Here is a 113409-nt window from a genome sequence, read left to right as displayed (position 1 = left end):
GACCCCGACGGCGACGAGCCGGACGACGGCCTGCCCGCCGTGGAGACCGGCAAGCTGTCCGCCCAGCCCGGCACCCGCGCCCCCCACCTGACCACCGGACCCGGGGCCTCCACACTCGACCTGTACGGCCGGAACTTCGCGCTGGTGGCCGGCCGGGACGGTGCGAGCTGGTCGGCCGCCGTTGTGCGCGCCTGCGACGAACTCGGCCTCGACCTGGACTTCCACCTGGCGGGCTTCGACCTCGACGTGCCGCCTGCGCAGTGGGCCGAGCGCCACGGCGTCCAGGACGACGGTGCGGTGCTGGTCCGCCCGGACGGGTTCGTCGCCTGGCGCAGCCGCAAGGGCGCCGACCCGGAGGGCAACCGGCTGATCTCCGCGCTCTCCTGGGTCCTCGCCCGGCCCTGAGACCCCTGAGCACCCTGAGATCCCTGAGATCCCTGAGCCACACAAGTATCCGTTTCCCGAGAGGAGTTCTGACATGTCGGACCTCGAAACGCGCTTCAAGGAGCTGGTCGCGCTGGTCGACGCCACGGCCAAGGACCAGGTGGAGCAGCAGCTCGCCGAGCGGCCCGGCGGCGTCGAGGCGGCGCTGGACACCGTGTACGAGCGGCTGGCCTCGACGTTCAACCCGGCCAAGGCCAACGGCGAGAGCGGCGTCTTCCAGTACGAGGTGGCCACCGCCGCCGGCGTCAAGGAGTACTACCTGGCGGTGGCGGATGGCACCTGCGCGGTCGGCCACGGCACCCGGGACGACGCGAACGTCGTCATCGGCGTCAAGCTGATCGACATGCTGCTGATGGCCACCGGCAAGCTCTCCGGCCAGAAGGCCTTCGTCACCGGCAAGTTGAAGCTGCGCGGGAACGCCTTCTTCGGCATGAAGCAGGGCGAGTGGTTCGACTGATGCCGGCGACCCTGCGCGAACGGCTCCGGGCGGCGGGCGCACCGCTGCTGGAGAAGATCAAGGACCATCCGTTCTTCGCGGGCCTGCGGGACGGCTCCCTGCCGGGCGAGGCGCTGCTGCACTTCGCCCGGCAGGACGCCGACTTCCTGCTGCCGGCGTACGGGCGCGGCCTGGCCCGCTGCGCCGCGCTGACCCACGACCACACCCACGCCCTGGTGCTGGCCAGGATGGCCGTCGGCACCCTGGAGGCCCGCCAGGCGATGGCCCTGGGGTACGACCTGATGGCGGCCGAGCTGGAACGGGCCGGGGACGCCTCCTGGCGCACCCGTCCGGCCGACCCGTCCACCCACGCCTACACCTCGTTCTTCGCCGCGGCGAGCGCGAGCTCGCTGGCCGAGGGCATCGGGGCGCTGCTGCCCTGCTCCTGGTTCTACCTGCAGATCGCCGACGATCTGCGGGAGCGCCACGATCCCGGCGCGCGCTACGCGCAGTGGGTGTCCGCGCTGCACCCGGGCGAGGACTACCGGGAGGTGCTGGAAGGCTTCCTGACCCTCGTCGACGACCTCGGCGAAAGCTGTTCCGCCGGCGAACTCGAACGGCTGGAAGGGAACTTCGCGCTCGCGGCCCGCTACGAGTGGGGCTTCGTCGACGCCGCGCTGCGCCGGCTCGACTGGCCCGTCTGATCCGTGACGTCCCGACATGGAGGTGGCGCATGCGCCTCGGCATCAACATCACCGACTTCGGCTGGCCCGGCTCACCGGAGAACATCGGCAGCACGCTCGGCCGGATCGCGCGGACCGCGGAGGAGGTCGGCTTCGACAGCCTCTGGGTGATGGACCACTTCTTCCAGACCCCGCTCAACCGCGGCCCCGCGGGCCCCTGCCCGGAGGCGTACGCCACCCTGGGCTTCGTCGCCGGGCAGACCTCGCGGATCCGCCTCGGCACCCTGGTCACCGGCGTGGTGAACCGCCACCCCGGCGTCCTGGTGAAGACGGTGAGCACGCTCGACGCGCTCTCCGGCGGCCGGATGTACTTCGGGATCGGCGCCGCCTGGTACGAGCAGGAGCAGCGCGGCCTCGGCATCCCGGTGGTCCCGCGCGCCGAGCGGTTCGAGCGGCTGGAGGAGACCGTCCGGCTCGCCAAGCACATGTGGGCGGGCGACCCGGAGCCGTTCACCGGCGTCCACTACCAGCTGGAGGAACCGCGCAACGAGCCCAACTCGCCGCAGCGGCCGCATCCGCCGATCCTGATCGGCGGCCAGGGCCGGCGGAGGACCTTCGGCCTGGTCGCCCGGTACGCGGACGCCTGCAACGTCTACGAGCTGCCCGACCCCGAGCTGATCAAGGACAAGCTGGCCACCCTGCCGCCGCAGCACCCGATGCGACGCAACGCCCACCTCAGGCCGACCGAGGTCATCCGCGAGCAGTTCGAGGTGCTGCGGCAGCGCTGCGCCGAAGTCGGCCGCCCGTACGACGAGATCGAGAAGACCACGCTGGGCACGGGCGCGCTCAGCAGGGCCGGCGGGAACGGGGCCTACTCGCCCGCCGGCGCGATCGAGCGGTTCCACCAACTCGCCGAGCTGGGAGTCGACCACGCCATCGTCGAGCCGCCCGACCCGTGGCGGGAGGGCGCGCTCGACGTCTGGGCGGAGGTCATTCCGGCGGTGTCGAGGATCGTCCCGGCAGGGCGTTCCGTCGTCCCGGCAGGACGTTCCTGAACCAGTGGCCCGGTCCGGGCCGCCGGGCGGCGATCGCGGCCAGTGCCCGATCGACCGTCCGGCGGCCCACCGGCAGCCTCCGCAGCACCACGCCCAGCGCCAGTAGCACGGCCAGGGCCATGTCCCCTCCTCAGAACTCGCCGCTGATGGTGGCCGCCAGGTAGCCGGCCAGGTCCGGGACGTCCGGCCGCACCACGTGGCGCACCCAGGCGTCCCGCTCGGCGGCCAGCGCCACCATCTCCCAGATGCAGGCGGTGGCCCCGCCCTGGGCCGGCTGCCAAACGCCGGGATCGGCCCACTCGGAGATCCAGGTCCGGGTGTGCAGGATCACCCGGTTCGGGCTCCACCAGCCGACGACCACGTAGCAGCCGTCCGGATCCTCGTGCAGCACGCTGAAGGCGCAGCTCAGCGCGTCCGGATACGCCTCCGGCAGGCTCGCCCCGACCGCCACGCGCGCGGCCTCGACCACGCGGTCCGGCGGGCTCGGGCGGGTGGCCGAGATGCCGTACCGCTTGACCACCCAGCCGCGTACCTCTTCCGGGGCGAACGCGACCATCCGACGCGGTGCCCAACGCACCGGGACAACTCCAACATCCATGGCCGACACGCTAGATGAGCGCTCTCCAGGCGGAATCGAGCCGTCCTCGACGTCCGTCAGCGGCTCCTCAGCCGGCTTCGAGGCACCGCCAGCACCCTGGATCCCGCCACCAATCCCCCGATGACACTGAGGAGTTGACGACTGTGCGCAGCCTTGACTGCGGCTCGGCGGTGCTCACCGCGGAGTACGGGATACGGATCGGACGCTGGACGCAGTACCCCGAGGCGGCGAAGCTGCCGTTCGACGCGATGTGGTGCGTGGTGGGCCCCGGCTCGTCCAGCGTGCGGGACTGCCACCCGGAGGTCGAGCTGGCGGTGGTGGTCACCGGCCGGGCCGAGTTCGAGGTCGAGGGAGCGGGTACCACCGCGGCCCCGACCGGGACCGCCGTCCTGCTCGACCCGCAGGAGCGGCACGTGATCCACAACCGCTCGCAGACCGACCCGCTGACCGTCCTGAGCATCTACTGGCTGCCCGACGGGGACACGGCGGACGAGGGCGCGGCCGACGGGAACGCGGCGGACGGGGACACGGCGACCGGGACCGCGGCGACCGGGACCGCGGCGGACGGAGGCCGGTCATGACCGGCGACCGCGCCGCCGGCCCGGTGGTGCTGCTCAGCCCGCCGCCGACCCCGAACGGACCGCTGCACCTCGGCCACCTCTCCGGCCCCTACCTCGCCGCCGACATCGCCGCCCGGGCCGCCCGCGCCCGCGGCGAGTCGGTACTGACCGTCTGCGGCACCGACGACCACCAGAACTACGTCGTCGCCAAGGCCGAGCAACTCGGGCGCAAGCCGGACGAGTTGGTCGACGAGTACGGCGCGCTGATCAGAGCCTCGCTGGCCGCCGCGGGCATCCGGCACGACGTCTTCACCACCCCCCGCACCGACCGCAACCACCGCGCCCGTGTGGCGCGGCTGTGCGTCGAACTGGTCACCGCCGGGCTGGTGCACCCGACCGAGTGGACCATGCTGGCCTGCCGGGCCTGCGGGCGCACCCTGCACCACGGCTACGTCACCGGCGGCTGCCCCACCTGCGCCGGGCCGATGGGCGGCGGCACCTGTGAGGCCTGCGGCGGCTTCGCCACCGCCGCACAGCTGCGCGACCCGCGCTGCCTGTGCGGCGGCGAACCGCGGGCGGTGCGCCACTACGGGCCGGTCCTCCGGCTGGAGGAGTACCGCGAGGCGCTGACCCGGATCTGGTCCGCCGCCGTGATCCCCGCCCGGGTCCGCGCCCTGCTCACCCGGCTGCTGGCCGAGGGGCTGCCGGACGTCCCGGTGAGCTACCCCACCGACTGGGGGATCGAACTCGTGGGCGGCAACCGGCTGGACGTCTGGGTCGAGATGGGACTGGCCTACCTCGACCTGATCGGCCGCCGGCTCGACCCGGACGCCCGGCAGCTCGGTGAACTCGGCGCCGCCTGGCGCGGATCGGGTGGCCTGTGGCCGTTCCTCGGGATCGACAACGCGTTCTACTACGCGGCCCTCTTCCCCGCCCTGGCGGTGGCCGCCGGCGCGCCGTGGCAGTCGGTCCTGTCCGGGCTGGTCGTCAACGAGTTCTACCGGCTGGACGGGCTGAAGTTCTCCACCAGCCGCGATCATGCCGTCTGGGCGCACGAACTGCTGGCCACGGAGAACCCCGAAGCCGTCCGGCTCTTCCTCAGCTGGGACCGTCCCGCGCCGTACCCGAGCAACTTCACCTCCGCGGGCTACGCCGCCTTCACCGAGCGCTGGCCGCTCCGCGACAGGCCGGCCGACCCGCCGGCCCGGACCGGACCCGACCCGCTCGCGGACGCCGAACTGGCCCGGGCCGAACAGGCGTTGCACCCGGAGACGTTCGACCCCGCACTGGCCGCCCGCTGCCTCCTGCCGCTCGCCGTCGAACGGCAGGACGCCCGGGCCCGACGACTGCTCGGCGCGCTCACCGGGCACGTCACGGACCCGGAAGGCTAGGTGCGCCGTGCGGATCTGCATCATCGGCGCGGGCCTGGCCGGCACGCTGCTCGCCTGGCGGCTGCGGCGCGGCGCACCGGGTGCCGACGTGTGCCTGGTCACCGCCCCGACGCCGCCCGGCGAGGCGACCGCGGCCTCCGGCGGCCTGCTCCGCGGCTTCGAGACCGACCCGGCCGCCTGCCGGCTGGCCGCCGAGAGCCTGGCCGAACTGCGCGCCGACCCGGCGCTCGCACGCCTCGCCGGCTACCGCGAGACCGGCTCGCTGTACGTCACCGGCGAGCCCCCGCCGACCGCCCTGCTGGACCTGCTGGAGAACCAACTGCCCGGCTCGGCCGCGCTGGTGGACCCTGCCACGGCCGCCGAGCGGTACGGGATCGACGGCCCGCCGGACGCGCACTACCTCGCCGAGCGGCACGCCGGGTACCTCAGCCCGGACGACCTGCGCTACGGCCTCCTCCGCGACTTCCTGCGCCGCGGCGGCCGGACCGTCCCCGGCCCGGCCCTGTCGGTCGGCCCCGGTGCCGTTCAGCTGCCCGGCCACACGCTCTCCTGCGACCACGCCGTGCTGGCCACCGGCCGGCAGACCGGACCGCTCCTTTACTGCAGCGGCCTCGACCACCGCGAGCCGGCCCGGCTGCGCGGCAAGCTCATCCAGTACACCGTCCACCGGGCCACCGGGCACCGGCCGCCGTGCTTCGTCGACGAGACCACCGGCCTGTACGGCCGCCCGCACGGCGAGGGCGGGATGCTGCTCGGCGTCCCCACCGACCACTGGGACGAGGACGCCGAACAACTGTGCCCCGTACCGGAGTTGCTCCACGAGGCCGAGGTGCTCTCCCGGCTCCGGCTCCCCGGGCTGCGGCTGGGCCGGCCGCGGCGCACGGTGGTGGCCGCCGACACGTACAGCGCCTCCGGCCTGCTGGAGCTGCGCGCCACCACCGACCCGGCCGTCCACACCTTCACGGGCGGCAGCGGCGGCGCGGCGAAATGCGCCCTGGCCGCCAGCCGCCGGGCCGCCCGCGGCCTGCAGGTGCCGGGCTACCACGACGACCTGATGGAGCTGTCTTGACCACCGCGCTGCGCCGGGCCCTTGAGGCCGTCTGCCCCGACCGGGTGATCGCCCGGGAGCACCCCCGCTACGACGCCACCCGGCTGCTCTTCAACGGCATGCACGACCGCCGCCCCCGCCTGATCGTGCTGCCGTCCGACCGCGAGGAGCTGCGCCGCGTCGTGCCGCTCGCCCGGGAGTCCGGGCTGCCGCTCGCGGTCCGCGGCGCCGGGCACAACATCGCCGGCACCGCCGGCGTCGACGACGGCGTGGTGCTCGACCTGCGGCTGCTCGACCGGGTGCGGATCGACCCGCACCGCCGCACCGCCCGGGTGCAGGGCGGCGCGAACTGGGCCCAGTTCGACGCCTCGGCATCCCGGCACGGCCTCGCCGTCACCGGCGGCACCTTCGACACCACGGGCGTCGGCGGCCTGACCCTCGGCGGCGGGATCGGGCACCTGATGGGCCGGTACGGGCTCTCCTGCGACAACGTCCTGACGTACTCGCTGGTCACCGCGGACGGCGACCGGCTGGCCGTCGACGCGGAGACCGAACCCGAGCTGGACTGGGCCCTGCGCGGCGCCGGGCACGACTTCGGCATCGTCGACGAGTTCGTCTTCCGGCTGCACCCGGTGACCACCGTGTACGGCGGCACGGTCGCCTACCCCGCGCACGAGATGACCCGGGCGGTCGAGCTGTTCCGCCGGCTCGGCAGCGAGGGCCCCGACGAGCTGGTCTGCATCCTGCTGCTGGAGCGGTACGGGCGCGCGCAGGATCCGGCGGCGGTCCTGAGCGTCTGCTACAGCGGCACCGACCCCACCTGTCCCGGCCTGCTCGACAAGCAGTTGCGCAGCCTGGAGGTGCTGGACTGGCAGGTCGAGGAGCGCCCGTACCTGTCGATGCAACAGCTGCTCGGCCGGCTGCCGTACGGCCTGCGGCACTACTGGAGCGCCCGCTGCACCGACGAGCTTCCGGACGAGCTGATCGCCGCGCTGGTCGAGCGGTTCCAGGCCGGCCGCCGGCGCGGCGAGTTCAACGACACCGTCTACCTGGAGGCCTTCGGGGGCGCGGTGCGGCGGGAGGCCGAGCGACCGTCCGCGGTGGGCTGGCGCACGGCGCGGTTCAACGTCACGGGAATGGCGATCTGGGAGCCGGCCGCCGCCGACGAGGAGCAGATCGCCTGGGCCAGGTCGGTCGCCCGGGCCGCCGAGCCGTGGGGGGTGTTCGGCGACGGCTACGTCAACTACGTCTCGGACGCGGGGACGGACCGCGCCGGGACCGCGCGCGCCGTGCGGACCTACGGGGAACGGGGATACCGCCGACTCGCCGCGCTGAAGCGGCGGTTGGACCCGGACAACGTCTTCCGCTCGACCTACTCCATCGACCCGGCGGCAATCGACCCGGCAGCAATCGACCCGGCGGCAGTCGACCCCTCGGCAGGAGAGTGAGACCGGTGGCCGAGCCCCGCATCGACTACAACAACCGCTTCTTCTCCTCGTCCGCGCCGGAGACCGCAGCCGCCGGCGATTCCCCGATCGGCCACTACCACCAGCTCGGCGACCTCGTCTGGGCCGAGTTCCACGGCGGGAAGGTCCTCACCGGCCGCCTGGTCGGCACCTGCGCCCTCGACGGGACGCTGCAACTCGCCTACTGCCAGGTCCTCAGCGACGGCAGCGTCGTCGCGGGCGCGTGCACCAGCAAGCCGGAGCACCTCCCCGACGGCCGCATCCGCCTGCACGAGGAATGGCACCGCCTCGACGGCAGCACCGGCGTCTCCCGCATCGAGGAGGTCCCGGTCCGGACGAGGCACTGACCCGTCCGCTTCCGACCCGGGTCCGGACGCGTTTCCCCCGACGCGTCCGGGCCCGTTCGCGTGCGTTGCCCAAAGGGCCCTACTCCGCCTCGGGGATGCCCGCGAACTTGGTCAACAGCCGTGCGAAGTCGGAACGTTCCTGCTCGCTCCAGCCGTCCGTGATGGTGCCGAAGTACTCCCGGCGCACCCGGTGCGAGAGGGCGGCGAGCTCGCGGCCGTCGTCGGTCAGCTCCAGGCAGATGCGCCGGCTGTCGGCCTGGGAGGCGACCCGGCGGACGTAGCCCGCCTCCACGCTCGCCGCGACCAGGCGGCTGGCGCGGGAGGGGTCGACGGCGAGGCGCTCGGCGACGAGGCCGACGGTGACCTCCTGGCCGGGGTGGTCCGACTCCTCCTCCACGGCGTCGACCACCACGGTGTGCGAGAGGTCGACGTCCCGGCCGAGCCGCTCCGTGACGTACTTGCCCAGGGACCGCCTGGTCTGGTTGCGGCGGATCCGGACCATCGCCCGCTCGATGGCGGTCAGCGCGGGATCCGACTCAGGGGAATCCGACGCGCGGGATCCCGAGGGGCGGGGGCTGGCGGGCGTCTCGGCGGCTCTGGTCATGGGCCCAATATACGCGTTGACACGTGCACAAGGCAGATCTATGCTCAACGCACATACTTTCTTCTGGCATCGATGTTCATAAGTCACATAGATGCTAAGAGCATAGGGGTTGCCCATGCCAACCGAGCCCACGCCAGCCAAGGCCACGCCAACCGAGCCCACGCCAACCGAGCCCCGGACCACCAGAGCCGCCGACGCCCCGCAGGACCAGGGCGCCATGCCCCACCGCCACGTGATGCTCGTCTACTTCGGCCTGCTCTTCGCGATGCTGATGGCCACCCTGGACTCCTCGATCGTGGCCACCGCGCTGCCCACCGTCGTCGGCGACCTGGGCGGCCTGAGCAGCATCGGCTGGGTGAGCGCGGCCTACATCCTCGCCTCCAGCGCCGTGATGCCGCTGGCCGGCAAGCTCGGCGACCTGCTGGGCCGCAAGCAGGTCTTCGTCGTCGCCACCGTCGTCTTCCTCGCCGGCTCCGCCGCCTGCGGGGCCGCGCAGACGATGGGCCAGCTGATCGCCTTTCGCGTCCTGCAGGGCGTCGGCGCCGGCGGCGTGATGGCCGCCATGTTCGCGCTCACCGGGGACCTGTTCGGTCCCCGCGAGCGGGCGAAGTACCAGGGCTACTCGGCCGGCGTCTTCGCGCTCTCCGCGGTCGGCGGGCCGATCGCGGGCGGGTTCTTCGCCGACCACGTCACCTGGCGCTGGGTCTTCTACGTCAACCTGCCGATCGGTGCGATCGCCCTCACCCTGGTCGCCCTCTACCTGCGCAGCGCCCGGCGCCCGGAGCGGCCCACGATCGACTACCTCGGCATGCTGCTGCTCTCCGGCGCGCTCGTCTCCTTCGTCCTGCTCAGCAACTGGGCCGGCGCCAAGTACGCCTGGGGCTCGGCCGTGATTGTCGGGCTGGCGGTGGGCGGCGTGGTGCTGCTGGCGGGCTGGCTGGTGGTGGAGCGCTCCGCCGCCGAACCGGTGATCCCGCTCGGCCTGTTCCGCGACTCGACCTTCGACATCTGCAACGTGGTGGCCTTCGTCGGCGGGCTGACCGGCTTCGGCCTGGTCTTCTTCCTGCCGCTCTACCTGCAGATCTCCGCCGGCGCCAGCGCCACCAACTCCGGTCTGCTGCTGCTCCCGATGATGCTGGGGCTGATGCTCGCCTCGTTCGGCGTCGGCGGCGCGGTCGCCAAGTCCGGCCGCTACAAGTGGTATCCGGTGGCCAGCATGCTCGTCTCCGGCATCGCGGCCTTCCTCATGTCGACCATGACCGCCGACACCAGCCGATTCCTCTCCGGGCTCTACATGTTCCTGCTCGGTGTCGGGGCGGGGCTGTCCCAGCAGGTGGTCGTGGTGGCGGTGCAGAACGCCGCGCCCCCCGCGGACATGGGCGCGGCCACCTCGACCGTCACCTTCAGCCGCATGCTCGGCACCTCCTTCGGCGTCTCGATCTTCGCGACCGTGCTCACCGATCGGCTGACCCGGGAGATCCCGAAGTACGTGCCCGGGGAAGCCGCCCGCGGCCTGATCGGCAGCGGCGGGACCTCCCCCCAGGCGCTGCGGCAACTGCCCGACGATGTCCGGCACGGCCTGGCGCAGGCGTACGCGCACGCGCTCAGCCCGGTCTTCCTGATCGCCGGCTTCGTCCTGGTCGCCGGGCTGGTCGCGTCGGTCTTCCTCAAGGACATCACGCTCGAACAGCGCGGCTGGGGCGCCGAGGAGCCGCCGGAGACCCCGAACGCCACCGCACGCCCCGCCCCGCAGAGCAGCTGAGGAGAACCGCCATGACACTCCTGAAGAAACTGGCCCTGCTCCCGGCCGGCAACCGCTCCAAGTGGGTGGTCCTGGTGCTCTGGCTGCTGCTGGCCGGCGCGGCCGGGCCGCTCGGCGCCAAGCTGATCGGCGCCCAGAGCAACGACATCACGGCCTGGCTGCCCAAGAACGCGGAGTCGACCAAGGCCCTCCAGATCGGCCGCGACCGGTTCGGGATCGGCGACACGCTGCCGGCCACCGTCGTCTACTCCCGCCCCGCGGGGATCACCGACCAGGACACCGCCAAGGCCGAGCAGGACCGGGCCGCCTTCGCCCGGTTCGGCGGAGCGCTGCCGCCGCTCGCCGTGGCCGACGACCACCGGGCGGTACTGCTGACCGTCCCGCTCACCCTGCAGGGCGACGACGGGTTCACCAAACTGGTCGACAACGTCAAGACGATCCGCCACGACGCCCACGCGGCCGCCCCGGCCGGACTGGACGTCCAGGTGACCGGTCCGGCCGGCGCGGCCGCCGACCAGGCCGCGGTGTACGGCGGAGTGGACGGCACACTGCTGCTCGCCACGGTGGCGGTGGTCGCGATCCTGCTGATCCTCACCTACCGGAGCCCGCTGCTCTGGCTGCTGCCGCTGATCTCCGTGGGCATCAGCGCCTCGCTGGCCAACGCCGTGGTCTACCTGCTGGTCCAGCACGCGGGCCTGGTGGTCAACGGCCAGAGCACCAGCGTCCTGACCGTGCTGGTCTTCGGCGCGGGCACCGACTACGCCCTGCTGCTGATCGCCCGCTACCGCGAGGAGCTGCGCCGCCAGGCGGACCGGCACGAGGCGATGCGGATCGCGCTGCGGCGTTCGCTGCCGGCCGTCGTCGCCTCCGCGACCACCGTGACGCTGGGTCTGCTCTGCCTGCTGGCGGCGCAGATGAACTCCACCCGCGGTCTCGGCCCGGTGGCGGCGGTCGGCATCGTGGTGGCGCTCGTCTCGATCACCACGCTGCTTCCCGCGCTGCTGGTGATCCTGGGCCGCTGGCTCTTCTGGCCGTTCGTGCCGCGCCCGGTGTGGACCGGCGCGGCCGAGCCCGAGTCCGGGCTCTGGGGCCGGATCGGCAGCGGAGTTGCGCGCCGGCCCCGCCCGATCTGGCTGGTCAGCGCGCTGGCCCTGGCCGCCTGCGCGATCGGTGCGCTCGGCCTGCACACCGGGCTCTCCCAGAACGACGTGTTCACCGACAAGCCCGAGTCGGTGACCGGCCAGGCCGTCCTCGCCGCGCACTACCCGGCCGGCTCCGCGGCACCGCTGGACATCTATGCCGGCGCCGCGCAGGCCGACCGGGTGACGGCCTCGGTGCAGGGCCTGCCCGGGGTGGCCTCGCTCTCGGCCGTGCAGACCTCCGGCGACTGGATGCACGTCCAGGTGCTGCTCACCGACACACCCACGAGCAAGGCCGCCGAGGCGACTGTCGGACGGATCCGCACCGCCGTGCACGACCGGGCGGACGCCGGGGCACTGATCGGGGGCAGCACGGCCCAGAGCCTGGACGTCGCCGACACCACCACGCACGACGAGCGGCTGGTGATGCCGTTGGTGCTGGCCGTGGTGCTGCTGGTCCTGATGGTGCTGCTGCGGGCCCTGGTGGCGCCGGTGCTGCTGCTGGCGAGCGTGGTGCTGTCCTTCGGCGCGGCACTCGGCGCCTCCGTCCTGCTCTTCCGGGCCCTGGGCCACCCGCGCTCGGACGAGTCGCTGCCGCTGATGGGCTTCCTCTTCCTGGTCGCGCTGGGGGTCGACTACACGATCTTCATGATGACCAGGGCCCGCGAGGAGGCCGGGCGCATCGGCCACGCGGCCGGCGTGGTGCGCGCCCTCGGGGTGACCGGAGGGGTCATCACCAGCGCCGGTCTCGTCCTGGCCGCAACGTTCTCGGTGCTCGGTGTCCTGCCGGCGGTGAGCATGCTGCAGCTGGGCGTGCTGGTCGCCGTGGGCGTGCTGCTGGACACCCTCGTGGTGCGCACCCTGCTGGTGCCGGCGCTCTCGCTGGACGTCGGCCCGCGGCTGTGGTGGCCGAGTTCGCCGACCGCGGGCCGGATCCCCGGCTCCCGCGCCGGAGCCGAGGCGAGGGCCGGGGCCGCGGCCGAGCCCGACAGCGTGCGCTGAACCGACGGCGTGCGGTGAACCGACGGCGTGCGGTGAACCGACGTGCCCCGAACAGGGTGAACCGACGTGCCCCGAACAGACGGAGAGAGCGAGGGACCATGAGGACCGGATCCCGCCGCAACTGGATCCCCGAGGCCGAACGCGAAGCGGTGGCCGCCCAGTTGTGCGAGCAGTTCAGCCAGAACCGGATGACCAAGGCCGAGTTGGAGACACGCCTGGACGACACCTTCGCGGCGGAGACCAGGGAGGCGCTGCTACAGGTCACCGCGGACCTGCCGACGGCGGAGCCCGGCGAGCCCACGCGGTGGGCGGCGCGGCGGGCCGACGTCGCCCGCCGGGTCGGGGGGCGGCACGGCATCCGGGCGCTGGCCTACTCGATCGGGCTCTGGGCCTGCGGCGGCATCCTGTTCGGCGCCGGCTGGCTGGGCTCGGGCCCGGCCCGGCTGCTGATCGTGGTGGGGCTGGTGGCGATCCTCGTCGGTGGCCGCCCACGCCGGGGAGCAGCCGGCCGGACCGGGTCCCGAACGAGGTCACGAACGCGGTGACGAGCCGGGTGCCGGCGGACCGGTCGGAGGGTCGGCCGGTCCGCCGGCACCCGGGCAAGGAGACAGGGCGTGCTCAGTGCTCCCCCGGGACGCCCGCCGAGAGCATCTGCAGACGCCGCATGGCCGCCGCGCCGAAGCGTTCCGGTCCGGCGGCGTCCCGGCCCCCGGCGAGGAACGGGCGCAGCCCGTCCTCCGTGCGCGGGGCCAGCCCGCTGTCCACCAGCCGGCGGGCCAGGCCGTCGAACTCGCCGTCGTACTGGACGGCCCAGACGAGGTAGTCGTCCTTGATGAAGGCTGCCGAGGCGATCAGCGGGTCCCCGCCCTCGGCCGGCTTGCTCAGCACCTCGCCCTGCACCCGCTCGAAGACCTCGCAGATCCCGTCCTCGGCGCCCGGCTGGATCCGGTGGGCCCAGGCCGCCAGCTGCGCCGACCGCTCCTCGCGGAACTCCTGGAAGACGCAGGTCATCAGCGCGTTCTGGAAGTACTGCTGGAAGCCCTCCACGGTCTCGGTGTCGCGGGGCACCTGAAGGAACGGAGAGAGCTTCCGCTCCGCCTCCTTCACCCCCTGCTGCCCGCCCATGTGCCGGCCGATCTGGCGCAGATCCCCCTCGAACTGGACGACGCGGGTCATGAGTTCGCCTTCGATGAAGAGCCCGGTCGAGACGTTGCGGCCGGCCCGCCGCCCCTGCTCGTCCCGGTACTCCGCGGAGTCGGCCCGCCGGAAGTTCCCCTCGGCGAAGATCTCGGCGATCTCCTCCTCGTGCCCCGGCCGAACCCTGTAACTGATCGCGATGAATGCCATGCCTGTGCCTCCCGGTCGGTGGGATGGTCCGGCTCCGCATGATGTCCGCCCCGGGTCCACTCGGGATCGAGGATGGCTGAGCAGATCTGACGTTCCATCAGAGATCTTCAGCGGTCCTCCAGTTGGCCCGGAGCGGTGCTAGTCACCATGGGGCGTCGATCCACTTCGCCGCCCCATGGAAGGAGAGACGGCATGCCCCAGTCGGACCGCACGCTGATCGTCGCGCGGATGGACCCCGCGGACGCGCCGAAGGTCGCCCGGATCTTCGCCGACTCGGACGCGACCGAGCTGCCGCATCTGATCGGCGCCACCCGGCGCACCCTGTTCCGCTTCCACGACCTGTACTTCCACCTCGTCGAGTCGGACGCGGACATCACCCCGGACCTCTACCGGGCCCGCAGCCACCCGCTGTACCAGGACGTCCACGACCGGCTGGCCGCGTTCATGCGGCCGTACGACCCGGACTGGGCCGAACCCAAGGACGCGATGGCGCAGCCGTTCTACTCCTGGCAGCGCGGCTGAGATGGACGCGCTGCGCATCCTCCTGCCGATCGCCCTGCTGGGCAACGGGCTCGCGGCGGGCGGACTGATGATCGCCGTGCTCGGCGGCGCCCCGCTGCTGCTCTCGCTCCCGACCGAACGGTACATCGCCACCCACCAGTTCATGGTGACGCGGTTCGATCCGTTCATGCCGGCCTGCATGGTCGCCGCGCTGCTCTGCGACATCGCGCTCGCCGTCGTGGTCCACCCCGCCTCGAACGCGGTGCTCTTCGGGCTCGGCGCGCTGCTGCTGGTGGGCGCGATGGCGGTCTCGCTCCTCAAGAACGTCCCGATCAACCGGTGGATCGCCACCGTGGACCCGCAGGCGCTGCCGGCGAACTGGGCGGAGCTGGACCCCCGGGTCCGCTGGAGCGCCTGGAACCGGGTGCGCACGGCGCTGGTGCTCGCCGCACTCGCAGTGCTCGTCGTGAACACCGGCCTTCTCCTGAACTGAACTGAACTGACGAAGCATCACCAATAGTCGCCGACTAGACCAGAGGACTTCCCATGAGCGTTGACACGGTGACCGGCGGCCCGCCCGATGCGAGATCCCTGCCCGCACCGGTCCGGCTGATCCTGCTGACCAACGGCCGGCGGATCAGCGAGGTCCTCCACGTGGTGGCCGAACTGCGGATCGCCGACCTGCTCGCCGACGGCCCGCGGACGATCACCGAGCTGGCCGAGCAGACCGGCTGCCACCAGGAGTCGCTGTACCGCGTGCTGCGCTGTGCCGCCGCCTTCGGCCTGCTGACCGAGGAGGCCGCACGGCGCTTCGCGGAGAACGAGCTCACCGTCGGCCTGCGCAGCGACATCCCGTTCAGCGTCCGCGACCTCGTGCTCTACAACGGCTCCGACTCGGTGCGCCGCCCGTACGGCGAGCTCCTGCACACCGTACGGACCGGTCAACCCGCCTTCGAGCACGTCTTCGGGCGCCCGTTCTTCACCCACGGCGCCGACGACCGGGACACCTCCGATCGGGAGGCGGGCAGCGGTGCGCTGTTCGACCGCGCGATGACCCAGATGAGCCGGTCCACCACCCATCTGTTCACCTCGCAGTACGACTTCACCCGCTTCTCCCGGATCGCGGACATCGGCGGCGGCCACGGCTTCTTCCTCAGCGCCGTGCTGAACACCGCGCCGAAGGCCCGCGGGCTGCTGCTCGACCAGCCGCACGTGGTCGCGGCCGCACCGCGTCACCTGGCCGAGGAGGGCGTCGCGGACCGGGTCGAGATCGTCCGGGGCGACTTCTTCCGTCCGCTGCCCTCGGGCTGCGACGCCTACCTGGTCAAGCAGGTGCTGCACGACTGGGACGACGACCATGCGGTGCGCATCCTGCGCGGTGTGCGGACCGCGCTCGGCGACCGCACCGACGGCCGGCTGCTGGTCTTCGACCACGTGGTGGCCGGACCCAACGACTGGGACCAGGGCAAGTTCCTGGACGTCGACATGATGCTCCGGTTCGGCGGCCGGGAGCGCACCCTCCCGGAGTGGCAGGACCTGCTGGCCGCGGCCGGCTTCGCCCTGGCGAACGAGCCCGCCGTCGGCCGGTGGGCGGTCATCGAGGGCCGGCCGGTCCGGTCCCGTCGCACCGCCTGAACACCAACCGCCTGAACATCCGCCTGAACAACAACCACCCGAACACCAAGAGAAGAGGCACCAGACCCTCATGAGCGTAGATCTGACCGGCAAGAAGGTCCTCGTCACCGGCGGCAGCCGCGGAATCGGCCGCGGGGTCGTGCTGGCGCTGGCTCGGGCCGGCGCCCGGGTCGTCACCTGCTACCGCGCAGAGAGTCCCGCGGTGGAGAGCCTGCAGAAGGAGCTGACCGGGATCGGGGGCGACCACCACGTCGTCCAGGCGGACGTGAGCGTGCCGGAGGACGTCGACCGCCTGGTCGCCGCCGCCAAGGACCGCTTCGGGACGCTGGACGCGGTGGTCAACAACGCCGGCGTCATCAGCCACATCCCCTTCGCCGAGCTCCCGTTGGACGAGTGGCGGCGGGTCGTGGACACCAACCTCACCGCTCCGTTCCTGGTGATCCAGAAGGCGCTCCCGCTGCTCTCGGCGGGCTCCTCGGTTATCACGGTCGGCTCGCGCGCCGCGGTGGTCGGCATCCCGATGCGCGCCCACTACACGGCGTCCAAGGCCGGCCTGATCGGCCTGACCCGCTCCCTCATGAAGGAGCTCGGGCCGCAGGGCATCCGGGTCAACCTGGTCGCCCCCGGCGTCATCGAGACCGAGGAGTTCGAGACCGCGCCGCCGGAGGAGGTGGCCCGGGTCAGGTCCCGCTACCAGGGCCTGACCGGGCTCGGCCGGCTCGGCAGGCCCGACGAGATCGCCGGCGCGGTGCTCTTCCTGGCCAGCGACCTGTCCGCGTACGTGACCGGCGAGACCATCCACGTGGACGGGGGCATCTGAGCCATGACCGCACCGTCCAAGGTCTTCCGTGTCCTGCTCCGCGCCGAGATCAAGCCCGACCTGGAGCAGGACTTCGAGCGCACCTGGCTGGCGATCGGCTCCGTGGTGACCGACCACCCCGCCAACCTGGGCCAGTGGCTGATGAAGAGCGAGGAGGAGGACGGCCTCTACTTCATCATCAGCGACTGGGTGGACGAGCCGCGGTTCCGGCTCTTCGAGCAGAGCGACCAGCACCTGGAGCACCGCAAGCGCCTGCACCCCTTCCGTTCCGGCGGCGCGATGTGGACCACGACGGTCACCCACGCCCTGGAGAAGCGGTGACCACCGGCCGGGTCAGGATCATGCTGTTCTGCAAGGTTCCTGACAGAGGTTCGGAATCCGAGGTCGAGGAGGCCTACCACCTGATCAGCAAGTCCCTGGCCGGCACGCCGGGCCTGCTCGGCAACGAGCTGCTCCGCTCGCTGATCGAGGACGGCGCGTTCGCGGTGATGAGCGAGTGGGAGAGCTTCGACGCCTTCCACCACTGGGACGAGGGGCCCGCCCACAAGGACCAGACCGCGCCGCTGCGCCCGTACCAGGATCCCGCCCGGCCGCGCCCGTGGGAGATGTACACGGTTCAGGCCGCGTACTGAGCCCCCGTCACCGAGCGCCCGCCCCGCCGGCACCGCGGACCCACCCCGTCCGCGGTGCCGGATGCCGTTCCCGTGGCCCGTCCGCCCGGGACGCCTGCCGACGAAGGGAAGTCCCCCATGGCACCACTGGCCCGCAGAGGCCGGGCCCGGCGCGCCCTGTCGGCGGCGGCCAGGGCGCTCGCCCGGGCCCTGCGCACCACAGGCAGCATGTACGGCCCGTTCGACCCGGGCCAGGTCTTCCCGAACGCCGCCGCCGGCGCGTCCGGGCGGTGGCGGGACGGCCGACTCACCCGGGCGGAAATGCAACTCTGGGAAGAACTGGTGAAGCGTCTTCACTGACCGCGTACCGCCGATACCCGACGAGCCCGGGAAAACCCACGGGTAATAATTCCGGCGACGCCGGGCCCGGAAGCCTCCACGGAAATACCCGCCGAACGTTCGGTGATATATCCCGTTCAGCTCTGGACATGCACGACTAAGCGATGGAATTGTCATCTGCCGAGCCAAGCGACCGTCGAAGGAGCACGGATGCCCGACCTCGCAGAGCCTCGAATCCTCGCCTGGGCCGGAACCGACGAGCGGGCGGAGGAGGCAGCACGGACCGAGCTGGCCGACCGGCTGGAGCTCGCCGGCCCGAAAGACCTGGACGAGATCGCCGACGAGACCGCGTTACGCCTCGTCGGCGGCCCGGACGACCGCCGGGCGGTGCGCGGAGCGCTGGTGACGTCCTCCGGTCCAGCGGCCGCCGACCTGCTGCGGTCGGGACGGATCCTGCGGCGGGACACCCGCCGGCAGCGCCCCCGGCCGATCGCCCTGCTCTTCCCCGGCCACGGGTCCCAGCACCCCCGGATGGGCGTCGGTCTCTACGGCCACGAGACAGCCTTCCCAGCACTCCCGGCCTTCCCAACACTTCCGGCCTTCCCAGCACTCACGGCCTTCACGGCCTTCACCGAGGCCATGGACGACTTCTTCGCCGCGATCGGCCCCACCGGCCCGATGCTGCGCGAGGCCTGGCTGGCCGAGGACCCGGAACGCCGGATCGACGAGGGCGAGCTCGGCCAGCCGCTGCTGTACGCGGTGGGGCACGCGCTCGCCCGGATGCTGATCGGCTGGGGTGTGCGGCCCGCCGCCGTCCTCGGGCACAGCGTGGGCGAGCTGGTGGCGGCGACCGTCGCCGGGGTCCTCGGCCCGCCGGACGGCGCCCGGCTGATGGCCGCCCGCTCGCACACCTACGCGCCGGTGGTCGCCGGCGGCCTGCTGGCGGTCGCGGCCTCGGCCCAGGAGCTCGCCCCCTTCGCGGTCGGCGAGGTGAGCGTGGCCGTGGTCAACGGGCCGCGGCAGACCGCCCTCGGCGCTCCCGCACCCGCCCTGGACGCGCTGGAGCGCGAGCTACGGCTGGCCGGCTTCGTCGCCCGGCGCACCCGGATCCGCCAGCCGTTCCACACCCCGCACGCGGTGCCCGCCGCCGACCTCTTCGAACCGGCCTTCGCCGCCGTCGACCTGCGGCCTCCGGTGCTGCCCGTCTACTCGTCCGCCTCCGCCGCCCCGGTCGGACCCGACGAAGCGACCCGTCCCCGCTTCTGGGCCCGGCAGATGTCGGAGCCGGTGCTCTTCGGCCCGGCGCTGGACCGGCTGCTCGGCGATCATCACCTCCTGCTGGTGGAGGCCGGCCCGTCCCAGGCCCTCACCGCGCTGGCCCGGCGCCACCCCGCCGTGACCGCCGGCCACAGCGCGGCCGTCGCTCTGCTGCCCGCCCGGCCCGACCACGGCCGGGCCGACCGCGAGACCGCCCTCCGGGCCGCGGCCCGGATCTGGGTCGAGGGCCACCAGTTGGACTGGACGGCGATCCGGTCCCGGTCCTGAGGTAATTCCCTCGAATTCCCCCCGAATTCCTCGGCACCGCGAGAACCGCCGAGAACACTCAGAAACACTCAGAAACACTGAGAAGCACCGAGAACGACCGAGAAAACCAACCCTCACCACTTCACCCAGGGGAAGTAATGGATTATTCGGTACTCGGCACGCTCGCCGCCCGGGATGGCGAAATCGACCGCACCCCCAGTGCCCCGAAACTCCGAAGAGTGCTGGCCACCCTGCTCCTGAGAGCGAACAAGCTGGTCCTGGCCGAGACACTGGCCGAAGAACTCTGGCAGGACAATCCCCCGAGCAGCGCGACCGCCACGCTGCAGACGTACATCTATCAGCTCCGGAAGTCGTTCGGGAGCGACGCTCGCAGCCGGGAGAGCATCATCCGGACCCGGACCGAGCCCTCCGGCTACGTCCTGTCGGCCGACCCCGACCACCTCGACCTGGTGCGCTTCCAAATCCTCGTGCGGGAGGGGCGGCGCGCCCTGGAGACGAACCGCCCACACCAGGCGTCCTCGGTGCTCCGCGAGGCGCTCGACCTGTGGCAGGGGCCGGTGTTCGGCGGCGTCGTGTGCGGGCCAGTGCTGCAGAGCCACGCGACCTTCCTCGAGGAGGAGCGGATGAACGCCCTGGAGATGCGGATCGACGCGGACCTCCAGCTCGGCCAGCACCGGGAACTGGTCTCCGAGCTCAAGACCCTCGTGGTGGCCCACCCCCTGCACGAGTGGTTCCACAGCCGGCTGATGACGGCACTCCACTGGTCGTCCCGGCAGGGCGAGGCGCTCGACGTGTACCAGTGCTACCGCCGCCGGCTCCGCGACGAGCTGGGCCTCGAACCCGGCCTGGAGATGCAGCGGGCCCAGCAGGACATCCTCAACGCGGGACATCCTCAGCAGCACGCCGCAGTCGGGCTTTTGACCCGATGATTGGCTGACAGCCAGTCGACGACAACCGGTGACCGGCCAGGGCCCTCCGGGGGAGCCCCGGCCGGCCGGTTTCACCCTCCGTACCCCTGGCCCCTAGGGCAGCGGCACGACGGCGAGAGCGCCCTCACGACGCGCGACGAGCTCGCGGATCATCCGCACGATCGAGGTCAGGTCCGTCCCCGGCCCGAAGACCTCACTCACCCCCTGGGCGCGCAGCAGATCGGCGTCCTCGGCCGGGACGATCCCGCCCAGGAGCACCGGCACGTCGTCCGCTCCCACCGCGCGCAGCCCCTGCAACACCGGCGGGACCAGCGCGAGATGGTTCCCGGAGAGGCTGGACAGGCCCAGGACGTCGGCGTCCTCGGCGAGCACGGTCTGCACGATCTGCTCCGGCAGCTGGTTGCCGAGATAGACCACCTCCATCCCGTGCCGGACCAGATGGCGGCTGACCACCATGATGCCGCGGTAGTGCGAGTCGAGGCCGGGCTTGGCCATCACCACACGAATGCGATCCACCTGTGCTTCCTCCTTCTTGAGTCAGCTTCTTGAGTCAGCTTCTCGAGTCAGCCGATCAGCGGCTGACGCCAACCGCCGTACAGGTCGCGGAAGACCTCGCAGCACTCGCCGAGGGTCGCCCCGGCCCGCGCCGCGTCCAGCAGACCGGGCATGGTGTTCCGGCCGGCGACGGCCGCCGCGCGCACCTCCTCCAGCGCCGAGCGCACCCGGTCGCGGTCCCGGGCCGCCCGCAGCCGCGCCAGCCTGCGCCGCTGCGCCTCGATCGTGGCCGGCACCCGGAACGGCTCGATCCGCAGCGGCTCGTCCTCGTCCTGGAATCGGTTGACGCCGACCAGGGTCCGGCTGCCGGCGTCGAGCTCCAGCTGGCGCTCGTAGGCCCGGCCGAGCAGCTGCTGGTGCACCCAGCCCTGGTCGACGGCCGCCACCAGGCCTCCCATCGCGTCGATCTGCTCCAGGAGTCCGGTCACCCGGCGGTCGATCTCGGCGGTCAGGTGCTCCACGTAGTAGCTGCCGGCCAGCGGGTCCGCGGTCCGGTCCACGCCGGTCTCGTGGCGCAGGATCAGCTGTGTGTGCAGCGCGGTCAGCGCCGCCTGCTCCGAGGGGATGGAGAGCGCCTCGTCGTAGGCGCTGATGTGCAGCGACTGCGCGCCGCCCAGCACCGCGGCCAGGCCCTGGTAGGCGGCCCGGGCGATGTTGTTGAGCGGCTGCTGCGCGGTCAGCGCCGAACCGGCGGTCTGCACGTGGTAGCGGAGCATCAGGCTGCGGGCTTCGGCGGCCTTGAGGCGTTCCCCGAAGATCCGGGCGTAGACCCGGCGGGCGGCGCGGTACTTGGCGATCTCCTCGAAGAAGTCGTTGTCCGCGCTGAAGAAGGCGGTGAGCCGGCCGGCGAACGAGTCCACCGGGTGGCCGCGGCGCACCATCTCCTCTGCCGTGGCCACGGCGTGCGCCACGACCAGGGCGACCTCGTGCACCGCGTCGGCGCCGGCCTCCCGGTAGTTGTAGCCGGCGTAGCTGATCGCGTTCCAGCGCGGCACCTGCTGGAGGCAGAACTCCACGACGTCGGTGGACAGTTGGAAGGAGAACCCGGGCTCCAGCACGCTGGGCGCGGTGAGCACCACGGTCTCCATCATGAAGTCGTTCTGCAGCGTGCCGCGCAGGTCGCCGAACCGGTAGCCGCGCCGCTCGGCGGCGGCCAGGTAGAGGGCGAACACCGCCCCGGCGGCCACCGGGTGCGAGAGCACCAGCGAGACGCTCACCCGGTCCAGCGGGATCCCGTCGTACAGGGCGAGCATGTCCTCGACGCTGTCGATCGCGACCCCGCCCTGGCCGGCGTCGGCTCGGGCGATCGCCTCGTCGCTGTCGTAGCCGCGGTTGGTCGGGAAGTCGAAGACGGTGTTGATCGCCGTGGCGCCGGAGTCGAGCAGCATGCGCAGCCGCCGGTTGGTGTGGTCCGCTGTGCTGTAGCCGGCCAACTGGCGGATCGCCCATGGCCGTTCGCGGTACATCCCGGGCCGGATGCCGCGGGTGAACGGGGCTTGGCCCGGTCGTTCGGCGTCGTGCGCGGCGGGCAGGTCGGCGGGGCCGTAGCACGGCTCGACCGGCAGCCCGGAGTCGGTGAAGGCCGGTTCCGTCACGGCAGTTCCACCACCTGGGCGGCGAAGGTGAGACCGGCCCCGAAGCCGATCAGCAGGGCCAGGCCGCCGGACTCGGCCCGGCCGGTGGTGAGCAGTCGCTCCATGGCCAGCGGGATGGAGGCCGAACTGGTGTTGCCGGCGGTCGCGATGTCGTCGGCCACCGCCACGTGGTCGGGCAGCTCCAACTCGCTGACCAGCACGTCGGTGATCCGCATGTTGGCCTGGTGCGGGATGAAGGCGGACAGGTCGTCCAGGGTGATCCCGGCCGCGGCCACCGCCGCGCGGGCGACGGCCACCATCTCGTCCACCACCCAGCGGAAGACCCGCCGGCCGTCCATGCGCATCACCGGCACCGGCGCGGCCCGGTCGCGGCGGCGGTCGCCCCACGAACCGGTCATCACCACGGCGTCCAGCTGACGGCCGTCGGCGCCCCAGACCACCGGGCCGACGCCCGGCTGGGCGGACGGGCCGAGCACCACCGCGCCGGCACCGTCGGCCAGCAGGAAAGCGATCTGACGGTCCGTCGGATCGACCAGATCGGTCAACCGCTCGGCACCGACCACCAGGACGTGGTCGGCCGTGCCGACCCTGATCATCGTCGCCGCCGTCTCGATCGCGTAGCAGAAGCCGGCACACGCCGCGTTGAGGTCGACGGCCGCCGCACCGACCGCACCGGCCCGCGTGGCGATCTCCACCGCCAGCGGCGGCAGCGAGACCAGGTTGGTCGTACTGGCCGCGATGACCAGGCCGATGTCCTGCGGATCCACGCCGGCGGCGGCGATCGCCTTCGCGGCCGCCGCCGCGCCCATCACCGGCAGCGTCTCCTCCGCGTCGGCGAAGCGGCGCCGCCGGATGCCGGAGCGCGTCTCGATCCACTCCTCGGTCGAGTCGATCGTGCGGCACAACTCGCGATTGTCGACCTCCCGGCGCGGCCGGTAGTCGCCGACCCCGATGATCCGGCCGAACCGTGGTCGGGCCGGACCGCCACTCCTCAACACACCACTCAACTCCCCTCGGAACAGCAGCTGTACGGGGATGCTCACCGCTGACCCTCCACGGTGCATCGAGCACGTCTGAAGCGGTCCCGGCCGTTCAGAGGCCTTCCAGGACCGTCCGAGCGCGCCTTGCCATGGTGTGGGCGCAAGAGCCTGCGCGGGCCGGGGCGGGTGAGAACGGCCCCTCCCCAGGTTCCACGAACGAGCCGCGAGGAGGCAGGAACGTGAAGGAGCCGGTCAACCACGGGCTGAGTCTGGTGGCCCTGCTGGGCAGCGGCATCGTCTCCGGGGTCTTCTTCGCCGTGGCGATCAGCGTCATCCCCACGGCCATGGCCCTGTCCGTCGACCGCTATGTGGAGATCCACAAGTTGCTGGGACGCTACTACGACCCCACCATGCCGATCATCGTCATCTCGGCAGGCCTGGCCGACTTCGTGCTCGGCGGGACGGCCGACCGCACCTGGATCCGGGTGCTCTTCGTCCTGTCCGGTGTGGCACTGGCCGGCGTCGCGGTGGTCTCCCGGGCCTGCAACGTGCCGATCAACCGGCAGGTCAAGCTGGTCGAGTCGGGGGCCGTCCCGGAGGGCTGGCAGGACCCCCGGCCGCTCTGGCGGGACTGGCACCACCTCCGCACCGTGCTGGCCCTGTCCGCACTCGCGGCCACCGCGGTCGCGGTCACCTGGGGGGCCTGAGCCGATGGACTTCCGCCCCGCGACGGGCCAGGCCACGCCCGACGGACGGTACGCGCGCTCGCTGGCCCTCGGCCGCTACCGGCCGGCCGCCCCGGTGGACCTGCCCGACCGGAGCTGGCCCTCGCGCCGGATCACCCGGGCGCCGCGCTGGCTCTCGACCGATCTGCGCGACGGCAACCAGGCGCTGATCGACCCGATGTCGCCGGCCCGCAAGCGCGAGATGTTCGACCTGCTGGTCGGCATGGGCTACCAGGAGATCGAGGTCGGCTTCCCGTCCTCGGGGCAGACCGACTACGACTTCGTACGGTCGATCATCGAACAGGACGCAATCCCCGACGACGTGGTGATCTCGGTGCTCACCCAGGCCCGGGACGAACTGATCGAGCGGACCTTCGAGTCCCTGGCCGGCGCCCGACGGGCCACCGTGCACCTCTACAACGCCACCGCACCGCTCTTCCGGCGGGTGGTCTTCGGCGTGGACCGCCGCAAGTGCCGGGCGATCGCGGTGAACGGCACCCGCCGGGTCCTCGCGCACGCCGAGAAGCTGGTCGCGAACGGAACCCAACTCGGTTACGAGTACAGCCCGGAGATCTTCACCGACACCGAGCCGGACTTCGCGCTGGAGGTCTGCGAGGCGGTGGCGGACGTCTGGCAGCCGGGCGAGGGCCGCGAGCTGATCCTCAACCTGCCGGCGACGGTGGAACGTTCGACGCCGAGCGACTACGCGGACCGGATCGAGTGGATGTCCCGGTACCTGACGCGACGCCAATACATCTGCCTCTCCGTCCATCCGCACAACGACCGCGGCACCGCCGTGGCCGCCGCCGAGCTGGCGCTGATGGCCGGCGCCGACCGCATCGAGGGCTGCCTCTTCGGCCAGGGCGAGCGCACCGGCAACGTCGACCTGGTCACCCTCGCCATGAACCTGTACTCGCAGGGCATCGACCCCGGGATCGACTTCTCCGACATCGACGCGATCCGCCGCACCGCCGAGTACTGCACCCGGATGGAGGTGCACCCGCGCCACCCGTACGCCGGCGACCTGGTGTACACGTCCTTCTCCGGCTCCCACCAGGATGCGATCAAGAAGGGCTTCGAGGCGATGGCCGCCGAGGCCGACGCGCTCGGCCGGCCGGTGGACGAGATCCCGTGGGCCGTGCCGTACCTGCCGATCGACCCCAGGGATGTGGGGCGCAGCTACGACGCGGTGATCCGGGTCAACTCCCAGTCCGGCAAGGGCGGAGTCGCCTACGTGCTGAAGACCGAGCACGGGCTCGACCTGCCGCGCCGGCTGCAGATCGAGTTCGCCAGGACCATCCAGGCCCGCACCGACGCGCAGGGCGGCGAGGTCCCCCCGGAGGAGATCTGGCGGCTCTTCCGCGCCGAGTACCTGTCCGAGCCGGGCGACGGGCGGGCGCCGCTCGTCCTGCTCTCGCACAACGCCACCACCACGGACGGCGGCCGGGACACACTCACCGCCAAGGTCCGCCTCGACGGGGCGATCCACCGGCTGCGCGGTGTGGGCAACGGGCCGATCGACGCCTTCAGCGACGCATTGGCCGGGATCGGCATCGACCTCCAGGTGCTCGACTTCCGCGAGCACGCACTGGCGGCCGGCAGCGACGCCCGGGCCGTCGCCTACGTGGAGTGCGCCCTTCGCGGACGGACGGTGTGGGGCGTCGGCATCGACGCCGGGATCGTCCGCGCCTCGCTCGCCGCTGCGGTGAGCGCCGTCAACCGCGCCGTCGTGTTGAGCGCCGCCGACCGTGCCACCGAGAGCGCCGCCGCCCCGGCCGCCGGGCGCGACTGAGTCAGAAGGGCCCACTGTGCTCACCACCCACTTCCCCACCCGCGATCCGGACCCCGTGCAGCTGCTCGACCCGTCCGGCCACCGGGTGACCCACCCCGACTACGCCCTCGACCTCAGCCCCGAGGAGTACCGCGCGCTCTACCGCGACCTGGTGCGGATCCGCCGGGTCGACGCGGAGGCCACCACGCTCCAGCGCCAGGGCGAACTCGGCCTGTGGGCCTCCCTGTTGGGCCAGGAGGCAGCCCAGATCGGGGCCGGACGGGCGCTCCGGCCGCAGGACTTCGTGTTCTCCAGCTACCGCGAGCACGGCATCGCCTGGTGTCGCGGCGTCCCGCCGATCGACCTGCTCGGCTTCTGGCGCGGTACCGCGCACGGCAGTTGGGACCCGTACCGGGCCGGCATGGCCAACTACCAGGTGGTGGTGGGCGGCCACGCCCTGCACGGGGTCGGGTACGGCATGGGCCTGCGGCTCGACGGCGCCGACGGCGCGGTGCTGGTCTGCTTCGGCGACGGCGCCACCAGCCAGGGCGACGTGCACGAGGCCTTCACCTACGCGGCCGTCTTCGACGCCCCGGTGGTCTTCTACTGCCAGAACAACCACTGGGCGATCTCCGAGCCGCTCACCCGGCAGACCAGGGTCCCGCTCTACCGGCGCGCCTTCGGCTACGGCTTCCCCGGCATCCGGGTGGACGGCAACGACGTGCTGGCCACGCTCGCGGTGACCGACGCGGCGCTGGAGCACGCCCGTTCCGGCTCCGGCCCGGTGCTGATCGAGGCCGTCACCTACCGGATGGCCCCGCACACCACCTCGGACGACGCCACCCGCTACCGCTCCCCCGACGAGGTCGCCGAGTGGGCCGCGCGGGATCCGATCGCCCGGCTCAGGGCCTGCCTGGAACGCGAGGCGCTCGCCGACGACGCGTTCTTCGCCGACGTCGCGGCGGAGGCCGAGCGGCTGGCCGTACAACTGCGCACCGAGTGCCGCTCGTTGCCCGACCCGCGCCCGACGGCCCTCTTCGACCACGTCTACGCCGGACCGCACCCGCTGATCGACACCGAGCGCGCGCAACTCACCGCTTTCCTGGACCAGTTCACGGACCGGTCCACGGACCGGTTCACGGACCGGTTCACGGACCGGTTCACGGACCGACCGGAAGGGCCCGGATCATGGAGCTGACCCTCGCCAAGGCGCTCAACTCCGGCCTGCGCAAGGCGCTGGAGTCCGACCGCAAGGTGGTCCTGCTCGGCGAGGACGTCGGACGCCTCGGCGGCGTCTTCCGGATCACCGACGGACTGCACAAGGACTTCGGCGGCGACCGCGTGATCGACACCCCGCTCGCCGAGTCGGGGATCGTCGGCACCGCGATCGGCCTGGCGTTCCGCGGCTACCGGCCGGTCTGCGAGATCCAGTTCGACGGCTTCGTCTACCCGGCGTACGACCAGATCGTGGCCCAGCTCGCCAAGATCAGGGCCCGGACCGCCGGCCGGGTGGCGATGCCGGTCGTGGTGCGGATCCCGTTCGGCGGCGGGATCGGCGCGGTGGAGCACCACAGCGAGTCGCCCGAGGCGTACTTCGCCCACACCGCGGGCCTGCGGGTGGTCTGCTGCGCCCGCCCCTCCGACGCGTACTGGATGATCCAGCAGGCGGTGGCCTGCGACGACCCGGTGATCTTCTTCGAGCCGAAGCGGCGCTACTGGGACAAGGGCGAGGTCGACCCCGGGGCCGGCGCCCCGCTGCCGCTGCACGCGGCCGAGGTGGTCCGGCCCGGTACCGACCTCACCCTGGTGGGCTACGGGCCGACCGTCCGGGTCTGCCTGGACGCCGCCGACGCCGCCGCGGAGGAGGGCCGCCGGCTGGAGGTGATCGACCTGCGCTCCCTCTCCCCGCTGGACACCGCGACCGTCCGGGACTCGGTCGCCCGGACCGGACGGCTGATCACGGTCCACGAGGCGCCCGGCTACCTGGGGATGGCCGCCGAGATCGGCAGCCGCATCACCGAGGAGTGCTTCTACTCCCTCCAGGCGCCCGCCCTGCGGGTGACCGGCTACGACACCCCCTACCCGCCGTCCCGTCTGGAGGACGTCTACCTGCCCGACCTGGAGCGGGTGATGGACTGCGTGGAGCAGTCGCTGTCCTACTGACGTACACGTTCGCTTCTACGCTCGCCGAAGCGCCGCCGGACTGCGGGTCCGACGGCGCTTCGGCGCGGGCGCTCCGGCGAGGGCGCTCCGGTCAGATCTGCGCCCACACCCTGGCCGTCAGCTCCCGGTACTGCGCGCGCCAGCCGGGCAGGGCTTCGGCCATCTGTGCCGCGAAGGCCGGCGGGAGCGCCGCGATCAGCGCGTCCACCACGGCCGGGTCCGCGCCCTCCTCCGTCCAGGTCGAGACCAGCCACCTCGGCGGCTCGTCGGCGCCCTGCCGGCCCGGGCCACCCTTACCTTGGCCGCCCTTGCCCGGGCCACCCTTGCCCTGGCCGCCGGCCAGCTCCTCCGGACGGATCCGGTCCACCAGGACCGGCACGAGGTGCTTCTCCTCGCGGTCCAGGTGCCGTCCCAGCAGCTCGGACAGCCGGTCGGTGGCGGCCCGCGCGGCGACGACGGCCTCCGCAGTGGTCAGGTCCGCCGTCATCCGGGTGATCTCCTTCAGCTGCGCGTCGAGCTCCTCATGCTCGTGCTCGATCCCGCGCAGCGGCTCGGCCAGCTCCGGGGCCTGCGAGAGAGCCAGCGGGAAGAGGCTGGTGTCCTCGTTCTCGCTGTGGTCGGCCAGCACCCACTCGAACAGCCGCCAGCGGTCCCGCAACAGGCCCGCCTGCTCGGCGTCCTGCGGGTCGAGCGCGGCCAGCGCCCGCGGGAAGCGCTCCGCGTCCCGTCGAAGAGCGTGGTGAACCATCAGGAAGGAGGTGGCAGCGGTGACCTGCCCTTGGTCGTCGAGCTGGAGATCCGTACTCATCGTGGTGAACTCCCTTACCGAGTACCGCACATGGGGACGAGCAGTGCCGAGACTAGCCGAGCGCGCCCGGCCCCCGTGGCATCCCACGGCGACCGGGCGCGACTCTTACTTGACTCTTTGTCAGACAGTCGTGAGATAGCGATCGATCTCCCAGGCGCTGACGGCCCGGTGGTACTCCGCGAACTCGGCGTGCTTCAACTTGGCGTAGAAGTCGACGAATTCACCCTGGTCCGCCTTGCCGAAGGCGGCTCGCAGCACGGCGTCACGCCGGACGGCCTCCGCCGCCTCGGCGAGCGTGCCCGGGAGCGGCGCACCGCTCTGCGGCGCCGCGGACACCTCCAGGTCTGCCTCGTTGGGCGGCCCGGGATCCACCGACCGCTCGACCCCGTCCAGCCCGGCCGCCAGCAGGGCGGCCATCGCCAGGTAGGGGTTGGCCGAGGAGTCGACGCAGCGCGCCTCGACCCGGCCGGGCGCCGGCACCCGCAGCAGCTGGGTGCGGTTGTTCCCTCCGTAGGTGGCGTAGGTCGGCGCCCAGCTGGAGCCGGACGCGGTGGCGTCCCGGGCCCCGAGCCGCTTGTACGAGTTGACGGTCGGGCAGGTGAGGCCGACCACCCCCGGCGCGTGCTCCAGGATGCCGCCGATGAACGCGTAGCCGAGCGCCGAGATGCCCAGGCCACGGGCGTCCTGCTCGTCCCGGAACAGTTCGCCGCCCGCGGTGTCCCACAGGCTCAGGTGCAGGTGCAGGCCGCTGCCGGTCAGGTGGCCGAAGGGCTTGGGCATGAAGGTGGCGATCAGTCCTGCGTCCTGGGCCAGCATCTGCACCAGGTAGCGGAAGACCACCACCCGGTCCGCGGTGACCAGCGCGTCCGCATAGGCGAAGTTGTGCTCGAACTGGCCGTTGGCGTCCTCGTGGTCATTGGAGTAGTTGCCCCAGCCGAGCCGGCCCAGCGCCCGGCTCACCTCGGCCACGTGGTCCAGCGAGCGGCCCAGGCCACGGGCGTCGTAGCACGGCCGGGCGCCGGTGTCCTCCGGGTCGGCGACCGTGATGCCGCCCTCCGTCGTCCGCCGGAGCAGGAAGTACTCCGGTTCGGCGCCGACCTTGAGGACCAGGTCCCGCTCGGCGAGCGCCGCGAGCGCCCGGCGCAGGATCACCCGGGGCGCGTACGGCCAGGGCGCACCGTTGACGTGCGGGTCGCACTGGACGACCGCCAGGCCGCTGCGCCAGGGCAGCACGCTGTAACTGGTGACGTCCGGGACGGCGACCAGGTCCGGATCGGCCGGTGACTGGCCCATCGATCCGACCGCGTGGCCGGCGAACCCGACACCGTCGGCGAGCAGTTGGGGCACCGCGGCGGCCGGGACGAGCTTGCAGCACGGCCTGCCGTCCACGTTGACGAACATCGCGAGCACGAACTCGATGCCGTCCCGCTCGACGGCCCGGACGAACTCGTCGGCGGTGCGCGGTACTTCTGGAATGCGGGTGGGAGTGCGGGTGGGAGTGCGAGGGGGAGTACGGGTGGGCACAGGGCACCTCCGGGTCCGGTCCGTCAGATGTCGAGCGTCACGCTGTACTCGTCCAGCCACATGTTGAGGCTGAGCACCATCTCGACGTCCAGCCGGCAGATCCAGGCCCACACGCCCGGCTGCTCCGACACCCGCGCCGGGTTCTCGGCAATCGCCAGCGCGGCCGGAACGTCGATCAGCGGCAGTACCGGCGCGGCCGGATCGGCCAGCACGTCGCGCAACTGGCGGCAGAGCTCGCCGAGATAGGCGCCGTCCTGGGTGACCGGGTACGGGCTCTTCTGCCGGTCCAGGACCTTCTGCGGCACCAGGTCCTTGGCGGCGGCCCGCAGGAGGCTCTTCTCCCGGCCGTCGTGGCTCTTCATCGACCACGGGGTGTTGAAGACGTACTGGACGAACTCGTGGTCGCAGTACGGGACGCGCATCTCCAGCGCGGGCCCCATGCCGAGCCGGTCGCTGCGGTCGAGCAGCACCCCCAGCCACCGGGTCAGGTGCAGGTGGATCACCTCCCGCATCCGCCGCTCGTGCCTGGTCTCGCCCTCCAGCACCGGCACCTCGCTCAACGCCTCCCGGTAGCGCTGGGCCACGTAGCCGCGCAGGTCCAGCTTCCGCAGCAGGCCCTTGTCGAGCAGGCCGAGCCCCAGGCCGGGGTGCGCGGGGTCGTAGACGTGCATGATGCCCATCCACGGGAAGGTGTCGCTGTACACGACGTCCTCGTTGTGGACCCACGGGAAGCCGCCGAACACCTCGTCCGCGGTCTCACCGGACAGCACCATCGTGGCCCGCTCGCGCACCGCCTTGGCGAGCAGGAACGCCGAGGCGTCCATGTCGCCGAACATCGACGGCATGTCCTGCGCCACGATGCACGCCCTCCGGACGTCCGGGTCGGCGAGCTCCTTGGTGCTCAGCGTGATCTGCCGGTGCACGGTCCCCGCGTGCTCGGCCATCGCGTGTGCGAACGGCGCGTCCGAGGTGCCGCGCATCTCGTCGGCCCGGAAGCCCTCCGCGCTGGTCAGCAGCAGGGAGAAGCTCTGCAGCGGCGGTTCACCGTTCGCCGCGACCCACTTGGCGGCCAGCGCGGTCAGCACACTGGAGTCCAGGCCGCCCGAGAGCAGCATGCCGCGCGGCACGTCGGCGACCAGCTGCCGGGCCACCACCTCCTCCAGCCGCTCCCGGACCCGGGCGACCGTGGTCGGCAGGTCCTCGGTGTGCGGGCGGGCCTCCAGGGCCCAGTAGCGGCTCTGGGCCAGACCCTTGCGGCTGAAGCGCAGGACGCTCCCGGGCAGGACCTCCTGCACCCCCGCGTAGATCGAGACGCCCGGGGACTTGGTCTGCGCCAGCAGTTCGGCCAGGCCCTGGGCGTCCACCGTGGCGTCCACCGCGGGGTGGGCGAGCAGCGCCTTGGCCTCGGAGCCGAAGACGATCCCGTCCGGCAGCAGCTTGTACAGCAGCGGCTTGATGCCCATCTGGTCGCGGATCAGCAGCAGTTCCTCCCGGCCGCTGTCCCAGATGCCGAAGGCGAACATCCCGTTGAAGTGCCGGCCGCAGTCCGCGCCCCACTCCAGGTAGCCGCGGATCACCACCTCGGTGTCGCACCGGGTCCGGAACCGGTGCCCCCGGGACTCCAACTCCGCGCGCAGCTCCCGGAAGTTGTAGATCTCGCCGTTGTAGGTCACCGCCACGACCGCGCGGCCGTTCTCCTCGACCGCCATCGGCTGCCCGCCGCCCGGGATGTCGATGACCGCGTTCCGGGTGTGCCCGAAGCCCGCGTGCGGCGCGAACCACACCCCGTCACCGTCCGGCCCCCGGCAGGCCAGGCTGTCCGTCATCGCCCGCACCACCGTCTGCACGGTGAGGGCGTCCTGCCCGAAGTCGACCCATCCGGCGATACCACACATTCCGCTCGCTCCCTCCGACGACGCCTCCCGGCCGTCCGGTTGGTCTCCGTCCGGCCGTCACCCCACGCATGGTGGCCGAGCGACTTCAAAGCCATCTAGAGACGGGTTGAGTGACGTCGGGCAACGGCACGGAGGCACCGCGCGAGCGACGCGGTGCCTCCGGACACGAGGGTGATCAGGCGCGGGCGAGGACCCAGGCGCCGAGGCCGTGGCAGCCGCCCACCTGGTAGGAGGTGGAGCGGAAGCCGCGCGGGACGGGCGAACCCGGGCACGTCCACAGGCCGGCACGGGCGGTGTTGTGGCGCCACGCGCCGATCCCGCCGCAACCGGACTGCAGGTAGTCGGTGATCACGTACCCCGGCACCACGGGTGAGCCCGAGCAGGTCCAGATCCCGTCACGCGCGACGTTGTGGCGCCACGAGCCGATGCCGTTGCAGCCGGACTGCAGGTGGTCGGTGATGACGTAGCCGGGCGCCACCGGGGAGCCCGAGCAGGTCATGATGCCGTCGCGGGCGAGGCTGTGCCGCCACCCGCCGATGCCGCTGCAGCCGTTGCGGTCGTACGACGTGATGACGTACCCGGCGACGACCGGAGACCCGGAGCAGGTCCACATCCCGTCCTTCGCCGGCTGCTGGTACCAGGAGCCGGCGCCGTTGCAGCCGCTGCGGTCGTACCCGGTGATCACGTACCCGGCCTGGACGGGCGCCCCGGAGCACGCCCACTTGCCCCCGCCGCCCCAGCCCCACGCGGGCTTCGCCTCCGCGGCCGACATGCCGCTGACGGTGCCGCCGAGGACGAAGGTCGCGATCAGCGCGAGGGCGGCCGTGGTGGCGCCGACTCCCCTGCGGACGATCCCTGCTGTTATGCGCTTCCACAGTTGACGGGCATTCATGGTCATACCACTCCAGTCCAGTTCGGCGAGTGCACGGGGAAACGTTTCCGCTTGTCGAGGTCTCCGACGGCGGAACGGGAGCCCACCCTACGGGGGTGGCGGTGTGGATGTCCGGTGGGGATTACATGAAGCCAGGCCTCCCGGCACCTTGTCCGAAACCTGTCCACGCCATTCCGTGCCATCAGGGCCGCACCCGCCGAAACCGCCCGATCCGGTGGTGCCCGATGGTGTGACGCCATGGGCCGCCGTGGGTACACCAGTTGACGGCCGCTTCTCACGCGGCAGAACGGTCCGCAGGGCATGACGCCCGCGGGAAAGGCAAGGAGGCGTCCATGGCCGACGACTCGGTTCCGGATTCGGGTTCGGATTCGGAGAGAACCCCACAACGCGACTCGCTCGCCCAGGACGAACGGACCGTCATGCGCCTGCGCCTCGGCGTCGGCGCGATCGGCATCCTGCTGCCGGTGGCGCTCCCCCTGGGAAACTGGCTGTTCGCCGAACTCAGAGGCCTGAGCACGGCCGGGTTCTGGCCCGCCTCGATGAGCGGCTCGTACTACACCAGCACGCGGAACATCTTCGTCGGCAGCATGTGCGCACTCGGAGTGTTCCTCGTCTGCTACCGCTTCGACCGCCGCGACGACCGCTGGAGCACAGCCGCCGGCGCGTTCGCGCTCGGAGTCGCCCTGTTCCCGACCACGCCCCCGAACGCGACGACGTTCGCGGCCACGATCGGCGTGCTGCACCTCATCTTCGCCGGACTGCTCATGTTCGTGCTGGCGATGTTCTGCGTCTACTCCTTCCGTGACCCGCACTACGCGCAGCAGCCCTGGCTCAGCCGCGGCTACCTGGCGGCCGGCGTGCTCATCCTCGCCCTCCTCCCGGTCGCCGTCGCCGCCGGCGTCACCGGCGTGGGCATGGACTGGCAGATCCGGCCGGTCTACCTCTGCGAGTGGCTCGCGACCTGGGCCTTCGGCGCCGCCTGGACCGCCGCCGCACTCGAACTCGCCTCCACCACCCTGTCCCCCGAAGGCCTCGTCCCCGGCCAACCCGGCCCCCACCCCACCGGCGACCCGCACCACGCGTAGGGGGCCACCCTGGCCCTGGCCCGCCTGGCCCGCCTGGCCCGCGGGTAGTCCGGGCTCGCATCAATCGGCACACAACGTGACGGCCGGAGCCCCGGCCGGACGACCTCCCCGTGGCGGGCGGTTGTCCGGAGCGGCGCTCCGGCCGTATCGCGGTCCCGGGCGGCCGCATGGGGCGGCCGCCCGAGGCGGGATCAGTAGCGCTTGATGGCCGTGATCCAGGCCTGGTTGGCCTGGGCGACGCCGGCATAGGAGCCCGGCCACTGGCGGGCCGGGGCGCCGTTGTCGGTGCGCCAGTCGGCGATCTCCAGCATCATCGCCGAGTTGAAGTTGGCGATGCCGAGCTCGCCCCGGTCGCCGAGCGTGCCGGCGTAGTTCCAGTGCTGGTTCCCGCCCCAGGTGCAGTCCCACTGGCGGGCCGGAGCGCCGTACTCGTGACTCCAGTCGGCGATCTCCAGGCACTTGCCGGAGAAACGGTTCACCAGCTCGAAGCCGCCGTTGTCGGGCACGTAGTCCCAGAGCTGGTTCGCGCCGCCGGTGCAGTCCCACTGACGGGCCGGGGCACCGTTGTCGGTGCGCCAGTCGGCGATCTCCAGGCACTTGCCGGAGTTGACGTTGACCAGGGTGCTGGACGTGGGGTTGCCGAAGCTGCCGCCGATGGCGGACGCGGGAGTGGCCGGCAGGGCGGCGACCAGCGCGAGCGCGGCGCCGGCGACGGCCGCGGCCGCGGCCGCACGGGAACGGGGAAGGACGTTGCGGATGGTCAAGACGGACCGGTCCCTTGCACGAGGTTGGGGGCAGGGGAGCGGATCGCCTCAGGGCGGTGGAGCGCCCCGGGTCCGCGTCGGCCCGGGCGCCGGCCCAAGCCGAGCTGCCCGTCCCCCCTACGGCCCGGACACGTACCGCGGCCGCCGACGAGCGGGAATCCTACGCGGGCCCGGGTAACCGCAGGTCAAATGGATGGTCAAGGATGGGTACAACCGCTCGGGAAGCCGCCGACCGGGTCACCCCGTTCACGGCCGGTCAGGTGGGCGGGTTCTCGCAGTGCCGTAGCACGACGCCTCTGCGGAACCGTACGCCGCCGGGGAGGTCGAACCGTCCCTGACGACTGGCCACCGTGATCTGTTCGACGGCCAGGGTGGCCTTGGCCGTGCAGAGGCCCGCCCGCACGGCCACCAGCCTGCCCCCGCGCACGACGGCGACGATCCCTTGGAGGTCGAAGACGACCTCGATGTCCAGCGCGAGGGTGCCGACCGACACCCCGTCGACCAGCACCTTCACGGTGGGGTGGTGGACCGACCGGATCCGGTGGTCCAGCAACGCGACGACCTCCTCGCTCCCCGGGGCCGCGCAGGTGCTTTTCGCGGCCTCGACGAGCGCCGCGTGGGTACGCCAGCCGCCGGCCAGCAGGTCGATCATGTCCAGCCCCAGAAAGCCGTGGACGACACTCGCGACCTCGTGCTCGGCGGCCTGGGACAGGGGCTTGGCCAGACCTGACAGGGCCTTGACCACCCCCTGCCGGTGGAGGGAGTCGGCGAGCGGCTCCACGGCCCCCATGAACGTTCCCAGCGCGTACGGGTCATCCGTCGCGACGATCGTCATCGTGCAACTCCTCGATGCTCTGCCGCCCCGGGTCCGGGTGCGGCTCCAACCGGACGCTGCGCCCGGACCCGGCGCCCCCGTCCCGCTCGGTCAGCCCCACCTCGGCGATCCCCTGCCCACTCACCTCGGCTGTCACGTGGGCCGGTGGGCCGGGCCGCCGGCGGAAGCGGCGCAGCGCGAACGCCGCAACGGCAGCGGCGGCGAGGGCGCCGGGAAGGATCCAGGGCAGGTTGTTCGGTTTCGGCGGGTTCGGCGGGAGCGACTGGGCGACGACGACCGGGACGGTCTGGGTCACCGTGTGCGTGTCCGCACACTCCACGGTGATCGTATGGGGGCCCATGGGCGCGTCCGGCGGGATGGTGGCGTGCGCCTGGAACCTTCCCGATTTGTCGGACTGGATCGGGTGCGACCTCGGCCCGTTGTCCCAGGAGAGCACGACCTTCGGCGGCCCGCTGCCCTTGGGGCAGGCGTCCGTCGGGCCGGACAGGGACACACCGCCGCCCGGCGTCGCGGTGGACGTGTTGACGGGTTTCGGCCTTTGGGTGGTCGGTCCGGGTGTGGGGGTGGGCGTAGGTGTGGGCGTGGGCGTGGGCGTGGGCGTGGGCGTGGGCGTAGGCGTGGGCGTAGGCGTGGGCGTAGGCGTGGGCGTAGGCGTCGGCGTGGGCGTGGGCGTAGGCGTGGGCGTAGGCGTCGGCGTGGGCGTGGGGGTGGGGGTCGGGACCTGGTAGTACGCGTCGGCCTTGATCCCCGATTCCATTGCGCAGGATGCCTGCACGTCGTGGTCGCCGCCAGTGGCGTTCGCGGGCACGGTGATGGGGGTGCTGAAGTTCCCGTCGCTGTCGGGCTTCCCCGAGACGGGAAGTGCGGTCGTGTCCCACGTCAGTGAGACGGTGTCGCCCGCAGGACAGAGGAAGTTGGTCCCCGACACGGTCGTGGTGGACCCCGGCGCCCCCTGCGGCGGATCCGCCATCAGGGTGGCGGGCCCGACGGTGAAGTCGGCGGTGCTCATGATCGTCTGGAAATCCGCACACCTGGCCGTGACGTGGTGCAGGCCGTTAGCGGCACCGGGAGGCACCTTGAGCGTGCCGGAGGACGACTTGCCGGCGCTGACCGAAATGGGCGTGGCGTTCGTGGCCTGGTCGTCCCAGAACACCTGGACGGTGCTCGTGGTCTCGGTCGAGCCGTAGATGACCGGGCAGTCGAACCCGGACACCGTCACCTGAACGGTCCCGAGCGGCGGCCCGTGGACCGGGCTCAGGGTGACCGCCTGTCCCTGCGGGGTGGACCCCGAAGACGACTGCGACGGCGACGACGACGGCGGCGACGGCGACGGCGACGCTGTGTCCGTCGGCGAGGGGCTCGCCACCGGGGCGAGGACGGCGAGTAGCACGGCAAGGCCGACCAATAACCCCTTCACCAGCGACTCCGTTCTCCCGGCCCCGCTGCCCATTCTCACCGCAGATCAGTTCGCACGCCGTGTTACGTACACGTCCGAGCGCCCATTTGCAGACCGCGCCCGCGGGTCCGGGCGGCGAGCGCCATCGCAGCGCTCACCACCACCTCGACCCGATCACGCCGACGGCCCGGGACGACGGCCCCGGAAGCCTCCTCAGAGGGTGAAGAACGGCTGGGGCCTTCCCGTCTCGGCGAAGTCCTTGAGCCGGACCATCAACTGGCCCCAGGTGTAGGCGGATCCGGGCATGTCCGGGTCGGAGTCCGGGAAACCCGCGTGCCGGAAGAGCACCTGGGTGCCGCCGGAATCCCCGAGGCCGGTCATGCGCCACGTGATGACGGTGTCCTTCCAGTGGGGCGGGAAGGCGCCGACGGAGGTCCAGGTGACCAGGTCCTCGGACGCGGCGTCGCGGCGGAGCTCGAAGGGCTGCGGGATCCCGGGGAAGTCGAAGAAGAGGCTCTCGCTCGTGCGGTCGACCCCGGTGGTCCACCAACCCGTCAGCCCGTCATGGGTGTTGAGGGCATCGAAGACCTTGGCGCGGTCGGCGTCGATGTCGAAGCGGAAAGTGATCTCGGACATGTGGTACTCCGTGCGTGTGGTTCGGTCGGCTCCGGTGAGCCGGAGTTCGAGGTCGGGCAGGTCCTTGCTGAGGGAGCTGCGGGCCATCGGCGGCCCGGCGGCCGGCCGCTCGGCCGTTTCGCCGATGCCTATTCCGACTCCTCGCGCTGCGCCTTCGCCGCTCAGGCTGCCCAGCCCGGGTTGCGGCCGCTCGCTGCGAGCGCGCGCTCGAACGCGGCGCTGTCGGCCGGTGCGGGGAGCGCGGGGCCGTAGCTGCCGTTGGCCCGGGCCCGCTCGGCCAGTTGCTCCACCACGGCGAGGACGGTCTCGGCGGCGACCTCGCCGGGCACGTAGTCGACGCCGGCGGCGCGGGCAAGGTCCCAGCCGTGCAGGGCCAGCTCCTGAAGGGTCACGGCGGCGGCGAAGCCGGCCGGCATCTCGCCCGGGCCGAAGAGGGTGTCGCCGTCCAGTGCGGACGGGACCTGCCAGGCGGCGGCCGCGCGCCGGGCCGATTCGCCGACTGCGACGGGCTCGGTCAGCGCCGCAGCCGGGGCGGCGGGCCGCGGAAGCTTGTGGGCGGCCCGCTCCGAGTCGGGCAGCACGCCGCCCAGGTGGGCGAGCAGCTGCCGCACGGTGAAGTCGGTGCAGGGGGTCGGACGGTCCAGCTGCTCGGGGGTGATCCGGGCGGTGGTCGTGGCGAAGAGCTCGGCGAGCTCGGTCAGTGCGGTCTGCATGGCGGGTTCCTCTGCTGGAGGGTGATTACTTAAGTCGAGACTAAAACGTTGCCTCGGAGGATCGCAAGTTCAAGCAGCGCCTAAAATGTCGGCATGGATCCGGTTCAAGCGGTCGCCGAGCCCCGTCGGCGGGAGATTCTGCGGCTGGTGTGGGACACCGAGCTGTGCGCGGGCGACATCGCCGAGCGCTTCGACGTGACCTTCGGTGCCGTGTCGCAGCATCTCAAGGTGCTGCGCGACGCGGGTCTCGTTACGCTGCGCCAGGACGGCCGCAGACGGTACTACCGAGCCGACCGCGAGGGCATGGGACCACTGGCCGAGTACCTGCAGGCCATGTGGTCCACCCGCCTCGACACCCTGGCCGAGCTCGCCGAGGAGGCGGAGCGGGCCGCCGAGCAGAAGGGCCCGACCCGATGACCACCGAGCTCGTGACGCTGGAACGGCGGATCGCCGCCCGCCCCGAGACGATCTTCAGCTTCTTCACCGACCGCGACCGCTGGCTGTCCTGGATGGGCAAGGACGGCGACTTCGCCTTCACCCCGGGCGGCGCCTACCGGACCAACGTCACCGGCGACAACCATGCCTCCGGCCGTTTCGTCGAGATCGACCCGCCGAAGCGGGTGGTCTTCACCTGGGGCTGGGAGGTCGGCATACCGACCGTCCCACCCGGCTCCAGCACCGTCGAGATCACCCTCGAACCCGACGGCGAGGGCACCTTCCTCCGCCTCGTCCACCGCGGCCTCCCGCCCGAGGCCCGCGCCCCCCACCGCGAGGGCTGGACCCACTACCTCGACCGCCTCGTCGTCCGCGCCGAGGGCGGCGACCCGGGCCCCGACCGCTGGATGGAGAACGCGCCGGCCTGAGCCGCCGGGCTCCGACGAGCCGATCGCCGTTCTCGACGAGATCGGCGCTCTCGGCCCCCCTCTGCTGATGAACCACGCCGTCCACCTGACCGACGACGAGATCGCCACCGTGGCGGCCCGCGACGTCCGGCTCGCGCACTGCCCGCTCAGCAACATGCGGCTCGGCTCCGGCGTGATGCGCCTGCCCGAACTCGCCCGGCACGGCGTCAGAACCGGGCTCGGCCAGGACGGCGGCACCAACGACAGCTCGGACTTCTTCCCCACACATGAGGACCGCCGTCGGCCTCCATCGCGCCCTCGCCCGCAACGCCGAGGTCCACCCGCAGATGCACGACGTCCTGCGGATGGCCACCCTCGGCGGCGCCGACGCGATCGGCCTGGACGACCGAATCGGCTCGCTCACCCCCGGCAAACGCGCCGACCTCGTCCTGCTCGACCCCGCCGCCCGCCTCCGCGCCGCCGGCTGACGCGCCTCAGGGGCGCTCATGCCGCCGGCGACGACACGCCACTGCGTGGCCGGGCGCCTGTGGGCGACCGAGCTCACTCCTCCCGTTGCGCCGGCACTATCGTTCTGTCGTGACCGACTCTGCACAGCGTCCACTGCTGTTTCTCGATGTCGACGGACCACTCATCCCCTTCGGTGCCGCGCCGCAGCAGTATCCGACCTATGAGGCAGGTCCTGACCTGCTCGGCGCCGACGCGAATCCGCTCCTGACCAGGATCGATCCCGCGCACGGGCCCCGACTGACCGCGCTCCCGTGCGAGGTGGTCTGGGCCACGACATGGATGGACGACGCGAACGAGTGCATCGCTCCCCTGATCGGCCTGCCGCAGCTGGCCGTGGTGGTCTGGCCGGAGCCGTCCGACACCGACGACCGGGACGAGCGTGACGGACTGCACTGGAAGACCCGTGCCCTCGTCGCCTGGGCGGCGGGGCGCCCGTTCGTCTGGGTCGACGACGAGGTCACCGACACCGATCGGGCCTGGGTCGCCGTCCACCATCGCGGACACGCCCTGCTCCATCATGTCGATCCCCGCCTCGGTCTGACCGACGGCGACTATGCGGCCCTCGACTCCTGGCTGCGGCAGTCGTTCTGACGCGGCCGGGTGAGCCCACCGTGCCCGTCCCCGGGTTACCGGCGGCGTCCCCAGGCGGAGATCATCGGGGCGGTGGCCAGGTCGAGTCGCCCGGCGGCGACGTTCGCCAGGTGACGGTCGATCTCCTCGTCCGTGGCAAGACCTTGCCCCACCAGATGGTGGCGGATCTGCCGCACCGTCGCGTCCTCCAGCACGGCGCACGCCGGTGAGGTGATCGGGAAGTACGCGTCGGCCTGCACGTCGTCCAGACCGGCCTCGCGCAGCACCCTGGGCAGGGTCCGCCCGTACGCGAGGTCTGCACCGCGTGACGCCATCAGCGTGCGGAAGCCGGACCGCAACCGGTTGGCGAGCCGCTGCTCGGGGCCCGACTCGTCCGGGCGGAGGGTACGCAGCACGACCGACCGGTGGCGCAGCGCGGCGGCGATCCGCGCCACCGGACTCAGGAAGCAATTCCTCCCGGGCGAGAACGCCCAGGGTTCCTCGCTGGATCATGCTGAACAGTGGTCACATGCCGCGGGACGGGCGAACAGGGCGGCCGGATACGTGCTCGCCGACCCTCGGAGCATCCCGGCGGGCCGTTCCAGGCGCGCGGAAACCCTCAGGTCAGAGGGGGTGGAACCGTTCCAGCGTCCCGGATCTGCGGGCGGGGCTGGCGGGTGGGACGGGCGGCGGCCCAGAGTGATGGTCGGCGGGCACCACGGGCTGCCCGCCGCCTGGGCCCGGCGCCCGTGCCTCCCATTGGTGGCCTCCGCCAGTGGCGCCGAAAGCCTTCCTTCCGTCCATCGCTCTTACGGGGAATCCGCCATGTCCATTCGTCGTTCGCTGTTCGCCCCGATCACCCTCGCCGTCGGCGCCGCCCTCGCCCTCACCGCCTGCCAGCCCGGCGACGTGACGAGCGACCCGCAGCCGGCCAAGCACACCCAGGCCGCCGACCCGGCCGCCACCGGCGCCCCTGCCGCCGCGCCGACCGCCGGCCCCGCGTCGGCCTCCCGTGCGGCAGCCCCGGCCGGCCCCGGTTCCGCCGCGCCGGCACACCCCACCACCCCGGCGCCGGCACACCCCAGTTCTCCCGCCGGCGGCGCGCCCCAGGGCAGCGGCGCCGACAGCGACACCTACGCCTACACCCACCCGTGCGAGAGCAAGAAGCTGTCGGTGCGCGTGACCGCCCGGCCCGAGGCGCCCACCCAGCGGGTGATCGAGGTGCACAACCAGGGCCCGAGCGCCTGCGGCCTCAGCTACTACCCGTTGGTCAGCCTGGGCGACTCGCACTCCGCGGACCGCGGCAAGGACGTCAAGCCGCTGATCCCCGGCGGGCTGGGCGGCGCCCCCGCCTACCCGGTCGCGGCCGGACAGACGGCGTACGCGGTGATCGACCTCAACCCCGGCGGCGCGGCCACCGGAACCGCGCCCGGCGTCGACCAGCTGAACGTGCTGGCCGACGGCGACCACATGCCCACCGCGGACACGCTCAACTTCCCGCTCGCCGGCGCGAAGGTGCTCAAGCCGAAGCTGGGCCTGTACCGGAGCACCGTCGGGGACTCGGCCTCCGCCATGTCCGCCGCCGACCGGCAGTCCTGAGCACACCGCGTCTCTCCGGGCGCGGAACCGGCAGCACCGTGCGGCCCGTCTCCCCCTCGGGGAACGGGCCGTCGCCGTGTCCGGACCGGGCCCGCGGCTGCTCTCCCTCCGCCCGCGCATTCGGGATCCTGGAGCGGCAGCAGGTACCGTGAACTGCGGGTTCGGCGGGGAGCCGGGCCGGACCACGGTGAGGGGGACGCAGGACATGGGCGTGGAGACCGACGAGTTCGCGGCGATGTTGCGGGAGCTGAAGGAGCGTTCGGGCCGCAGCTACGGCACTCTCGCGGCCCGGCTGCATGTCAGCACCTCCACGCTGCACCGTTACTGCAACGGCGCCGCCGTCCCCGGCGAGTACGCTCCGGTGGAGCGGCTCGCCCGGGCGTGCGGGGCCAGTGACGGCGAACTCGTCGAGCTGCACCGCCGCTGGATCCTGGCGGACGCGGCACGGCGCAGGGAGCCGGGCGGGGCGACGGCGCCGGAACCGGCACGGGAACCTAAACCTGAACCTGAACCTGAACCTGCGTCGGTGCCGGCACCGGAGCCCGAGTCGGGCCCGGAGGAGGCGGCGGAGACGGTGCAGGCAGTGGCCCCGTCGACCGAGGCCGGACGCCGCCGGCCGGGGCGGCCGCGTACCCGGGTGCTGCTGAGCGCGGTGGCCGTGGCCGGACTGGCCGCCGCAGTCCCGGCGTTCGTCCTGCACGGCAGTGCCACGCCGATCGCCGACCCGTCGGCGGCCGCCGTCACCACGACGGCCCCGGCGAGCCCCTCCCCTAGCGCCACCTCCCCCGTCCCGTCGCCCACCCCCACCACCGCAACCCCCACCCCGTCGGCCCCAACCACCTCGGCCCCCTCCTCCTCGCCGCCGGCCGAGGACAACCCGGCGCCCTTCCACGTCAACGTCCTGACCGACAACTGGGGCAGCCCCTGCGGCCAGTGGTTCCTGTCGGCCCGCGCCCCGGGCCAGGTGGCCCCGCCGCCGGACACCTCCGCCGGCACCGAGAGCTGGGCGGCCGCCCAACACGCCGTCCCCGCCGGGCACCTGCGCCTGCAGCTGACCGCCCAGGGCGCCACCACCACGGCCGTCGTCCTGTCGGCCATCTACGTACACGTCGTCAGCACCCAGCCGGCGCCCAAGTGGACCGCCTACACACCCGGCGGCGGCTGCGGCGGGGACCTCACCCCGGCAGCCTTCGCCGTGGACCTCGACGCGTCGGCACCCCGGGCCGTGCCGGTCCCGGCCCAGGAGGGCAACGTCAAGACCACCACGACGAACTTCCCCTACCGGGTCTCGGACACCGACCCCCAGGTGCTCAACATCGACGCCACCACCCGCTCCCAGGACGTCACCTGGACCCTCGACCTGGTGTGGAGCAGCGGCGACAAGCAGGGAACGCTGCCGGTGAACGACCACGGCCGCCCCTTCCGCACCGCGGGCCTGCAGGGCGCACCGGGCTACTGCTACGACGGAAAGAAATGGGCCCTCACCCCGACCTCGCCCTGACCGACAGCTGGTGACGGCTGCCGTGTGACCCTGGGGATCAGCAGGCCACGGCGCGGAAGGCGGCGGCGATCGCGTCCGTGTTCCGCCCCTGGGCGAGCAGGAGTTGCAGGAGGAGCCGGGCCTTGTAGGCGTCAAGGTGGCCGCCTCGGATCAGGCCGCGTGCGAGCAGGTCCTTCTCCGAGCCGGGGAAGCTGTAAGTGGCCTCCAGCACAGGGCCGTTGCCGATGCGGCTGGTGAGGACGACGGGGATTCGGGACGCGGCGCCCTCCAGGGTGGCCACGAAGCGCTGCGGGACGTGGCCGACTCCGAAGGCGGCCATGACGAGTCCGTCGCAGGCCTCGGCCATCGTGGCGAGGAGGCCGCCGTCGTCGCCGAGCGTCGCGGTGTACAGGCCGACGCGGGGCGTCGGGTCGGTCAGCGGTCCAGGGAAGGCGGCGCGCGGGGCCAGCGGGCCGTGGAGGTGGACGCGGCCCTCGTAGAGGCGGCCCAAGGGTCCGGTGGCCGGGGAGGCGAACGCGGCCGGGCTGGTGCTGTGCGACTTGCGGACGTTGCGGGCCGCGTGGATCTCGTCGCCGAGGACGACCACGGCGCCGGCACCGGTCATTACCGGCTCAGCGGCGGTGATGACAGCTGCGAAGATGTTCGCCGGGCCGTCGGCGCCGGGCTGTGTGGGATTGCGCATGGCTCCGGTGACGACGATCGGCTGATCGCCCGTGTGCAGGAGGTCGAGGAGGTAGGCGGTCTCCTCGATGGTGTCGGTGCCTTGGGTGACCACCGCTCCGTCGCAGCCGGCCCGGAAGGCTTCGGCGATGGCGTCCGAGAGCGCGTGGAGGTCGTCGAAGCCGAGGGACGCGCCGGGCAGGCGCCGGAAGTCGTGGACGCGCAGGTCGACGTCCAGATCCTGCAGGGCGGGGACGGCATCGAGGAGTTCCTGGGCGGACAGGGCCGGTACGACTCCGCCGGTTGCCGGATCGGTGGTCATCGCGATGGTTCCGCCCAGGGAGAAGATCGCAACTGTCCTCTTGCTCAACGCCGTCAGCTCCCTCTCCGTGTGCTTTCCGCGCAGCACCGCAGCCGTCCAACCTCCGGGCAACCTATCGCAGCTGCCCCTATGCTCACCGGATGGAGACGAACGGAGCGGTGCGGCCCTGCGAAGTGCTCGTTGTCGGCGCGTACTTCGCGGACCTGGTGTTCCACGGTCTGCCGCGGCCGGTGCAGCCGGGCGGTGAGGTGTTCGCCGACGGCTTCGCATTGGTGCCCGGCGGCGCGTACACGCTGGCGATGGGGATGCACCGGCTCGGGCACAGAGTGCTGTGGAGCGCGGACTTCGGCACGGACGTCTTCAGCGGTGAGGTCCTGTCCTGCGCCGGGCGGGAGGGGCTGGACGACGCCGCGTTCCGCCACCACCCGTTCCCCGTCCGGAGCGTGACGGTCGCAATGTCGTTCGCCGGCGACCGGGCGATGGTCAGCTACCAGGACCCGGTCGATCCCGAGTCGCTCGTCCCGCTGCTGCGCCGGCACCGCCCGCGGGTGCTGATGCTTCCCCAACTGCGCTGGGACGACGAGATGGTGGCGGTGGCCCGTGCGGCGCGGCAGCTCGGCACGCGCGTGGTCATGGACTGCCATGACACTCCCGTGACCCTCGACGACCCGGCCGTTCGCCGCGTCCTCGCACTGGTCGACGTCTTCACGCCGAACGCCGCCGAGGCCCTGCGCCTGACCGGCGTCACCGACCTGGACGACGCGATCGCGGAACTCGCCCGGCTGGTGCCGACCCTCGTGGTCAAGCGCGGCGCGGACGGCGCCACCGCCGTCCGGGACGACAAGCGCCACGACGTCCCGGCCGTTCCGGTGGAGGCCATCGACACCACAGGAGCCGGCGACTGCTTCAACACCGGCCTCGTGCACGGGTTCCTCGAAGGCTGGAGCCTGCCGGACTGCCTCACCGCGGCCGTGATCTGCGGAGCAGCGGCAACAACGGGCCCCGGCTCCGACGCGGCCCTGCGCGCCGATGACCTCGCACACCGCCTCGGCCGGCCGTCCGGGGCGCAGCAACCTCCGTACTGAGCAGGTCGGCAACGCGCGCGGCACGGGTGAGGTGAACACTTCACGGCGCTGAGTGATCGTGCTAGCGTCCGACGGATGTCGAGGATTCTGGTCACCGATCTGGACGGCACCTTACTCGGCGGCACCCGGGAGGAGCGGCGTCGGCTGCGGGAGGCGCTGGCCCACCATCCCGAGGTGACCGTGGTCTTCGCCACCGGGCGAGGACTGGCGTCCGTCCGGGACGTGTTGCGCGATCCGCTCGTCCCGAGACCGCGCTGGATCATCGCCGACGTCGGCGCCACCGTCGCCGACGGGACGGACTTCACTCCCGTGGACTCCCTGCAGGAACAGCTGCGCGCCGGCTGGCCGGGAGCGGATCGCATACGCGCCGCGTTACGCCGCTTCACCGCGCTCACCTACCAGTACGGCGTCGTCCAGGACGGCCGCTGCTCCTACCACGTGGCCCCGGGCCGGCTCACGGGCGAGCTCACCGAAGCCGTCCGGGCCCTCGGCTGCGGCTGGGTCTACTCCGCGGACCGCTACTTCGACGTCCTGCCGCCGCAGGCCTCCAAGGGGAACGCCCTCCGGGCCCTGGCCGGGAAGCTGGGCTGGACGCCGCAGGAGATCCTGGTCGCCGGCGACTCCCTCAACGATCTGTCACTGTTCCGGCTCGGCGCGCACGCCGTGGTCGTCGACGGCGCCGAGGACGCGCTTCTCGCCGCGGTCGCCGGGGATCCGCTGGTCCACCGCCCCCGCCGGAGCGGCGCGGCCGGCATCCTCGCGGCGCTCCAGGCCCTGAGCTGGGTCTCCCCCGACGACAACGACACGGACGCCCCCTGCACGGACATCCCTGACACGGACGACCGGCCCGGGCGCCGCCACTCGCACGTCGTCGCCTACCACCGCCCCCCGATGCACTGGGACGGTGAGAGCTGGCGGCCGCCCGCCAGCCCCAACGGCATCCTGCCCACCCTGACCAGCGCCTTCACCGACGGCCTGCCGGGCATCTGGGTCACCGCCCTGGCCGGCGGCGACCGGCGGGCCAGCCGCCCGCACCCCACCGGACTGCCGCTGTCCCTCGTGCCGCTCAGCACCGCCCGGTGGACCGGCTATTTCCACCGGGCCTGCAAGGAAACGCTGTGGCCGGTGCTGATGTCCGAACCGGACCGGTCGGTTTTCGACCGGCGTGCCTGGACCGACTTCCGCGCGGTGAACGCACGCTTCGCCGAACACATCAGCGCCGAGGCCGCGCCCGGCGCCACCGTCTGGCTCCACGACTACAACCTGTGGCTGGTCCCCGGCCTGCTGCGCGCCGCCCGCCCGGACCTCAGGACGGGGCTGTTCCACCACACCCCTTTCCCGTCCCCGGAGATCTTCGCCACCCTGCCGGTCGCCGCCGAGCTGCGCGCCTCCCTCGCCTGCCTGGACTGGGCCGGCTTCCACACCGATGTGTTCGCCGAACACTTCCGCCGGACCCTGGCCGGCGGCCTGCCCGGCCGCTCGCTCGACGCGCCCGACCTGCCGCGTACGGAGGTCCATCCGCTCGGGATCGACCGGTCGGCCATCGAGAAGCTCGCCCGCCGCCGCAGGCCGCAGCCCCGACGGGCCACCGCCAAGGTGGTGCTCTCGATCGAACGCCTCGACTACGCCAAGGCCCCGGTCCAGAAGGTCGACGCCCTCGACCACCTGCTCACCCACCGGCCCGAACTGTGCGGGCGGCTGACCTTCCGGCTCGTCTGTCCGCCGCCCGAGCCCGGCATCACCGCCTACGACACCACCCGGCGGCACCTCGAACAGCGCATCATGGAGGTCAACGCCCGTTGGCGGCACGGACGTTGGCAACCGGTCGACTACCTGCCCCGCAGCCTGTCCGTCGCCGAGGTCGTCGACGAGTACCTGGCCGCCGACGTGCTCTGGGTGACCTCGCTCCAGGACGGGATGAACCTGACGGCCAAGGAGTTCATCGCCGCCCAGGCCACACTCCCCCCTCACCACGCCGCCCCTCACCACGCCGGCGCACCGGGAGTGCTGGTGCTCTCCCGCCACGCCGGCGCCGCCACCGAACTCGGCGACGCCGCCCTCCTCACCGACCCGCGCTCACCCGACGACCTCAGCGCCGTCCTGGCCCGGGCCCTCGCTCTCCCTGCCGCCGAACGCCGCGCGCGCATGGACCGGCTCTCCGCACTCCTCGGCCGTGAGCGACCCGCGGACTGGGCGGCCCAGATCATGCACGCCATCCAGGACCGCGGACCCGACGCCGTCCCCGTCGGCTGAGGAAAGTGTCGGCTGAACGGGTCCTCAGTTGAAGAAGTCGAGCCAGAAGAGGAAACACCTCCCCAGCGCACCCGGGGCCCCGGCACCGAAGGCCACCACCATCGCCTGAGCCACCGCGACGTCGGTGGGGTCGACGCCCTGCGACCAGCTCAGCTTGGCGTCGATCCCGGGAATCGTGCGGAACGGGGAGTACGAGCGCAGGGTGCCCTGCGCCCGGGCGATGAGCGCTCCGTTGCGCCGGAGTTCGGCCCGGCACAGCCCGGTCGGCCGCAGCTCGTAACCGCGGTCGCCCACGAGGGCCGTGCGGCCGCGTGCCTTCCGACGGGGATCCCAGCCTCTGCTGTTCCGCTTCGTGGGAACGTTCTGTCCGTTGATGGCCAGGGCGCCGACTTCGCGGTCGGGCATGACCGTGACGGCCGGTATCGCCTCCCCGTGCACACGGGCGATGACCGTGGGCCAGCGGTCGTAGTTGATCCGTACCGACCCGAAGGGGCTGTCGGCCATGCGCTGTTGCGACAGATGAACCTTGCGGCGCTTGTTCAGCACGGACATGCTCGTTCGACTCCTGGGTACCGAGGATCAGCCCGGCCTCCTGCACAACGAGCCGGGTAGGACGCTGCCGAAGCCTACTGATCATCCCCGGGCGGGTCGGCGCACGGGGTGCCGGTGGCCGGTGGCCACGACCGGTGGCGCTCGGCCACGACCGGCCGGTCACTTGCAGGCGACCCGGGACGCCTGCCAGTTGGAGGGGTCGACCATGGTGGCGGGGACGATGGTCTCGCGCGGGAGGTCCTTGTGGTCCTTCAGCCGGTCGACCATCTGCTGGACGGCGAGTGCGCCGACGTCGGTCCCCTTGATGAGGAGTGCGGCGCGCATCGCGGCGGGCTTGCCGGGCAGCCAGTCCTTGCAGGCGAGGTACGCGCCGATGCCGACGCCGATGACGTTGTCCGGCCCGAAGCCCGCGTCGCCCAGGGCCTTGATGCCGCCCTCCACGTCCTCGTCGTTGCAGCCCCAGACCACCCAGTGCTTGACCCCGGGACTGGAGGCGAGGGCGTAGGCGGTTCTTCGGCGGGCGTCCTCGACGGTGTTGGCCGTCCAGACCTTCGCGCCCTTCAGGACCGTGCCGGCGTGGACGGAGAACGCGTCCACCGCCGCGTTCACGCGGTCCCGGCAGACCGGGATGTCGTTGTTCCAGATCGAGAGCATCGAGGTGTCGGCCGTCTTCCAGCCGGTCCTGGCGTACTCGGTGGCCGCACGTTCGCCGACCGCGGCGCCCATGGTGGCGCTGTTGAAGCCGACGCGCGGGACGAGTCCGTTGGCGAAGCAGGCGCCGGGGTCGGGGTAGTCGGCGCAGATCTGGTCGTCGGTGGAGAGCAGCGGGGTGCCGGCCTGGCGGGTGAGGGCGACGAGTTCGGGGCCCACGGACGGGTCGGGCACGACGGCGATGAGGCCGCGCGCCTTCTTGTCGATGGCCGTCCTGGCCTCCTTGAGCGCGCGGTCGCGGTCGTTGCCGAGGTCGACGACGGTCAGGTCGACGCCGAGTTCGGCGGCCTTGGCCTTGGCTCCGGCCGCCTCGTTGACGAAGTACCCCTGGTCGCCCTGCTTCTGCAGGAACGTGATGGCGAGCGGGCCGTGGCCCGTGGTGTCGGGCCCCTCGGCCGAGCACCCGGTCAGCGCCAGGGCGAGGGCGGCCGCGCCGGCCGTGGCGGTGGGGGCGACCCGGCGGCGACGACGGAGGACCACAGGAACGCTCCAGGGAGAGGGGGAGGAGATGGGGACGTGAGGACGTGGGATATGAGGGTATGCGGACGTGAGGGGGCATGAGTGATTTGAACGTTCAAACCCTCAGAAGCGAACGCAATCGAACGCAGCGCTGCCAGGAAACGCCACGTTCACCCGGCCGTCAAGATCTGGCGACCAATCAAGTGCGCGCCGATACCCGCTCGTTATGGCGCAGGGCCTGTCACTTGACGTCGGCGTGGGGCGAGCCACTAGCCTGCGCCTACTCCTGTTGAGACCTGAGCACATCCGTGTCGATTCCGACATTACTCAACATCTCTCAACACGAGATCGCTCTGGCATCCCCCAACTGCCCCCACCTTGGAGCACCTGTGCGCCTACCCATGCGCCTACGCCCGTCCCGCCAACACGCGTCCGACCAGCGCCCGTCCACCCAACACCCGTCCACCGCACGCCGCCCCCGCGCCATCGCCGGCGCGCTGCTGTCGCTCGCCCTGGCGACCTCGGGCCTCGGCGCCGTCGCGCTGAGCACGGCCACCCCGGCCGCCGCCCTGGACAACGGCACCGCCCTCACCCCGCCGATGGGCTGGAACTCCTGGAACTCGCTCGGCACCAACGTGTCCGAGCAGCAGGTCAAGCAGACCATCGACTTCATGTCCGCTAACGGCCTGGTGGCGGCCGGCTACAACACCGTCACCATCGACGACGGCTGGTCGCTCTGGCACCGCGACGGCCAGACCACCGACATCGTGCGGACCTCGTACGGCTCGATGCAGCTCTACGACGCGACCGGGCACCCGGTCACCGGCACCGACGGCACCGGCAACGACCCCACCTCCGGCCACCTCACCCCGCGCCCGGACACCTTCCCGGCCCACACCATCAACGGGCAGACCGTCAACGGCATCCAGTACCTGGCCTGGTACGCGCACAGCAAGGGCATGAAGTTCGGCCTGTACGGGACCGACACGTACCTCACCTGCCAGATGCACCCCGGCAGCCTCGGCCACGAGACCACCGACGCAAGCGACTTCGTCTCCTGGGGCGTCGACTACGTCAAGTACGACGACTGCCCCTACGGGCCCGAGATCGTCGGCCCGGACGGGTACAACTACCACACCCAGGGCGAGGGCAGGGAACTCACCCAGTCCATGTACGCCCGGGTGCAGACCTTCCAGCGCGCCCTCGACGCCGCCTCCGCCGCCCAGGGCAAGCCCCGGGTCGCCCTCAGCGTCTCGGCCCAGCCCGTACACAAGGGCGTCCCCTACCTGCTGAACGCCAACGACCCGGCCCGCACCGACCCGGTGATCCAGGCCGCCGGCACCCCGCCGTACCAGTCCCCCGGCTACGCGCCGACCGGCGTCTGGTGCGGGCAGGTCGCCAACCTGTGCCGGATCGGCGGCGACCGCGGCAGCGACCTCAACGGCGTGCTCTGGAACGGGCAGTTGCAGACGGCGTTGCAGTACCCGGGCAACGTCCGCCCGGGCAGCTGGAACGACATGGACATGATGTTCGCGGGCTGGCAGGACGTCTACGGCTCCTGGGGCGTCACCGACACCTGCGCCTGCCACAAGCCGTTCACCGACGACGAGTCGCGCACCGAGCTGTCGGTCCTGTCGATGATGGCCTCGCCGCTCATCTCCGGCGCCGACCTGCGCGCCGCGGCCGACGCCCAGCACACCGACGGCGGCGCCACCTGGTCGACCGGCATCACCGCCTCCAGCCTGGCCATCATGAAGAACGCCGACGTCATCCGGATCGACCAGGACGCGCTCGCCAAGCCCGCCACCCTGGTCGGTTCCGCCCCCAACAGCAGCACCGCCCCCGTGATCCTCAAGCGCCAACTCGCGGGCGGCGACACCGCCGTCCTGCTGGTGAACCAGGACCCGAACAACTGGCAGATGATCGGCAGCAGCCTCGCCTCGCTCGGCCTGACCGGCAGCGGCTACACGTACAAGGAGCTGTGGACCGGCGCCACCGGCACGGTCGCCTCCGGCGGCACGGTCGGCGGCAACTGGGTCGCCCCGCACGGCGTCGCGATGTTCCGGCTCACCCCGCAGGCCGCGTTCGCCCCGGCGGCGGTCATCGGTGACGGCCGGTACCACGGGATCGGCGCGGGCGGCACCGGCGGCGAGGCCCTGGAGGTCCAGGGCACCTGCAGCGCCGCGGACGGTGCGATAGTCGACGTCAACACGTGGTGGAACACGCACACGTCGGAGCAGTGGAACTTCGCCGCGAACGCCGACGGCACGGTGCGCATCACCGACAACTGCTACACCGGCACGCAGGTCCACGGCACCCTCACCGCACCCAACTCGGCCGACGCGGCGGCGTACGTGACCAACGGCTACGACCCGAACAACGCCTACCAGAAGTGGCGGGTCGTCCAGAACACCGCCACCGGAGCACTGACCGTCACCAACGTCGCCACCGGCCTGGTGCTGGACTCCGCCAACCCGGCGGCCACCTCCGCGGTCGTCACCGACCAGCCCAACTCCGCTGCTGCGGGGCAGGTTTGGACGACCCTGTCCTGACCTGACACCGCCACCGCCTGTACACCGCCGGGTGGGACGACTTCGGTCGCGCCCGCCCGGCGACCAGGCCTGCACACCCGGCCTGTCCACCCGGCGGGCACGCGACGATCGCCCGGTGAGCAGCGAGGAAGGCCCGACGAAACCGGACACGTATAGTCACAGGATCCACCACCACCAGACGCACCCGAACGGTCGGGCCGTCGGGCCGTGCCGCCCGCGGACCGGCCGTGTCCGCGTGCGTCCTTAGGAGTGCCACGTGACTGACAACGCACAGCTGCTGGCGCGGCAGCGGCGCGCGATGATCCTCGAATGGCTCCGGCAGCGGGGCGGGGTGCGGGTCAACGAACTCACCCGCGAGCTGGGCGTCTCGGACATGACGATCCGCCGGGACCTGGACGCCCTGGCCCGGCAGGGGCTGCTGGACAAGGTGCACGGCGGTGCCGTCCCGGCCGGCGCCCCGAGCAGCCAGGAGCCGGGCTTCGAGGCGAAGTCGTCCTGGCAGCTGTCGGCCAAGGAGGCGATCGCCCGGGCCGCCGCCGACCTGGTCCGGCCCGGGATGGCCGTGGGCCTGGGCGCGGGCACGACCACGCACGCCGTCGCCCGGGAACTGGCGTCGGTGGACGGGCTGACCGTCGTGACCAACTCCCTGCGGATCGCCGAGGTGTTCGAGCAGTCCGGGCCGGGCGCGGGGGTGGGGACCACCGTGCTGCGCACCGGCGGGATCCGCACGCCCTCCGACGCCCTGGTGGGTCCGCTGGCCGACCAGGCGATCCGCTCGCTGCACGTCAACGTGCTCTTCCTGGGCTGCCACGGCATCTCCGCCGAGGCCGGGCTGACCTCGCCCAACCTCGCCGAGGCGGAGACCAACCGGGCGTTCATCGGCTCCGCGCGCCGGGTGGTCGTGGTCGCGGACACCACCAAGTGGGACGCCGTCGGCCTGGCCACCTTCGCGACGCTGGACCAGGTCGACGTGCTCGTCACCGACGACGGGCTGTCCGCCGAGCGCCGGACCGCCGCGGCCGAGCGGGTGGGCGAGGTGATCGTCGCCGAATCCGTCAACTGACCGTTCTTCAAAGCCAGTTGGACCGCCGACTCCCGGCGGTGGGAGCGGGCGGGGCGGAGCCGCTCGGCTCCGGCGGATAACGGGAACGTCTCGAATCGACGCGAGCACGACGAAGGCCCTTGACGAACGCCCGGCTGGGGAGTTTCCTGTGCGAGCACGTTTGATCAAGTTCAGTTCTGATCGATTGTGTTTGATTCAAGCGATGCTCGTTCTGCGGGAAGGGCCCGCGGGATCGACCCGCGGGCCCTTCCTCCACCTCTTCTCCTGACCGGGAGCTTTCGTATGTTCATTCGTCGTCGTAGCCGGGTTCTCTCCGTCGCCGTGCTGGGCTGTGTGTCCCTCGTGGGTGCGGTGGGGTGTTCGACCGGCCAGGAGTCGTCGTCCGGTGGGGTGGCGAAGGTCGAGGGCAAGGTGTCGCTCACGTACCTGCAGAAGCAGGGCGACCAGGAGTACTTCGTCGGTGAGGCGGCCGGGGCGAAGGCCAAGGCGGCCGAGCTCGGGGTGGACCTGAAGGTCGTGAACCTGGGCAACGACGCGAACAAGACGGTCGGCGAGGTGCAGTCGGCCATCGCCCGCAAGAGCAACGGGCTGATCGTGGTCGTGCCGGACCCGGCGGTGGGCCCGCAGGTCGTGCAGACCGCCAAGGACGCCGGCGTCGCCCTGCTCACCTCGGACGACCAGATCTGCGCGACCGGCCCGGCGCCGGCCGCCTGCGGCAAGGGCGACCTGGTGGCCCGGGTCGGGTTCTCCGGTGAGCAGATGGGCGGGGAGGTCGGCAAGCGGGCCGCCGCCGAGTTCAAGAAGGCGGGCTGGAACGCGGCCGACACCCGGATCATCTCCGCGTGGAAGCAGGACGTGACCGTGTGCGGGGACCGGGTCAAGGCCGCGAAGGCCGCCTTCGCCGCCGAGGCCGGCGACGGGGTGAAGAACATTGACGTCGCCACGGACAACACCCCCACCGGCGCCCAGGACAAGACCGCCGCCACGCTGACCGCCAACCCCGGCGTCAAGCACTGGATCGTCTGGGGCTGCAACGACGAGAACGTCCAGGGCTCCGTCACCGCCCTGCAGAACGCGGGGGTCAGCCCCGACGACATCGCCGGCGTCGGCCTGGGCGCCTACCTCGCCTGCAAGGACTGGACCAGCGGCAAGCCCTCCGGCATGAAGGCCGCGCTGTTCATCAACGGCAAGGACGTCGGCGCTCTGGCCGTCCAGACCATGTACGACAAGCTCAAGAACAACAAGGACTTCCCCGCCGAGGCCTTCGCCCCCACCACCATGGTCGACGCCTCCACCTGGCAGACGACCGGCATGACCTGCAACTGACGGTGCCGAACCACCACCCCCGACAGCACCTCCACAGCACCTCCAGTGAGGCAAGAATGACCGCACCCGAGTCCCCACCCGACTCCGGACCCGCCTCCGGACCGTCCTCGCCGCCGGCCGGACCGTCCTCGCGGCCCGCCCTCGGCCTGGTCGCCGAGAACGTCGGCAAGACCTTCGGCAGCGTCCGGGCGCTGCACGGCGTCACCGTCGAGTTCCCGCCCGGCCAGGTCACCGCCCTGATGGGCGAGAACGGCGCCGGGAAGTCGACCCTGCTGCGCATCCTGAGCGGCGACCATTGCCCCACCGAGGGCCGGGTGCTGCTCGACGGCGCGCCGCTCGACCTCTCGTCACCGACCGACGCACGCCGCGCGGGCATCCGGATCATCCCGCAGGAGCCGGAGATCATCCCGCACGTGTCGGTCGCCGAGAACGTCTACGCCGGCAGCCTCCCGCGCCGGGCCGGCCGCCGCTTCGACCGCGCCGAACTGCGCCGCAGGATCACCGCCGACCTGGCCGCGCTCGGCTTCGAGCAGGTCCTCGACCCGGACCTGCTCGGCTCCGAACTCACCGCCGCACAGCGCCAGTTGGTCGAGATCATGCGAGCGCTCACCGGCGCCGTGCCGCCCCGGGCGATCGCCTTCGACGAGCCCACCTCCTCGCTCTCCGAGCACGAGGTGGAGGCGCTGTTCGCCCTGATCGGACGGCTGCGCGACCAGGGCATCGCGGTCATCTACGTCTCGCACCGGATGAAGGAGATCTTCCGGCTCGCCGACCGGATCGCCGTCCTGCGCGACGGCACCCTCACCGGCGTCCTGCCCGCCGCCGAGACCGACGAGCGCGAGCTGGTCCGGCTGATGGTCGGCCGAGACCTGGCCGGCCTGTTCGTCCGCCAGGACGTCGCCACCGACCGGGTGGTGCTGGACGTCCGCCGCCTCACCACCGACGACGTGCACGACGTCAGCCTCCAGGTCCGGGCCGGCGAGGTGGTCGCCCTCGCCGGGCTGATCGGCGCCGGCCGGTCCGAACTGGCGCTCGCCCTCGCCGGGGACGCGCCGATCCGCTCCGGCGAGGTCCTCCTCGGCGGGCTGGCGCTGCGCCTGCGCTCGCCCAAGGACGCAATCCGCGCAGGCCTCGGCCTCGCCCCCGAGGAGCGCAAGGCCCAGGCACTGTTCCTGCACCGCACCATCCGCGACAACACGTCCCTGGTCAGCCTCGACCGGCTGCGCCGCCGGCGCTTCGTCCGGCGCACCGCCGAGAAGCAGCTCGCCCAGGAGTACGCGGACCGGCTGCGGGTCCGCGCCCCCTCGATCGAGACCGAGGTCCGCACGCTCTCCGGCGGCAACCAGCAGAAGGTGGTGCTCGCCCGCTGGCTGGCCCGCCGCCCGGAGCTGCTGATCCTGGACGAGCCGACCCGAGGCGTCGACATCGGCGCCAAGGCCGAGATCTACCAGATCATCGCCGACCTGGCCCGCGACGGCGTCGCCGTCCTGGTGATCTCCTCCGAACTGCCCGAGGTCCTGGGCCTGGCCGACCGGATCCTGGTCATGCAGAACGGCCGGGTCACCGGCGAACTCGGCCGCGCCGAGGCCTCCGAGGAGGCGATCCTCGCCCTGGCCATGACGGAGGACCTGACCGGGCCCCGATCCGCCGACGCCGCCGACGGGTCCCGTGCCACCGACGCCGCCGGCCCCCGTACCACCGACACCGACGCCACCACCGGAGTTGCCCGATGACCACCCCCTCCGCCACCGCCGACCAGCGGCCGCAGGCCCCGGCCGGGCGCGCGCGGCCGACCGGTCCGCGGGCGCTGCTCGACGCCGTCGGTGGCCAGAACCTCATCCTGCTGCTCGCCCTCGCGGCCGTGCTCGCCCTGTTCGGCTCGCTCAACCTCAACTACCTGAGCTGGAACAACATCCAGGTGATCGCCGAGGCGGTGACCATCGCCGGGCTGCTCGCCGTGGTCCAGACGGTGGTGATCATCTGCGGTGGCCTGGACATCTCGGTGGGTTCCCAGGCCGGCCTCGCCTCCGTGGTCAGCGCGATGGTGTTCACCTCCACCGGCTCCAGCGCGGTACTCGGCCTGGGCGCGGCCGTGCTGGTCGGCGCCGCCGTCGGCCTGCTCAACGGCGCCGTGATCATCTACGGCCGGGTCAACCCGACCATCGCCACCCTGGCCGGGCTGGCCGCGTACAAGGGCGTCGCCCAGCTGATCTCCGACGGACGCGCCCAGGGCTACGTCCTCGGCGACCCGCTGTTCGTCTTCCTCAGCCGCGGCAAGATCGCCGGCCTGCCGACCATGGTGTGGATCCTCATCCTGGTCGCCGCCGCCGTGCACGTCCTGCTCACGTACACCGACATCGGCCGCAACATCTACGCCCTCGGCGGCAACCCCACCGCCGCCCGGCTGGCCGGCGTCGACCTCAACAAGTACCTGCTGTCGGTGTACGCGCTCACCGGCATGGTCGCGGCCGTCGCCGGCATCCTCCTCACCGCGCGCACCGGCTCCGGACAGCCCACCTCCGGCAGCGAGGGCCTGGAGCTCCAGGCCATCACCGCGGCCGCGCTCGGCGGCTGCGCCCTCAAGGGCGGCAAGGGCGGCATCGGCGGCACCCTGCTGGCCGTCGCCCTGCTCGGCGCGCTGCAGAACGGCCTCACCGTCCAGGGCATCAACAGCTTCTGGCAGAACGTCGCCCAGGGCCTCCTGCTGGTCGCCGCCGTGGTGATCCAGCAGCGGCGCGGACTCGAGCGGGCCGTCGGCCTGCCGGCCTGAGCCGGCGCCCCACCCAAGCCATCCCCCCTTGGAGGCCGCCTCCGCACCCCCACCGGAGGCGGCCTCCGCCATGGGCGCCGCCGATGCCCGGCGGCCGATCACCTCGGAAACACCGACCTCCGTGACGTGCCGGAGGTCCCGGAAGGCAGAACCGTGAAGAAGACCACCACCAAGCTCGCCGACGGCCGTGAGCTGATCTACTACGACACCGACGAGTCCGCGGTCCGCGACGCCCCCGACCTGCGGCCGCTGGAGCCCACGGTCGGCCGCTCCGCCATCCGCCGCGACCCCGCCACCGGCGACTGGGTCACCATCGCCGCCCACCGCCAGGCCCGCACCCACCTCCCGCCCGCCGACGAGTGCCCGCTCTGCCCCTCCCGGCCGGACCGACCGAGCGAGATCCCGGCCTCCGACTACGAGGTCGCGGTCTTCGAGAACCGCTTCCCGTCCCTCTCCTTCTCCTCCGACTTCTCCTCCGGCTTCTCCTCCGACTTCTCCTCGGACGCAGCCGCGCACGTCCCCGCCGGGACCGGCCCGCTGCGCACCGGCGGCCCGGGCACCGGCCGGTGCGAGGTGGTGTGCTTCACCTCCGACCACGACGCCTCCCTCGCGGACCTCACCCCCGAGCGGGTCCGCCTGGTCCTGGACGCGTGGACCGACCGCACCGCCGCGCTCTCCGCCCTCCCCGGCGTCCAGCAGGTGTACTGCTTCGAGAACCGCGGCACCGAGATCGGCGTCACCCTCGCCCACCCGCACGGCCAGATCTACGCCTTCCCGTTCACCACCCCGCGCACCGCGCGGATGGCCGCACGCGCCTGGGCCCATCGCGCCGCCACCGGCCGCAACCTCTTCGACGACCTCGTCGCGGCCGAACGGGCGGACGGCGAAAGGGTGGTGCTCGCCGGCGAACACTGGACGGCCTTCGTCCCGTTCGCCGCCCGCTGGCCGTACGAGGTCCACCTCTACCCGCACCGCCGGGTGCCGGACCTCACCGGTCTGGACGAGGCCCAGCGCGCCGAATTCCCGGGCCTGTACCTGGAGTTGCTGCGGCGCTTCGACCTCCTCTTCGGCGGCGGCCGCACCCCGTACGTCTCCGCCTGGCACCAGGCGCCCGTCGGGCAGGCGGACGAACTCGCCCTGCACCTGGAGCTGTTCACCGTCCGGCGGACGGCGGGCAAGCTCAAGTACCTGGCCGGGGTGGAGTCCGGCATGGACGCCTTCGTCAACGACGTGTCGCCCGAGGCGGCCGCGCTGCGCCTGCGGGAGGTCGGCGCGTGACCGGCCTCGCATTCTCCTTCGACCTCGGATCCACCTTCGCAGCCGTCTTCGGCACCGATCCCACCGGCACGTGGGCCGCCCCCGGGCGGGTCAACCTGATCGGTGAACACACCGACTACAACGACGGGTTCGTGTTGCCGATCGCCCTGCCGCAGACGGTCCGGGTGACGGCGCGCCGCCGAACCGACGGCCGGCTCCGGCTGTTCAGCACCCAGGGCGACGGCGGGGTGGTCGAGCTGTCCGTCACCGAACTCGCACCCGGGCAGGTGGCGGGCTGGGCCCGGTACCCGGCCTCCGCGGTGTGGGCCCTGCGCGCCGCCGGCCATCACGTCGGCGGCGCCGACCTCCACGTGGACAGCGACGTGCCCACCGGCGCCGGCCTGTCCTCCTCCGCCGCCCTGACCGCCGCAACAGCCCTGGCCTGCCACGACCTTTACGAACTCAGCATCCCACGAGCCGAGTTGGCGCGGATCGTCCAGCGGGCCGAGAACGAGTTCGTCGGCGTTCCCTGCGGGATCATGGACCAGATCGCGTCGCTCTGCTGCACCGAGGGCCACGCGCTCCATCTGGACACTCGCGACCTGACGCAGCACCAAATCCCTTTCGACCCAGCCGCGCAGGGCCTGCGGCTGCTGGTCGTCGACACTGGGGTCAAGCACGACCTCGGCGACGGCGCGTACGCCGAACTGCGGGCGGGCTGCGAACGAGCGGCCACCCTGCTCGGGCTCCCCGCCCTCCGCGACCTCCGGCCGGACGGCCTCGCCGCCGCACTCGACCTGCTCCCGGACGAACTGCGGCCGCTGGTACGGCACGTGGTGAGCGAGAACGAGCGCGTCCGGCTGGCCGTGAAGCTGCTGCCGGCGGGCCGGCTCGAAGCCCTCGGTGCCGTCCTGACCGCCGGCCACGCCTCGCTGCGCGACGACTTCCGGGTCTCCTGCCCCGAGACCGACCTCGTCGTCGACACCGCCGCCGTGGCCGGCGCCCGCGGGGCCCGGATGACCGGCGGCGGCTTCGGCGGTTCGGTCATCGTGCTGGTCGACGAGCCGGACGTGGAGCCGGTGTCCGCCGCCATCGCCGCGGCCTTCGGCAGGGCCGGCTACGCGGAGCCCCGCATCTTCCCCGCCCTCCCCGCCGCCGGCGCCCACCGACTGTGCTGAAACGCCCACGAAGTGCGACGTGTGCCGGGCGTTCGACCGCATCGCGAGCGAGCCCCCGTGGGCCCGACCCGGAGGCTCTTCAGCCGGCCCGCGGTCGCCGCGTCCTGCGTCGGCTTCGTCCTGATCGGGGCATTACAGGCGCTCTACGGCCCCTCGATCCCCGCGCTCCGGGCCCGGTTCGGCCTCACCGAATCGGGCGCCGGGCTGGGGCCGGGCGCGCCGCCGGCCAGGGCACGACCGTGTGACACCTGTCATCCCTTATCGATGACGGACTGTTCTGCCGCCCCGACCCGCCCTTCGGCATGCTGGCGGACGTGACTGATCGAGAGGGGCGGGACATGAAGGTGATGGTGGCCGGGGCCGGAATCGGCGGGCTCTGCCTGGCGCAGGGGCTGCTCCGGGCCGGTGTCGACGTGCGGGTCTACGAGCGGGAGGCGGGGGCGCAGAGCCGCTACCAGGGCTTCAGGATCGGCCTGAACGCGCAGGGGCTGGCCGCTCTGCGGGAGTGCCTGCCACCGCGGCTGCACGGCCTGCTCGACGCCGTCACGGGGCCGATGTCGGGCGAGCGGCGGGTGGTCGACCAGCACCTCGACGAGCTCCGCCTGCTCGGCGCGGTCGACGGCGGGACGGCCACCGACCGACACGTGCTGCGGCAACTGCTCCTGGCCGGGCTGGGCGACCGGGTCGAGTTCGGCAGGGCCGTGGTCGGCTACACCGAGCAGGAGGACGGCACGGTCGTGGCCCACTTCTCCGACGGCAGCAGCGCGGTGGGCGATCTGCTGGTCGGGGCGGACGGCGTGGGATCGGCGGTGCGCCGGCAGCTGCTCCCCGAGGCCGAGGTGGTGACCCTCCCCGGCAACGCCCTGCTCGGCCGCACCCCGCTGACGGAACGGTTCGCCGCGCTGGTGCCGGGCTTCGGCACGGTCGTGCACGGCCCCGGGGTGAGCATGCTTCTCGGCCGGATGGAGTTCCGCCGGCCGCCGAGGCGCGCGGCGGCCGACCTGGCACCGGACGTCGAACTGCCCGACACCGGAAGCTACTTGCGCTGGGTGGTGATGCTGCCCGAGCCCCTGGCCCCCGCACTCGTCGCCCTGGCCGACGACTGGGCGACCGTCCGCGACCGGCTGCTCGCGCTGATCGACGGCTGGCACCCCGACCTCGTCGAACTCGTCCGGCAGTCCGATGTCGGCAACAGCTCGCCGCTGACGGTCCGTTACGCCAAGCCCGTCCCGCACTGGGGCACCCGCCGGGTCACCCTGCTCGGCGACGCGATCCACCCCATGCCGCCCAGCGCCGGCCAGGGCGCCAACACGGCGTTCCGCGACGCCGCCCTGCTCTGCCGCTCACTCACCGCCGTCCAGCGGGGCGAGGCCGAACTACCGGCCGCCGTCGAGGCGTACGAGCGCCGGATGCTCGACCACGGCTTCGCGGCGGTCGCCGAAAGCCTGGAACGCCTCCCGGATTTCACCCCCGCGCGCTGAACGCCGCCTGTCCCCCTTCGGGTATTTCCCAGCGCATTCCGCGGCCAGGATCTCCCGGAGGCCGGACGATCTTTATGCGACCGTGTCCTGCGGCGCAAGGAAGGGCGGTGCGCACACCAATGAGCACGACGCGCCGAATGGTTCTGAGCGCGGCCCTGGCCGCGCCCCTGCTCGCCCAGTTCACCGGGACGGCGTCCGGCGCCACCGGGGACGGCAAGTGGTGTCGCGGCGCCAACGGGCGATCCCCTTCTCGCGGTCGGCCGGCGCTCCCTCGTCGGCTATGCGGTCGGTCCGCACCAAGAAGGCGTGCACGGCGTGGAAGTGAGGGCGGATCACAGCGGGCACCCAGCCGGCCGCCTCGCCGAGGCCGCCAAGTGGGGTAGGCGGCAGGTCCGTCCAGAGCGGACGACAAAAGCAAAGGCAAGGAGATTACCCACTCCTTGCCCTCTTCAACATATAGCGCACTGGGGGGCTTGCGGCAAGGCCCCGGTCCTGCCGCAGAATGGGCGGCCAAGGCCAGAACCTGCGGAAATGACAGATTCACGAAGTGCATTTGCTTTTGTCCATGTCTGCACGGCGCTGGAACGTCGAACCGCCGGTCGGACTCGCGGTGCGGGTGCACGTGCCGCCGGACGGCGCGGGGCGGCTGGCCGAAATCCAATCTCGTTGAATGGGCGACTTTGATGATTGACGTGATCGTGGTCGGCGGCGGACCGACCGGCTTGATGCTGGCCGGCGAGTTGCGGCTGCACGGCGTGCACGTGGTCGTGCTGGAGAAGTTGACCGAGCCGTCCGGGCAGTCCCGCGGGCGCGGCCTGCACACGCGCAGCGTCGAGATGATGGACCAGCGCGGCCTGCTGGACCGGTTCCTCGCGGCCGGTGAGAAGTTCCAGATCGGCGGTTTCTTCGGCGGCATCCACAAGCCGTGGCCGGACCGGCTGGACACCGCTCACCCGTACGGCCTCACCGTCCCGCAGCCGGTCACCGAGCGGCTCCTCAACGAGCGTGCCCTCGAACTCGGTACCGAGTTCCGGCGCGGCTGCGAAGCCGTCGGGCTGAGCCAGGACGAGGACGGGGTGACCGTCGAGCTGGCGGACGGCACGCAGCTGCGCTCGCGCTACCTCGTCGGCTGCGACGGTGGCCGAAGCCTCGTGCGCAGGCAGATCGGCGTCGGGTTCCCCGGCGAGCCCGCCAAGGTCGAGACGCTGCTGGGCGACATGGGGGCGACCGAGGATCCGGCGACGATCGACGCCATCGTCGCGGAAGTCCGCAAGACCCAACTGCGGTTCGGCGCCATCCCCCTCGGGGACGGGGTGTACCGCATCGTCGTGCCCGCCGAAGGGGTGGCCGAGGACCGTACGGCCGCGCCGGCCCTCGACGAGTTCAAGCAGCAGCTGCGGGCCTTCGCGGGCACCGACTTCGGCGTGCACTCGCCGCGCTGGTTGTCCCGCTTCGGCGACGCCACCCGGCTGGCCGAACGCTACCGGGTCGGCCGGGTGCTGCTGGCCGGCGACGCGGCGCACATCCACCCGCCGACCGGCGGGCAGGGGCTCAACCTCGGCGTGCAGGACGCGTTCAACCTCGGCTGGAAGCTGGCCGCCGAGGTGTGCGGCTGGGCACCGGACGGGCTGCTGGACAGCTACCACACCGAACGGCACCCGGTGGCCGCCGCCGTGCTGGACAACACCCGCGCGCAGATGACGCTGCTGGGGACCGACCCGGGTGCGACCGCGCTGCGGGAACTGCTCTCGAAGCTGATGGACTTCGAGGAGGTGAACCGGTACATGACCGAGATGGTCACCGCGGTCGGGGTCCGCTACGACTTCGGCGAGGGCCACGAACTGCTCGGCCGGCGGCTGCGGGACGTGAAGCTGAAGCAGGGTCGCCTCTACGAGCTGATGCACGACGGCCGCGGACTACTGCTCGACCAGACCGGCCGGCTCTCGGCAGCGGGCTGGGCGGACCGGGTGGACCACGTCGTCGACGTCAGCGAGGAACTGGACGTGCCCGCGGTGCTGCTACGCCCGGACGGCTACGTGGCGTGGGTCGGTGAGGACCAGCAGGATCTGCTCACCCAGCTGCCCAAGTGGTTCGGCGCCGCCACCAACTGAACGCGCAGGTGCGGCTCATCGGATTCACTCAGCACGGAGGCACTCTGGAAGCGCCGATACCCGGGCCGCCACCGAGATATGCGACGCGTCGCCGCGCGAAGAGCGACGGTGTGACAGTTTCTCAGTCGGCTGAGCCGAGCCTGGAGGAGAGGGCGTCCCACAGGATCGGACCGTCCGGGGTGCGGCTGTGGCAGCCCGGCTTCCGCTGCCATCGGGTGCCGTGCATCCAGGACTCCAGCCACTCGGCCAGGCTCTCGGACTCCACGATCCAGGTGTCGGCCGCCCCGGTCTGTCCCACTCCGGGCGCGTAGTACAGGACCGAACCCCGTGGGCTGGTGCAGTCCACCGCGGCGTGCCGCCCGCCTCCCCAGTGAAGAACAGGCAGCACGCCGCGTGGCCACCACGGCTGTCCTCCTGACCGGGACCTGATTCTGGCCGGGTAGCCGTCGACAGCTCCGAACCCAGCGTGGAAGAGAGGTGTCAGGCCATATCCTGGCCCGAATCCGCCGTCCGCGATCTCCTCGTAGAGCCTGCGAAGCAGCGGCAACAGAGGCAGGCCGAACATCTCCTCGGCGCACTCCAGCGTCGCGGACGTGGCTACTGGCGCGAGCTCGTCATCAGCAGTCTCTGCCGCCCATGCGGCAAGGCGCCGGACCAGGTCATCTTCTTCGGTGAGGCGAGGCAGTTCGGGCATGCGGGACATCCTGGCTGGCTACCGGGCCCCGGTCCAGAGGATTTCTGCCCGGCGGGCCGCGGTGCGCGGACGAGCCGCCCCAGGTTTCACCGCTGCAGTAGCGCGGGCCTGCCGCGAGGCCGCCGGGGGGAGCTTCTCGACCACCTACCTGTGGCAGCTGCGCACCGGGCGGCGGGACAATCCGACGAAGCGTCATCTTGAGGCCCTGGCCCGGTTCTTCCAGGTGCCGCCCGCGTACTTCTTCGACGACGAGCAGAGCGGACGGATCGCCGAGGAGCTGGCGCTGCTGGAGGCCCTGCGCGACGCGGGAGTGCGGGAGGTGGCGCTGCGGGCGGTGACGCTCTCGCCGGAGGGGCTGGGGACGATCAGCGACATGATCGAGGCGATCGCCCGGCGCGAGGCCGATGCCCGGCGCAGCGGCTGAGCCGCGGTGACGGGCAGGCGTCGGGGCGCCGGCGGCTGTGGCAGCGGTGCCGGCGCATCGCGGAGGAGCTGCGTCTGCCCGGCCCGTTCGACGTGCACGCGTTGATCGCCGCGGTGGGCGCCCGGCTCGGCCGGCCGATCGAGCTGTTGCCGTTGCCGGCCCGGTCGTGCGGTCCCTGCGGGGTGCTGGTGTCCACCGCCCGTGCGGAGTACGTCGGTTATCCCGTCGACACCACCGCGCTCCACCAACAGCACATCGTCCTCCACGAGTTGGCCCATCTTCTCTGCGGCCACCGGGGACGGGAGGATGCGGCGGCGGCCGGGCCGGCGGTTCCCGGGTCCCGCTCCCCCATCTTTCCGTCATGGTGTCCACGGCGTTCGCGCGCTCGGCGGTGGTGGCGCAGGTGCGCCGGAGGATTCGCGAGGACGTCCGGACACGTCATCAACTGTCGTGAATATCAAGGAGGTTGCATTCATTTCAGTTGACACGCCCCGGGTGCGCCCTCATGCTGGACGAACCGAACGAGGCCGGAGCCGACCGGCCTCGCCCGATTCCACCTCGGCGGTCGGTCCGCGCCGCACGGTCCGGAGCCCTCATCCGTCGCAAGCCCGGCCGGAGCACCCGTTCCCCGCGCACCAGAGGAGCCCGGCATTGAATCCTCCCCTCCGTAGACGGAGGGGATTCCTGGCTCACGTCGGCCGACGGGGCCACCGCCCCGACCGGGGCCCGTCCGACAACCATGCGCACCAGCCGACAGGAGTGCAGCGTGCTCGACATCATCTTCATCGCACTGTGGGTGACCAACCGGAACCGGGCGAGGACCGCGATCGACGCCGACGACCGCGAGAAGTACGCAAAGCGCGCGAAGATCTTCGGCTGGCTGGAGGTGGCCAACCTCGTCTTCGGCATCCTGCTGGCCGTGGCGATCATCAGCAACGGCAACGGCGGCTGACCACACCACCGATGGCCCGAACTCCCGCGTACACGCTTGGACTTCGACCGCTCACCGCTGGTTGAGCCACCCGCAGACCCAGTAGTTCTGATCCGCGTCGCGCTCGATGATCCACTGGTAGTTGACGTCGCCCACCAGCCTGCCGGTGTCGGGGTCCTGCTGGGTGATCCTGGCCTCCACGCTGAGCTGGTCCATCGAGGCGGGGATGTCGTACGGCTGCAGCTGCCAGCGGGCGACGTAGTAGCCGTTGAGCGCGAATCCGAGAAGCGTCGAGCGCAACCGGGGACAGGTCCCGCTGCGCAGAGCCGTCATGTCATGGTTGGCCAGCCCGTTCATGTAGACCTGGAAGACCCGGTCGACGGCCGCGCGGTCGAGCGGGGGGCGGGTCGGCCCGGGCGAGTAGGTCGGTGTGTGCGGCGGGGGCGGGGAGGCCGGTGCGGCCGACGAGGCCGGGGGCGGGGACGGCGTCCGCGAGGGTGCGGGCTGGACCGGCGCCGCCGAACCGGCGCCGCTCGCACCGATGGCTTTGCCGGGGGAGGACTTCGGCCACAGCAGCCACGCGGAGACGGCCACGACTGCCGCCACGGCGGCCGCCGTCAGAGCACGGAACACCTGCGCGCGCCGCCGCGCAGGCGGCGCCAGACGCACCGTGCGCGGCGTCGGATGCGAGGCGGCGGGCGGGGCGGGTAGGACGGGTGTGACGGGTTGCGGCGGCAGGGGCTTCGTGTCCCGAGTGAGTCCGGTGAGGAGTTCGTGGGCGGCCGCGGCGGTCAGGCGCTGCCCGGGGTCCTTCCGGAGCAGCCCGGTCAGCACGGGGCCGAGCGGACCGGCGTGGACGGCCGGCGCCGGCTCCTCCGTCGCGATGGCCACGAACACGGCCCCGGCACTCGCGCCGCCGAACGGCGGACGGCCCTCCAGGGCGGTGTACAGGGTCGCGCCCAGGGACCACAGGTCGGACTCGGCGGTCGCCGGCAGGCCGCGCACCTGCTCGGGGGCCATGTAGGCCGGGGTCCCCATGAGTTCGCCCGAACGCGTCAGGGCCAGATCGCCCTCGACGGCAGCGATCCCGAAGTCGGTCAGCACCACCCGTTCGCCTTCGAGCAGCACGTTGGAGGGCTTGATGTCCCGGTGGGTGATGCCCGCCCCGTGCGCGGCGCGTAACGCCGCCAGGACCTGCAGGCCGATGTACGCGACCCGACCGGGCGGCAGCGGACCGTCCGCCTTGATCAGGTCGTCCAGGGACCGTCCGCGGACCAGCTCCATCACGATCCAGGGCCGCCCGTCGCCACCGGCGATCCGGTCGTGGACGGTGATGACACCGGGGTGCTTCAACCTCGCGGCGGCGCGGGCCTCGCGGTCCAGCCGTGCGATCCAGGAGTCCCGCTCGACGGCCTCCAGGCCCTCGGGCAGCCGGAGCTCCTTGACGGCCACGTCCCGGTCCAACTGCTCGTCGTGAGCGCGCCAGACGGTTCCCATGCCGCCACGGCCAAGAACGTCGCTCAGCCGGTACCGTCCGGCCAGTATTCGCCCGAGATCATCAGTCACGACACGGAACCTAACCCATCGCCCACCGCGACTGAACAGGAACGGGCCATCAGCAGACGAAGCGGCACCCTCGGCCGGGGTGGAACACCGGCCTCCCCCGTCGCCGTCCGCGGCTCCGGCCCGCGCGGGCGCGCAGCGGGAGGCGGTCGTCCGTACGGCGCCGGGCGCGGCCGCCCGGTGGGAGGCTGGTAGCAGGACCACCCAACCCGACCGCCCGCCCGCGGTCCTCGCTGCGGAGCGCCCAATGCCGACGAGGATTCTGCTGGAAGGACGCCCCGGCAGCGGAAAGACCACCGCGATTCGCCGGTTGGCGGCGCTGTTGCGCGCCCGGGAGACTGTCGGCTTCACCACGGAGGAGATCCGTGCGGACGGTACCCGGGTCGGCTTCGCCCTGGAGACGTTGGCGGGCCGGCGGGCCGTGCTCGCCCATGTCGGCTTCCCTGGGCCGCCGCGGGTCGGGCGGTACGGCGTCGACCTGGGGGTCATGGCGCGGCTGGCGCTGCCGTCCCTGGCCGACGCAGCTTCGGACGCGACCGACGCGCCGGCCGCGCGGAAGCTCGTGCTCATCGACGAGCTCGGACGGATGGAACTGGCGTACCGCCCGTTCGAGGACGCCGTCCGGGCCCTGTTCGCCGCCGACGTCGACGTCGTCGCCACCGTGCAGGCGCAGCCCGGTCCGCTCACCGACGCCCTCAAGCACCGCACCGACGTCGAGCTCCTCCGCCTCACCCGGGCGAACCGGGATGCCCTCCCGGAGCAGCTGGCGGCACGCTTGGAGCCGGCGCGGCGCTGAGCCGGCAGCGCAGGAGAGGACTGACGCGATGGCCCGCCACGGTCGGACCGCAGCCGCGATCACCCGACGAGGCGACGCCTGGAACGCCGGGCTGCTGCGCGCCTCCGCCCGCTGGGCCGAGCGCGCCGGCCGGTGCGGCGGCTGGACTCGCCGCGGCGTCGAGCGGTGCCGCCGCTGGGCGCGCGAGGGGGCCCGGCGGCCCGGCGAGATGGCGCCCCCGTCGTGGTTCTTCATCGCCCTGCCGTTCGGCATCGCCTGGTACCGGGTGATCGGCGGCACGGCGTGGGCGTGGTGCCGGCTGGCCCGCTGGTCCTGCCGGATCCTCGCCCGCGCCGTCTACGGACTGCTCACCGCGCTGGCCTTCGCCCTGTGAGGCCTTCCCGCCGTCCTGACCACCAGCCTCCTCGCCCTCCTCCGCCGCCCGACCCGCCGGAGCCACGCTCACCAGCAGCCACGCAGCGGCGAACGCCTTGCCCGCCTGGCCGAGGACGGGGACGCCGCTGCGCCCGCCGCGGACGTGATCGACGAGGCCGAGGCGGCGCTGGGCCGGCGGGGTGACACTGGTCCTGGGGCAGGGGCGGCCGTCCGCGAAGGATTGGAGTCGACGGATGCCTGGTGTCGGAGACGGCTCGTACCGCGCGCTGGTCGCGGAGCTGGCCGGCCTGGTCCGGCTGGCGCACACCGCTCTGCGCGGGGCGACCGCCCCGCTGGCGGATCCGGAGGGTGCGGCCGAGGGGGTGGAGGCCGCGGAGAAGGCCCTGGCGGAGCTGCGGGCCCGGATCGAGGAGGACGCGGCGGGCACGCTCGGCGGGCGGGCCGGGGTGGTCGTGGGCGTCCATGTGGGGACCGAGGCCGAGGCCCTCGGGCAGCTCGCCCAGCGGTTGCTGGAGGCGGCCTGGGTACGCCAGCAGCGGGAACCGTTCGACGAGTGGCTGCGGGCCCCGCTGGGCGGGATCGCGGACGCGGCCCTGGACCTGGTCGCTCGGGCGGCCGACGTCCTGGAATCCGGTGCGCCCGAGGGCGTCGCCGACGTTCTGGCCGAGGTGCACGAGGTCGGGCAGCGCCAGCGGCTTCTCTACGAACTGTTGATCCGTGGCGTGGACGTGGACGCCGACCCGGTCGACGCCGCCGACCTCGTGCTGCTGTCCTGCTGCTACCAGCAGTGCGCCGCCCACGCGGGGGCCATCGCCCGCCATGCCGTGCTGTTCTCGCACGTCGAAGCCTGAGGCTACGGTCGAAGCCTGAGGTTACGGCAGGCCCGCCACCGCGGTCGCCTCCAGCAGCAGCAGCCGCCTGGTGGGTTCGTGCCGCACCGTCCCCCCGTGGGTCACCAGCATCGGCCCCAGGACCGGGTCGGCCGGGTCGACGACCGGCGTTCCGTCGCGCAGCAGGCGGGCGAGCAGCGCGACCGCGTTGTGGGCGTACGCGCGGGACGCCGTGCCGGGCACCTGGGCGGCGAGGTCCCCGGCGCCGATCACCGTGACCCCGTCGCCGACGAGCATGGTGGTGTCCGGCAGGACGCCCTCGATGTTGCCGCCCTCCGGCCCGGCGGCCAGGTCCACCAGCACCGATCCGGGCCGCATCCGCGCCACCGCGGCCGTGGTGAGCAGGACCGGGGGCATCCGGCCGGGGAGTCCGAGGGCGGTCACCACGAGGTCGTGCTGGGTGACGGCCTCGGCGAGCCCTGCCGTCCAGGCGGAGCGCTCGTGGTCGAGGGCGTCCCACAGCTCCCGGTCGTCGGCCACCGGGTGGAGGCCGGGTAGTTCCAGCAGGCCGACCCCCAGCGCGGCCACCGCGGCCCGCTCAGGGCGGCGGAGCTCGACCGCGCGGACCTGCGCGCCGAGCCGCCGCGCCGTGTCGACCGCCTGGAGACCCGCGTGACCGGCGCCGACCACCAGGACCCGGACCGGGTCGAAGAGCGCGTCGGCCGTGCCCCAGGGCGGCAGGCAGCGGTCCAGCCGGGCGGCGGCGAGCAGGACCGCCCGGTAGCCGGCGACCCTGGCCTGGGAGGTCTCGGCGTCGAGAGGGTATCCGGCGGACAGCGCGGGCGGCACCAGGTCGAGGCCGACCGCCGTGACACCCCGGTTGGCCCACTGCCGCACCCGGTACGGGATCCGGTGCGGGCACAGCATCGCGGCCAGCACCTGCCCGGGGTGCAGGCCGTGCTCCGGGTCGACGGTCGGCGGGCGGACGCCGAGCAGCACGTCCGCCCGGCGCAGCAGGTCGGCTCGCCCGGCCACGGCGGCACCGGCCGCACGGTAGTCGGCGTCGTGGTGCCCGGCGAGGGCGCCGGCGCCGGGCTCGACCAGGACCGTCGCACCGAGGCGGCCGACGGCCGGCACCAGGTCGGGTACGAGAGCCACCCGGCGCTCGCCCGGCGCGGTCTCCCGGAGCACCCCCACCGTCGTGGTCGTCATCACCGCCTCCTGGGTCGGCCTGCAGTGCTCAGCACGTGGCCCACCGCCCAGTATGTCCCGTTTGCCCGGCCCGTTCGCCCGGTCGGATACTCGTGCCCGGGGCCACTCTGGCGCAGGGCACCGACGGCGGCCGACCCGCCGTACGGCACGGCGGAGGGAGCCGGTCATGGCGGCATCCAGGGGCTGGCAGTTCTGGGTGGACCGCGGCGGGACCTTCACCGACGTCGTCGCGCTCGCCCCGGACGGCCGCCTGCTGACCCACAAGCTGCTCTCGCACGATCCCGCCCGCTACCGCGACCCCGCCGTGGCCGGGATCCGCGCCCTGCTGCCGCCCGGAGACGCGCGGATCGACGCCGACCGGATCGACACCGACCGGATCGACGCTGTCCAGGTCGACGGCGGCCAGGTCGACGGCGGCCAGGTCGACGCCGGTCGGATCGACGCCGTCCGGATGGGCACCACGGTGGCCACCAACGCCCTGCTGGAGCGCACCGGCGAGCCGACCGCCCTGGTCATCACACGCGGCTTCGCGGACGCGCTGCGGATCGGCTACCAGAACCGGCCGCAGATCTTCGCCCGCGCGATCGTCCTGCCCGAGCCGCTGTACGCCCGCGTGGTCGAGGTGGACGAGCGGATCGCCGCCGACGGCACGGTGCTGCGCCCGCCCGATCTCGACCGGCTCGCCGAGGACCTGCGCCGCTGCCTGCGCGACGGCATCCGGTCACTCGCCGTCGTCTGCCTGCACAGCTACCTGCACCCCGCGCACGAGCGGGCGATCGGCCGTCTCGCCGAGCAACTCGGCTTCGCCCAGGTCTCGTTGTCCAGCGAGACGAGCCCGCTGATGAAGCTGGTGCCGCGCGGCGACACCGCCGTGGTCGACGCCTACCTCTCCCCCGGGCTGCGCCGCTACGTCCGGCAGGTGGCCGACGAGCTGGCGGGCGTCCGGCTGATGTTCATGCAGTCCAACGGCGGCCTGGCCGAGGCCGGGCACTTCCGCGGCAAGGACGCGATCCTCTCCGGCCCGGCCGGCGGCATCGTCGGCATGGTGCGGATGTCCCAACTGGCGGGCCACGAGCGGGTGATCGGCTTCGACATGGGCGGCACGTCCACCGACGTCTCGCACTTCGCGGGCGAGTACGAGCGGGTGGTGACCACGCAGGTCGCCGGGGTGCGGCTGCGGGCGCCGATGCTGGCGATCCACACCGTCGCGGCGGGCGGCGGCTCGGTGCTGCGCTTCGACGGCGGACGGCTGCGGGTCGGGCCGGATTCGGCGGGCGCCGACCCGGGCCCGGCCTGCTACCGGGGCGGCGGGCCGCTGACCGTCACCGACGCCAACCTGCTGCTCGGCCGCATCCAGGCCGACCACTTCCCGCGTGTCTTCGGGCCGGACGGCGACCAGCCGCTCGACCTCGATCTGACTCGACGTCAGATCTCCGAACTGGCCGACGATATCGGCACCAGCTCACCGGAGGAGGCCGCCGAGGGGTTCTTGCGCATCGCCGTCGGCAACATCGCCAACGCCATCAAACGGATCTCCGTCCAGCAGGGCCACGACGTCACCAGGTACGCGCTGACGACCTTCGGCGGCGCCGGCGGCCAGCACGCCTGCGCGGTGGCCGAGGCGCTGGGCATCCGCACCGTGCTGGTCCCGCCGATGGCCGGCGTGCTGTCCGCCCTCGGCATCGGCCTGGCCGACACCACCGTCCTGCGCGAGCGCGCCGTCGAACGCCCGCTGGCGGACGAGGAGATGGCCGCCGTGCGCGCCCTGGCCGACGAGCTGGCGGCGGCCGCCACCGCCGAACTGCTCGACCAGGGCACCCCGCCGGCACGGATCCGGCTGACGTACCGGGCCCGGCTGCGCTACCAGGGCACCGACACCACCCTCGGCGTCCCGATGGGTGAACCCGCCGCGATGGCCGCCGACTTCGAGGAGCGACACCGCGCCACCTACTCCTTCCTGATGGACCGCCCGCTCGTGATCGAGGCCCTCGCCGTCGAGGGCACCGGGCTCACCGAGCAGCCCGAACTCGACGCCCTCTCCCCCACCCCCACCAAGCCAAAGGCCGAACCCGGCACAGTCCCGCTGTACACGGGCGGCGCCTGGCGCCAAGTCCCGCTGCTGGAACGCGAGTCGATGCACCCTGACGACACCGTCACCGGCCCGGCCGTGATCGCCGAGGCCAACGCCACCACCGTGGTGGACGACGGCTGGCGGGCCACCATGACGCCGACCGGACACCTGCTGGTCGAGCGGATTGCGGCCCGGGTCGAACCGTCCGTCTCCACCCGGGCCGACCCGGTCATGCTGGAGATCTTCAACAACCTCTTCATGGCGATCGCCCAACAGATGGGCGCCCGCCTGGAGTCCACCGCCCAGTCCGTCAACATCAAGGAGCGGCTCGACTTCTCCTGCGCCCTGTTCGACCCGGACGGCAACCTGGTCGCCAACGCGCCGCACATCCCCGTCCACCTCGGCTCGATGGGCACCACCGTGAAGGAGGTGATCCGTCGCCGCGGCCCGCAGATGCGCCCCGGCGACGCCTACGCCGTCAACGACCCGTACCACGGCGGCACCCACCTGCCCGACATCACCGTGGTGACCCCGGTCTTCGACCCGCCCGGCCGCGAACTGCTGTTCTTCGTCGCCTCCCGAGGCCACCACGCCGAGATCGGCGGCATCACCCCCGGCTCGATGCCCGCTGCCAGCCGCGAGATCCACGAGGAGGGCGTGCTCTTCGACAACTGGCCGCTGGTGACGGACGGTCGACTGCGCGAGGCCGAGACCGTGCGCCTGCTCACCGAGGCGCCGTACCCCTCCCGCGACCCGGCCACCAACCTCGCCGACCTGCGCGCCCAGATCGCCGCCAACCGCAAGGGCGTCGAGGAGGTCGGCGCGATGATCGGCCAGTTCGGCCTCGACGTCGTCCAGGCCTACATGCGGCACGTCCAGGACAACGCCGAGGAGGCCGTGCGCCGTGCCGTCGCCGGCCTGTCCGACGGCGGCTACCGCTACGAGACCGACTCCGGCGCCGTCATCGCCGTCCAGGTCCGGGTCGACCACGAACACCGCACCGCCACCATCGACTTCACCGGCACCTCGCCCCAGCTCGACAGCAACCTCAACGCGCCGTCCGCCGTCGTCACCGCCGCCGTCCTGTACGTCTTCCGCACCCTCGTCGCCGACGACATCCCGCTCAACGACGGCTGCCTGCGCCCGCTGCGGATCGTCGTCCCGCCCGGCTCGATGCTCGCCCCGGTGTACCCCGCCGCGGTCGCCGCCGGCAACGTCGAGACCTCCCAGGCCATCACCGGAGCGCTGTACGCCGCCCTCGGCGTCCAGGCCGAGGGCTCCGGCACGATGAACAACCTCAGCTTCGGCAACGAACACCACCAGTACTACGAGACCATCGCCTCCGGCTCCGGCGCCGGCCCCGGCTTCCCCGGCGCCGACGTCGTGCAGACCCACATGACCAACTCCCGCCTCACCGACCCCGAGGTCCTGGAGTGGCGCCTGCCCGTCCTCGTCGAGGAGTTCGCCGTCCGCCCCGGCAGCGGCGGCGCCGGCCGCTGGCCCGGCGGCGACGGCGCCCTGCGCCGGCTCCGCTTCCGCGAACCCATGACGATCAGCCTGCTCTCCGGCCACCGCCGGGTACCGCCCTACGGGATGGCCGGCGGCTCCCCCGGCGCGCTCGGCGCCAACCACATCCTGCGCGGCGACGGCACCGTCGACGGCCTGCCCGGCTGCGCCAACGCCGACGTGGCGGCCGGTGACGCCCTGGAGATCCGCACTCCCGGCGGTGGCGGCTACGGCAAGCCCGGTGGTGACGGTGCGTAGCCCCTTCACCGGCGGGAGTCACGGACGGTATACAGCGGGCGTCGAACTGCTCCTAGCGTGAAAGAGACCGGCGCTCCCTGATCCACCCGCGCCGCCCGCAACACCCCGCGAGCAGTGGCTCGGGCGGCCTGTCTCGTACCGCTTGGTCGGCTCGGCCAGATCGGCCCGTAGCTCGGGCGGCATGACCCAGCGGCCGCCGTAGGTCATGTGCACCAGGGCGTCGTCGTGGGTGCGCAGGGTCAGCCTTACGTCCGGCGCCATCGCCCCGTCGGGGCGGAACAGCGCCCAGTCCCTGCCGCCGAGCAGCACCTCGCCGTGCAACCGCGGCCCGCGGAAGGAGCCGCCCGCGGAGCCGAGGAGGGTCCGTCGGCCAAGGGGCCGGGAGCCGCAGGGATCCCCATCTTCAGGGCGGGTCGAATCCGGGACCTGGAATCCGCGTAGCGGTGTGTCATCGTGGGGGTAGGGCGCGACGGCGCGGTCGGCTAATGCAGGAGAGGGCAGCTGTCATGTCCCTACAGCCTGATCGCCTTGGCTCTGCCACGACACATCTCGGGTCCCCGCACTGGCGGAGCAGGGAGTACGCGGACCTGTTCGGGCAGGCTCCGGCGATCTTCGCTGCGCTGAGCGGCCCGAGGCATCTGCTGGAGGCAGCGAATTCGGCGTTCTTCGAGGCCTGTGGAGGCGACCGCAGGCGCACCGGCGTGCCGATCGGAGAACTGATTCCGGAACTGGCTTCGCAGGGCGTCCTCGACCGGCTCGATGCGGTGTACCGCACCGGCACCGCGTACCGGGCCCAAGGCAGGCGGCTCGTGCTCGGTGAGCCGGGGGCGGAGCGGGAGGGGTTCTTCGACTTCACCTACGAGCCCCGCCGAGACCTGGTCGGCCAGGTCGACGGAGTAGTGGTGATCGCGGTGGAGACCACCGCGTACCACCATGCCCAGCTCCTGGCCGCCGAGCAGCGCATCCTGCTGGAGCAGATCGCGCGCGACGCCCCGCTGGACGAGATCCTGAGCGGCATGGCCAGGGCTATCGAGGACCTGTCCCCGGAAATGATCGTCTCGGTGCTGCTTGTCGATGCCGACGGCCGGCACCTGCGGCACGGCACCGGCCCGACCCTGCCCGCCTTCTACAACGAGGCGGTCGACGGGATCGCCATCGGCGACGGCGTCGGCTCGTGCGGCACGGCCGCCTTCCTGCGCGCGCCAGTGATCGTCACCGACATCGCCACCGATCCCCGGTGGGAGGGCTATCGCGACTTGGCAAAGCGGGCTGAGGTCGCGGCATGCTGGTCCACCCCGATCGAAGGAGTGGACGGTCGGCTGCTGGGCACCTTCGCGATATACCACCGCACCCCCAAGGCCCCCGAGGACAAGGACGTGGCGCTCAGCGCCGCGTTCACCCGCATTGCCGCCCTGGCCATCGAACGCCACCGCGCGGTGGAGGCAGGCCATGCCGCCCAGCAGCGTGAGAAAGCGGCCCGTGAGGACTTGGCTTTCGTGTTGGACGCCAGCACCGCCATCACGCGCGAGCTGCACTATTTCGACTGCCTGCAGTGCCTGGCCCGGCTGACCGTGCCGACCTTGGCGCCACTGTGCGCCGTCCACGTGGTCGAGGGTGGCCAGACCCGGCGGATCGCCGTGGCCGCCTCCACCCGGGCCGAGGAAGGCCTCCTCGCCTCCCCTGAACTGAGCGACGAGGTCGACAACGCGGTTGCTCGTGTACTGGCCTCCGGCACCACCGAGACCGACCACTTCGGCGCCCGTACGGGCGGTCTCTTTGCGCAGCTCGGCGTCACCGGTTACGTGTGCGCGCCGCTGGCCACTCGCGGCGGCACCTTCGGCGTACTGACCCTGCTGGCTACTGACCGGCCGATGGACAGCCACATCGTCGCCCTGGCCGAGGAGCTCGCCCGCCGGGCCGCATCCAGTGCTGACAACGCCCACCAGTTCACCGACCGCGTCCAACTGGCCCGCGACCTGCAGGCAGGCCTGCTGCCTCCCGAGTTGCCCAGGATTCCCGGCACCACTCTGGCGGCCTCGTACCATCCCGCCGGCGAAGGACTCGACGTTGGTGGCGACTTCTACGATGTCTTCCCGCTGTCCGACGACTGCTGGGCGCTCATGATAGGTGACGTGTGCGGGCGCGGTGCTCTGGCCGCCACCACCACCGGCATGGTCCGCCACACCGCACGCGCCGCCGCCCGTCTCCTGAACGACCCGGCGGCGGTGGTCGCCGCCATCAACGACGCTCTGGCAGATAACACCGCCGACGAGGACTGCTTCGTTTCACTCGTCTACGCCGAACTGCGGCAGACCGCATCCCACCTCGCACTGAACCTGATTCGCGCCGGCCACGTACCCCCACTCGTACGCCGCGCCGACGGCACGGTCGAAGAACTCGCCCAACCAGGCATGCTCCTGGGTATCGGCCCCGACCCCGACGGGTCTGCTTGCAGCATCGACCTGTATCCGGGCGACGCTCTGATCCTGGTCACCGACGGCATCACCGAGGCGCGCTCAGCCGACGGCGAGTTCTTCGGTGAGGACCGCTTGGCTGAGGCCCTCGTCACGCTTGAGGCCACGTCCCCGACCGCCACCGCCCTCATTGAGACCGTCACCGCCGCAGTCGCCGCCTTCGCAGCTGATTCCACCATCGACGACCAGGCCGTGCTGGTTCTCACCGCCACTTGACAGTGACCGGCGCCGCAGAGGCCGTGAAAGAAGCGCTGTGAGCGGTCCGGGCCTTCGTCTTGCCTGCTCGGGCACTGCGGAGGATACGAGATTCGAACTCGTGAGGGGTTGCCCCCAACACGCTTTCCAAGCGTGAATGTCTTCCCGGGTCCGTCGGTCTTCGATAAGCGCGGTCCATTGAGCAGCAACTGCAGCGCGGTCCGGCACCGTATGGTCATCGGTCATCCCCGCGTGGTCCCGTATCGATCGCTGACGAGCCGGCGGGCTCCCGGCCGCCGGTCGTCCCATGACAACCTCCCGGACCCGCTGTATCCACCTCCGATGTCGGTGCACGGTATCCCGGGCCCGGGACGGTCATCGCGGTGGGTCGAACGGCCCCGGTCCGGCCGCCGACCGGACCTGCTCCCGCGGGCCTGCTCGGCGGCCTCGCCCACCCAGTACGCGTCGCGGACGACGCCACCGACCTCTACCTGCCCGCCCGGATCAGCGGGTGGTGGGAGGGCTGGTCGGGGCGGTGCGACTCCGTGAGCTACATGTCACTCATGAAATGCGCTGACCTGCGCTGGTGTCAGTTCTGTTCGGCCGCAGGTCGTCCAGACTGCAGAGTTTGGTTGTCAGTTGGGTACACGCTCACGACCAAGGGAGACGAACGTCTGTGCGCTTGATTCTCGGAAATGCCCCTCCTGATAGGGATCTTCGCCGTAGGTTCGTCCTACGTGATCAGGTCATGACGGAGGGCGGGGGGCGTGGCCTACGCCGCCGTTTGCCCGGCGTGTCAGTAGAGCGAGCGGTTACCCGCGCGGCATCCTTGGTCGATGACACTCGGACGTCGCGACCGTCGCCGCTCCAGCGCCTGTGCCCTGGGCGTTCTGCTTGAGGAACTCGACGCCCCGATGGCTGCCGCCGAGCTGCGGCCGACCCAGCTGACCGCATCAGATCCGCGTTCCGGGACCGCCGGCTGCTGTGCGACCACCTGCACCGAGCACCTGACGATGGGCGGGACACGCGTGCGGACCACCTGGCACCAGCCGCACTGCGAGGAGGATCGGAGTGCCCGTTGACGGTGTACGGACTTCGGCCAGGCTCGCCCCCCAGGCCAGGCACCCGCGCTCGTCCCGCGGACCGACTGCGAGCCAGGCCGACCCGTCGGCCTGTCAGTCGCGCGGTTGTCCGCGTGTCAGCGCAGGGATCGCCGGTTCCTGATCGAGCGCACGGCCAGGAACACCACGTCGGCGACGAGGAGGAGGACGGCGACGGCGATCAGGTAGAACAGTCCGTGCACCAGGATGCCGACGACGCCCAGCACGATCGCCACGATGACGACCACGAGGAAGAGAACCATCACATGCCTCCGTCATCGATCGACGGCGCTCAGCGGCGGGCGAGCTGGCGCTCGCCTGCGGCGCCGCTCTGGTAGGGCAGGCCGTAGTGCTGGAAGACGGCCTCCTCGTCCCCCGCAGGCAGGATGTCGTCGGTCCCGATCGCGGGGCAGTCCTTCACCAGTGCCTTGGCGTAGGCCACTTTCACGTACCCGGGCCCGACCGAGGCGCCTTCGAGGGGGACGAAGACCAGTCGGTGGCGGGTGGGCAGGCCGACCTGGATGGTGGCCATGGCCGGCTCGTCGGTACTGGTGTCGACGTAGATCGCCTCCAGCGTGCCGATCTTGTGTCCCTCGGCGTCGACGACGTCGTGAGTACGCCATTCGCGAATGTCTTCGATCTGGATCACCGTCGTCCCCTTGCTGTGGTCGCCGGCCCGGGCAGATTACTGGTGCACTTCCCAGCCTGCTCCCGCTCGCCTGCCTTCACCAGCGGTCGCGGGGTTACGGTCTGTGATCAGCGGAGCCGGCTGCGATCCCTGCCTTGGGGCAGGGTGGGGTGATCGCTGGTCCGCGGCCTGGCGCTTCGGCCGGATGTCTGTGGTCTGCTCGTGCGGAATCTGGGTGAGGTCGAGGTGGCGCGCGGCCGTGCGGCGTGTCTTTGCTGCACTGCTCAGGTGTTGAGCAGGCGGTTGAAGAACGAGCGGTAGCGCCGCAGTGCGATGCGCAGTTCCTCGGTCGGTACCTCGTCGCCGCGGTGCCACTGGCCCTCAAGCTCCTGCTTGTGTGCGGCGAAGGTGGTGGCGAGTGCCTGCATCGCTTCGGCGACCAGGGTGTCGGCCGCCTGCACGGCGTTTCGCGGGTCGTCGACGAACTCGCTCTGAACCTTCTGCCACCGGGAGCGGAACTCCTCCTGGTCCGCCCCCAGCAGGGGTTCGCTCTCCTCGGCCGCTTCCGGGTCTTCGGCGGGCTCGGATGTGTGTGCGTCGCCTTTCTCCCGGTCTTCCGCCACGGCCTCCTGCCCGCTGCCCTCTCGCTCGGTGGTGGTGGCTTCCCCGGGGAACGCCGGTGGCGAATCCGCCCAACGGTCCTGAGCCTGTTCGCCGGTGTCCTGTCGGGCGCCGGCCAAGTCCTCGGTGGACAGGCCGCCCTCGCTCGGCTCGGGTGTCTCTGGGCTGTGCATCTCTTCACTTCCGTTTCGGCTTGCGGCCTACCCGCGGCCGTCGGCAGGATCGGCACGCCGGCTCAACTCGCCGGTATCGGCTCAGGCACGGCTGTCCCGTGGCCGGTCGCCGTCGCACGGGCGGTGGCGTCCCGTGCAGGGATGGTCGGCCCTCAGCGTCATCTCCTCCCGGGCCGTGAGTCCTTCAGCGACGTGATCGGCGATCACGGCTGGGAGACGGCCCGTCACCGTCACCGTCGGCGGAGCGGGCGCGGGCCTGGGCGGCGCCGGGCCGAGCGCACGGCGAGGAACACCACGTCGGCGATGAGGAGAAGAACACCGATGGCGAGCAGAAACAGCAGTCCGTGGACGACGGCGCCGATGGACACCAGCAGCACCAGGACCAGTCCGATGACGGCCAGGATGATCCATATGGCCCACCGGATGGCGATCGTGGCGACGAACCCGACGGCGAGCGGAACCACTGCGAGGACGATCACGGTGACCTGGGGTCGCGCGAGGACTTCTGCCCTCACTGTGATCCGCCTGGCCGCGGGGGGCAAACGGGTGGACCTCGCGCACGTGGGCGTTCAGCGGGCGCCGCTCTCGGCGGCATGCCGCCTACCGTGGAGAAAGAGGCGTGTCACCCGGAGTTCGGCCTGCGCGCCGGCCGTGCTATGGACGAGACGGCGAGGAGCCCACGATGGCCACTTCGAAGCGGACCGGGGCCTCTTCAGAGCCCTCGGCGGCTCAGGTGCCCTACGTCTACGACGGAACGTCACCCTTCCCCCGGGATGAGCAGGCGGCCGGGACGAGGGCGCCGAGGTGGCAGTTGACGCCGGTCGCGGTGATCGTGGCATTCCCGTTCCTGGCGCTGGCCCTGGCGGGATGGGTGCTGTGGGGACGCCTGATCGGACCGGTGGACGTGATGCTCGCCCTGGTGCTGTACGTCGTCACCGGACTGGGCGTGACGGTGGGCTTCCATCGTGGCCTGACCCATCACGGCTTCACCCCCCGCCCTGGCCTGGGTGTGATGCTGGCGGTGGCGGGGTCGATGAGCTTCCAAGGGAATGTGATCGCGTGGGTGGCCACCCACCGCCGCCACCACGCGTTCACCGACCGCCCCGGGGACCCGCACTCGCCGTTTCGCTACGGCACCAGCCTGCGCGGCCAGCTGCGCGGCCTGGCCCACGCCCACGTGGGCTGGCTGTTCGCCGGCACAGTCACCGCAGCGGAACGCTACGCCCCCGATCTGCTCGCGGACCGGCGCATGCGCGCCGTCTCGCGTGCCTTTCCCGCGCTCTGTGTACTCTCGCTCGCGCTGCCCTTCGGCGCGGGCTGGGTGATCGGCACCACCCTGCACGACGCGCTGACCGCCCTGCTGTGGGGCGGGCTGGTGCGGGTCGCGCTCCTCCAGCACGTGACGTGGAGCGTCAACTCTCTGTGCCACCTGATCGGGAACCGGCCGTTTCGCACCCGCCGCTACGACCGCGCGACCAACCTGTGGCCCCTTGCCCTGCTGTCCTTCGGGGAGAGCTGGCACAACACGCACCACGCGGATCCCACCTGCGCGCGCCACGGCGTCGACCGCCGTCAGATCGACCCCTCCGCCGCCGCCATCCGTTTGCTGGAGCGCGTCGGCTGGATCACCGACGTGCGCTGGCCCGTCGCCGCCCGCCTGGACGCCCGGCGACGCTGAGCAGCACCGGCTTTCTTTGCGGGCACGTACCGCGAGATGGTCAAGGCGTGGGGGGGGTATCGGGTGCTGAGGGCGCCCGGCGGCAGGTGATCCAGTACTCGCGCCCGTGCCAGCTCACGCCCAGCCGGCACTCCAGCGCCGGACTGACCGGACGCTCCGCTTACCGTGGCACGCGCGGAGAAGGCACACACTTGCCGCCACGGCAGTGACGTGGCGCACGGTCCCCCCTGGCCGTGCGCCGCGTGCGATGAGGGTGGACGCCCATTCGTGAGCGGATCATCGCCGGCATCCGGAGCGAGGCCCTTGGCCATCTCCTGGTCACGGGCCAGGCCCACGCCCGGTAGGTACTGGCCAGCTGCCACCCTGCACAGACCTGCGCCTCCCGCGCACGTCGGGAGCCGCAGCCGGGTGGATCAGTTGTGGTCGCGGCCGTAGTACTGGGCGACCTGGTCGCGGTAGCCGCTGTCCCCGCGGTGCTTGTCCTGGTCGTACTCGGGTGCGTGCTTGATCTGCTCCTTGGTTCGGTTGACGTTGATCTTCTCTTCCTTCATGTCGACGCGCACGACGGTGCCGGCGGGCAGCAGGACGTGCTTGCCGAAGATCCACGGGCCGGTGTTGACCACGAGGTAGGCGGAGCCGACCTCCTCGGTGGCCTCGTCGACCTTGCCGATATGGCCGTCGGTCGCCTCGACCTTGAAGCCGACCAGACTCACGCCGGGCGTGTAGTGCGACTCGGGGTTGTAGCTCCACATGTCGGTCACGGAGGTGTCTCTTCTCTGGATAGGGTGCGGGGCTGTGCGTTGCGCCGGGCGGTCAGGTGTCCAGGCGGCTGTCGCGGCCGTCTTGGGCGTCCGCGCTGTCCTCGTCGAGCCGGTGGTCGTCGTGGGCGGGGTAACGCAAGCCGTGGCACTGGCCGACTGGCAGGGTGATCTTGACGGCGTGGGTGCCGTCGGGGCGCTCGGTCAGCGGGTGGGCGCTGGGCTGGCAGTCGTTGACGTCGCCTACCATGCTGACTGCCCCACGGCCGGGTGGCCGACGGACAGGACGAATGTGACCTCGGTGCGGTCCTTGGCTCGTACGCTCCAATGGAACGTCAGCTCCTCACCTCGGGGAAATGTCACTGCGATCCTCGCGCGTCGCGGCGGTGCGGGCCATGCGGTACTGCACGACCCGGCACGGCTGTCACCCGAACGGCCAGGTACCGGGGGAGCCGAGGTCGGCAGAGGGTGACGGATGGCGTCGGCGATCTCGGCCGCCTCCGGGGTGGCTTCGAGCGTTACCGGATGTGCTGAGCCTTGGGGCGGGGCGGGTGATCGCTGCTCCGCGGCCTGGCGCTTCGGTCGGATGCCTGCGGTCTGATCGTGCGGAACCTGGGCGAGGTCGAGACGGCGCGCAGTCGGCCGGTGCGCCGCTTGATGGGGCGGCAGGCGCAGGAGTCAGTGGCCGGGTCTGTCGTGGTCTTGTGGGGGGTCGGGTGGTGTTTTGGGGGTGTCGCGGGGTTCGGGGTGGGGTTCTTCCTCGGGTGGGTGGCCGGCTTGGATGGCTCGTCCGCGTTCCAGCTCGAAGTTGAACTCCAGGCCCAGCAGGATCGCGAGGTTGGAGACCCAGAGCCACAGGAGGAAGAGGATTACGACTCCGATGCTGCCGTAGGTGCTGTTGAGGCTGCTGAAGTTGGCGACGTAGAAGGCGAACACGCCGGATGCGATGATCCACAGGGCTACGGCGACCAGGCTCCCGGGCAGGATCCAGCGCAGCTTGGGCCGTTTGGCGTTGGGAGCGGCCCAGTAGAGCAGGGTGACCATCGCGATGACGATGACGATCAGGACGGGCCATTTGGCGATGTCCCATACCTGCACGGCGTTCTCGCTGACTCCGAGGATCTTCCCTGTCCCGGTGGCCAGTGTGCCGGTGAAGACGACGCCGGTGGCGGTCAGCGCGAGGAGCACGACGAACACGACGGTCAGGGCCAGTCGTGCGGGCAGGGTCTTCCAGAGCGGGCGGCCTTCGTCGATGCCGTAGACGTTGTTGGCGGCGCGCATGAAGGCCGCGATGTAGCCGGAGGCGGACCATAGGGCCAGGACGATCCCGATGGCCAGCGCGAAGCCAGCCCTGCCCTGGTCGGCCTGAAGTTGCTGCACCACGGTGGTGAGGATCTGGCGGACGGATCCGGGGCCGAGGTCGCGAAGGTGGTCGAGCAGCGGCTTGGTGGCCGAGCTGCCGACCAGTCCCAGGATCGACACCAGGGCGAGCAGGGCGGGGAAGATCGCCAGCAGGCCGTAGTAGGTGAGCGCGGCTGCCGCGTCGCTGAGGCTGTCGGCCTTGAACTGCTTGGTGGTGCGTTTCAGAACGCCCCACCACGACCCCTTGGGCAGATCGGTCGGGCTCTCAGTGGGACCGGCTCCACCTGTGGCGGGCCTGGTCTCGTCGGCCGTGCTGCTGTGCCGGTGTTCGTTGTCGTGTCGTGACATGGGTGCCAACCCGGCGTGTGGGGTGCGTGTTTCGGGGTCTCAGTCCTTGATCACCTGGTAGATGCCGTAGATGACTCCGGGCACGTGGCCGCACAACTGAAGGAGGAAGGCCCAGAGCACCTTGATACTCGGCCCGTCCTTGATCAGTACTGCCAGGAACGGCAGGACCAGGCACAACAGCACCAAAAGGACCTTGACCATGATCATCCCTCGTTCGGAGGTGTGATGGTCGGCGGCACGGTCGCCGCTCTTTCATGGTCTCACCGCCGGCCGCCCGGTGGGGACCGGCCGAGCGGGAACGGCGGGTGCGTATGGGTGGACAAAATCGGGGCTGCGCGGATGGCCTCGAGCGGGCGGGTCAGCCCGGCCGGGCGCGCGCCGCCTGTCCGGGTCGGTGCCATCCCCTCGAAGCCTTGTGAGCCGCCGACCGCTTCCGTTCGGGAGCGGGCAGCCCCGGTCGACGGCTCCGGTTCCGGGGCCCGATCGCGACTTGTTTGGCCGCGTGACCAGCGGGAATCAAGTCACCTTGAGGGGGTCTTGCGAGCCTGGAGGTCGCGATGATTGTTCTCGGAGTGATTCTGCTCGTCGTTGGGTTCGTCGCCAAGATCGCCATCCTGTGGACCATCGGGATCGTCGTGGCCGTGATCGGACTGATCCTTTTGCTACTGGGGTCCGTGGGGCACGCGGTCGGCGGACGGCGGCACTACTGGTAGGGCGTTCGGCGCGTACGCGGTAGATACCCGGAGGACGTCATGTTCGTCATCATCGGGCTCATCGTCCTAGCAGCTGCGGTCATCGTCGGTGTCGCTGGCGTCCTCAGCAACGCCGGCAGCGCCCACGCACTCGGGCACGAGTTCGCGGTATTCGGCTACCACGTGACCGGCTCTACCGGCACGCTGTTCCTCTACGGCATCGTGGTCGGCGCCGTTGGCCTTCTCGGGCTGAGCCTCCTCCTGGGCGGTGCACGCCGCACTGCTCACCGCGGTCACGCCAGGCGCGGTCAACTCAAGAAGTCCCGACACGAGACGGCTGCTGCCGTCCAGGAACGAGACGACCTGATCGACCAGCGCGACGCCGCCCGCACCGACACGGCGAACGCGCGGGAGAACAGCTCACCCCATGACGACCGCCACCAGCAGGCGGACGACGGCCACCACCGGAGAGTCCACCTCTTCGGGCGCCGGGGCGCTCATCGGTAGGCCGCCACCATCTCGCGCAGGCCGCCGACCGGCCCGCTCCGGCATTCGACTGACGAAAGGCGGCTCACCATGGGTATCGCCGAGAAGATCGCGCACAAGGCAGAAGCGGTCAAGGGTGGAGCCAAGAAGAAGGTCGGTCGCGTCACCGGCAGCCGACGTCTCCAGGCCGAGGGCCGAGGTGACCAGGTGAAGGGCAACACCAAGCAGGCCGGGGCGAAGATCAAGGACGCCTTCAAACACTGACTGCGCGCCTACCGGGGGCGCCACCCACAAGCCCGTGACCTGCTGAAAAGCGAACCCGCGAAGGTCGCGCCACCAGCGGGATATTGCCGCCTACGAAGAGATCATGGTGACAGTCTTCGTCGGTCTGTGCCATGTATCGCCAGTAGCCGCAGGCGGGTGGCGGTGGTGGCCGGTGGTGGTGGGCGATGGGGTAGGCCCAGGCGAGGAGGGCGAGGAGGAGGGTGAAGGGGAGGACGGTGCCGTCCTCGTCCGCGACTCCAAGGACAAGGCCGGCCCCCACCTCACCTTCTCCCCCACCGCCTGGCAGGCCTTCGTCGACCTCGCCCGCACCCTCTAACACCCCGCCCGGCACCCGGCCCTTGTACGGCTCGGTCGTCGTCCTGTACGGATCACCGGTCCTTGAACTCCTCGATGGCCTCCCGGATCACCTGCCCCATCGCTTCGCTCCCGGCGTGCCCGGAGTCCTCGATGATGTGGAGCCGCGCGTCCGGCCACGCCTTCGCCAGCTCCCACGCCGTCTGTACCGGGCTGCCCATGTCGTGTCGGCCGTGGACCAGCACGGCCGGGATGCCGGCCAGTTTGTGGGCGTTGCGCAGCAGTTGGTCCTCCTCCAGCCACGCGCCGTTGCTGAAGAAGTGGGCGCAGATCCGTACGAACGCGATCTGCTCGTCGACCTCGCGATCGCTGTACATGCCGGGCACGCCGTTGGGCTCGTTCGAGATGACCGCGTCCTCCCAGGCGAGCCAGTCGGCTGCGGCCTTCTCCCGGATCGCCCGGTCGGGGTTCTCCATCAGCCGCGCGTAGGCCGCGAGCAGGTCGCCGTCCCGCTCGTCCGCGGGGACGCCGTCGCGGAACCGGTCCCACGCCTCGGGGTAGAACCGCCCGGCACCCCGGTAAAGCCAGTAGGTCTCGGAAGGACGGGTCGTCGTCACCGCCGGGATGACCATCTCGCTGACCCGCTCGGGGTGTTGCTGCGCATAGGCCAGGACGAGCGTCGAGCCCCAGGATGCGCCGTTCAGCAACCACCGCTCGATGCCGAGGTGCTCGCGCAGCCGTTCCATGTCGTCGATCAGGTGCTGCGTGGTGTTCAGGCTCATGTCCGCCGCCGGGTCGCTGGCGTGCGGGGTGCTGCGCCCGCAGTTGCGCTGGTCGAAGCGGATGACGCGGTAGCGCTCGGGGTCCCAGGCCCTCGTCGGCCGCTGCGGCGTGCCCGACCCCGGGCCGCCGTGGACGTTCAGGGCGGGCTTGCCTTCAGGGTTGCCGAGCTGTTCGTAGTAGATGCGGTTGCCGTCTCCGGTGTCGAGGAATCCATGGTCGTAGGGAGTGGTCGGAGCATAGAAATCAACCATAACTGCCAATCCTACGACGGCAATTGCAACCAAGCTCCCCCAACTGGGAGAAGTGCGCCGACGACTACTGACGGGGTGTCTCGGCCGCCAGGGTGCCAAGGTGGCCGGCAACCCGCTGGAGCAGTTCCATCAACGCCTCGTCTTCCTCGGGCGAGAGGCACTCCATCATCCGGCCGCTCAGGGCTCCGGACTGCTCGGAGACCCGCTGGTACGCCTGTCGGCCCGCGCCGGTCAGCGTCACCGCACCGTCGTCGGCCAGGTGCACCCAGCCGCGCTCGACGAACCGGCAGGATCGTCCAGCCACGCGTGCCACCCGCCCGGGGTGACGGTGAGGCCGAGACGCTCGACGCCGGGCTCGCCCGCCTCGTGCCACCAGGCGAGGGTCTGCTCGAACTCCTCCCACAGCCGGCGGCCGCCGTACTGGCGCACCCGGTGGGCGGTGTCTCCGTCCCGGAAGGTCGCCGCCGCCCAGGCCGGGGTGGTGAGGGAGTACAGCCACAGGGTCCGAGCGCCGTCATCGTGCGGCTGGACGGCGTGGGTCACATCCCGCAGGCGCAGCCCGGCGGCGAACGGGAACGGATCGAACTTGCCGTGCGGGGGCGGTCCTTCGGTGGTGACGTGTTCGGCGACGGTGCCGCCGTCGGCGGGGTGCTCGGGCCACCGGAGGCGCTGGGAACGCATCTTCATGAACTCGACCGGCTGCAGGAACGGGCCGGACGCAGTGCCGTCGGCGGCGACAGTGAGGCGGACCAGGGCGTCGGCGTTGGAGTAGTGAGTGCCGAACGGGGCGAGGATGATGCCGCCGGGCCGGGTCTGCTCGATCCAGGTGTACGGGATCTGCCGCAGCCCGTAGGTGGCGATGGTCCGGTCGTACGGGGCGCCGGGCTGCCAGCCGAGGGCGCCGTCGCCGCAGACCGCCTCGGGCCGGTAGCCGGCCCGGTGCAGCGCGGCGCGGGCCTGTGCGGCGACCTGCGGGTCGATCTCGACGGTGGTCACGTTCGCATCGCCGAGCCGGTGGGCGAGCAGGGCGGCGTTCCAGCCGGTGCCGGTGCCCTGTTCCAGCACCCGCATGCCGGCCTCGGCCCGGAGGTCGTCCAGCATGGAAGCGACCAGCGAGGGCATCGACGCGGAGCTGGTCGGCACCGTGCCGGGCTCGGTGCCTTGGTGTCCGCCGTCGTCCCACTGCGTGATGATCGGGATGTCCGCCTCGGCTGCCGCGAACCAGCCCGAGTCATCCTCTGCCCGGCAAACAGCCCGGCTGCTGCCGGTGGCCATATCGTGCGCCCAGATCAGGTCCGGGAGGAACAGGCAGCGGGGCACGGCGTCAAAGGCCGGCGCCCAGTCGGCGGCGACGGGGAAGGACCGCCCCTGCGCGGGGCGGCCCTTCTGCTCAGGTGCGAGCGTCACTTCTTGTGGCCTCCGTCGCCGGGCGGGGTGGTGCCGTCGGGGGACGGCGGGTCGGACGGCGGCGTCCACGGCGTCCCGGGGTGCCCGTCACCACCGCCACCGCCTCCACCACCGCCGCGCCCTCCGCCGTCGTTCGCGAGCGTGTCCATCTCCGGGGCTCCTCTCCCTCAGGGGTGGTCGCCGCTCCGCGGGCCCCAGGACCAGGAGGTGCCTCTGGTTCATTTCCCGCGGAGCGGCACTGACGACAGTAGGGAGTAACATCGCCATCACTCAATGTACTTGCGAGTTCTTGCGGGTCTTCATCCGAGGGCGTCGACGGCGTCGGTGATCAGGCGCCGGGCGGCCTCGCCGTGCACCGCCATCTGCGACAACTCGCTGAACGCCTTCGCGTAGTCTGCGAGTTCGCGGGGCTGGGTAACGCTGATCTCCGCCGTCAGTGTCTCCACCGTGCAACTGGCTGCATCGAAGACGTAGAACGCCTCCAGCGGCCACACCGCGCGCTCGTCGGCGAAGGGAATGACCCCGAGGCTGAGCGAGGGCAGCGGCATCACGGTCAGCAGGTGGCACAGTTGACCGGCCATCACCGTGGCATCGCCGATGCGGTAGCGCAGGACGGACTCCTCCAGGACGACGACGAAGCGGTGGCCACCCTCGTACAGGAAGCGGCTGCGAGCGACCCGGGCGGCGACCGCGTCGGTGACGTCGTCGGCGTAGCCCTTGAAGCGGGTGATGCTGGTCAGCAACGCAGTGGCGTAGGCGGGGGCTTGGAGGAAGCCCGGCATGACGTTGGAGGCGTAGACCCGCAGCAGCCTGGTGCTCTCATACCGGTCAAGGCTCTGCTGCTGGGTGCGGGTCAGACCGCCGCGGTGCAGGCGCCGCCACTCCATGTACATCGAGTCGACGGCACGGGCGGTGGCGATCAGGTCCGGCACCTGATCGCCGGCGCCGCATGCGGCGCACCAGGCGCGGATGTCGTCCTCGGAGGGTGCCTTGCGGGCGTTGAGGATGCGCGAGGTCTTGGACTCGTGCCAGCCACAACGCGCAGCAAGCTGCTGCCCGTTGAGGCCGGCGTCCAGCATCAGCTCGCGCAGCCGCGCGGCAACGGCCCGCCGCGCGGCCTGGGCACTGGAGGATGGAGAAGCGGGCATACGTAGGCAGGGGAATCAGACGGTGTACCGCTCGTGCGGGACGCCGCGCTCCCAGACGGCCTCGAACGCACTGGCGCAGAGCTTCACCACAGCTGGGTCCTCCGTGTAGGTCAGGCGCGGCTCGGCCCAGGCCCCGTCCCCGGTGAAGTGGTTGAACAGCACCTTCGCGTCGTCGAACAGCCACAAGTCGTTGCCCGGCAGTGCCAACTCCGAGGCCAGCCGGCGGGGCAGCCAGCGGACCTGCTCGCCGAGCTCGATGTTGGCCGCGGTCAGGGCGTGCTCGTAGCGGATGTAGTCAGTCACCGGCTCGGAGACGATCCGGGCCCGGCGCAGCACGACCCCGCGGCCGGCAACCTCCCTGACCATCTCACCCCAGCGCGACCAATGCGCCGAGGAGGTGTCCGTGTTGACGTACCCGCTGCGTAGGTACTCGGCGAACCCGCCGCTGTCCTGTCCGGCGTAGGTATCGCGCATCTCCAGGTGCACAGCGGACCGCTGGGCATCCTGGAGCAGCTCAGCGAAGCTCGGTACGCTCAACGTCATCGCATGCATTCCTCAGCATCGGGATCATCCGGGCAGGGATTCGGACCACGGCCTCCGTCTCCGGGATTCCGGTGCCGTGGCCCGCAGCCCACTCCATGCTCTCGATCACGGACAGCATCGTGTCGTTCGGCTTCCAGCCCTGGACAACGATCTCCCCGGCGTCCCGGTCCACCCACACCGTCGGCGATCCCTCGTGCTCCGTGTTCGGGTCGATTCCGATGAACTGTAGATCCACGACGCCCTCCCGCACCAGGCCGGTTGCCACATCTTGCACTTCACCGTCCCGCGACGTCCAACGAGGTGTCAAGGGCGCGCGCATGGTCAGGGCGGCGGGCGACTTCCCGCGCGAGCCGCCCCGGTGACGTCACTCCATCACCAGCACCACCTTCCCCTTGTTCTCCCGCTGCTCCAGGCGACGGTGGGCGTCGGCGGCGTGCTCCAGGGGGAAGGTCGACCGGACGGGGACCCGGAATCTCCCGGCGGCGACGGCCTCGGCGAGTTCGCGCAGGTCGGGGCGCGGGTCGTAGCCGTTCTCCAGGAGGTTGGTGAGCTGGAAGCCGTGGATGGTCACGTTCTTCGGGTAGAAGTCGCGGGTGTCGACGGTGCTCGGGGTCAGGGTCACGTTGGCCATGGCGATCACCCGGCCGAGCGGGGCCGCCTCGTGCAGGCTATGGGTGAAGACCGGGCCGCCGACCAGGTCGAGCACCACCTCGGCGCCACGCCCGTCGGTCAGGCGCAGGACTTCGTCGACCGCGGCGTCGCCCGCGTAGACGGAGGTGTCGACGGTGTCGTGGGCGCCGAGTCCGGCGGCCCAGGCGGTCTTCTCCGCCGAGCCGGCGACCGCGATCACCCGGGCGCCGGCCGCGGCGGCGATCTGGACGGCCGCGCTGCCGACGCCGCTCGCTGCGGCCTGCACCACGACGGTCTGGCCCGCGCCGATCCGGGCGAGGCGGTGCAGGCAGTACCAGGCGCTGAACCAGGCGGAGGGCAGGGCGGCCGCCGACGTCAGGTCGATGCCGTCGGGGAGGACGACCGCCCGGTCGGCGTCGACGGCGGCCAGTTCGGCGTAGAAACCGGGCCGGCCGGCCTCGCCCATCGCCAGCACCCGGTCGCCGACCTCGAAGCCGGTCACGCCCGCACCGACCGCGAGCACGGTGCCGGCGCCCTCCACGCCGGGGATCAGCGGCGGCCGGCCGGCCCGGTGGTAGCGGCCGGAGCGGAGCAGGGCGTCGGCCCGGTTCACGCCCGCCGCCGCCAGCCGGACCAGCACCTGCCCGGGCCCCGCCACCGGGTCCGGCACCTCGCTCGGCACCAGGACCTCGGGGCCGCCGAACTCTTCGATCCGCACTGCACGCATGACGTCACTCCAGCCATCTCGACACCGGTTGAACTAGTGTCAAGCTAGCAACACTCCTTCAACCGGTGTCAAGCGCTAGAATCGCCGCCATGAGCACCGGCACCGCGCCCACCGACCCGCCGGCCTTCCCGTTCATCGGGGGCCGCGCCTGCCTCGACTTCGTCGCCACCCTGGGCCGGCGCCACGCCGAACCCCTCGAACGAATCCCCGAACCGGCCGATCTGGACCGCTGGCTGCTCGCCGCCGGACTGCACACGCAGCCGGACTTCCCCGCGGCCCCGAACCGCACCACCCCGAACCGCGCCACTCCGGCCGACCTCGCCGACGCCCGCACCCTGCGCGAGGCCCTGTACCACCTCCTGCGCGCCGCAATGGCGGGCCTGGCCGCCGACCCGGCCGACCTCGCACGCGCCAATGAGGCGGCCCACTGGCCGGACCTCGCACCACAGTTGACGCTTGATCAGGAAGGCGGCACCGCGCGGCCGACCCGGCACTGGCAGGCCGCGGATCCCGTCCCCGCCGCGCTCGCCACCGTCGCCCGCGACGCCGCCCTCCTGCTCAGCGGCCCCCTACTGGACCGGGTCAAGGAGTGCGAGAACCCCGACTGCTCCCTCCTCTTCCTCGACGACTCCCAGGCCCGCCGCCGCCGCTGGTGCTCCATGGACCGCTGCGGCAACCTCGCGAAGGTGGCCGGATACCGCACCAGAAAGAAGAACTGACGCGGAGTCATGCCATCCGAACGGTCGATGAGCCCGCCCACGCCTCACCTACGCCTCGCCTACGCCTCCGACAGGTCGAGGATGTCCCCCACCTCACGGCGCGGACTGGCCGAACCGGGCGGGCCGTAGCCGAGGCGCAGCACCAGCTGGACGTGCCCGGGCCCCTCGGCGGGGTCGCGCAGCCGCCAGCGGGTGTCGGGGATCTCGACGGCCTGGTGCAGGACGGAGGCGCGCAGGCCGTGGACGGTGGCGAGCAGCCAGACCCGCTCCAGCGCCTGTCCGGTGCGCAGCCAGTCCGCCTGGCCGTCGAGGTGGGTGGTGAGCGTGGCCAGTTGCGGCGGCAGCGCCTCGAAGCGCTCGGCCGGGGTGGCGTGGCGCGGCGGGTGGCCGGTGTAGCTGCGCATCGGGACGTGGGCATCGCGGTCGTGCGAGCCGAGGGCGGCGAGCGGGATGCCGTCACAGGACGGCTCCAGGCGCAGCCAGCGGCGGGTCTCGGCCTCGCGGGTGACGTCGGCGGCGATCCGGACCTCCGCCTCGGAGGTGAGGGCGAGCACGCGGCGTACGCCGTGCTCCTCCAGCAGGGTCAGCGTGACGCCCTCCTCCCGGGCCGCCGCGATGAGGTCGGCGACGAGCGTCTCGGGGACGTCCCGGTTGGTGAACGGCTGGCGGCTGGAGTGGCGTTGGGCGATGGCCGGGTAGAGGTCGGCTCCGAAGGGGTGCGGTGCGCGGCTGGGTGCGGAGAGGTCGAGGACGGCCCGCGGCTGCCCGCCGGGACCGGCCGGCAGCAGGCGGACGGCGGCCTCGCGGCCGAGCCGGGCGGCGGCCACGCGCAGGTTGAACAGGGCGGCGCCGATCGAGACGTGCAGGGCCCTGCCGTCCGGGTCGGCGGCCGGAACGGCCCGCCCGAGGTCCGCGTGGACCTCCAGGCCGAACAGGTCGGGCGTCGGGCGGAAGCGCCAGGGCTGGCTGTTGTGCACCGAGGGGGCCGCACCGCCGGCTTCGGCCAGCAGGTGCAGGTCCGCGGTGGTGAGGCCGGGTTCGGTCGTCATGATGGATCACTCCCTGCCGGCGGGGAGCGCCGGTGATTCGATCATCGGACGAACGGGCGCCGAGTGCGAGGGCCCAACGGCCCCGAACCCGCAGCTGGGCGGCGCCGCGTTGCCCTGATCCGAGCTGATCCGCACTGATCAGCCCTGATCAGCCCCGACGGCCCCGCCAGTCCCGCCGGTCCCGTCGGCAGGGCCCAACGACCCTGGCCCCGTCCCCGGCGCCTCCGCCCTGGCCTCCTGCACCGCCGACTACACCGGTAGTTACCTCGGCCGGCACGGCCTCAGCCGCGCCGGGCTCCACGTCACCGCCGACCACACCATGGCCGAGGAGGACCGCCCGGCCCGGATCGCCTCGGTCGCCATCGCAGTCACCGCGCCCGACCCGGTGAGCTGGATGGTGCGCACGCCATCAGTACGGAGAGCAAGCGCAGCAGAACTCAGTGCAGCGATCCGCCCGGTGCCTGACCGAGTGCCCGACGGTGTCGGGACGAGAAGACGGCGATGCCGTTGGGGACCGGTCGTTCCTGGTCATGGTCAAGGTGATTGCGTACCCGGACGTGGCCGGTGGCCGGGTCACGGGTGGCGAGTGTGGCCGATGCCCCGCCGTCCAGGTAGGCGGCCTGCTCGCAGTCCAGGGCACGGAGAACGTCGGCCAGTTCGCTGACGGTGAGCCCGCTGGAGGCGCCTTCCCGGCCGTCGGTGGAGAGCAGCCGCACGACACGCCCGCCGCCGGCGATGCCAACGGCACTGCGGGGTTCGGCGGTGACCGCGTCCAGGCCGGCGAGCAGCCGACCGTTCCGGATCAGCGGGTAGGCGCCCAGGGCGAAGGCGAACGGCACCGGGACGCTTGACGCGAGGCGGTAGTCGACGTCCACCGGGGTGCCGGGCGTCAGTTCGCGCAGCGCGCGGGCGCCGGCCTCGCGGCCGAGGAGCACGGTGGTGCCCGGGGCGATGGGACCGGCGCCCGGGCCGTCGGACACCGCCTCGACCCGGCCGTGGCGGACGCTCACCTCGTAGGTGTCGTCGGTGCAGGGGGCGGCCCGGTGGTCATCGGTCCCGCACGCGGCGCGCGCCCGGGACACCCCACCCCACAGCGCCGTGAACGCCCCGATCGAATCGACCGGCAGGGCGTACTGGTTGAGGCCGCCCAGCACCATCGCGCCCTCGGGGGTGTAGACGTGACCGCGCAGCGTCAGACGGCCCAGGCGGGCCCTGCCGTCCGTCCCGACCCCGAAGACGTCCTCGTCCGTGTCGCCGGGTGGCTCCGTCCAGCCGAAACGCTGGCCCTCCGGCACCGCGCCCTTCAACGGCAGGCCGTCCAGGACCGCAGGGCCGGAGGTCGCCCCGGTCGCCTGGACACCGGGGTGCTGCTCCTCGGTGATGTCGAAGAAGTCACCGTTGATCGCGGCGACAGCGCCGGAGTCCTCGCCCATCCGAGAGACCGCCCGCCGGGCGGCGACCGCACCGGGGTACAGCAGCCCGGCCCCCACCCCCGCACGGTCCAGATCCGCCGTCACCACGTGGACCCGGGCGCTTCTGTGGGAGGTGCGAACCGTGAACGCCTCGTAGCCCACCCCCGGCGCCACCCGCACACGTACGACGCCGGTACCGGCCGGCACGGCGCCCGCCCGGTACCCGGCCGACCCCCTGCCCAACGCACCCGCGACCAGGACCACGACAGCGGTGACGCCAGTGACACTTCTCATGCCGTCACTCTGCGCAGCACCGGTCGCGCCCAGTGCGCAGGCGCGACGATCAACCGTGAGAACGCCACCAACACTGCGACCAGTTCGGCGGCCGGTCAGGGACCGAACGGCCCTCGCCAACCACGTGCGCGACGCGAACAATCGGGCCCATGGAACCCGACCACATCCCCACCGCGACCCCTCCGCCGGACGAGCAGCACTGGCTGCGTCTTCTGTCGGGCGTCGCGGTCGGCCGCGTGGTCTACACCGTCGGCGCCCTGCCGGCCGTGCTGCCGATCCGCTATCGGCTCGGCGGGGACGGCAGCGTGCTGCTCCGCGCCGCCGCCCGTTCCGAACTCGTGCGGGCGGTGTCCGGCGCGCTGGTGGCCTTCGAGGCCGGGCAGGTCGACGAGAGGGACGGCACCGGGTGGAGCGTGACCGTGCTGGGGCGCGCGGACGTTTCGGCGGACCCCGCCGCCACCGGACAGACCACCGGCCAGGTCTCGATCCGGATCCGGCCCGAACTGGTCACCGGCCGCCTCCTCCCGGACACCCGGGCCTGACGCGGCCCCGACGCTCACACGGGCAGCGGCGCCGACCACACCACCCGCGTCCCGCCCTCCGCCGGGCGGTCCAGCTCGAACGTCCCGCCCAGCGTCCCGGCCCGCTCCGCCAGGTTGCGCAGGCCGCTGCGCCGCCCCTGCTCGGGGATGCCGACCCCGTTGTCCTGCACGGTCAGCACCACCCGCCCGCCGACCGCCTGGAGCACGACCTCGACCCGGCCCGCCTCCGCGTGGCGCGCCGTGTTGCTGAGCGCCTCCGCCAGCACGGCCAGGACGTGCTCCGCCACCTCCGACGGAACGTCGGTGTCCAGCAGGCCCTCCATGCTCAGCCGCGGCGCGAAGCCGAGCACCGCCTGCGCCTGCTCCACCGTCCGGACAGCCCGAGCGCGCAGCCCCTGTCCAGTGGCGTCCGCGCGCGCCCGCAGGCCGAAGATCGTCGACCGGATGATCTTGATGGTCTCGTCCAGGTCGCCCACCGCCCGCAGCACCCGGTCGGACGCCCCGGGGTGCTCGATGACGCGAGCCGCGCTCTGCAACGTCATCCCGGTGGCGAACAGCCGCTGGATCGCCAGGTCGTGGAGGTCGCGGGCGATCCGGTCGCGGTCCTCCAGCATCGCCAACTGCTCCGCGTCGCGCCGACGTTCCGCCAGCTCCAGCGCCAGCGCGGCCTGGTCGGCGAAGCCGAGCAGCGGGCCGATCTCCCGATCGGTGAACTCCGGCTCGCCCGCCGCCCTGGCCAGCAGCAGCACGCCGTCGATCTGCCCCTCGGCCCGGCCCAGTGGCACCGCGACCGCCGGGCCCAGCCCGTCGAACCGGCGCGGCCCGGCGGACAGCCGCGGATCACCGGCCAGGTCCGCCGTGGTCGCCGGCACGCCCGAGGCGCAGGCCGCCCCCGACAGCGACCCCTCCAGCGACACCACCAGACCCGCCCGGCAGCTCACGTCGCCGCCCAGCGCCAGCTCCACCCGCACCGTGCCGGTCCCGGCCACCGGCACCGAGATGTCGGCCAGGTCCGCGCCGGTGATCTCCCGCGCCCGCTGCGCGATCAGCTCCAGCACCTCGGAGCGGGAGCCTCCGGACAGCAGGGCCCGGGTGATCTCCGCACTCGCACTCAGCCAGCGCTGTTGGCGCTGCGCCTCCTCGTACAGCCGGGCGTTGTCGATCGCCACTCCGGCCGCCACCGCGAGCGTCGAGATCACCGCCTCGTCGTCGGCGTCGAACTCCTCCCCGCCCTGCTTGTCCGTCAGGTAGAGGTTCCCGAACACCTCCTCGCGCACGCGCACCGGCACCCCGAGGAAGGTCCGCATCACCGGGTGGTGCGCCGGGCAGCCCACGGACGACGGGTGCCCGGAGAGGTCCGCCAGCCGCAGCGGCGCCGGATGGCGGATCAACTCGCCCAGCAGGCCCCGGCCGGTCGGGTACGGGCCGATGCGGGCGATCTCCTCCTCCGCCAGGCCCACCGTGAGGAACTGCGACAGCGTCTCCCCGTCCGGACCGATCACCCCGAGCGCCGCGTACCGCGCGTCCACCAGGACGGCGGCGGCCTCGACGATCCGCCGCAGCACCTGCGTCAGGTCCAGCTCGCGACCGACCGACAGCACCGCCTCCAGCAGACTGTGCACCCGGTCCCGGGTGCCCCGGGCCGCGTCGATCCGCGCCTGGAGCTCCTCCAGCAGCTCGTCCAGCCGAAGCTGCGGTATCCGTGACCGCACCGTCTCGCCGCTCACGGACACCCTCCTCCTCGGCTCCCCGCCGCGGCCGATTCTCGCAGAAGGCGGCGAACCCCGGTCAGGCCGGGGAGATGTTCTTGACCGTCCCCGCCGGGTCGGCGAGAAGGGAGCCGTGTCGGTAGTCGTCGAAGAGCGAGAACTCCAGGGCCGGGGCGTTCGTGAGGGGGCTGATATCGATACTGAGGCTGCTCCACGTCGGGTGGGGCACGCGGACGGCCGCCAGGGCCTGCTGTTCCAGGCCGGGCAGGGCGTCCCAGTTGAAGGACGACAGGTTGATCAGCTGGTCCTTGTGAGGCACCGTTCCGCCGGGCCGGCGTGTGACGGTGCCGTTCTGGGCGCGACCTCGCGGTGCAACGCAACGTCACGCGCCAGCCGGACCAGCCCCATCCCCCCGCCGCCGAGCCGCCCGACCAGCTCGAACCGGCCGTCGATGCCCCGCAACGGCGCTCCCCAGGATTCATCGCGGCCATCGTGCGAGGCCGCACCGACCATCTGCGCGAACCGGGTCGGGCCGGGGTCCGCCAGGCGGACGGGTGCGCGACGGTCTGCGGTCCTGCCGGCTTCAGGCGTGGGCGCCCGCGCACTCGGGGTGGCCCCACGTGCTGCCCACCTTGGTGATCTTGTCGCCCTTGGCGTAGGGGCGGGTGCACGGGCACGTGCCCGGGTAGCGGGCGGACAGGGTTCGCGAACCGGCTGAGGAGGTCCGCTTCGGGGTGGACGGGGAGGAAGTGCGGCCAGTGCGGGGTGCGGTGCTCGGGGCCGGGGCGGGGACCGGGAGGTCGGCAGCGGTTCCGCCCGCGGCCTCCTGGGTGCGGGCGGCGTCGCTGGCGGCCTTGTCGGCGATGGCGTTCAGCGGGTCGCCGTCCACCCGGTGGGCGGGGACGTACACAAAAGTGACGTCCCGGCCCTCCAGGTGCGCGTCGATCTCCTGGATCAGCTCGCGGTTGGCCACCGGCTTGCCGGCGGCGGTCTTCCAGCCGTTGCGCTTCCAGGCCACCAGCCACTTCGTCACGGCGTCGCGGGTGTACGTGCTGTCGAGGCGGACCTCCAGCGGCACGGCGGGATCCGTCGCGGCCAGCAGCTCCCGCAGCGCCGTCAACTCGCCCACGTTGTTGGTGCTGTGCCCGAGCGGACCGGCCTGCCAGCGCTGCGGCGCTCCGGCGCTGTCCGCAACCACGTACGCCCAGGCCGCCGGACCCGGGTTTCCCTTGGCTGCTCCGTCACAGGCTGCAATGACTCGTTCGACCATGCACCGATCATGCCAGGGACGTCCACGGATTACCCCGCCCGGGTCCCCGGTGGCATAGTGAGGGCAGGACTTAAACGATCATGGATTTTCGGGGAGGCATCATGGATCTGATCAGGCTGACGGACGGCGACACCAGCGTCCGCGTCCGCATTCTGGGCCGGCGTTCGCCCGGGAATCTTCAGCTGCACGACCTGCTCGACGCGGAGGTCGTCCTGGAGACGAGCTTCATCAGCGGGCGGCTGGCCATCTGCTGCTGTCCCGCGGACCTGAACGCATGGTCCCAGGCCCTGGACGCGCTCGGCGCGGGCCGTGACATCGAGTGGCTCGACCTCGGCAACGGGCCGGTGATCAGGATCGAGGCGTTCAACGAGGAGCAGGAGACACCGGTCGTGACCATCGAGGACGGCTGGGCCTCCTGCACCACGGCGGTCGTCCCGCTCGACCTGGCCGACGGATGGGTGGATGAGCAGCGCCGCCTGCTCGACGACGTGGTGCGGATCTGGCCGAGCGAGACCCGGCAGACGGCGCCCGGCGTGTACGAGTGGCGGCGCTGAGACGAGCGTCCGGCGCCCGAGGACCGGAACGCCCGGGGGCGGAGCTTCGTCGCGAAGCTCCGCCCCTGGTCTGTTCCTAGTGCGTGAACGTCATTGGAAGAACGTCCTGCCCATGAACCATCCGGTGTCGTCGAACGCCTCGATGGTCACCGCGTACGGGACGTTGCTGCCCGCCCGGTAGAGCGGCGTCGACGCGTACATGATGGTGTTGTTCGCGGCGTACGCGGCGATCTCCTGCTCGAACGTGTTCATCACGCCGTTGTCGATGGACGCCGTCGTCCGGACGAGGTTCTCCGGAGTGGTGCCGGATCCGCCCAGCGCCTTCGGCAGGAGGTGCCCCCGGGCGTCGCCGTTGGCCCCGCTCACGAAGCCCGGCGGCTTGATCCGTTGCGCCGCCTTCGTCCCTCCCTGCGCGACCATCTCCGGCGTGACCTCCGCGACGATGCCGGAGCGGCGTCCGTTGGCGTCGATGGTCCCGTAGTCGATCTCTCCGCAGGTGTTGTGCACCAGGACCGGGGTCGCGCCCGCGAGCACGTAGTACGTGTGGAGCTGGTCGACGGTCAGGTTGTACATGTCCTTGCCGCCGGCCACGGCCTTCAGGGCGCGGATGACGACGAGGTGCCCGTCGGCGGACTTCAGGGTGTGACCGGGCCGCAGCTCCGCCGCCGGGGTCCACGTCCGGGTGGTCTCGTCCCAGAACGGGTGGTTGGCGGTGGTGTGGAGCTCGGTGTCCCTGCCGTCGTCGCCGACGACCGTGACGTCCAGCAGGTCCTCGTCGCCGTGCACCCAGGTCGCGGTGACGGTCCGGGCGCCCTGGTCCACCGCGGTGCTCTGGTCCGCGGACTGGACCCGGTCGCCGACGGTGATCTCACCGATGGCCTTGGTGCCGCCGTCGGCCATCAGCACCCGGGTGTCCGGGGTGAAGCTGCAGGTGGTTCCCTCCGGCGAAGAGGACGAGCCTCCGCCGCCGGAGTCGCCACCGGAGTCGCCACTCGACTTGCCACCGCTGGTCGGCGCGTCGTCGCCGGCCTTGCCGGCGCCGCCCGGCTCGCTGTTCGGCTCCTTGCTGCTGCCGCTCTTCGGGCTGGACGGTTCGTCGCTCTTGGGTGTGGTGGGCGAGGGGTCGGGATCGGACGGGACCGAGTCGTCGTCGCTGAGGAGCCGCTTGAGTGCGCTGACGCCCTCCTCGATCTCGTCTGCGGCCTTGTACGCCTTGACGCCCTCCTCGACCGCCTTGATCAGCCCGTATCCGTCGACCGCGATCGAGGCGACGGTGCCGGTCACCTGCCCCGCGATGTAGGAGTCCGAGTCGGTGTCGATGCCGAACAGGTCCGCGACCGGGGTGTCGTCGACGTAGTCCATGTGCCCGGCCTCGGGCATGTACCAGGCGTTCTCCTCGTAGACGTAGTCGTTGTAGAGGTCGGCGCAGCTGTTCCAGACGTCGGCGGCGCCGTCGACGACCCACTCGTACGGGTCGCCGACCACCGAGTCGGCGGCCCCGGCGAGGAAGTCACCGGTGTCGTCCACCGCCTCGTCGACCCAGTCCTCGCCCCACCACAGACCCTTCGGGTCGCACCCGGTGGTCGGGTTGTCGGCGGCGTAGGCGTAGCCGCCCATCTGGTTGGCGTCGCCGACCTCGAAGACCGGGTCGACGCTCAGGAAGCGGCCGGTGACCGGGTCGTAGTGTCGGGCTCCCAGCAGGTTGAGGCCGGTGGTCTGGTCGGCGGGTTGGCCGAGGAACCCGTGGTTGTCCGCCCAGTTGGCCGGGTTGGCGCCGCGCGGGTTGCCGTAGGGGTCGAAGGACCGCCGGGTGATCCCCAACGTCGAGCCGTCGACCTGGAGTTGGGCGGTGCCCTGGCGGCCTGCCGGCTGGTAGGTGATGGTCCCCTTGCTGGAGCGGACGATCACCGTGCCGTCGGGCGCCCGGTAGTAGCGCAGGCCGCTGACGCTGTTGGCCACCGTGTCGAGGCTGAGCTGCTCGATGCCCCCGAACAGGTACAGGGTGGTGTTGCCGACTCCGCGCTGCAGCAGCAGCTTGCCGTCGGCGTCGTAGAGGTAGGCGGTCTGCTTTCCGTCGGTGGTGGCGCTCTGGGTCCGGCCCTCGGCGTCGTAGGTGAAGGTCTGGTTGCTCGCCTTGGCGCCCGTGGTGACCCGGCCGACGGTGTTGCCGGCCTTGTCGTACCCGGGGGTCAGGACGGTGGTTCCGTTGGTCGGGCTGGTGGTGGTGACGGTGGCCGCGGCGTTGGGCAGGCCCGTGACCGCCGTCCCGGCACCCGGGTAGGCGATGGTCTGGGTGGTGTCCTTGGCCGCGTTGCCGGTCACGTCGTGGCTGACCTGCTGGGTGCGGTCACCGAGCAGGTTGAACTGCCAGTCCAGCCAGTAGGGGTTGGGCCCGCCGACGGTGGCCGGGCTCGGCCTGGTCGTGTTGCACCGGGCGAGCTGGCCGGCCGTGGCGCCGGTGATGCCCTTGGTGTCCGTCCAGGCGGTGACCAGCCGGTCCTGTGCGTCGTAGCCGAAGCACTGGGTGTCGGTGACCCGGTCGGTGCCGCCCGAGGACTGGACCTCGGAGACGGTCGTGACGTTGCCGATCTCGTCGTAGCCGTAGGTGAGGTTCTCGATCGGGTTGGTCGTGTTGTTCTGCAGGGTGACCCGGTTGGTGGCCGCCCGGCCGGTCGCCTGGTCGTAGGTCTGCGCGGTGCGCAGCTGCTTGGTGGGCGTGCCGATGGTGGTCTGCCAGACCTGCCCGAGCGGGCTGTAACCGGCAGTGGCGACGTACGGCGTACTGGCCGAACCCATGGACACGAGTCCGCCCGCCAGGTTGTAGCCGTAGCCGACGGTCTCGGCGGGCAGGCCTCCCTCGGTGCCATAGGTGGTGGAGGACAGCAGGTTGGCGTTGGCGGTGTAGGCGGCGCCCGCGTGGTAGGTGCCCGCCAGCTTGCCCTCGGCGGCCGGGATCACCACGGTCATGCCGGTGGCCTGGCCGATCGCGTTGTAGCCGTCGATCCGCCGGACGTACGAACTGCCGTTCCGGCCCCCGACGTAGCGGGTCGCGGAGGCGGGCAGGCCCTTGCCGAGGGTGTCGTAGGTCCACTCGGCGAGCAGCTTCGACGGGTCGGTGGTGCCGGCACTCGCGTACTCGCCGGTCTTCCGGCCGAGCGGGTCGTAGGTGTACGAGAGCGTCTGGCCGCGCGCGTCCGTGGTGGTGGCGACCCGGCCCATGGCGTCGTAGCCCGTGGTGATGGTGCCGCTGTCCGGGTCGGTCTGCGAGAGCTTCCGGCCCTGGAGGTCGTACGTGTAGGACCAGGTGTTGCCGACCGTGTCCTTGATCGTGGCCGGCTTGCCGGCGGAGGTGTACGTGTAGCGGGTGGTGATGTCGGCGGTGGCCGCCGTGTTCGCCGTGCCGCTGGACCAGAGCTGGGTGCCGGCCGGGTCCACGACTGCGAGGCTGCCGTCGGCCTGCAGCTTCAGCGACGAGCCGGGGTGGCCCGCCGTGTTGCTGGACCACAGCTGCGCGCCCTTGGGGTCCTTGACCACGACGTTGCCGTCGGGCTGCACGGTGGCGTAGGCACCCGGGTGGCCCGAGGTGCCCGAGGACCACAGGGTTTGCCCGCCGGCCAGGGCGGTCAGCACGAGGTTGCCGTCGGCCTGCGCGGCCAGCCGCGTGCCGCCGGAGACCTCCGAAGCGCCGGAGTAGATCGTCGTGCCGGCGCCCAGGGTCCTGTCACCGGTGGTGTCGCGCGACACCGTCGCGGTGGTCCGGCCCTGCGCGTCCTTGTACGTCGTCGTGGCCTTGCCGCCGCCCGGCGGGGTGCTGTCGACCCGGTCCACACCTCGGTAAGTGGTGGACGTGCGCCACAGCGCGGTGGCGAAGGAGTCCAACTCCGAGGAGACGGCGCGGCCCTGACCGTCGTACCAGGTGCGGGTCACCGACGGGCCGGTGTTGTTGGCCTCGGCCCACATCGTGGTGCCCGGATCGTTCTTCGGGTCCGAGTAGGGCGCGATCGAGGACGTCTTCCAGCCGTGCGAGTCGTAGTAGTACGAAGTGACCAGCCGGCCCGCGGAGTTGTCCGCGGTGGTGGCCTGCTGCTGGCGTTCCTGGAGCAGGCCGTCGTAGATGCTGACGGAGGTGCTGTACGAGCCGTCCTCGCGCAGCGACTGCGTGGTCACGCTGTTCGGGTCCGGGTTGTCCCCGGCGCCGTGGACGGCGTACGAGTAGATCTTGTCCGGGCTCTGGCTCGCCTTGTTCCGGCCCGGGAACCAGACCTTGGTGCGACGACCGAGCGCGTCGAAGGCGACGTCCGTCACCCGGCCGTTGGAGTCCACGGCGTGGGTGACCGCCGCCCGGGTGGGCGCGACGGTGCTGCTGGAGGTCCAGCCGAGCGGGTTGGTGGTGGAGATCGAGGTGGGCAGCGTGCCGCTGTCCGGACTGTAGGTGGTCGTGGTGGCCGCGCCCGCCCCGTCCCGGCTCCGGGTCACGCGCCCGTACTTGTCGTAGCTCAGCGCGCCGATCGTCTGGAAGACCGGCTTGCCCTGGGCGTCGTACGAGGTGACCGCCTGGGTGGCGGTGACCAGGCCGAGGGTGGAGCCGTTCTGGCCGAGGGCGCCGAAGGTGCCGGGGTTGGTGACGCTGCCGTCGCCGTCGTAGAACATCCGCTTGTGCGAGAGCGTCGTGGCGGCGCTCTCGGCGGTGCCGCAGGGGCCCGAGACGGTGATGGTCTCGTCGGGGACGGTCAGCAGCAGCGGGCCGGCGGCCGGTGCGTCCGCGTACTTGGTGGTGGTGCAGGTCTCCTGGGCGGGGTCCGCGAGGTCGCCCTTGTCGTCCGCCTGGTAGAGCCGGCCGAGGGCGTCGTTCACCTGGTTCGACTGCCTGGTGCGCCAGGTGCCGTCGGAGAGCAGGCCCATCGACCGGGTGCCGGTGGACTGGACCCGGCGGGCGGTCTGGTCGGGCAGTGTGGACAGCTTCGCGGGCGCCGGGTCCTCCGAGGTCCAGGCCGTCCGGGTCGCGGTCGCGGTGACCGTGGTGCCGGGCGCATCGGTGAGCACCTTGCGATTCACCGTGCCGCCCGCCTGGGTGTAGCTGTCCGTCTCCTGGGCGGTGCCGGCCAGCCAGGGGCTGTCGGTGGTCTGCTCGCCCAGCGAGTTGGCCGGCTTGACGCTGCGCCGGGTGCCGTCGGCCTTGTAGTCGCCGTCCATGCCCTGGAGGTAGGAGACGACGGTCTGGGTGACCGGGTCGGGCGCCGCGCCGGTCGTCGTGGTGACGGTCCGGTAGCCGCGGAAGTCGTTCCAGGTGCGGTGCTTGTCGTCGGTCAGCTCGGAGTCGTCGCGGTGCCAGGCCGCGCCGCCGCTGTAGGCGTAGTTGGTGACCTTGGCCGGGGAGCCCGCCTTGGTCCGGTCGCTCTCGGCGACCTGCGCGACCATGGTCTTGTTGAACCAGTCGGCGATCGGGTCCTTGCCGCCGGGCGTGTTCCAGAACACCGGGTAGCAGGCCATGGTGTTGGCGTCCGCGGAGGACGGCATGCGGTTGCCGTCGCGCGAGCACTCCGGCGCCCGGTAGGAGACCGCGATCGACTCACCGGTCTCGGTCTGGATGCTGGATATGCGCGGGTGGTACAGCGGCGGCGCCGCCGGGCTCAGCCCGTCCACCCGGTTGTCCATCTCGACGCCGACGAAGCTCACCGGGTCCAGGGCGAGGTTGCCGCTGCCGCCGCCGGAGGTGTCCTTGCCGGTGTGGACGACCTGGGACAGCCACATCACCGACTGGAGGGCGCCGGTGGTCTTCGGGTCCTGGGTCTTGCCGGTGACCGGGTCCATCGTGCCGCCGGCGTCGGAGAACACCTGCTTCAGCTCGTAGCTGTCGACGTCCTGCCAGGCACTGCCGACCCTGACCTCGGTGTCGATCGACCTCAGCCGGTAGGTGGACCAGAAGGTCGGACCGCCGATCAGGCAGACGCCGTCGGTGTTGTCGTTGTCGACCTTGGTCTTGGCGTCGGACTTGCAGGCGAGGTCGTACGGGGTGTCCGGCCAGTTGGTGGCGGTGTCCTTGGACAGGTTCGACGCCTGGCAGACGCTGTCGGAGGTGGTGCAGCGCTGGGCGGTGTTGAAGACGACCTTCGCCGAGGGCTCCCGCCCGGCCTGCGCGTCGGCCAGCAGGTAGCCGTAGGAGACCTGGGTCAGGTAGCCGCCGCGGGTGTACTGGGTCATCGTGCCGCCGTCGCCGTTCTTGGCGACCTGGCCGAAGCCCATGTTGTAGTAGTTCGACTCGGTGGCCCAGTCGTAGCGCTGGGTGTTGCCGTGCGCGTCGACCACGAAGTCGAGGTTGAAGCGGTAGCCGACCGGCTTGTCGCAGCGCGAGTCGTTGCCCTTGCCGGCGTCGTAGCACGGGTCGCCCGACTTCGGGTGGTAGACCGGCACGCCCCAGGCGCTGTTGGTGGCGCCGTCCGAGGTGGTGCCGGGGGCGTGGTTCAGGCCCAGGTAGTAGGAGGTGCCGTCGGTGGTGGTGACCTTGAAGTACTCGCCGTCCCACAGGCCGTTGGCCGCGCCGCTGAGCCGCTCGATCCGCGTGCCGTCGTCGTTCGGCAGGCGGTAGACCCCGTTGGCGTCGCGGATCAGCTTGCCGTTGTGCGAGCCGAGCGAGATGGTCGCGTTCCAGCCGGCCCAGCACTCGTCGCCGGAGTCGTCGATCCCGTCGTTCTTGCAGGACTTGTAGGAGCGCTCGATGAAGCCGGGGCTGTACGCCCAGCCGTCACCGATCCAGGAGGACTGCGAGTTGCGCGCGGAGGTCTCGCCGTCCACCGACTGCGAGTCGTAGGAGAGCGCGACCAGCGGCGAGACCCCGCCGAGCGCGGGCGGGACGGTGACCGGGTAGCGGTACGTGAACGCGCCGGAGGCGGACGTGCTCCACGCGCCCGAGGCGGAGAGCGAGGTCGCGCCGTAGTCGCCCTGCGAGCCGCCGCTGCCGGCGACGGCGGCCACCGCCACACCGGGCGAGGACTGCGCGGCGAGCGCCGAGCGCGAGGCGAACAGGCTCGCCGACCTCGGTGCCGGGGCGGCCGAGGGGAGGGCGACCGTGGCGGTGAGCTTCTTCGTCACCGGGTCGTTGACCGACTCGATCGGCGTCTGCACCCGGCAGGCCGCCAGTTCGGGGCTGGTCAGCGCACAGCCCGGCAGGGCGACCAGGTGCAGCCGGGAGGCCCAGCCACCGCCGTACGCCTGCTCGACGGCGCCGTAGTCGAGCGAGACGGAGGCCCCGCCGACCCCGGACCGTCCGTCGGCACGCTCCAGGCCGACCAGCAGACCGTCCACGCCGGCGCCCTTCGCCTGCTCGCGGTCGGCCGTGCGCACCTGCACCGAGGAGACCGGGGCGGTCGGTGCCAGCGGGCTCACCAGGGCGCGGGCCCGTGCGCCCACCGCCGAGGGTTCGGCGACGGCCATCGACACCGGGGACGAACCGGCCTTCACGTCGGACGCCCGCAGGCCGGCGGGTGTGGCGGCCCGCTCCGCTCCGCCGGCCGGTGCTGCTCCGCCGGCCGGTGCGCCGAGGTCGACCGTCGTGGTCGAGGCGGTCGGCCAGACGGGCGCCACCGGCCGGTGCGCCGTCAGTTCCCGCGCCCCTGCGGTCAGCACCGGCACGGGCTTCGCACCGGGACTGCCCGCAGGATGGCCCGGCACCTTGGCCGGCTCGGGCAGCGGGTCGGCCGCCCACTCCTTGTCGGTGTAGTGGTAGCCGCCGACGACCGACTCGGCCACCGCCATCGGTGTCAGCAGCGCGAGTGTCACCGCTGTCGCGACGGCGACCGTCCCGCGTCGTGCCAGGGCACGCGCGCGGGGACCGTGAATCCGGCGCAGCTTTGATCGCATGCCGAACCATCCCCCTGTCGAACAAGAGCCTTTCAGATGCCCGCCGAGTGCGAACAGCTGACGATACGTATGATCGTTCGGCACCGTATTGCCACAGATGTTTCACCAGCAAAGGCCTGCTCCGGCAACCACGCCGTGCACGATGCTTCCGGGGGATCCACCGGGGCGGGCCACAGCCGGATGAACACGAACAAATGCGGTGCAAATCCGACACTCGACGGCATCCGACGGGGCGTCCGGCTGTGAAGAACATCACGACGTACCCGCTGCCGTCCCCAGCTGTCCTGAAAGGGCGACTCATGGGGGAAATCACCCGCGCCCGGAGCCATCCGGTGCGCATACTGACGCGTGCCGTGGTGATACCGGCCACACTCACCGGACTGCTTCTCGGCGGCGCCGGCCCGGTTCTGGCGGACGGTCAGCCGTCCCCGGCCGCCCCGGCCTCGACGGCCGCCGCGACGCCGCTGGGCGCCGCCTCGGCGAAGGCCCGGGTGTCCGGCGGCCCGGTCACGGTGGACGAACTCACCACGGAGACCGCCGACACGGTGGCGAACGCCGACGGCACCTTCACCCTCACCACCCACCTCCAGCCGGTCCGGGTCAAGCAGGACGGCCGGTGGAAGCCGCTCGACGCGAGCCTGGCCCGCAACGGCGACGGCACGTTCTCGCCGAAGACCGCCCCCGCCGGGCTGGCCCTCTCCGGCGGCGGCACCGGACCGCTGGCCACCCTCACCGACCCGAAGGGCCGCCGGCTGGCCCTGACCTTCCCGGCCGGCCTGCCGGCCCCCGAGGTCAGCGGCGACAGCGCGCGCTACGACGGCGTGCTGCCCGGTGTAGACCTCCACGTCACCGCCACCGAGCAGGGCGGCCTGCGCGAGGTCCTGGTCGTCCACGACGCCATCGCCGCCGCCAATCCGGCCCTCAGGTCGCTCCAGCTGGCCACGCACACCACCGACGGCCTCTCCCTGACGACGGGCCGGGACGGCTCCCTCACGGCCGGCGACGGCGACGGCACCGCCGCGTTCACGGCCCCGACCCCGGTGATGTGGGACTCGGCCGGCCGGGCCACCGGCTCCCCGACCCAGGCCCCCGCCGAACACCAGCCCGGCGGCGGCGCACAGGTCGCCCCGATCGGTGTCGAGGCCACACCGGACGCCCTGGTGCTGACCCCGGACGCCAAGCTGCTGACCGGTCAGAACACCGTCTGGCCGCTGTACATCGACCCCGCGGTCAGCCCGGTCACCAGCACCACCAACCACTACACGATCGTCCAGGAGGGGTGCCCCGGCTACACCTACTACGACGTCGCCCAGGACAACGGCCAGGGCATCGGCTACCAGCACTGGAAGGACTGCTACGGCCTCCAGCGCTCCTTCTACGAGGTCGGCCTGGGCAACCTCAGCGCCGACATGGTGATCTCCAAGTCGGTCCTGCACCTCACCGAGACCTACGGCGCCTCGTGGGACTGCACCAACAAGGCCCAGGTCCGCCTCGCCACGGTCGGCCGGATCTCCTCGTCCACCAGCTGGGACAACCAGCCCTCGGTGACCGGCGACGGCTGGCTCGGCACGCAGTACCCGACCAGCGCCAACGGCGGCGGCAACTGCGGCAACCAGGAGGCCAACTTCGACGTCACCGGCCAGATCAGGAAGCTCGCCGGCCACGCCGACACCTGGACCTTCGGCCTCTACGGCAACGAGTCCAAGTCCGACGACAACAACGACTACATGCGGTTCAACCGCAACCCGTACCTGGTCACGGTCTTCGACATCGCGCCCAACCAGCCCGACGCGCTCGCCACCACACCGGCCGCCCACAACCCGGACGGCAACGGCTGCGACGCCCGGCCCGGATGGATCGGCAACTCCGGCACGGCCGGCAGCGCCTCCGACATCGCGCTGGGCGCCCGGCTCAGCACGCGGATGAGCGGCGTCAACCTGCGGGCCCGGTTCAAGGTCTGGGACACCCAGGCCGGCGGGGCTGCCAAGAGCCAGCCGACCAGCGACTGGGTCTCCGGCGGCGGCACCGTCCGCACCAACCTCGGGTTCACCGTCAGCGACGGCCACCAGTACAGCTGGTCGGTCCAGGCCGAGGACAGCACGCTGACCGGGCCGGTCTCGCCGACCTGCTCCTTCATGGTCGACCTGACCCCGCCCACCGTCCCGGCCATCGCCGACTCCCCGGTCTTCCCCCCGCTCGGCGGGTCCGCCGCGCCCACCGGGCACGCGGGTGACAGCGGAGTGAGCGTCAAGGTCACCGCCACCGACCCGACCCCGGGCGGTTGCCAGGGCACCTGCCTGAGCAGCGGCGTCAAGCGCTTCGAGTACGCGCTCGACACCGACATCAACGGCTCCCTCTGGGTGCCGGCGACGCCCAACGGCGGCGGCAGCGCGACCGCCGACGTGCCCATCGTGCTCAGCGCCGCCCAGTGGGGCACCCACACCCTCTACGTCCGGGCCGTGGACGCGGCCGGCAACACCCAGGCCACCACCGCCCAGTACAGCTTCTTCGCACCGTGGAACCCGGCCGCCAAGGTGACCCAGGGCGACCTGGACGGCGACGGCGTCCCGGACCTCGCCGCCCCGACCACCGACGGCGACCTGGTGCTGGTCCGCGGCGACAGCAACCCGGCCGCCGCCCCGCAGGTGATCTCCACCAAGGACAAGAGCCCGGACGGCACCGGCTGGAACAACTACCTGATCGCCCACCGGGGCACCGCCACCGGCAGCAACACCGACGACCTGTTCGCCTTCGACAAGGCGACCCACCAGCTCTACCTCTACCCGAACGACGCCACCACCGCCGGAGGCACCGCGGGTCGCTTCACCCTGACCCAGAACGTCATCCCCATCAAGAACTCCGGCAGCTGCCCGGCCGGCGGCAGCGACGGCACCTGGAACAACGTCAGCCAGCTCCTCGCTCCCGGCAAGCTCGCCCAACTCGCCGACGCGCCAGACCTGATCACCGTCGACCGGGGCGAACTCCGGTACTACCCCGGCAGCTTCCAGGCCGGCTGCAACCTCGCGGCGGGCGTGCGGATCGGCACCGGCGACTGGTCCGACACCACCCTGCTCGCCCCCGGCAAGGTCGGCGGCGTGCCCACCCTGTGGGCCCGCGACAACATGACCGGCGCGGTCCTGAGCTACCCGCTGACCTTCGCCAACGGCACGCCCACCGCCTCGTTCCCGGCACCGGCCCGCGCCGCGCTCGTCTCCGCCGTCCTCGACGGCGCGGGCAAGAACCTGTGCCTGGACATCGACTACGCCAAGACCGCCAACGGCACTGCCGCACAGGTCTGGGCCTGCAACGGCACCAACGCCCAGACCCTCACCCGGGGCGCCGACAACACGCTGCACGTCCTCGGCAAGTGCCTGGACGTCTCCGGCGGCCGGACCGACAACCTCACCCCCGTCCAGCTCTGGACCTGCAACAACACCGCCGCCCAGCAGTGGGTGCCGGGCCCGAACCCCGGCTCCCTCAAGAACCCGGCCTCCGGCCGCTGCCTGGCCGACCCGTCCGCCAACAAGGCCCCGGGCACCCGGCTGGTGATCCAGGACTGCGCCGCCTCCGCCGGCCAGAACTGGGCCGCCACCACCGCCGGCAACGCGCTGGCCGCCGCCCAGCCGGTGCTGCCGCTCGGCCTCGGCGGCACGGACTTCCCGACCGCGGGCTCGCCGGGTGACGCGCAGGGCACCGGCAATCCGGCGATCTACGCGACCACCACGAGCGGCCAGATCATCGAGTACCCGGGCGCCACGCCCGCCGGCGCCACCGCCCAGTTCGGCAGCCCGCTGACCGTCGGCTACCTGCACCAGCCCGTCGACTGGTGGAAGCTCGCCGACACCACCGACAGCATCCGCCCGGCGAACGGCCTCACGCTGAACGGCGGCGCGGCGACCACCACCGATCCCGCCCAGGGCGGCGCGCTCGCGCTGAACGGCTCCTCGGCGTACGCCGCCACCGCCGGTCCGGTGCTCAACACCGGTGCCGGCTACACCGTTTCGGCCTGGGTCAACCTGTCCGACCTGAAGAACAACTCCACCTTCGTCTCCCAGTCGGGCACCAGCGCCAACGGGCTCCAGCTGTACTACTCCAACTGGGCACACGCCTTCGCGATCGGCCACGCCCACGCGGACGACACCGCCGGCGCGTTCTCCAGCGCCTACGGACCGGCCGACGGTCCGCTGAGCCCGAAGGTGAACACCTGGTACCACCTGGTCGGGGTGTACGACGCCGACCGGCAGCAACTACGGTTGTACGTCAACGGGCAGGCGGCCGGCACCGCCGACTACGCCGGGACGGTCTGGAACGCCACCGGACCGCTCCAGCTCGGCCGCCGGCTCTACCAGGGCGGCTACGGCGAGTACGCGGCCGGCCGGATCAGCGACGTGCAGGTCTTCGACCAGGCGCTCTCCCCCGCCGGGGTGGCCTCCCTCGGCAAGTCCCAGCCGGTGCCCACCCAGCTCGCCTGAGCGGCCCGGCAGCAGCACGGCGGCCCGCCCGTCCCCGGTCTCGGGGACCGGCGGGCCGCCGTCTTTCCGCCACCGACTTTCCGCCGCCGTCTCTCCGCCACCGGGACACCGGCGTTGGTCGCTCGATCGGGTGGACCCGGCCGCGTTTCGGTCCGTACGCCGAGCGACCGTACGCGGCGCGCTGATACCAAGGGTCCGCAACGGTTCCGTGCGGTGGTCGATCCATGCCCGCGCCGGGGCCGATGCCCAGACGACCGACCGGAGTTGAGGCTCCGCCGACCTGCTGTGGGTATGAGGCACAAGCGGATGCACAATGACACGAATGCCGGCGCCGTCGCCGTCGCCGGTGTGGAGTTCGGGTGGGGCAGTTCGGGGAAGCTCGGCGCGGTGCTGTCCGCGCTCCGGGAGCGGGCCGCGGAGCCGCTGCGGTACGTCGGGTTGGCGTCCGGGCTCGGGCGGCCGTTGCTGGCCGGGCAGCCCGTGGAGCGGTGGTACGACCTGCCGGAGGGCGATTCGGCATCAGCCGTCGCCCGGATCGTCCGGGACGAACGGGTGCGGGCCGCGCTGGTCGTGCTGGACGGGCGGCTGGCGAAGGCGCTCATGGCCTGCGGCGTGCCGACCGTGTTCGTGGACAGCCTGCCGTTCCTGTGGTCGGACGGGGACCGGGACGAACTCCCCCTGGACGCCGACGTCTACTGCGCGCAGAAGTGCGTCGAACTCCCGCCGGAGTGCGCCGGGGTGCTGGCGGAGGTCCGCTCGCTGCGTTGGGTCGACGCGGTGATCAGCACGCGTGGGATCGCCGAACGGGCGCCGTCCGCGCGGCCGTTCCGACGGGCGCTGGTGAACCTCGGCGGGCTGCGGGCACCTCAGCTCCCCGACTGGACCGTCTATCCGCGGCTCGTGCTGCCCGCCGTCCTCGCGGCGCTGACCGCGCACGGCGTCGACGACGTCCACGTGGCGGGCAACCTGCCCACCAGGCTCGCGGGGAGCCTGCTCGACTCCTGTGCGGCGCCCGCCCGGACGACCATCGGTCCGCTCGCCCATGACGACTTCCTGGACCAACTCGCGGACCGAGACGTCCTGTTGACCTCACCCGGCCTCACCACGCTGCTGGAGGCCGGCCGGCTCCGGGTGCCGACGGTGTGCCTGCCGCCGCAGAACCTCAGTCAGATCTTCAACGGCCGGTTCCACACCCGGGCCCTCGGCGCCGACGTCCGGACGGTCTGGCCCAAGACCGTCTTCGCCGAGGACGAGGCCCTTGCGCTGCGCACCCAGGGCGAGGGCAGCGCGCTCGACCTCATCTATGGCGGGACCGCGGGCGCCGCCGACCGCCATGAGCGCGAAACCTCTGCCGCCGTACGGGAGTCGGTGCTCGCCGCGCTGCGGCGCTGCGCGGACGAGGCCGTCGACTGGGGCGCACTGACCCGGCAGGTCGGCACGGACGGCGCGGCCCAGGTCGCCGACGCCCTGCTCGCCCTCCTGCGCTGACCATCCGCTCCTCCTCCGAAGTCCGAAACTCCGAACGAAAAGGTTCCGGGTGTCCCCCACCACGCCTGCGCGGCCTCGCTACCTGTTCATCCGCATCCTCGAAGCCTGCAACGCCGACTGCTTCATGTGCGACTTCGCCCTCTCGAGGTACTTCCGTAATCCATAGAACGGAAGTGTCATGGACGATGTGATTGCGACCGAGTACGACGGGTGCGGGTTGTGCTTCGTGGGGACACGTCGACTCAGCAGGAAGACCGACAAGACCAACAGCCCGGAAAAGCAGCAGAGTCAGATCCTACGGGCTGTCACGTCCGTTGGAGGGCACATCATCGGGTGGGCCGACGACTGGGAGGTGTCCGGCGCCACCGACCCCATGACGCGGCCTAAACTCGGTCCGTGGCTTCGGGGCGAGATGGGCCCATACTCGGGGACCGTAGCCGCCGCCGTGGACCGCATTGGGCGCAACGTGCGGTGCGTGCTCAACACGCAGGCTCTCCTGACCGAGCAGGGTCGGTTGATCGTGACCGGCGACCATGACGGGATCTGGGACTTCAGCGACCCCAACCAGGAGAACGACTGGATGATCAAGGCGTGGGGATCGCAGATGGAACTCCGCGCGATCCAGAAGCGCAACCGTGAGGAGACAGTTCGGGCGCGCGAGGCCGGCCAGCCCAAGCAGATGCCGTCATACGGCTACCAGTACGTGCGGCTGGTGCCGATGGGCAAAGTCGATCACGTCGAGATCGATCCCGTCGCGGCGGAGATCATCCGCAACGTGGCCGAGCGGATTCTGTTGGACGAGACCGGCATGATCACTTGTGCCACAGAGGCTGCACGGCTGAGCCGGGAGAGGACCCCATCGCCGAGCGACCGTCGAGCGCAGCTCTATGGCCGCAAGCCGAAGGGGTCTCCATGGGTCGCCAGGAGCGTCTATGAGATCCTGACCAGCGAGGCAGCGTTGGGTTACCTCATGCACGGCGGCAGGCCGGTTCTGGGGCAGGACGGCCGTCCGATGCGACTCGCCGATCCCCTGTGGGACCAGGCCACCCATGACGCCCTGGTCGCTAAGACTGCCCCCAAGCGCAGCGGCAGCCGTGCGCCCAAGAGTGTCCACCGGCTGTCGGGTCTGTCGTCCTGTGGGAACTGCGGTACCGGGCTATACATCGTCGGCCGAAGTGGGGAGGTCGGCTACGGCTGCACCGGACGTGTTCGGATGGCGTCCCGCTGAGTGGTGTAGCAGGGATCTTGGTGTAACCCCTGGTCATGAAGGAGCCATCGCGCAACTCTCCGAGTAGGAAGGCTCGTTGAGTGAGAGGTGCGCGATGGCCTTGTCCCAGTCTGACCTACTCCGCCTCATGGAGTCACTGCGTACGGCGGACGG

Annotated in this window: 107 protein-coding genes and 2 pseudogenes (1 of these 109 only partly in view); 64 read left to right on the top strand and 45 right to left on the bottom strand. The window is 72.0% G+C overall.

The features are described from left to right. The 4 genes from KV557_RS06195 to KV557_RS06180 form a co-directional block, all read left to right on the top strand. On the top strand, window positions 1-405 hold the 3' portion of the coding sequence (locus KV557_RS06195) for an FAD-dependent oxidoreductase (RefSeq protein ID WP_218198710.1). 1227 nt of this gene lie to the left of the window's left edge; only the last 405 of its 1632 coding nucleotides appear in the window; the start codon falls outside the window, past its left edge; it ends in the stop codon at window positions 403-405. A gap of 73 nt (window positions 406-478) precedes the next feature. Then, window positions 479-901: an SCP2 sterol-binding domain-containing protein gene (locus KV557_RS06190; RefSeq protein WP_218198709.1), complete on the top strand. Its 423-nt coding sequence runs from the start codon at window positions 479-481 to the stop codon at window positions 899-901. After that, window positions 901-1584, top strand: coding sequence for a TenA family protein (locus tag KV557_RS06185; protein WP_218198708.1), 684 nt, complete (start codon window positions 901-903; stop codon window positions 1582-1584). Before KV557_RS06190 ends, KV557_RS06185 begins: the two co-directional genes overlap by 1 nt. A gap of 29 nt (window positions 1585-1613) precedes the next feature. Beyond that, on the top strand, window positions 1614-2618 hold the full coding sequence (locus tag KV557_RS06180) for an LLM class F420-dependent oxidoreductase (RefSeq protein WP_218198707.1): 1005 nt from the start codon (window positions 1614-1616) through the stop codon (window positions 2616-2618). Between the two features lie 130 nt (window positions 2619-2748). Here KV557_RS06180 and KV557_RS06175 read toward each other — a convergent pair whose 3' ends face one another. Continuing rightward, window positions 2749-3216 carry a hypothetical protein gene (locus KV557_RS06175; protein ID WP_218198706.1) on the bottom strand — a complete coding sequence of 156 codons (468 nt, stop codon included), beginning with the start codon at window positions 3214-3216 and terminating at the stop codon, window positions 2749-2751. A gap of 143 nt (window positions 3217-3359) precedes the next feature. Here KV557_RS06175 and KV557_RS06170 point away from each other — a divergent pair, with 143 nt between their 5' ends. The 5 genes from KV557_RS06170 to KV557_RS06150 are packed head-to-tail and all read left to right on the top strand — an operon-like array spanning window position 3360 to window position 8028. Then, the gene (locus tag KV557_RS06170) at window positions 3360-3797 is read left to right on the top strand and encodes a cupin domain-containing protein (RefSeq protein ID WP_218198705.1); all 438 of its coding nucleotides are present in this window, start codon (window positions 3360-3362) and stop codon (window positions 3795-3797) included. Further along, a complete protein-coding gene (locus KV557_RS06165; RefSeq protein WP_218198704.1) occupies window positions 3794-5167 on the top strand; it encodes a class I tRNA ligase family protein in 1374 nt (457 codons plus the stop codon). Before KV557_RS06170 ends, KV557_RS06165 begins: the two co-directional genes overlap by 4 nt. A 7-nt stretch (window positions 5168-5174) precedes the next feature. After that, the gene (locus KV557_RS06160) at window positions 5175-6236 is read left to right on the top strand and encodes an NAD(P)/FAD-dependent oxidoreductase (RefSeq protein WP_218198703.1); all 1062 of its coding nucleotides are present in this window, start codon (window positions 5175-5177) and stop codon (window positions 6234-6236) included. Further along, window positions 6233-7663 (top strand): FAD-binding oxidoreductase, encoded by a 1431-nt coding sequence (locus KV557_RS06155; RefSeq protein ID WP_218198702.1) that lies wholly within the window; start codon window positions 6233-6235, stop codon window positions 7661-7663. The genes KV557_RS06160 and KV557_RS06155 overlap by 4 nt, the downstream gene beginning before the upstream one ends. Window positions 7664-7668: 5 nt before the next feature. Then, window positions 7669-8028, top strand: coding sequence for a hypothetical protein (locus tag KV557_RS06150; protein ID WP_256177004.1), 360 nt, complete (start codon window positions 7669-7671; stop codon window positions 8026-8028). A gap of 79 nt (window positions 8029-8107) precedes the next feature. Here KV557_RS06150 and KV557_RS06145 read toward each other — a convergent pair whose 3' ends face one another. Then, a complete protein-coding gene (locus KV557_RS06145) occupies window positions 8108-8632 on the bottom strand; it encodes a MarR family winged helix-turn-helix transcriptional regulator (protein WP_218198701.1) in 525 nt (174 codons plus the stop codon). Window positions 8633-8747: 115 nt separating this feature from the next. On the opposite strand from KV557_RS06145, the gene KV557_RS06140 reads away from it, so the two are divergent. From KV557_RS06140 to KV557_RS06130, 3 genes are all read left to right on the top strand, one after another. Then, the gene (locus KV557_RS06140; protein ID WP_218198700.1) at window positions 8748-10394 is read left to right on the top strand and encodes an MDR family MFS transporter; all 1647 of its coding nucleotides are present in this window, start codon (window positions 8748-8750) and stop codon (window positions 10392-10394) included. Between the two features lie 11 nt (window positions 10395-10405). Next, window positions 10406-12535 carry an MMPL family transporter gene (locus KV557_RS06135; protein ID WP_218198699.1) on the top strand — a complete coding sequence of 710 codons (2130 nt, stop codon included), beginning with the start codon at window positions 10406-10408 and terminating at the stop codon, window positions 12533-12535. 98 nt (window positions 12536-12633) lie between these two features. Beyond that, window positions 12634-13080 carry a DUF1707 SHOCT-like domain-containing protein gene (locus tag KV557_RS06130; RefSeq protein WP_218198698.1) on the top strand — a complete coding sequence of 149 codons (447 nt, stop codon included), beginning with the start codon at window positions 12634-12636 and terminating at the stop codon, window positions 13078-13080. Window positions 13081-13153: 73 nt separating this feature from the next. Here KV557_RS06130 and KV557_RS06125 read toward each other — a convergent pair whose 3' ends face one another. Then, entirely contained in the window at window positions 13154-13882 is a 729-nt protein-coding gene (locus KV557_RS06125; protein ID WP_218198697.1) for a SchA/CurD-like domain-containing protein, read from the bottom strand. A gap of 192 nt (window positions 13883-14074) precedes the next feature. Between KV557_RS06125 and KV557_RS06120 the strand changes: the two genes are divergently transcribed. The 9 genes from KV557_RS06120 (at window position 14075) to KV557_RS06080 (ending at window position 20262) form a co-directional block, all read left to right on the top strand. Next, on the top strand, window positions 14075-14404 hold the full coding sequence (locus tag KV557_RS06120; protein WP_218198696.1) for a TcmI family type II polyketide cyclase: 330 nt from the start codon (window positions 14075-14077) through the stop codon (window positions 14402-14404). A 1-nt stretch (window position 14405) separates the two neighbouring features. Next, the gene (locus KV557_RS06115) at window positions 14406-14876 is read left to right on the top strand and encodes a DUF1772 domain-containing protein (protein WP_218198695.1); all 471 of its coding nucleotides are present in this window, start codon (window positions 14406-14408) and stop codon (window positions 14874-14876) included. Between the two features lie 53 nt (window positions 14877-14929). Continuing rightward, a complete protein-coding gene (locus tag KV557_RS06110; RefSeq protein WP_218198694.1) occupies window positions 14930-16018 on the top strand; it encodes a methyltransferase in 1089 nt (362 codons plus the stop codon). A gap of 70 nt (window positions 16019-16088) precedes the next feature. After that, the gene (locus tag KV557_RS06105) at window positions 16089-16838 is read left to right on the top strand and encodes an SDR family NAD(P)-dependent oxidoreductase (protein WP_218198693.1); all 750 of its coding nucleotides are present in this window, start codon (window positions 16089-16091) and stop codon (window positions 16836-16838) included. A gap of 3 nt (window positions 16839-16841) precedes the next feature. Continuing rightward, window positions 16842-17159, top strand: coding sequence for an antibiotic biosynthesis monooxygenase family protein (locus tag KV557_RS06100; RefSeq protein ID WP_218198692.1), 318 nt, complete (start codon window positions 16842-16844; stop codon window positions 17157-17159). Continuing rightward, the gene (locus KV557_RS06095; protein ID WP_308129784.1) at window positions 17156-17470 is read left to right on the top strand and encodes an antibiotic biosynthesis monooxygenase family protein; all 315 of its coding nucleotides are present in this window, start codon (window positions 17156-17158) and stop codon (window positions 17468-17470) included. Before KV557_RS06100 ends, KV557_RS06095 begins: the two co-directional genes overlap by 4 nt. A 117-nt stretch (window positions 17471-17587) precedes the next feature. After that, on the top strand, window positions 17588-17809 hold the full coding sequence (locus KV557_RS06090) for a hypothetical protein (protein WP_218198691.1): 222 nt from the start codon (window positions 17588-17590) through the stop codon (window positions 17807-17809). A gap of 189 nt (window positions 17810-17998) precedes the next feature. Further along, complete coding sequence (locus KV557_RS06085) at window positions 17999-19333, top strand: acyltransferase domain-containing protein (RefSeq protein WP_218198690.1); 1335 nt, start codon at window positions 17999-18001, stop codon at window positions 19331-19333. Window positions 19334-19470: 137 nt separating this feature from the next. After that, on the top strand, window positions 19471-20262 hold the full coding sequence (locus KV557_RS06080; protein ID WP_218198689.1) for an AfsR/SARP family transcriptional regulator: 792 nt from the start codon (window positions 19471-19473) through the stop codon (window positions 20260-20262). A 93-nt stretch (window positions 20263-20355) separates the two neighbouring features. Here KV557_RS06080 and KV557_RS06075 read toward each other — a convergent pair whose 3' ends face one another. Genes KV557_RS06075 through KV557_RS06065 form a run of 3 tightly spaced genes read right to left on the bottom strand, consistent with a single transcriptional unit; the run spans window position 20356 to window position 23410 of the window. Then, entirely contained in the window at window positions 20356-20778 is a 423-nt protein-coding gene (locus KV557_RS06075) for a cobalamin B12-binding domain-containing protein (protein WP_308129783.1), read from the bottom strand. A gap of 47 nt (window positions 20779-20825) precedes the next feature. Next, the gene (locus tag KV557_RS06070) at window positions 20826-22412 is read right to left on the bottom strand and encodes an acyl-CoA mutase large subunit family protein (RefSeq protein ID WP_218198688.1); all 1587 of its coding nucleotides are present in this window, start codon (window positions 22410-22412) and stop codon (window positions 20826-20828) included. Next, a complete protein-coding gene (locus KV557_RS06065) occupies window positions 22409-23410 on the bottom strand; it encodes a beta-ketoacyl-ACP synthase 3 (RefSeq protein ID WP_308129795.1) in 1002 nt (333 codons plus the stop codon). The genes KV557_RS06070 and KV557_RS06065 overlap by 4 nt, the downstream gene beginning before the upstream one ends. 221 nt (window positions 23411-23631) lie before the next feature. Between KV557_RS06065 and KV557_RS06060 the strand changes: the two genes are divergently transcribed. The 4 genes from KV557_RS06060 to KV557_RS06045 are packed head-to-tail and all read left to right on the top strand — an operon-like array spanning window position 23632 to window position 28051. After that, window positions 23632-24099 (top strand): DUF1772 domain-containing protein, encoded by a 468-nt coding sequence (locus KV557_RS06060; RefSeq protein ID WP_308129782.1) that lies wholly within the window; start codon window positions 23632-23634, stop codon window positions 24097-24099. 4 nt (window positions 24100-24103) lie between these two features. After that, on the top strand, window positions 24104-25909 hold the full coding sequence (gene leuA / locus KV557_RS06055; protein ID WP_218198685.1) for a 2-isopropylmalate synthase: 1806 nt from the start codon (window positions 24104-24106) through the stop codon (window positions 25907-25909). Between the two features lie 16 nt (window positions 25910-25925). After that, window positions 25926-27086 (top strand): pyruvate dehydrogenase (acetyl-transferring) E1 component subunit alpha, encoded by a 1161-nt coding sequence (pdhA, locus tag KV557_RS06050; protein ID WP_308129781.1) that lies wholly within the window; start codon window positions 25926-25928, stop codon window positions 27084-27086. Then, window positions 27077-28051: an alpha-ketoacid dehydrogenase subunit beta gene (locus KV557_RS06045; protein ID WP_218198683.1), complete on the top strand. Its 975-nt coding sequence runs from the start codon at window positions 27077-27079 to the stop codon at window positions 28049-28051. Before pdhA ends, KV557_RS06045 begins: the two co-directional genes overlap by 10 nt. Before the next feature lie 91 nt (window positions 28052-28142). Here KV557_RS06045 and KV557_RS06040 read toward each other — a convergent pair whose 3' ends face one another. The 4 genes from KV557_RS06040 to KV557_RS06025 form a co-directional block, all read right to left on the bottom strand. Further along, on the bottom strand, window positions 28143-28859 hold the full coding sequence (locus KV557_RS06040) for a hemerythrin domain-containing protein (protein WP_218198682.1): 717 nt from the start codon (window positions 28857-28859) through the stop codon (window positions 28143-28145). 120 nt (window positions 28860-28979) lie between these two features. Further along, window positions 28980-30383: a type III glutamate--ammonia ligase gene (glnT, locus tag KV557_RS06035; protein ID WP_308129780.1), complete on the bottom strand. Its 1404-nt coding sequence runs from the start codon at window positions 30381-30383 to the stop codon at window positions 28980-28982. 23 nt (window positions 30384-30406) lie between these two features. Then, window positions 30407-32278, bottom strand: coding sequence for an asparagine synthase (glutamine-hydrolyzing) (gene asnB, locus KV557_RS06030; protein WP_218198681.1), 1872 nt, complete (start codon window positions 32276-32278; stop codon window positions 30407-30409). Between the two features lie 175 nt (window positions 32279-32453). Then, window positions 32454-33176 carry a hypothetical protein gene (locus tag KV557_RS06025; protein WP_218198680.1) on the bottom strand — a complete coding sequence of 241 codons (723 nt, stop codon included), beginning with the start codon at window positions 33174-33176 and terminating at the stop codon, window positions 32454-32456. 326 nt (window positions 33177-33502) lie between these two features. Here KV557_RS06025 and KV557_RS06020 point away from each other — a divergent pair, with 326 nt between their 5' ends. Next, a complete protein-coding gene (locus KV557_RS06020) occupies window positions 33503-34255 on the top strand; it encodes a hypothetical protein (RefSeq protein WP_218198679.1) in 753 nt (250 codons plus the stop codon). 191 nt (window positions 34256-34446) lie between these two features. On the opposite strand, the gene KV557_RS06015 is transcribed toward KV557_RS06020, so the two are convergent. From KV557_RS06015 to KV557_RS06005, 3 genes are all read right to left on the bottom strand, one after another. After that, a complete protein-coding gene (locus tag KV557_RS06015; protein ID WP_218198678.1) occupies window positions 34447-35019 on the bottom strand; it encodes an RICIN domain-containing protein in 573 nt (190 codons plus the stop codon). Window positions 35020-35275: 256 nt separating this feature from the next. Further along, window positions 35276-35854, bottom strand: a complete 579-nt coding sequence (locus KV557_RS06010) for a hypothetical protein (protein ID WP_218198677.1) — start codon at window positions 35852-35854, stop codon at window positions 35276-35278. Further along, window positions 35832-36347, bottom strand: a complete 516-nt coding sequence (locus KV557_RS06005) for a hypothetical protein (RefSeq protein ID WP_218198676.1) — start codon at window positions 36345-36347, stop codon at window positions 35832-35834. The genes KV557_RS06010 and KV557_RS06005 overlap by 23 nt, the downstream gene beginning before the upstream one ends. 247 nt (window positions 36348-36594) lie before the next feature. Here KV557_RS06005 and KV557_RS06000 point away from each other — a divergent pair, with 247 nt between their 5' ends. Continuing rightward, a complete protein-coding gene (locus KV557_RS06000; protein WP_218198675.1) occupies window positions 36595-37041 on the top strand; it encodes a hypothetical protein in 447 nt (148 codons plus the stop codon). Window positions 37042-37463: 422 nt separating this feature from the next. Here KV557_RS06000 and KV557_RS05995 read toward each other — a convergent pair whose 3' ends face one another. Then, entirely contained in the window at window positions 37464-37886 is a 423-nt protein-coding gene (locus KV557_RS05995) for an SRPBCC family protein (RefSeq protein ID WP_218198674.1), read from the bottom strand. A gap of 161 nt (window positions 37887-38047) precedes the next feature. Then, window positions 38048-38599, bottom strand: a complete 552-nt coding sequence (locus KV557_RS05990; RefSeq protein WP_218198673.1) for a TIGR03086 family metal-binding protein — start codon at window positions 38597-38599, stop codon at window positions 38048-38050. A gap of 93 nt (window positions 38600-38692) precedes the next feature. Between KV557_RS05990 and KV557_RS05985 the strand changes: the two genes are divergently transcribed. The 5 genes and pseudogenes from KV557_RS05985 (at window position 38693) to KV557_RS05965 (ending at window position 40560) form a co-directional block, all read left to right on the top strand. Further along, the gene (locus KV557_RS05985) at window positions 38693-39016 is read left to right on the top strand and encodes an ArsR/SmtB family transcription factor (RefSeq protein WP_218198672.1); all 324 of its coding nucleotides are present in this window, start codon (window positions 38693-38695) and stop codon (window positions 39014-39016) included. Continuing rightward, window positions 39013-39462 (top strand): SRPBCC family protein, encoded by a 450-nt coding sequence (locus KV557_RS05980; RefSeq protein WP_218198671.1) that lies wholly within the window; start codon window positions 39013-39015, stop codon window positions 39460-39462. The genes KV557_RS05985 and KV557_RS05980 overlap by 4 nt, the downstream gene beginning before the upstream one ends. A gap of 67 nt (window positions 39463-39529) precedes the next feature. Beyond that, a pseudogene (locus tag KV557_RS42255) lies at window positions 39530-39652 on the top strand (amidohydrolase family protein); the annotation flags it as partial. Window positions 39653-39728: 76 nt separating this feature from the next. After that, window positions 39729-39929, top strand: coding sequence for an amidohydrolase family protein (locus tag KV557_RS05970; RefSeq protein ID WP_256177003.1), 201 nt, complete (start codon window positions 39729-39731; stop codon window positions 39927-39929). Between the two features lie 109 nt (window positions 39930-40038). Beyond that, window positions 40039-40560, top strand: a complete 522-nt coding sequence (locus tag KV557_RS05965) for an HAD domain-containing protein (RefSeq protein WP_218198670.1) — start codon at window positions 40039-40041, stop codon at window positions 40558-40560. Between the two features lie 35 nt (window positions 40561-40595). Here KV557_RS05965 and KV557_RS05960 read toward each other — a convergent pair. After that, window positions 40596-40943, bottom strand: a pseudogene (locus tag KV557_RS05960) (SAM-dependent methyltransferase); the annotation flags it as partial. 421 nt (window positions 40944-41364) lie between these two features. Here KV557_RS05960 and KV557_RS42250 point away from each other — a divergent pair. Continuing rightward, window positions 41365-42138, top strand: a complete 774-nt coding sequence (locus tag KV557_RS42250; RefSeq protein WP_256177001.1) for a DUF4232 domain-containing protein — start codon at window positions 41365-41367, stop codon at window positions 42136-42138. Window positions 42139-42343: 205 nt separating this feature from the next. Continuing rightward, window positions 42344-43639: a helix-turn-helix domain-containing protein gene (locus KV557_RS05950; protein WP_218198669.1), complete on the top strand. Its 1296-nt coding sequence runs from the start codon at window positions 42344-42346 to the stop codon at window positions 43637-43639. A gap of 37 nt (window positions 43640-43676) precedes the next feature. Here the strand turns inward: KV557_RS05950 and KV557_RS05945 are convergent, their stop codons facing one another. Further along, entirely contained in the window at window positions 43677-44669 is a 993-nt protein-coding gene (locus KV557_RS05945; protein WP_256177000.1) for an asparaginase, read from the bottom strand. A 92-nt stretch (window positions 44670-44761) separates the two neighbouring features. Here KV557_RS05945 and KV557_RS05940 point away from each other — a divergent pair, with 92 nt between their 5' ends. Both KV557_RS05940 and KV557_RS05935 read left to right on the top strand, forming a co-directional pair. Beyond that, on the top strand, window positions 44762-45706 hold the full coding sequence (locus KV557_RS05940; protein WP_256176999.1) for a carbohydrate kinase family protein: 945 nt from the start codon (window positions 44762-44764) through the stop codon (window positions 45704-45706). 75 nt (window positions 45707-45781) lie between these two features. Further along, entirely contained in the window at window positions 45782-47959 is a 2178-nt protein-coding gene (locus KV557_RS05935) for an HAD-IIB family hydrolase (protein ID WP_218198667.1), read from the top strand. A gap of 24 nt (window positions 47960-47983) precedes the next feature. Here the strand turns inward: KV557_RS05935 and KV557_RS05930 are convergent, their stop codons facing one another. Further along, window positions 47984-48511 (bottom strand): hypothetical protein, encoded by a 528-nt coding sequence (locus tag KV557_RS05930; protein ID WP_218198666.1) that lies wholly within the window; start codon window positions 48509-48511, stop codon window positions 47984-47986. Between the two features lie 159 nt (window positions 48512-48670). Next, window positions 48671-49702, bottom strand: a complete 1032-nt coding sequence (locus KV557_RS05925) for a substrate-binding domain-containing protein (RefSeq protein ID WP_218198665.1) — start codon at window positions 49700-49702, stop codon at window positions 48671-48673. 368 nt (window positions 49703-50070) lie between these two features. On the opposite strand from KV557_RS05925, the gene KV557_RS05920 reads away from it, so the two are divergent. From KV557_RS05920 to rox, 9 genes are all read left to right on the top strand, one after another. Beyond that, complete coding sequence (locus tag KV557_RS05920) at window positions 50071-52233, top strand: alpha-galactosidase (protein WP_218198664.1); 2163 nt, start codon at window positions 50071-50073, stop codon at window positions 52231-52233. 256 nt (window positions 52234-52489) lie between these two features. Continuing rightward, window positions 52490-53296, top strand: coding sequence for a DeoR/GlpR family DNA-binding transcription regulator (locus KV557_RS05915; protein ID WP_218198663.1), 807 nt, complete (start codon window positions 52490-52492; stop codon window positions 53294-53296). A 282-nt stretch (window positions 53297-53578) separates the two neighbouring features. Next, window positions 53579-54622, top strand: a complete 1044-nt coding sequence (locus KV557_RS05910) for a substrate-binding domain-containing protein (RefSeq protein ID WP_218198662.1) — start codon at window positions 53579-53581, stop codon at window positions 54620-54622. 56 nt (window positions 54623-54678) lie between these two features. After that, window positions 54679-56355, top strand: a complete 1677-nt coding sequence (locus tag KV557_RS05905; RefSeq protein WP_218198661.1) for a sugar ABC transporter ATP-binding protein — start codon at window positions 54679-54681, stop codon at window positions 56353-56355. After that, window positions 56352-57392, top strand: a complete 1041-nt coding sequence (locus KV557_RS05900) for an ABC transporter permease (protein ID WP_218198660.1) — start codon at window positions 56352-56354, stop codon at window positions 57390-57392. Before KV557_RS05905 ends, KV557_RS05900 begins: the two co-directional genes overlap by 4 nt. Before the next feature lie 153 nt (window positions 57393-57545). Continuing rightward, window positions 57546-58670, top strand: a complete 1125-nt coding sequence (gene galT, locus KV557_RS05895) for a galactose-1-phosphate uridylyltransferase (RefSeq protein WP_218198659.1) — start codon at window positions 57546-57548, stop codon at window positions 58668-58670. After that, on the top strand, window positions 58667-59827 hold the full coding sequence (gene galK / locus KV557_RS05890) for a galactokinase (RefSeq protein WP_218198658.1): 1161 nt from the start codon (window positions 58667-58669) through the stop codon (window positions 59825-59827). The genes galT and galK overlap by 4 nt, the downstream gene beginning before the upstream one ends. A 314-nt stretch (window positions 59828-60141) precedes the next feature. Beyond that, entirely contained in the window at window positions 60142-61308 is a 1167-nt protein-coding gene (locus tag KV557_RS44395; RefSeq protein ID WP_218198657.1) for an FAD-dependent oxidoreductase, read from the top strand. Between the two features lie 683 nt (window positions 61309-61991). Beyond that, the gene (gene rox, locus KV557_RS05880; RefSeq protein ID WP_218198656.1) at window positions 61992-63419 is read left to right on the top strand and encodes a rifampin monooxygenase; all 1428 of its coding nucleotides are present in this window, start codon (window positions 61992-61994) and stop codon (window positions 63417-63419) included. A gap of 121 nt (window positions 63420-63540) precedes the next feature. On the opposite strand, the gene KV557_RS44805 is transcribed toward rox, so the two are convergent. Beyond that, window positions 63541-64113, bottom strand: a complete 573-nt coding sequence (locus KV557_RS44805) for an SMI1/KNR4 family protein (RefSeq protein ID WP_374106598.1) — start codon at window positions 64111-64113, stop codon at window positions 63541-63543. Between KV557_RS44805 and KV557_RS05870 the strand changes: the two genes are divergently transcribed. Continuing rightward, window positions 64112-64537 carry an XRE family transcriptional regulator gene (locus KV557_RS05870; RefSeq protein WP_256176998.1) on the top strand — a complete coding sequence of 142 codons (426 nt, stop codon included), beginning with the start codon at window positions 64112-64114 and terminating at the stop codon, window positions 64535-64537. The two genes, KV557_RS44805 and KV557_RS05870, sit on opposite strands and share 2 nt — an antisense overlap. 766 nt (window positions 64538-65303) lie before the next feature. Then, a complete protein-coding gene (locus KV557_RS05865; protein WP_218198654.1) occupies window positions 65304-65489 on the top strand; it encodes a hypothetical protein in 186 nt (61 codons plus the stop codon). A 51-nt stretch (window positions 65490-65540) separates the two neighbouring features. Here KV557_RS05865 and KV557_RS05860 read toward each other — a convergent pair whose 3' ends face one another. Then, window positions 65541-67034 carry a serine/threonine-protein kinase gene (locus tag KV557_RS05860; protein ID WP_308129779.1) on the bottom strand — a complete coding sequence of 498 codons (1494 nt, stop codon included), beginning with the start codon at window positions 67032-67034 and terminating at the stop codon, window positions 65541-65543. Between the two features lie 244 nt (window positions 67035-67278). Between KV557_RS05860 and KV557_RS05855 the strand changes: the two genes are divergently transcribed. From KV557_RS05855 to KV557_RS05845, 3 genes are all read left to right on the top strand, one after another. Next, window positions 67279-67827, top strand: coding sequence for a nucleoside-triphosphatase (locus tag KV557_RS05855; RefSeq protein WP_218198653.1), 549 nt, complete (start codon window positions 67279-67281; stop codon window positions 67825-67827). Window positions 67828-67855: 28 nt separating this feature from the next. Next, on the top strand, window positions 67856-68200 hold the full coding sequence (locus KV557_RS05850; RefSeq protein ID WP_218198652.1) for a hypothetical protein: 345 nt from the start codon (window positions 67856-67858) through the stop codon (window positions 68198-68200). A gap of 235 nt (window positions 68201-68435) precedes the next feature. Then, on the top strand, window positions 68436-69053 hold the full coding sequence (locus tag KV557_RS05845; RefSeq protein WP_218198651.1) for a hypothetical protein: 618 nt from the start codon (window positions 68436-68438) through the stop codon (window positions 69051-69053). Window positions 69054-69074: 21 nt separating this feature from the next. On the opposite strand, the gene KV557_RS05840 is transcribed toward KV557_RS05845, so the two are convergent. Continuing rightward, on the bottom strand, window positions 69075-70244 hold the full coding sequence (locus KV557_RS05840) for an NAD(P) transhydrogenase subunit alpha (protein ID WP_218198650.1): 1170 nt from the start codon (window positions 70242-70244) through the stop codon (window positions 69075-69077). 166 nt (window positions 70245-70410) lie between these two features. On the opposite strand from KV557_RS05840, the gene KV557_RS05835 reads away from it, so the two are divergent. Further along, window positions 70411-74079 carry a hydantoinase B/oxoprolinase family protein gene (locus tag KV557_RS05835; protein WP_218198649.1) on the top strand — a complete coding sequence of 1223 codons (3669 nt, stop codon included), beginning with the start codon at window positions 70411-70413 and terminating at the stop codon, window positions 74077-74079. Window positions 74080-74097: 18 nt separating this feature from the next. Here the strand turns inward: KV557_RS05835 and KV557_RS44800 are convergent, their stop codons facing one another. After that, entirely contained in the window at window positions 74098-74580 is a 483-nt protein-coding gene (locus KV557_RS44800) for a DUF3237 domain-containing protein (protein ID WP_218198864.1), read from the bottom strand. 5 nt (window positions 74581-74585) lie between these two features. Between KV557_RS44800 and KV557_RS05825 the strand changes: the two genes are divergently transcribed. After that, window positions 74586-76769, top strand: a complete 2184-nt coding sequence (locus KV557_RS05825) for a SpoIIE family protein phosphatase (protein WP_218198648.1) — start codon at window positions 74586-74588, stop codon at window positions 76767-76769. Window positions 76770-77584: 815 nt separating this feature from the next. Beyond that, window positions 77585-77830: a hypothetical protein gene (locus tag KV557_RS05820; protein WP_218198647.1), complete on the top strand. Its 246-nt coding sequence runs from the start codon at window positions 77585-77587 to the stop codon at window positions 77828-77830. Between the two features lie 116 nt (window positions 77831-77946). Here KV557_RS05820 and KV557_RS05815 read toward each other — a convergent pair whose 3' ends face one another. The 4 genes from KV557_RS05815 to KV557_RS05800 form a co-directional block, all read right to left on the bottom strand. Further along, window positions 77947-78111 (bottom strand): hypothetical protein, encoded by a 165-nt coding sequence (locus tag KV557_RS05815; protein ID WP_218198646.1) that lies wholly within the window; start codon window positions 78109-78111, stop codon window positions 77947-77949. A gap of 29 nt (window positions 78112-78140) precedes the next feature. Next, complete coding sequence (locus tag KV557_RS05810; RefSeq protein ID WP_218198645.1) at window positions 78141-78497, bottom strand: PRC-barrel domain-containing protein; 357 nt, start codon at window positions 78495-78497, stop codon at window positions 78141-78143. A 263-nt stretch (window positions 78498-78760) separates the two neighbouring features. Beyond that, window positions 78761-79270: a hypothetical protein gene (locus KV557_RS05805; RefSeq protein ID WP_218198644.1), complete on the bottom strand. Its 510-nt coding sequence runs from the start codon at window positions 79268-79270 to the stop codon at window positions 78761-78763. A gap of 230 nt (window positions 79271-79500) precedes the next feature. Further along, entirely contained in the window at window positions 79501-79749 is a 249-nt protein-coding gene (locus KV557_RS05800) for a hypothetical protein (protein ID WP_256176997.1), read from the bottom strand. A 203-nt stretch (window positions 79750-79952) separates the two neighbouring features. On the opposite strand from KV557_RS05800, the gene KV557_RS05795 reads away from it, so the two are divergent. Next, complete coding sequence (locus KV557_RS05795) at window positions 79953-80948, top strand: acyl-CoA desaturase (protein WP_218198643.1); 996 nt, start codon at window positions 79953-79955, stop codon at window positions 80946-80948. 413 nt (window positions 80949-81361) lie between these two features. Here the strand turns inward: KV557_RS05795 and KV557_RS05790 are convergent, their stop codons facing one another. From KV557_RS05790 to KV557_RS05775, 4 genes are all read right to left on the bottom strand, one after another. Next, window positions 81362-81700 (bottom strand): PRC-barrel domain-containing protein, encoded by a 339-nt coding sequence (locus KV557_RS05790; protein ID WP_256177027.1) that lies wholly within the window; start codon window positions 81698-81700, stop codon window positions 81362-81364. 61 nt (window positions 81701-81761) lie between these two features. Beyond that, window positions 81762-81956 (bottom strand): hypothetical protein, encoded by a 195-nt coding sequence (locus KV557_RS05785; RefSeq protein ID WP_256176996.1) that lies wholly within the window; start codon window positions 81954-81956, stop codon window positions 81762-81764. Window positions 81957-82384: 428 nt separating this feature from the next. Then, complete coding sequence (locus tag KV557_RS05780; RefSeq protein WP_256176995.1) at window positions 82385-83416, bottom strand: YihY/virulence factor BrkB family protein; 1032 nt, start codon at window positions 83414-83416, stop codon at window positions 82385-82387. 39 nt (window positions 83417-83455) lie between these two features. Beyond that, complete coding sequence (locus KV557_RS05775; RefSeq protein WP_218198641.1) at window positions 83456-83617, bottom strand: YqaE/Pmp3 family membrane protein; 162 nt, start codon at window positions 83615-83617, stop codon at window positions 83456-83458. Window positions 83618-83973: 356 nt separating this feature from the next. Between KV557_RS05775 and KV557_RS05770 the strand changes: the two genes are divergently transcribed. From KV557_RS05770 to KV557_RS05755, 4 genes are all read left to right on the top strand, one after another. Beyond that, complete coding sequence (locus KV557_RS05770) at window positions 83974-84129, top strand: DUF6131 family protein (protein WP_218198640.1); 156 nt, start codon at window positions 83974-83976, stop codon at window positions 84127-84129. A 39-nt stretch (window positions 84130-84168) separates the two neighbouring features. Then, window positions 84169-84615 (top strand): hypothetical protein, encoded by a 447-nt coding sequence (locus KV557_RS05765; protein WP_218198639.1) that lies wholly within the window; start codon window positions 84169-84171, stop codon window positions 84613-84615. A gap of 69 nt (window positions 84616-84684) precedes the next feature. Continuing rightward, on the top strand, window positions 84685-84858 hold the full coding sequence (locus KV557_RS05760) for a CsbD family protein (protein WP_218198638.1): 174 nt from the start codon (window positions 84685-84687) through the stop codon (window positions 84856-84858). 178 nt (window positions 84859-85036) lie between these two features. Then, a complete protein-coding gene (locus KV557_RS05755) occupies window positions 85037-85195 on the top strand; it encodes a DUF397 domain-containing protein (RefSeq protein WP_308129778.1) in 159 nt (52 codons plus the stop codon). Between the two features lie 52 nt (window positions 85196-85247). Here KV557_RS05755 and pip read toward each other — a convergent pair whose 3' ends face one another. From pip to KV557_RS05715, 8 genes are all read right to left on the bottom strand, one after another. Next, complete coding sequence (pip, locus tag KV557_RS05750; RefSeq protein WP_218198636.1) at window positions 85248-86207, bottom strand: prolyl aminopeptidase; 960 nt, start codon at window positions 86205-86207, stop codon at window positions 85248-85250. Window positions 86208-86271: 64 nt separating this feature from the next. Next, the gene (locus tag KV557_RS05745; RefSeq protein WP_218198635.1) at window positions 86272-86472 is read right to left on the bottom strand and encodes a hypothetical protein; all 201 of its coding nucleotides are present in this window, start codon (window positions 86470-86472) and stop codon (window positions 86272-86274) included. Continuing rightward, window positions 86445-87614, bottom strand: a complete 1170-nt coding sequence (locus tag KV557_RS05740) for a methyltransferase domain-containing protein (protein ID WP_218198634.1) — start codon at window positions 87612-87614, stop codon at window positions 86445-86447. Before KV557_RS05740 ends, KV557_RS05745 begins: the two co-directional genes overlap by 28 nt. Then, the gene (locus tag KV557_RS05735) at window positions 87611-87763 is read right to left on the bottom strand and encodes a hypothetical protein (RefSeq protein WP_218198633.1); all 153 of its coding nucleotides are present in this window, start codon (window positions 87761-87763) and stop codon (window positions 87611-87613) included. The genes KV557_RS05740 and KV557_RS05735 overlap by 4 nt, the downstream gene beginning before the upstream one ends. A 150-nt stretch (window positions 87764-87913) precedes the next feature. Next, window positions 87914-88762, bottom strand: coding sequence for a helix-turn-helix domain-containing protein (locus KV557_RS05730; RefSeq protein WP_218198632.1), 849 nt, complete (start codon window positions 88760-88762; stop codon window positions 87914-87916). Window positions 88763-88777: 15 nt separating this feature from the next. After that, window positions 88778-89305 carry a DUF6879 family protein gene (locus KV557_RS05725; protein ID WP_218198631.1) on the bottom strand — a complete coding sequence of 176 codons (528 nt, stop codon included), beginning with the start codon at window positions 89303-89305 and terminating at the stop codon, window positions 88778-88780. After that, a complete protein-coding gene (locus KV557_RS05720; protein WP_308129777.1) occupies window positions 89277-89570 on the bottom strand; it encodes a hypothetical protein in 294 nt (97 codons plus the stop codon). Before KV557_RS05720 ends, KV557_RS05725 begins: the two co-directional genes overlap by 29 nt. Window positions 89571-89669: 99 nt before the next feature. Then, a complete protein-coding gene (locus KV557_RS05715) occupies window positions 89670-90662 on the bottom strand; it encodes a quinone oxidoreductase family protein (protein ID WP_218198630.1) in 993 nt (330 codons plus the stop codon). 89 nt (window positions 90663-90751) lie between these two features. Here KV557_RS05715 and KV557_RS05710 point away from each other — a divergent pair, with 89 nt between their 5' ends. Next, window positions 90752-91381, top strand: coding sequence for a CGNR zinc finger domain-containing protein (locus KV557_RS05710; RefSeq protein WP_218198629.1), 630 nt, complete (start codon window positions 90752-90754; stop codon window positions 91379-91381). A gap of 59 nt (window positions 91382-91440) precedes the next feature. Here KV557_RS05710 and KV557_RS05705 read toward each other — a convergent pair whose 3' ends face one another. Together KV557_RS05705 and KV557_RS05700 are read right to left on the bottom strand one after the other, a co-directional pair. Further along, window positions 91441-92430, bottom strand: coding sequence for an Acg family FMN-binding oxidoreductase (locus KV557_RS05705; protein ID WP_218198628.1), 990 nt, complete (start codon window positions 92428-92430; stop codon window positions 91441-91443). A gap of 437 nt (window positions 92431-92867) precedes the next feature. Further along, a complete protein-coding gene (locus KV557_RS05700) occupies window positions 92868-94136 on the bottom strand; it encodes a phosphodiester glycosidase family protein (RefSeq protein WP_256176994.1) in 1269 nt (422 codons plus the stop codon). A gap of 149 nt (window positions 94137-94285) precedes the next feature. Between KV557_RS05700 and KV557_RS05695 the strand changes: the two genes are divergently transcribed. Continuing rightward, window positions 94286-94678, top strand: coding sequence for a pyridoxamine 5'-phosphate oxidase family protein (locus tag KV557_RS05695; protein ID WP_218198627.1), 393 nt, complete (start codon window positions 94286-94288; stop codon window positions 94676-94678). 14 nt (window positions 94679-94692) lie between these two features. Here the strand turns inward: KV557_RS05695 and KV557_RS05690 are convergent, their stop codons facing one another. The 3 genes from KV557_RS05690 to KV557_RS05680 all read right to left on the bottom strand — a co-directional run bounded on the left by KV557_RS05690 (window position 94693) and on the right by KV557_RS05680 (window position 97657). Then, window positions 94693-96405 carry a sensor histidine kinase gene (locus tag KV557_RS05690; protein WP_308129776.1) on the bottom strand — a complete coding sequence of 571 codons (1713 nt, stop codon included), beginning with the start codon at window positions 96403-96405 and terminating at the stop codon, window positions 94693-94695. Between the two features lie 61 nt (window positions 96406-96466). Then, a complete protein-coding gene (locus tag KV557_RS05685; protein WP_218198625.1) occupies window positions 96467-96706 on the bottom strand; it encodes a hypothetical protein in 240 nt (79 codons plus the stop codon). Between the two features lie 264 nt (window positions 96707-96970). Continuing rightward, the gene (locus KV557_RS05680; RefSeq protein WP_218198624.1) at window positions 96971-97657 is read right to left on the bottom strand and encodes a ribonuclease H family protein; all 687 of its coding nucleotides are present in this window, start codon (window positions 97655-97657) and stop codon (window positions 96971-96973) included. A gap of 101 nt (window positions 97658-97758) precedes the next feature. Between KV557_RS05680 and KV557_RS05675 the strand changes: the two genes are divergently transcribed. After that, complete coding sequence (locus tag KV557_RS05675) at window positions 97759-98211, top strand: DUF5959 family protein (RefSeq protein WP_218198623.1); 453 nt, start codon at window positions 97759-97761, stop codon at window positions 98209-98211. A gap of 90 nt (window positions 98212-98301) precedes the next feature. Here the strand turns inward: KV557_RS05675 and KV557_RS44390 are convergent, their stop codons facing one another. Further along, window positions 98302-105987 carry a polymorphic toxin-type HINT domain-containing protein gene (locus KV557_RS44390; RefSeq protein WP_218198622.1) on the bottom strand — a complete coding sequence of 2562 codons (7686 nt, stop codon included), beginning with the start codon at window positions 105985-105987 and terminating at the stop codon, window positions 98302-98304. A gap of 413 nt (window positions 105988-106400) precedes the next feature. Here KV557_RS44390 and KV557_RS05665 point away from each other — a divergent pair, with 413 nt between their 5' ends. The 3 genes from KV557_RS05665 (at window position 106401) to KV557_RS05655 (ending at window position 113256) form a co-directional block, all read left to right on the top strand. Further along, window positions 106401-110540: a LamG-like jellyroll fold domain-containing protein gene (locus tag KV557_RS05665; protein ID WP_218198621.1), complete on the top strand. Its 4140-nt coding sequence runs from the start codon at window positions 106401-106403 to the stop codon at window positions 110538-110540. Between the two features lie 306 nt (window positions 110541-110846). Beyond that, window positions 110847-112028 (top strand): hydroxymethylcytosylglucuronate/cytosylglucuronate synthase, encoded by a 1182-nt coding sequence (locus tag KV557_RS05660; protein ID WP_218198620.1) that lies wholly within the window; start codon window positions 110847-110849, stop codon window positions 112026-112028. Between the two features lie 178 nt (window positions 112029-112206). Next, window positions 112207-113256: a recombinase family protein gene (locus tag KV557_RS05655; RefSeq protein ID WP_218198619.1), complete on the top strand. Its 1050-nt coding sequence runs from the start codon at window positions 112207-112209 to the stop codon at window positions 113254-113256. Window positions 113257-113409 lie beyond the last annotated feature (153 nt).

The sequence above is a fragment of the Kitasatospora aureofaciens genome, assembly GCF_019192735.1.
In the GTDB taxonomy this organism is placed as follows: domain Bacteria; phylum Actinomycetota; class Actinomycetes; order Streptomycetales; family Streptomycetaceae; genus Kitasatospora; species Kitasatospora aureofaciens_A.
This window is presented reverse-complemented; position numbering and strand designations above follow the sequence as displayed.

Coding starts and splice junctions, on each gene's coding strand:
- KV557_RS06190 (WP_218198709.1), top strand. CDS start 479: ATGTCGGACCTCGAAACGCGCTTCAAGGAGCTGGTCGCGCTGGTCGAC.
- KV557_RS06185 (WP_218198708.1), top strand. CDS start 901: ATGCCGGCGACCCTGCGCGAACGGCTCCGGGCGGCGGGCGCACCGCTG.
- KV557_RS06180 (WP_218198707.1), top strand. CDS start 1,614: ATGCGCCTCGGCATCAACATCACCGACTTCGGCTGGCCCGGCTCACCG.
- KV557_RS06175 (WP_218198706.1), bottom strand. CDS start 3,216: ATGGATGTTGGAGTTGTCCCGGTGCGTTGGGCACCGCGTCGGATGGTC.
- KV557_RS06165 (WP_218198704.1), top strand. CDS start 3,794: ATGACCGGCGACCGCGCCGCCGGCCCGGTGGTGCTGCTCAGCCCGCCG.
- KV557_RS06145 (WP_218198701.1), bottom strand. CDS start 8,632: ATGACCAGAGCCGCCGAGACGCCCGCCAGCCCCCGCCCCTCGGGATCC.
- KV557_RS06140 (WP_218198700.1), top strand. CDS start 8,748: ATGCCAACCGAGCCCACGCCAGCCAAGGCCACGCCAACCGAGCCCACG.
- KV557_RS06135 (WP_218198699.1), top strand. CDS start 10,406: ATGACACTCCTGAAGAAACTGGCCCTGCTCCCGGCCGGCAACCGCTCC.
- KV557_RS06130 (WP_218198698.1), top strand. CDS start 12,634: ATGAGGACCGGATCCCGCCGCAACTGGATCCCCGAGGCCGAACGCGAA.
- KV557_RS06125 (WP_218198697.1), bottom strand. CDS start 13,882: ATGGCATTCATCGCGATCAGTTACAGGGTTCGGCCGGGGCACGAGGAG.
- KV557_RS06120 (WP_218198696.1), top strand. CDS start 14,075: ATGCCCCAGTCGGACCGCACGCTGATCGTCGCGCGGATGGACCCCGCG.
- KV557_RS06115 (WP_218198695.1), top strand. CDS start 14,406: ATGGACGCGCTGCGCATCCTCCTGCCGATCGCCCTGCTGGGCAACGGG.
- KV557_RS06110 (WP_218198694.1), top strand. CDS start 14,930: ATGAGCGTTGACACGGTGACCGGCGGCCCGCCCGATGCGAGATCCCTG.
- KV557_RS06105 (WP_218198693.1), top strand. CDS start 16,089: ATGAGCGTAGATCTGACCGGCAAGAAGGTCCTCGTCACCGGCGGCAGC.
- KV557_RS06100 (WP_218198692.1), top strand. CDS start 16,842: ATGACCGCACCGTCCAAGGTCTTCCGTGTCCTGCTCCGCGCCGAGATC.
- KV557_RS06090 (WP_218198691.1), top strand. CDS start 17,588: ATGGCACCACTGGCCCGCAGAGGCCGGGCCCGGCGCGCCCTGTCGGCG.
- KV557_RS06085 (WP_218198690.1), top strand. CDS start 17,999: ATGCCCGACCTCGCAGAGCCTCGAATCCTCGCCTGGGCCGGAACCGAC.
- KV557_RS06080 (WP_218198689.1), top strand. CDS start 19,471: ATGGATTATTCGGTACTCGGCACGCTCGCCGCCCGGGATGGCGAAATC.
- leuA (WP_218198685.1), top strand. CDS start 24,104: ATGGACTTCCGCCCCGCGACGGGCCAGGCCACGCCCGACGGACGGTAC.
- KV557_RS06045 (WP_218198683.1), top strand. CDS start 27,077: ATGGAGCTGACCCTCGCCAAGGCGCTCAACTCCGGCCTGCGCAAGGCG.
- KV557_RS06040 (WP_218198682.1), bottom strand. CDS start 28,859: ATGAGTACGGATCTCCAGCTCGACGACCAAGGGCAGGTCACCGCTGCC.
- asnB (WP_218198681.1), bottom strand. CDS start 32,278: ATGTGTGGTATCGCCGGATGGGTCGACTTCGGGCAGGACGCCCTCACC.
- KV557_RS06025 (WP_218198680.1), bottom strand. CDS start 33,176: ATGACCATGAATGCCCGTCAACTGTGGAAGCGCATAACAGCAGGGATC.
- KV557_RS06020 (WP_218198679.1), top strand. CDS start 33,503: ATGGCCGACGACTCGGTTCCGGATTCGGGTTCGGATTCGGAGAGAACC.
- KV557_RS06010 (WP_218198677.1), bottom strand. CDS start 35,854: ATGACGATCGTCGCGACGGATGACCCGTACGCGCTGGGAACGTTCATG.
- KV557_RS05995 (WP_218198674.1), bottom strand. CDS start 37,886: ATGTCCGAGATCACTTTCCGCTTCGACATCGACGCCGACCGCGCCAAG.
- KV557_RS05990 (WP_218198673.1), bottom strand. CDS start 38,599: ATGCAGACCGCACTGACCGAGCTCGCCGAGCTCTTCGCCACGACCACC.
- KV557_RS05985 (WP_218198672.1), top strand. CDS start 38,693: ATGGATCCGGTTCAAGCGGTCGCCGAGCCCCGTCGGCGGGAGATTCTG.
- KV557_RS05980 (WP_218198671.1), top strand. CDS start 39,013: ATGACCACCGAGCTCGTGACGCTGGAACGGCGGATCGCCGCCCGCCCC.
- KV557_RS05970 (WP_256177003.1), top strand. CDS start 39,729: ATGAGGACCGCCGTCGGCCTCCATCGCGCCCTCGCCCGCAACGCCGAG.
- KV557_RS42250 (WP_256177001.1), top strand. CDS start 41,365: ATGTCCATTCGTCGTTCGCTGTTCGCCCCGATCACCCTCGCCGTCGGC.
- KV557_RS05950 (WP_218198669.1), top strand. CDS start 42,344: ATGGGCGTGGAGACCGACGAGTTCGCGGCGATGTTGCGGGAGCTGAAG.
- KV557_RS05940 (WP_256176999.1), top strand. CDS start 44,762: ATGGAGACGAACGGAGCGGTGCGGCCCTGCGAAGTGCTCGTTGTCGGC.
- KV557_RS05935 (WP_218198667.1), top strand. CDS start 45,782: ATGTCGAGGATTCTGGTCACCGATCTGGACGGCACCTTACTCGGCGGC.
- KV557_RS05930 (WP_218198666.1), bottom strand. CDS start 48,511: ATGTCCGTGCTGAACAAGCGCCGCAAGGTTCATCTGTCGCAACAGCGC.
- KV557_RS05910 (WP_218198662.1), top strand. CDS start 53,579: ATGTTCATTCGTCGTCGTAGCCGGGTTCTCTCCGTCGCCGTGCTGGGC.
- KV557_RS05905 (WP_218198661.1), top strand. CDS start 54,679: ATGACCGCACCCGAGTCCCCACCCGACTCCGGACCCGCCTCCGGACCG.
- KV557_RS05900 (WP_218198660.1), top strand. CDS start 56,352: ATGACCACCCCCTCCGCCACCGCCGACCAGCGGCCGCAGGCCCCGGCC.
- rox (WP_218198656.1), top strand. CDS start 61,992: ATGATTGACGTGATCGTGGTCGGCGGCGGACCGACCGGCTTGATGCTG.
- KV557_RS05870 (WP_256176998.1), top strand. CDS start 64,112: ATGCGGGACATCCTGGCTGGCTACCGGGCCCCGGTCCAGAGGATTTCT.
- KV557_RS44805 (WP_374106598.1), bottom strand. CDS start 64,113: ATGCCCGAACTGCCTCGCCTCACCGAAGAAGATGACCTGGTCCGGCGC.
- KV557_RS05855 (WP_218198653.1), top strand. CDS start 67,279: ATGCCGACGAGGATTCTGCTGGAAGGACGCCCCGGCAGCGGAAAGACC.
- KV557_RS05850 (WP_218198652.1), top strand. CDS start 67,856: ATGGCCCGCCACGGTCGGACCGCAGCCGCGATCACCCGACGAGGCGAC.
- KV557_RS05845 (WP_218198651.1), top strand. CDS start 68,436: ATGCCTGGTGTCGGAGACGGCTCGTACCGCGCGCTGGTCGCGGAGCTG.
- KV557_RS05840 (WP_218198650.1), bottom strand. CDS start 70,244: ATGACGACCACGACGGTGGGGGTGCTCCGGGAGACCGCGCCGGGCGAG.
- KV557_RS05835 (WP_218198649.1), top strand. CDS start 70,411: ATGGCGGCATCCAGGGGCTGGCAGTTCTGGGTGGACCGCGGCGGGACC.
- KV557_RS05825 (WP_218198648.1), top strand. CDS start 74,586: ATGTCCCTACAGCCTGATCGCCTTGGCTCTGCCACGACACATCTCGGG.
- KV557_RS05820 (WP_218198647.1), top strand. CDS start 77,585: ATGACACTCGGACGTCGCGACCGTCGCCGCTCCAGCGCCTGTGCCCTG.
- KV557_RS05815 (WP_218198646.1), bottom strand. CDS start 78,111: ATGGTTCTCTTCCTCGTGGTCGTCATCGTGGCGATCGTGCTGGGCGTC.
- KV557_RS05805 (WP_218198644.1), bottom strand. CDS start 79,270: ATGCACAGCCCAGAGACACCCGAGCCGAGCGAGGGCGGCCTGTCCACC.
- KV557_RS05795 (WP_218198643.1), top strand. CDS start 79,953: ATGGCCACTTCGAAGCGGACCGGGGCCTCTTCAGAGCCCTCGGCGGCT.
- KV557_RS05790 (WP_256177027.1), bottom strand. CDS start 81,700: ATGTGGAGCTACAACCCCGAGTCGCACTACACGCCCGGCGTGAGTCTG.
- KV557_RS05785 (WP_256176996.1), bottom strand. CDS start 81,956: ATGGTAGGCGACGTCAACGACTGCCAGCCCAGCGCCCACCCGCTGACC.
- KV557_RS05780 (WP_256176995.1), bottom strand. CDS start 83,416: ATGTCACGACACGACAACGAACACCGGCACAGCAGCACGGCCGACGAG.
- KV557_RS05775 (WP_218198641.1), bottom strand. CDS start 83,617: ATGGTCAAGGTCCTTTTGGTGCTGTTGTGCCTGGTCCTGCCGTTCCTG.
- KV557_RS05770 (WP_218198640.1), top strand. CDS start 83,974: ATGATTGTTCTCGGAGTGATTCTGCTCGTCGTTGGGTTCGTCGCCAAG.
- KV557_RS05765 (WP_218198639.1), top strand. CDS start 84,169: ATGTTCGTCATCATCGGGCTCATCGTCCTAGCAGCTGCGGTCATCGTC.
- KV557_RS05760 (WP_218198638.1), top strand. CDS start 84,685: ATGGGTATCGCCGAGAAGATCGCGCACAAGGCAGAAGCGGTCAAGGGT.
- pip (WP_218198636.1), bottom strand. CDS start 86,207: ATGGTTGATTTCTATGCTCCGACCACTCCCTACGACCATGGATTCCTC.
- KV557_RS05735 (WP_218198633.1), bottom strand. CDS start 87,763: ATGGACACGCTCGCGAACGACGGCGGAGGGCGCGGCGGTGGTGGAGGC.
- KV557_RS05730 (WP_218198632.1), bottom strand. CDS start 88,762: ATGCCCGCTTCTCCATCCTCCAGTGCCCAGGCCGCGCGGCGGGCCGTT.
- KV557_RS05725 (WP_218198631.1), bottom strand. CDS start 89,305: ATGACGTTGAGCGTACCGAGCTTCGCTGAGCTGCTCCAGGATGCCCAG.
- KV557_RS05715 (WP_218198630.1), bottom strand. CDS start 90,662: ATGCGTGCAGTGCGGATCGAAGAGTTCGGCGGCCCCGAGGTCCTGGTG.
- KV557_RS05710 (WP_218198629.1), top strand. CDS start 90,752: ATGAGCACCGGCACCGCGCCCACCGACCCGCCGGCCTTCCCGTTCATC.
- KV557_RS05705 (WP_218198628.1), bottom strand. CDS start 92,430: ATGACGACCGAACCCGGCCTCACCACCGCGGACCTGCACCTGCTGGCC.
- KV557_RS05700 (WP_256176994.1), bottom strand. CDS start 94,136: ATGAGAAGTGTCACTGGCGTCACCGCTGTCGTGGTCCTGGTCGCGGGT.
- KV557_RS05695 (WP_218198627.1), top strand. CDS start 94,286: ATGGAACCCGACCACATCCCCACCGCGACCCCTCCGCCGGACGAGCAG.
- KV557_RS05680 (WP_218198624.1), bottom strand. CDS start 97,657: ATGGTCGAACGAGTCATTGCAGCCTGTGACGGAGCAGCCAAGGGAAAC.
- KV557_RS05675 (WP_218198623.1), top strand. CDS start 97,759: ATGGATCTGATCAGGCTGACGGACGGCGACACCAGCGTCCGCGTCCGC.
- KV557_RS05660 (WP_218198620.1), top strand. CDS start 110,847: ATGCACAATGACACGAATGCCGGCGCCGTCGCCGTCGCCGGTGTGGAG.
- KV557_RS05655 (WP_218198619.1), top strand. CDS start 112,207: ATGGACGATGTGATTGCGACCGAGTACGACGGGTGCGGGTTGTGCTTC.